This is a genomic window from Streptomyces sp. RLB3-17 (genome assembly GCF_007113425.2).
Taxonomy (GTDB): domain Bacteria; phylum Actinomycetota; class Actinomycetes; order Streptomycetales; family Streptomycetaceae; genus Streptomyces; species Streptomyces mirabilis_D.
In genome coordinates this window covers 5,766,286-5,879,836 of sequence record NZ_CP041610.2, presented here as the reverse complement: position 1 = coordinate 5,879,836, position 113,551 = coordinate 5,766,286, and the positions used below count along the sequence as shown (strand labels likewise).

The 113,551-nt window shown below is 68.8% G+C and carries 104 protein-coding genes, 3 tRNA genes and 1 riboswitch (1 of these 108 cut by a window edge); of the genes, 45 read left to right on the top strand and 62 right to left on the bottom strand.

What is annotated here, in order from left to right:
* Positions 1-51: 51 nt before the first annotated feature.
* Positions 52-1,005 carry an aromatase/cyclase gene (locus tag FNV62_RS26705; protein ID WP_143627304.1) on the top strand — a complete coding sequence of 318 codons (954 nt, stop codon included), beginning with the start codon at positions 52-54 and terminating at the stop codon, positions 1,003-1,005.
* The gene (locus tag FNV62_RS26700; RefSeq protein WP_082417865.1) at positions 1,002-1,808 is read left to right on the top strand and encodes a 4'-phosphopantetheinyl transferase family protein; all 807 of its coding nucleotides are present in this window, start codon (positions 1,002-1,004) and stop codon (positions 1,806-1,808) included. The genes FNV62_RS26705 and FNV62_RS26700 overlap by 4 nt, the downstream gene beginning before the upstream one ends.
* Before the next feature lie 149 nt (positions 1,809-1,957).
* Here FNV62_RS26700 and FNV62_RS26695 read toward each other — a convergent pair whose 3' ends face one another.
* The 16 genes from FNV62_RS26695 to FNV62_RS26620 all read right to left on the bottom strand — a co-directional run bounded on the left by FNV62_RS26695 (position 1,958) and on the right by FNV62_RS26620 (position 19,275).
* The gene (locus FNV62_RS26695; RefSeq protein ID WP_082417864.1) at positions 1,958-2,230 is read right to left on the bottom strand and encodes an acyl-CoA carboxylase subunit epsilon; all 273 of its coding nucleotides are present in this window, start codon (positions 2,228-2,230) and stop codon (positions 1,958-1,960) included.
* A 14-nt stretch (positions 2,231-2,244) separates the two neighbouring features.
* Positions 2,245-3,813, bottom strand: coding sequence for an acyl-CoA carboxylase subunit beta (locus FNV62_RS26690; protein WP_054237217.1), 1,569 nt, complete (start codon positions 3,811-3,813; stop codon positions 2,245-2,247).
* 45 nt (positions 3,814-3,858) lie between these two features.
* Positions 3,859-4,173, bottom strand: a complete 315-nt coding sequence (locus tag FNV62_RS26685; protein WP_054237216.1) for an acyl carrier protein — start codon at positions 4,171-4,173, stop codon at positions 3,859-3,861.
* Positions 4,157-5,521 (bottom strand): MFS transporter, encoded by a 1,365-nt coding sequence (locus FNV62_RS26680; RefSeq protein ID WP_143627302.1) that lies wholly within the window; start codon positions 5,519-5,521, stop codon positions 4,157-4,159. Before FNV62_RS26680 ends, FNV62_RS26685 begins: the two co-directional genes overlap by 17 nt.
* Before the next feature lie 4 nt (positions 5,522-5,525).
* Complete coding sequence (locus tag FNV62_RS26675; protein WP_177324387.1) at positions 5,526-6,425, bottom strand: alpha/beta hydrolase; 900 nt, start codon at positions 6,423-6,425, stop codon at positions 5,526-5,528.
* Between the two features lie 150 nt (positions 6,426-6,575).
* Positions 6,576-8,051, bottom strand: a complete 1,476-nt coding sequence (locus tag FNV62_RS26670) for an FAD-dependent monooxygenase (RefSeq protein ID WP_225900378.1) — start codon at positions 8,049-8,051, stop codon at positions 6,576-6,578.
* A 170-nt stretch (positions 8,052-8,221) separates the two neighbouring features.
* Positions 8,222-9,790 carry an FAD-dependent monooxygenase gene (locus tag FNV62_RS26665; protein ID WP_143627300.1) on the bottom strand — a complete coding sequence of 523 codons (1,569 nt, stop codon included), beginning with the start codon at positions 9,788-9,790 and terminating at the stop codon, positions 8,222-8,224.
* A 2-nt stretch (positions 9,791-9,792) separates the two neighbouring features.
* A complete protein-coding gene (locus FNV62_RS26660; RefSeq protein ID WP_054237214.1) occupies positions 9,793-10,728 on the bottom strand; it encodes an aromatase/cyclase in 936 nt (311 codons plus the stop codon).
* Positions 10,729-10,778: 50 nt separating this feature from the next.
* Entirely contained in the window at positions 10,779-11,564 is a 786-nt protein-coding gene (fabG, locus tag FNV62_RS26655) for a 3-oxoacyl-ACP reductase FabG (RefSeq protein WP_143627298.1), read from the bottom strand.
* 97 nt (positions 11,565-11,661) lie between these two features.
* A complete protein-coding gene (locus FNV62_RS26650; RefSeq protein ID WP_054237212.1) occupies positions 11,662-11,937 on the bottom strand; it encodes an acyl carrier protein in 276 nt (91 codons plus the stop codon).
* Positions 11,938-12,012: 75 nt separating this feature from the next.
* On the bottom strand, positions 12,013-13,227 hold the full coding sequence (locus FNV62_RS26645) for a ketosynthase chain-length factor (RefSeq protein WP_143627296.1): 1,215 nt from the start codon (positions 13,225-13,227) through the stop codon (positions 12,013-12,015).
* A complete protein-coding gene (locus FNV62_RS26640; RefSeq protein ID WP_054237210.1) occupies positions 13,224-14,495 on the bottom strand; it encodes a beta-ketoacyl-[acyl-carrier-protein] synthase family protein in 1,272 nt (423 codons plus the stop codon). The genes FNV62_RS26645 and FNV62_RS26640 overlap by 4 nt, the downstream gene beginning before the upstream one ends.
* Positions 14,492-14,821, bottom strand: a complete 330-nt coding sequence (locus FNV62_RS26635) for a TcmI family type II polyketide cyclase (RefSeq protein ID WP_054237209.1) — start codon at positions 14,819-14,821, stop codon at positions 14,492-14,494. Before FNV62_RS26635 ends, FNV62_RS26640 begins: the two co-directional genes overlap by 4 nt.
* Before the next feature lie 166 nt (positions 14,822-14,987).
* Positions 14,988-16,763, bottom strand: a complete 1,776-nt coding sequence (locus FNV62_RS26630; protein WP_143627294.1) for an acetyl/propionyl/methylcrotonyl-CoA carboxylase subunit alpha — start codon at positions 16,761-16,763, stop codon at positions 14,988-14,990.
* A gap of 353 nt (positions 16,764-17,116) precedes the next feature.
* Complete coding sequence (locus FNV62_RS26625; protein ID WP_143627292.1) at positions 17,117-18,112, bottom strand: NAD-dependent epimerase/dehydratase family protein; 996 nt, start codon at positions 18,110-18,112, stop codon at positions 17,117-17,119.
* A gap of 56 nt (positions 18,113-18,168) precedes the next feature.
* A complete protein-coding gene (locus FNV62_RS26620; RefSeq protein ID WP_143608710.1) occupies positions 18,169-19,275 on the bottom strand; it encodes a ScbA/BarX family gamma-butyrolactone biosynthesis protein in 1,107 nt (368 codons plus the stop codon).
* Between the two features lie 474 nt (positions 19,276-19,749).
* On the opposite strand from FNV62_RS26620, the gene FNV62_RS26615 reads away from it, so the two are divergent.
* Both FNV62_RS26615 and FNV62_RS26610 read left to right on the top strand, forming a co-directional pair.
* Entirely contained in the window at positions 19,750-20,544 is a 795-nt protein-coding gene (locus FNV62_RS26615; protein WP_054236401.1) for a response regulator transcription factor, read from the top strand.
* A gap of 221 nt (positions 20,545-20,765) precedes the next feature.
* The gene (locus tag FNV62_RS26610; RefSeq protein WP_054236402.1) at positions 20,766-21,386 is read left to right on the top strand and encodes a ScbR family autoregulator-binding transcription factor; all 621 of its coding nucleotides are present in this window, start codon (positions 20,766-20,768) and stop codon (positions 21,384-21,386) included.
* A 618-nt stretch (positions 21,387-22,004) separates the two neighbouring features.
* On the opposite strand, the gene FNV62_RS26605 is transcribed toward FNV62_RS26610, so the two are convergent.
* A complete protein-coding gene (locus tag FNV62_RS26605) occupies positions 22,005-22,610 on the bottom strand; it encodes a TetR/AcrR family transcriptional regulator (RefSeq protein ID WP_060899123.1) in 606 nt (201 codons plus the stop codon).
* Positions 22,611-22,921: 311 nt separating this feature from the next.
* Here FNV62_RS26605 and FNV62_RS26600 point away from each other — a divergent pair, with 311 nt between their 5' ends.
* Positions 22,922-24,163, top strand: a complete 1,242-nt coding sequence (locus tag FNV62_RS26600) for a sensor histidine kinase (RefSeq protein WP_144315676.1) — start codon at positions 22,922-22,924, stop codon at positions 24,161-24,163.
* 134 nt (positions 24,164-24,297) lie between these two features.
* Here FNV62_RS26600 and FNV62_RS26595 read toward each other — a convergent pair.
* Positions 24,298-24,384: transfer RNA gene (locus tag FNV62_RS26595), tRNA-Leu, on the bottom strand.
* Between the two features lie 367 nt (positions 24,385-24,751).
* Between FNV62_RS26595 and FNV62_RS26590 the strand changes: the two genes are divergently transcribed.
* The 7 genes from FNV62_RS26590 to pknB all read left to right on the top strand — a co-directional run bounded on the left by FNV62_RS26590 (position 24,752) and on the right by pknB (position 33,064).
* Positions 24,752-24,895, top strand: a complete 144-nt coding sequence (locus FNV62_RS26590) for a hypothetical protein (protein WP_164331756.1) — start codon at positions 24,752-24,754, stop codon at positions 24,893-24,895.
* On the top strand, positions 24,883-25,740 hold the full coding sequence (locus tag FNV62_RS26585) for an FhaA domain-containing protein (RefSeq protein ID WP_054236404.1): 858 nt from the start codon (positions 24,883-24,885) through the stop codon (positions 25,738-25,740). Before FNV62_RS26590 ends, FNV62_RS26585 begins: the two co-directional genes overlap by 13 nt.
* A 10-nt stretch (positions 25,741-25,750) precedes the next feature.
* Positions 25,751-26,278 carry an FHA domain-containing protein gene (locus FNV62_RS26580; protein ID WP_054236405.1) on the top strand — a complete coding sequence of 176 codons (528 nt, stop codon included), beginning with the start codon at positions 25,751-25,753 and terminating at the stop codon, positions 26,276-26,278.
* A 90-nt stretch (positions 26,279-26,368) separates the two neighbouring features.
* Positions 26,369-27,949: a Stp1/IreP family PP2C-type Ser/Thr phosphatase gene (locus FNV62_RS26575; RefSeq protein WP_054236581.1), complete on the top strand. Its 1,581-nt coding sequence runs from the start codon at positions 26,369-26,371 to the stop codon at positions 27,947-27,949.
* A gap of 26 nt (positions 27,950-27,975) precedes the next feature.
* A complete protein-coding gene (locus tag FNV62_RS26570) occupies positions 27,976-29,415 on the top strand; it encodes an FtsW/RodA/SpoVE family cell cycle protein (protein ID WP_097285458.1) in 1,440 nt (479 codons plus the stop codon).
* A complete protein-coding gene (locus FNV62_RS26565) occupies positions 29,412-30,893 on the top strand; it encodes a peptidoglycan D,D-transpeptidase FtsI family protein (RefSeq protein WP_143602299.1) in 1,482 nt (493 codons plus the stop codon). Before FNV62_RS26570 ends, FNV62_RS26565 begins: the two co-directional genes overlap by 4 nt.
* A gap of 170 nt (positions 30,894-31,063) precedes the next feature.
* Positions 31,064-33,064, top strand: a complete 2,001-nt coding sequence (gene pknB, locus FNV62_RS26560; protein WP_054236408.1) for a Stk1 family PASTA domain-containing Ser/Thr kinase — start codon at positions 31,064-31,066, stop codon at positions 33,062-33,064.
* A gap of 116 nt (positions 33,065-33,180) precedes the next feature.
* Here pknB and FNV62_RS26555 read toward each other — a convergent pair whose 3' ends face one another.
* From FNV62_RS26555 to FNV62_RS26535, 6 genes are all read right to left on the bottom strand, one after another.
* Positions 33,181-33,933 (bottom strand): class E sortase, encoded by a 753-nt coding sequence (locus FNV62_RS26555; protein ID WP_054236409.1) that lies wholly within the window; start codon positions 33,931-33,933, stop codon positions 33,181-33,183.
* A gap of 62 nt (positions 33,934-33,995) precedes the next feature.
* The gene (locus FNV62_RS26550) at positions 33,996-35,300 is read right to left on the bottom strand and encodes a class E sortase (protein WP_143627288.1); all 1,305 of its coding nucleotides are present in this window, start codon (positions 35,298-35,300) and stop codon (positions 33,996-33,998) included.
* A complete protein-coding gene (locus tag FNV62_RS26545; protein ID WP_144315675.1) occupies positions 35,297-35,935 on the bottom strand; it encodes an aminodeoxychorismate/anthranilate synthase component II in 639 nt (212 codons plus the stop codon). The genes FNV62_RS26550 and FNV62_RS26545 overlap by 4 nt, the downstream gene beginning before the upstream one ends.
* A complete protein-coding gene (locus FNV62_RS54675) occupies positions 35,932-36,093 on the bottom strand; it encodes a hypothetical protein (RefSeq protein ID WP_165854063.1) in 162 nt (53 codons plus the stop codon). The genes FNV62_RS26545 and FNV62_RS54675 overlap by 4 nt, the downstream gene beginning before the upstream one ends.
* A gap of 73 nt (positions 36,094-36,166) precedes the next feature.
* Positions 36,167-36,898, bottom strand: coding sequence for a class E sortase (locus FNV62_RS26540; RefSeq protein ID WP_097289073.1), 732 nt, complete (start codon positions 36,896-36,898; stop codon positions 36,167-36,169).
* A 35-nt stretch (positions 36,899-36,933) separates the two neighbouring features.
* A complete protein-coding gene (locus FNV62_RS26535; RefSeq protein ID WP_143602297.1) occupies positions 36,934-37,713 on the bottom strand; it encodes a DUF881 domain-containing protein in 780 nt (259 codons plus the stop codon).
* A gap of 142 nt (positions 37,714-37,855) precedes the next feature.
* On the opposite strand from FNV62_RS26535, the gene crgA reads away from it, so the two are divergent.
* On the top strand, positions 37,856-38,110 hold the full coding sequence (gene crgA / locus FNV62_RS26530) for a cell division protein CrgA (RefSeq protein WP_054236413.1): 255 nt from the start codon (positions 37,856-37,858) through the stop codon (positions 38,108-38,110).
* 264 nt (positions 38,111-38,374) lie between these two features.
* Here the strand turns inward: crgA and FNV62_RS26525 are convergent, their stop codons facing one another.
* Both FNV62_RS26525 and FNV62_RS26520 read right to left on the bottom strand, forming a co-directional pair.
* Positions 38,375-39,286 (bottom strand): rhomboid family intramembrane serine protease, encoded by a 912-nt coding sequence (locus tag FNV62_RS26525; RefSeq protein ID WP_097285454.1) that lies wholly within the window; start codon positions 39,284-39,286, stop codon positions 38,375-38,377.
* 129 nt (positions 39,287-39,415) lie between these two features.
* Positions 39,416-39,949 (bottom strand): peptidylprolyl isomerase, encoded by a 534-nt coding sequence (locus FNV62_RS26520; protein ID WP_054236415.1) that lies wholly within the window; start codon positions 39,947-39,949, stop codon positions 39,416-39,418.
* A gap of 312 nt (positions 39,950-40,261) precedes the next feature.
* Between FNV62_RS26520 and FNV62_RS26515 the strand changes: the two genes are divergently transcribed.
* Positions 40,262-40,948, top strand: coding sequence for a DUF5324 family protein (locus FNV62_RS26515; RefSeq protein WP_054236416.1), 687 nt, complete (start codon positions 40,262-40,264; stop codon positions 40,946-40,948).
* A gap of 487 nt (positions 40,949-41,435) precedes the next feature.
* Here FNV62_RS26515 and FNV62_RS26510 read toward each other — a convergent pair.
* A tRNA-Ala gene (locus FNV62_RS26510) sits at positions 41,436-41,508 on the bottom strand.
* Positions 41,509-41,690: 182 nt separating this feature from the next.
* Between FNV62_RS26510 and FNV62_RS26505 the strand changes: the two genes are divergently transcribed.
* Both FNV62_RS26505 and FNV62_RS26500 read left to right on the top strand, forming a co-directional pair.
* A complete protein-coding gene (locus FNV62_RS26505) occupies positions 41,691-42,239 on the top strand; it encodes a transcriptional regulator (protein WP_054236417.1) in 549 nt (182 codons plus the stop codon).
* Between the two features lie 132 nt (positions 42,240-42,371).
* Positions 42,372-43,976: a serine/threonine-protein kinase gene (locus FNV62_RS26500; RefSeq protein ID WP_144315674.1), complete on the top strand. Its 1,605-nt coding sequence runs from the start codon at positions 42,372-42,374 to the stop codon at positions 43,974-43,976.
* Positions 43,977-44,013: 37 nt separating this feature from the next.
* Here the strand turns inward: FNV62_RS26500 and FNV62_RS26495 are convergent, their stop codons facing one another.
* Positions 44,014-45,318 carry a hypothetical protein gene (locus FNV62_RS26495; protein ID WP_225900377.1) on the bottom strand — a complete coding sequence of 435 codons (1,305 nt, stop codon included), beginning with the start codon at positions 45,316-45,318 and terminating at the stop codon, positions 44,014-44,016.
* 274 nt (positions 45,319-45,592) lie between these two features.
* Positions 45,593-45,721 carry a DLW-39 family protein gene (locus FNV62_RS55825; RefSeq protein ID WP_003999697.1) on the bottom strand — a complete coding sequence of 43 codons (129 nt, stop codon included), beginning with the start codon at positions 45,719-45,721 and terminating at the stop codon, positions 45,593-45,595.
* Between the two features lie 348 nt (positions 45,722-46,069).
* Here FNV62_RS55825 and FNV62_RS26485 point away from each other — a divergent pair, with 348 nt between their 5' ends.
* Both FNV62_RS26485 and FNV62_RS26480 read left to right on the top strand, forming a co-directional pair.
* On the top strand, positions 46,070-46,423 hold the full coding sequence (locus tag FNV62_RS26485) for a DUF6344 domain-containing protein (protein WP_054236419.1): 354 nt from the start codon (positions 46,070-46,072) through the stop codon (positions 46,421-46,423).
* A 254-nt stretch (positions 46,424-46,677) separates the two neighbouring features.
* Positions 46,678-47,241, top strand: a complete 564-nt coding sequence (locus FNV62_RS26480; protein ID WP_143608699.1) for a hypothetical protein — start codon at positions 46,678-46,680, stop codon at positions 47,239-47,241.
* Between the two features lie 55 nt (positions 47,242-47,296).
* Here FNV62_RS26480 and FNV62_RS26475 read toward each other — a convergent pair.
* The 9 genes from FNV62_RS26475 to dnaA form a co-directional block, all read right to left on the bottom strand.
* Positions 47,297-47,373: transfer RNA gene (locus tag FNV62_RS26475), tRNA-Ile, on the bottom strand.
* A 112-nt stretch (positions 47,374-47,485) separates the two neighbouring features.
* Positions 47,486-48,268: a DUF3566 domain-containing protein gene (locus tag FNV62_RS26470; protein WP_097285449.1), complete on the bottom strand. Its 783-nt coding sequence runs from the start codon at positions 48,266-48,268 to the stop codon at positions 47,486-47,488.
* A gap of 18 nt (positions 48,269-48,286) precedes the next feature.
* On the bottom strand, positions 48,287-50,881 hold the full coding sequence (gene gyrA / locus FNV62_RS26465) for a DNA gyrase subunit A (protein ID WP_097285448.1): 2,595 nt from the start codon (positions 50,879-50,881) through the stop codon (positions 48,287-48,289).
* 42 nt (positions 50,882-50,923) lie between these two features.
* A complete protein-coding gene (gene gyrB, locus FNV62_RS26460; RefSeq protein WP_179858223.1) occupies positions 50,924-52,984 on the bottom strand; it encodes a DNA topoisomerase (ATP-hydrolyzing) subunit B in 2,061 nt (686 codons plus the stop codon).
* Between the two features lie 365 nt (positions 52,985-53,349).
* On the bottom strand, positions 53,350-53,937 hold the full coding sequence (locus FNV62_RS26455) for a DUF721 domain-containing protein (RefSeq protein WP_054236424.1): 588 nt from the start codon (positions 53,935-53,937) through the stop codon (positions 53,350-53,352).
* Positions 53,934-55,055: a DNA replication/repair protein RecF gene (gene recF, locus FNV62_RS26450; protein ID WP_143627284.1), complete on the bottom strand. Its 1,122-nt coding sequence runs from the start codon at positions 55,053-55,055 to the stop codon at positions 53,934-53,936. The genes FNV62_RS26455 and recF overlap by 4 nt, the downstream gene beginning before the upstream one ends.
* A 63-nt stretch (positions 55,056-55,118) precedes the next feature.
* Positions 55,119-55,994, bottom strand: coding sequence for a phosphogluconate dehydrogenase (NAD(+)-dependent, decarboxylating) (gnd, locus tag FNV62_RS26445; protein WP_099921709.1), 876 nt, complete (start codon positions 55,992-55,994; stop codon positions 55,119-55,121).
* Between the two features lie 170 nt (positions 55,995-56,164).
* Positions 56,165-57,295 carry a DNA polymerase III subunit beta gene (gene dnaN / locus FNV62_RS26440; RefSeq protein ID WP_060896769.1) on the bottom strand — a complete coding sequence of 377 codons (1,131 nt, stop codon included), beginning with the start codon at positions 57,293-57,295 and terminating at the stop codon, positions 56,165-56,167.
* A gap of 1,101 nt (positions 57,296-58,396) precedes the next feature.
* Positions 58,397-60,478 (bottom strand): chromosomal replication initiator protein DnaA, encoded by a 2,082-nt coding sequence (gene dnaA / locus FNV62_RS26435; protein ID WP_143627282.1) that lies wholly within the window; start codon positions 60,476-60,478, stop codon positions 58,397-58,399.
* A 398-nt stretch (positions 60,479-60,876) separates the two neighbouring features.
* Between dnaA and rpmH the strand changes: the two genes are divergently transcribed.
* The 9 genes from rpmH to FNV62_RS26390 all read left to right on the top strand — a co-directional run bounded on the left by rpmH (position 60,877) and on the right by FNV62_RS26390 (position 67,901).
* Complete coding sequence (rpmH, locus tag FNV62_RS26430; RefSeq protein WP_006381191.1) at positions 60,877-61,014, top strand: 50S ribosomal protein L34; 138 nt, start codon at positions 60,877-60,879, stop codon at positions 61,012-61,014.
* Positions 61,015-61,034: 20 nt separating this feature from the next.
* Positions 61,035-61,406 carry a ribonuclease P protein component gene (rnpA, locus tag FNV62_RS26425; RefSeq protein WP_075031495.1) on the top strand — a complete coding sequence of 124 codons (372 nt, stop codon included), beginning with the start codon at positions 61,035-61,037 and terminating at the stop codon, positions 61,404-61,406.
* Positions 61,403-61,768, top strand: a complete 366-nt coding sequence (gene yidD, locus FNV62_RS26420) for a membrane protein insertion efficiency factor YidD (protein WP_054236429.1) — start codon at positions 61,403-61,405, stop codon at positions 61,766-61,768. Before rnpA ends, yidD begins: the two co-directional genes overlap by 4 nt.
* Before the next feature lie 3 nt (positions 61,769-61,771).
* Positions 61,772-63,064: a membrane protein insertase YidC gene (gene yidC, locus FNV62_RS26415; RefSeq protein ID WP_143602289.1), complete on the top strand. Its 1,293-nt coding sequence runs from the start codon at positions 61,772-61,774 to the stop codon at positions 63,062-63,064.
* 15 nt (positions 63,065-63,079) lie between these two features.
* A complete protein-coding gene (locus FNV62_RS26410; protein WP_060901646.1) occupies positions 63,080-63,589 on the top strand; it encodes a protein jag in 510 nt (169 codons plus the stop codon).
* Positions 63,590-63,736: 147 nt separating this feature from the next.
* Complete coding sequence (rsmG, locus tag FNV62_RS26405) at positions 63,737-64,453, top strand: 16S rRNA (guanine(527)-N(7))-methyltransferase RsmG (RefSeq protein ID WP_097285442.1); 717 nt, start codon at positions 63,737-63,739, stop codon at positions 64,451-64,453.
* Positions 64,454-64,792: 339 nt separating this feature from the next.
* Positions 64,793-65,866: an AAA family ATPase gene (locus FNV62_RS26400; protein ID WP_079090321.1), complete on the top strand. Its 1,074-nt coding sequence runs from the start codon at positions 64,793-64,795 to the stop codon at positions 65,864-65,866.
* The gene (locus FNV62_RS26395) at positions 65,863-66,957 is read left to right on the top strand and encodes a ParB/RepB/Spo0J family partition protein (protein ID WP_143627280.1); all 1,095 of its coding nucleotides are present in this window, start codon (positions 65,863-65,865) and stop codon (positions 66,955-66,957) included. The genes FNV62_RS26400 and FNV62_RS26395 overlap by 4 nt, the downstream gene beginning before the upstream one ends.
* Positions 66,958-67,283: 326 nt before the next feature.
* Positions 67,284-67,901 (top strand): GNAT family N-acetyltransferase, encoded by a 618-nt coding sequence (locus tag FNV62_RS26390; RefSeq protein WP_097285440.1) that lies wholly within the window; start codon positions 67,284-67,286, stop codon positions 67,899-67,901.
* 116 nt (positions 67,902-68,017) lie between these two features.
* On the opposite strand, the gene trxA is transcribed toward FNV62_RS26390, so the two are convergent.
* The 7 genes from trxA to FNV62_RS26355 form a co-directional block, all read right to left on the bottom strand.
* Positions 68,018-68,368 carry a thioredoxin gene (trxA, locus tag FNV62_RS26385; RefSeq protein ID WP_054236436.1) on the bottom strand — a complete coding sequence of 117 codons (351 nt, stop codon included), beginning with the start codon at positions 68,366-68,368 and terminating at the stop codon, positions 68,018-68,020.
* A gap of 42 nt (positions 68,369-68,410) precedes the next feature.
* Positions 68,411-69,373, bottom strand: coding sequence for a thioredoxin-disulfide reductase (gene trxB, locus FNV62_RS26380; protein WP_097285439.1), 963 nt, complete (start codon positions 69,371-69,373; stop codon positions 68,411-68,413).
* A gap of 184 nt (positions 69,374-69,557) precedes the next feature.
* Positions 69,558-70,502, bottom strand: coding sequence for an anti-sigma factor family protein (locus FNV62_RS26375; protein ID WP_143627278.1), 945 nt, complete (start codon positions 70,500-70,502; stop codon positions 69,558-69,560).
* Entirely contained in the window at positions 70,499-71,230 is a 732-nt protein-coding gene (gene sigM / locus FNV62_RS26370) for an RNA polymerase sigma factor SigM (RefSeq protein ID WP_097285437.1), read from the bottom strand. The genes FNV62_RS26375 and sigM overlap by 4 nt, the downstream gene beginning before the upstream one ends.
* 28 nt (positions 71,231-71,258) lie before the next feature.
* Positions 71,259-72,974 carry a protein kinase family protein gene (locus FNV62_RS26365; protein WP_143608688.1) on the bottom strand — a complete coding sequence of 572 codons (1,716 nt, stop codon included), beginning with the start codon at positions 72,972-72,974 and terminating at the stop codon, positions 71,259-71,261.
* A gap of 118 nt (positions 72,975-73,092) precedes the next feature.
* The gene (murJ, locus tag FNV62_RS26360) at positions 73,093-75,396 is read right to left on the bottom strand and encodes a murein biosynthesis integral membrane protein MurJ (RefSeq protein ID WP_097285435.1); all 2,304 of its coding nucleotides are present in this window, start codon (positions 75,394-75,396) and stop codon (positions 73,093-73,095) included.
* A 46-nt stretch (positions 75,397-75,442) separates the two neighbouring features.
* Positions 75,443-77,887 carry a DUF6049 family protein gene (locus tag FNV62_RS26355; protein ID WP_144315673.1) on the bottom strand — a complete coding sequence of 815 codons (2,445 nt, stop codon included), beginning with the start codon at positions 77,885-77,887 and terminating at the stop codon, positions 75,443-75,445.
* 223 nt (positions 77,888-78,110) lie between these two features.
* Between FNV62_RS26355 and FNV62_RS26350 the strand changes: the two genes are divergently transcribed.
* Positions 78,111-79,577, top strand: a complete 1,467-nt coding sequence (locus tag FNV62_RS26350; RefSeq protein WP_143627272.1) for a CCA tRNA nucleotidyltransferase — start codon at positions 78,111-78,113, stop codon at positions 79,575-79,577.
* A gap of 126 nt (positions 79,578-79,703) precedes the next feature.
* On the opposite strand, the gene FNV62_RS26345 is transcribed toward FNV62_RS26350, so the two are convergent.
* The 4 genes from FNV62_RS26345 to FNV62_RS26330 all read right to left on the bottom strand — a co-directional run bounded on the left by FNV62_RS26345 (position 79,704) and on the right by FNV62_RS26330 (position 83,589).
* Positions 79,704-80,231 carry a hypothetical protein gene (locus FNV62_RS26345; protein WP_143627270.1) on the bottom strand — a complete coding sequence of 176 codons (528 nt, stop codon included), beginning with the start codon at positions 80,229-80,231 and terminating at the stop codon, positions 79,704-79,706.
* A gap of 112 nt (positions 80,232-80,343) precedes the next feature.
* Positions 80,344-81,606 (bottom strand): MFS transporter, encoded by a 1,263-nt coding sequence (locus tag FNV62_RS26340; RefSeq protein ID WP_143612204.1) that lies wholly within the window; start codon positions 81,604-81,606, stop codon positions 80,344-80,346.
* Between the two features lie 124 nt (positions 81,607-81,730).
* Positions 81,731-82,813, bottom strand: coding sequence for an inositol-3-phosphate synthase (locus tag FNV62_RS26335; RefSeq protein ID WP_054236446.1), 1,083 nt, complete (start codon positions 82,811-82,813; stop codon positions 81,731-81,733).
* A 44-nt stretch (positions 82,814-82,857) separates the two neighbouring features.
* Complete coding sequence (locus FNV62_RS26330) at positions 82,858-83,589, bottom strand: PadR family transcriptional regulator (protein WP_054236447.1); 732 nt, start codon at positions 83,587-83,589, stop codon at positions 82,858-82,860.
* Positions 83,590-83,963: 374 nt separating this feature from the next.
* Here FNV62_RS26330 and FNV62_RS26325 point away from each other — a divergent pair, with 374 nt between their 5' ends.
* Together FNV62_RS26325 and FNV62_RS26320 are read left to right on the top strand one after the other, a co-directional pair.
* Positions 83,964-86,579, top strand: a complete 2,616-nt coding sequence (locus FNV62_RS26325; RefSeq protein WP_097285431.1) for a transglycosylase domain-containing protein — start codon at positions 83,964-83,966, stop codon at positions 86,577-86,579.
* A 106-nt stretch (positions 86,580-86,685) separates the two neighbouring features.
* Positions 86,686-88,197: a glycosyltransferase family 87 protein gene (locus tag FNV62_RS26320; protein WP_143627267.1), complete on the top strand. Its 1,512-nt coding sequence runs from the start codon at positions 86,686-86,688 to the stop codon at positions 88,195-88,197.
* A gap of 115 nt (positions 88,198-88,312) precedes the next feature.
* On the opposite strand, the gene FNV62_RS26315 is transcribed toward FNV62_RS26320, so the two are convergent.
* From FNV62_RS26315 to FNV62_RS26305, 3 genes are all read right to left on the bottom strand, one after another.
* Positions 88,313-89,344 (bottom strand): alanine racemase, encoded by a 1,032-nt coding sequence (locus FNV62_RS26315; protein ID WP_054236450.1) that lies wholly within the window; start codon positions 89,342-89,344, stop codon positions 88,313-88,315.
* Positions 89,345-89,491: 147 nt separating this feature from the next.
* On the bottom strand, positions 89,492-90,613 hold the full coding sequence (femX, locus tag FNV62_RS26310; protein ID WP_060901662.1) for a peptidoglycan bridge formation glycyltransferase FemX: 1,122 nt from the start codon (positions 90,611-90,613) through the stop codon (positions 89,492-89,494).
* Positions 90,614-90,877: 264 nt separating this feature from the next.
* Positions 90,878-91,189, bottom strand: a complete 312-nt coding sequence (locus FNV62_RS26305; RefSeq protein WP_054236452.1) for a hypothetical protein — start codon at positions 91,187-91,189, stop codon at positions 90,878-90,880.
* 312 nt (positions 91,190-91,501) lie between these two features.
* Here FNV62_RS26305 and rpsF point away from each other — a divergent pair, with 312 nt between their 5' ends.
* The 4 genes from rpsF to rplI all read left to right on the top strand — a co-directional run bounded on the left by rpsF (position 91,502) and on the right by rplI (position 93,225).
* Positions 91,502-91,792: a 30S ribosomal protein S6 gene (gene rpsF / locus FNV62_RS26300; protein ID WP_004950685.1), complete on the top strand. Its 291-nt coding sequence runs from the start codon at positions 91,502-91,504 to the stop codon at positions 91,790-91,792.
* Between the two features lie 77 nt (positions 91,793-91,869).
* Positions 91,870-92,466 (top strand): single-stranded DNA-binding protein, encoded by a 597-nt coding sequence (locus tag FNV62_RS26295; protein ID WP_097285429.1) that lies wholly within the window; start codon positions 91,870-91,872, stop codon positions 92,464-92,466.
* A gap of 57 nt (positions 92,467-92,523) precedes the next feature.
* On the top strand, positions 92,524-92,760 hold the full coding sequence (rpsR, locus tag FNV62_RS26290; RefSeq protein ID WP_003949403.1) for a 30S ribosomal protein S18: 237 nt from the start codon (positions 92,524-92,526) through the stop codon (positions 92,758-92,760).
* A gap of 18 nt (positions 92,761-92,778) precedes the next feature.
* A complete protein-coding gene (rplI, locus tag FNV62_RS26285) occupies positions 92,779-93,225 on the top strand; it encodes a 50S ribosomal protein L9 (protein WP_054236454.1) in 447 nt (148 codons plus the stop codon).
* Between the two features lie 240 nt (positions 93,226-93,465).
* Here rplI and FNV62_RS26280 read toward each other — a convergent pair whose 3' ends face one another.
* Positions 93,466-94,803 carry an MATE family efflux transporter gene (locus tag FNV62_RS26280; protein WP_143627265.1) on the bottom strand — a complete coding sequence of 446 codons (1,338 nt, stop codon included), beginning with the start codon at positions 94,801-94,803 and terminating at the stop codon, positions 93,466-93,468.
* 459 nt (positions 94,804-95,262) lie between these two features.
* Between FNV62_RS26280 and dnaB the strand changes: the two genes are divergently transcribed.
* Positions 95,263-96,738: a replicative DNA helicase gene (gene dnaB / locus FNV62_RS26275; RefSeq protein ID WP_054236456.1), complete on the top strand. Its 1,476-nt coding sequence runs from the start codon at positions 95,263-95,265 to the stop codon at positions 96,736-96,738.
* Positions 96,739-96,829: 91 nt separating this feature from the next.
* Positions 96,830-98,215, top strand: a complete 1,386-nt coding sequence (locus FNV62_RS26270) for a serine hydrolase domain-containing protein (RefSeq protein WP_143602281.1) — start codon at positions 96,830-96,832, stop codon at positions 98,213-98,215.
* A 62-nt stretch (positions 98,216-98,277) separates the two neighbouring features.
* Here the strand turns inward: FNV62_RS26270 and FNV62_RS26265 are convergent, their stop codons facing one another.
* Positions 98,278-98,730 (bottom strand): GNAT family N-acetyltransferase, encoded by a 453-nt coding sequence (locus tag FNV62_RS26265; RefSeq protein ID WP_097285426.1) that lies wholly within the window; start codon positions 98,728-98,730, stop codon positions 98,278-98,280.
* A gap of 71 nt (positions 98,731-98,801) precedes the next feature.
* Positions 98,802-99,260, bottom strand: coding sequence for a MarR family winged helix-turn-helix transcriptional regulator (locus FNV62_RS26260; RefSeq protein ID WP_143627261.1), 459 nt, complete (start codon positions 99,258-99,260; stop codon positions 98,802-98,804).
* Between the two features lie 141 nt (positions 99,261-99,401).
* Between FNV62_RS26260 and FNV62_RS26255 the strand changes: the two genes are divergently transcribed.
* Both FNV62_RS26255 and FNV62_RS26250 read left to right on the top strand, forming a co-directional pair.
* On the top strand, positions 99,402-100,610 hold the full coding sequence (locus FNV62_RS26255) for an MFS transporter (protein WP_097285425.1): 1,209 nt from the start codon (positions 99,402-99,404) through the stop codon (positions 100,608-100,610).
* 88 nt (positions 100,611-100,698) lie between these two features.
* Complete coding sequence (locus tag FNV62_RS26250; RefSeq protein ID WP_143627259.1) at positions 100,699-101,124, top strand: GlcG/HbpS family heme-binding protein; 426 nt, start codon at positions 100,699-100,701, stop codon at positions 101,122-101,124.
* A gap of 111 nt (positions 101,125-101,235) precedes the next feature.
* Here FNV62_RS26250 and FNV62_RS26245 read toward each other — a convergent pair whose 3' ends face one another.
* Entirely contained in the window at positions 101,236-102,102 is an 867-nt protein-coding gene (locus tag FNV62_RS26245) for a GNAT family N-acetyltransferase (RefSeq protein ID WP_164331754.1), read from the bottom strand.
* Positions 102,103-102,282: 180 nt separating this feature from the next.
* Between FNV62_RS26245 and FNV62_RS26240 the strand changes: the two genes are divergently transcribed.
* Both FNV62_RS26240 and FNV62_RS26235 read left to right on the top strand, forming a co-directional pair.
* Complete coding sequence (locus FNV62_RS26240; RefSeq protein ID WP_143608672.1) at positions 102,283-102,915, top strand: HAD family hydrolase; 633 nt, start codon at positions 102,283-102,285, stop codon at positions 102,913-102,915.
* 397 nt (positions 102,916-103,312) lie between these two features.
* Positions 103,313-105,139 (top strand): globin domain-containing protein, encoded by a 1,827-nt coding sequence (locus FNV62_RS26235; RefSeq protein WP_143627255.1) that lies wholly within the window; start codon positions 103,313-103,315, stop codon positions 105,137-105,139.
* A gap of 45 nt (positions 105,140-105,184) precedes the next feature.
* Here FNV62_RS26235 and FNV62_RS26230 read toward each other — a convergent pair whose 3' ends face one another.
* From FNV62_RS26230 to FNV62_RS26210, 5 genes are all read right to left on the bottom strand, one after another.
* Positions 105,185-105,667, bottom strand: coding sequence for an NUDIX domain-containing protein (locus tag FNV62_RS26230; RefSeq protein WP_054236463.1), 483 nt, complete (start codon positions 105,665-105,667; stop codon positions 105,185-105,187).
* Positions 105,668-105,783: 116 nt separating this feature from the next.
* Positions 105,784-106,689 (bottom strand): LysR family transcriptional regulator, encoded by a 906-nt coding sequence (locus FNV62_RS26225; RefSeq protein WP_143627253.1) that lies wholly within the window; start codon positions 106,687-106,689, stop codon positions 105,784-105,786.
* 249 nt (positions 106,690-106,938) lie between these two features.
* Positions 106,939-108,084 carry a cystathionine gamma-lyase gene (locus FNV62_RS26220; protein ID WP_054236465.1) on the bottom strand — a complete coding sequence of 382 codons (1,146 nt, stop codon included), beginning with the start codon at positions 108,082-108,084 and terminating at the stop codon, positions 106,939-106,941.
* Entirely contained in the window at positions 108,081-108,572 is a 492-nt protein-coding gene (locus FNV62_RS26215; RefSeq protein WP_097285419.1) for a low molecular weight protein-tyrosine-phosphatase, read from the bottom strand. Before FNV62_RS26215 ends, FNV62_RS26220 begins: the two co-directional genes overlap by 4 nt.
* A gap of 9 nt (positions 108,573-108,581) precedes the next feature.
* Positions 108,582-108,962: a phage holin family protein gene (locus tag FNV62_RS26210; RefSeq protein ID WP_054236467.1), complete on the bottom strand. Its 381-nt coding sequence runs from the start codon at positions 108,960-108,962 to the stop codon at positions 108,582-108,584.
* Between the two features lie 81 nt (positions 108,963-109,043).
* Between FNV62_RS26210 and FNV62_RS26205 the strand changes: the two genes are divergently transcribed.
* The 4 genes from FNV62_RS26205 (at position 109,044) to FNV62_RS26190 (ending at position 111,411) form a co-directional block, all read left to right on the top strand.
* Positions 109,044-109,361, top strand: a complete 318-nt coding sequence (locus tag FNV62_RS26205) for a cupin domain-containing protein (protein WP_054236468.1) — start codon at positions 109,044-109,046, stop codon at positions 109,359-109,361.
* 165 nt (positions 109,362-109,526) lie between these two features.
* Complete coding sequence (locus FNV62_RS26200; RefSeq protein ID WP_054236469.1) at positions 109,527-109,739, top strand: DUF5326 family protein; 213 nt, start codon at positions 109,527-109,529, stop codon at positions 109,737-109,739.
* A gap of 369 nt (positions 109,740-110,108) precedes the next feature.
* The gene (locus FNV62_RS26195; RefSeq protein ID WP_257040335.1) at positions 110,109-110,873 is read left to right on the top strand and encodes an IclR family transcriptional regulator; all 765 of its coding nucleotides are present in this window, start codon (positions 110,109-110,111) and stop codon (positions 110,871-110,873) included.
* 100 nt (positions 110,874-110,973) lie between these two features.
* The gene (locus tag FNV62_RS26190) at positions 110,974-111,411 is read left to right on the top strand and encodes an SsgA family sporulation/cell division regulator (RefSeq protein WP_060901673.1); all 438 of its coding nucleotides are present in this window, start codon (positions 110,974-110,976) and stop codon (positions 111,409-111,411) included.
* A 58-nt stretch (positions 111,412-111,469) separates the two neighbouring features.
* On the opposite strand, the gene FNV62_RS26185 is transcribed toward FNV62_RS26190, so the two are convergent.
* On the bottom strand, positions 111,470-113,056 hold the full coding sequence (locus FNV62_RS26185; protein ID WP_097285418.1) for a YibE/F family protein: 1,587 nt from the start codon (positions 113,054-113,056) through the stop codon (positions 111,470-111,472).
* Positions 113,057-113,127: 71 nt separating this feature from the next.
* A riboswitch (TPP riboswitch) is annotated at positions 113,128-113,305 on the top strand.
* Between FNV62_RS26185 and thiC the strand changes: the two genes are divergently transcribed.
* Positions 113,298-113,551 carry the 5' portion of a phosphomethylpyrimidine synthase ThiC gene (gene thiC / locus FNV62_RS26180; RefSeq protein WP_060901675.1) on the top strand. The gene runs 1,576 nt beyond the window's last position, so 254 of the gene's 1,830 nt are visible here — the first part of the coding sequence; the start codon lies at positions 113,298-113,300; the stop codon falls past the right edge of the window. It overlaps the preceding riboswitch by 8 nt.

Below are 113,551 nucleotides of genomic sequence, written 5' to 3'. Positions count from 1 at the left end.
CCGTTCCCGTCCCGCCCCCGCGCGCCACACCAGGACGAGGAGACAGCACGCATGGAACACCCGGGCATGCGCCAAGTCGCGCACGAGATCAACATCGCGGTCCCGGCGGACACCGTCCACCGGCTGATCGCCGAGGTGGGGAACTGGCCACGGATCTTCCCCTCGGTCATCCACGTCGAGTACGAGGAGGCTCCCGAGGGCGAGGAGCGGCTGACGATCTGGGAGACCGCACCGACCGCGGCGGGCGAACCCCGCTGCCGTCCGCTGCGCCGGATCGTCGAACCCGCCAAGCTGCGGGTCAACTTCCAGCACCTGGTCACCGCGTCCCCCGTCGCCGGCCTCGGCGGCGCCTGGCTCGTCGAACCGCTCGGGGAGAACACGTCCCGAGTACGGCTGCTGCACGAGTTCCGGGCCGCCGCCGACGACCCCGGAGCCCTGGACCGGATCGGCGCCGAGATCGACCGGAGCGCCGTCGCGGAACTCGCGGCACTGAAGGAGAACGCGGAACGCGAATACGCCGACGCCGAGTTGACGTTCTCCTTCGAGGACACCGTCCACGTCGACGGCTCCGCCAAGGACCTGTTCGCCTTCATCAACGAGGCGAACCTGTGGTCGGAGCGCCTGCCGCACGTCGCCACGGTCCGTCTGGAAGAGGACACCCCGGGGCTCCAGACTCTGGAGATGGACACCCGGGCCAAGGACGGTTCCGTCCACACCACCAAGTCCTACCGGGTGACCTTCCCGCACCAGCGCATCGCGTACAAGCAGGTCACCCTGCCCGCGCTGATGACCCTGCACACGGGCCACTGGACGTTCACCGACACCGACCAGGGCGTCGCGGCCACCTCCCAGCACACCGTCAGTCTCAACACGGCCAACATCGCCCGCGTCCTCGGTGACACCGCCACCGTCGCCGACGCCCGCGAGTACGTCCACACCGCCCTGTCCACCAACAGCCTGGCCACCCTGAACCACGCCAAGGCTCACGCGGAGGGCCGCCGTTGACCCCGACGGTGCGCCGGCTCGCCGTAGCGCGAGGGGAGTTGGACGTGTGGCTGCTGCCACCGCCCGACTCGCCGCGTGACGTCCCGTACGACGAGCTCGACGCGTACGAGAGAGGTCGGGCCGACTCCTACCGTCGCCCCGACGACCGCCAGATGTACGCCGCGGCGCACGTGGGACTGCGCCGGGTCCTCGCCGGTTACACCGGCATCGAACCGAGCCGGCTCAACCTCGCCGGCGAGCGGTACAACGGCAACGGTGAACGCCACGGTCGGCCCGTGGTGCTCGGCGTGCCCGGCGGCGCCCCCCAGTTCTCGCTCTCGCACAGCCACGGCCTGGCGATCGTGGTGGTGGCGGAGTCACGGGTGGGCGCCGACGTCCAGCGGCTGCCGTCGCCCCAGACCGCCGAGGCATGTCTGCCGGCGCTGCATCCGGCCGAACGTGAGGAGCTCGGGAAGATTCCCGAGCACGAACGGACCATGGCCTTCGGCCGCCTGTGGACACGGAAGGAGGCGTATCTGAAGGGGCTGGGCACCGGGCTGACCCGGGGGGCCGACCTCGACTACCTCGGTGAGGCGGGGCTGGCCGATCGGCCGACGGGTTGGGTGGTGGGCAACCTGCCCCTGTGTTCCACCCACATCGCGGCGGTGGCGCTGGCCGGGGCGGGGGATCGGCCCGTCGCGATTCGCGCCGTGCCCACCGCCTATCTGTACGCCCCGGATGCGGTGGAGCGTCTGGTGGAGATGGAACCGGGGTTGCGGTCGATGCTCCGGGATCCTGCTCAGCACGGGGACCTGGAGCGCTGAGGAGATGGGGGGACTGCGGGTCGGCCTCGGGGTGCGGGTTGTCCTGGGCTGGTCGCGCAGTTCCCCGCGCCCCTGAGGGGCACGACCAAGGGGCCGGAGAGTTCTGGTGAACTCTCCGGCCCCTTCGGGCTGTGGTGCCCGTGACGGGTTCAGGCCGCCGCTCGCCAGGTGCGGGGGCCGTCGAAGCCGGTGACGCGTTCGGGGCGGCGCCACAGGGCGACGACCTGGTGCTTGCGGGCCGTGTCGTCGGGTGCGACGCCGGGGCCCGCGGTGACGGCCATCAGTACCGCGGTCAGCGCGGCCAGCTCCTCCGGGGAGGGGCAGCCGCGCTCGATCCGGAAAAGCGGACCGGCCGCGGGTTCGGAGACGGGACCGGGGGCGGGATCGGGAACGGGGACAAGGGCGGGGCGCTGGATGCTCATGGTTTCCTCCCTGCTCACTGGGGCGGGTTGCCGTGCTTGCGGCGCGGCAGCTCGGCGTGCTTGGCCGCGAGCATGGCGAGCGAACGGGCCAGGACCGCCCGCGTCTCGCGCGGGTCGATGACGTCGTCGACCAGCCCGCGTTCGGCGGCGTAGTAAGGGTGGACCAGCTCCTCCTTGTACTGGTCGATTTTCTCTTGACGCATCGCGTCGGGGTCGTCCGCGGCCGCGATCTCCCGCCGGAAGACCACGTTGGCGGCCCCCTCGGCGCCCATGACCGCGATCTCGTTGGTCGGCCAGGCCAGCGCGATGTCGGCGCCGATGGAGCGGGAGTCCATCACGATGTACGCGCCGCCGTACGCCTTCCGCAGCACCACCGAGACCCGCGGCACGGTCGCGTTGCAGTACGCGTACAGCAGCTTGGCGCCGCGCCGGATGATGCCCTCGTGCTCCTGGTCCACACCCGGCAGGAAGCCGGGCACGTCGACCAGCGTGACCAGTGGGATGTTGAAGGAGTCGCAGAACTGCACGAACCGCGCGGCCTTCTCGCTCGCCTTGATGTCCAGGACACCCGCCATGGCGGCCGGCTGGTTGGCGACGATGCCGACGGTGTGACCGTCGATCCGGGCCAGGGCGCAGACGATGTTCGGCGCCCAGCCCGCGTGCACCTCCACGTAGTCGCCGTCGTCGACGAGTTCCTCGACGACCCCGCGCATGTCGTACGAGCGGTTGCCGTCGTGCGGCACCAGGTCGAGCAGCGCGTCCCCGGACCGGTCGCCCGGGTCGCCGCTGACGTGCCGGGGCGGCAGCTCGCGGTTGTTGGACGGCAGCAGCGACAGCAGATAGCGCACCTCGGCGAGGCAGCTCTCCTCGTCGTCGTGGACGAAGTGCGCCACTCCGGAGACAGCGCCGTGCACATCGGCGCCGCCGAGCCCGTTCTGGCTGATCTCCTCGCCGGTGACCGCGCGGACCACGTCGGGCCCGGTGATGAACATCTGCGAGATGTCCCGGACGGCGAAGATGAAGTCGGTCAGGGCGGGCGAGTACGCCGCGCCGCCCGCGCACGGGCCGAGCATCACGCTGATCTGCGGGATGACGCCGGAGGCCCGGGTGTTGCGCTGGAAGATGCCGCCGTACCCGGCGAGCGCGGAGACACCCTCCTGGATGCGGGCGCCCGCACCGTCGTTGAGCGACACCAGCGGCGCCCCGGCGGCGATGGCCATGTCCATGATTTTGTGGATCTTGCAGGCGTGGGCCTCGCCCAGCGCGCCGCCGAAGACACGGAAGTCATGGGCGTAGACGAAGACCGTACGGCCCTCGACCGTGCCCCAGCCGGTGATCACACCGTCGCCGTAGGGCTTCTTCGCCTCCAGGCCGAAGCCGGTCGCCCGGTGCCGGCGCAGCGGTTCGACCTCCTGGAAGCTGCCCTTGTCCAGCAGTAGTTCGATGCGCTCGTGAGCGGTCAGCTTGCCCTTGGCGTGCTGTCGTTCGGTCGCCTTCGGGTCCTGCCCGGCACGGGCGATGTCCTTGCGTTCGGCCAGCTCCATCAGCCGGCCGCCCAGTTCGATGGGTATCGCGGGCTCCATGTACGGATCTCCCATTCAAGTGGATCAAGAGGAAAGACGGTTCGGTCAGCGGGCGAGCAACGCGGTCAGTTCGCCGACGGTGCTCTCCCGCAGCACCTCGGCGGGCACCTCGGCGTCGAGGGCGCGCCGGATCCGGCGCCCCAGGTGCAGGGCGTCGAGCGTGTCCAGGCCCTGGCCGCGCAACGGCAGACCGGGCGAGAGCCGGTGCCCCGGCGGGACCGCGAGCAGGTCATGCAGTTCGAGGCGCAGGCAGTGACCGATCGTGCGGGCACGTGCGTCGGGGGCCATGGCGCGCAGCTGGACCGGGTCCGGGAGCCGGTCGAGCCAACTGCACGGGGTGTCGTCACTCAGGGGACTCATGGGGCTGCCTTTCAGGGAGAGGGCCGGGCCCGAGGAGTGCCGGTTCCGGCCGGTGGCTGGGGAGGAATCGACGTGTCCGCCCCGCGAGCAGCACCGCGAGCGCCGCCGCCGACGAGGCGAGCCCTCCCACGTACAGGCCGGAGCGCGCACCGTGACGGACGGTGAGCCAGCCCACGAGGAGGGCGCCGAGTGGGGTGAGTCCTTGCAGGATGAGCGTGTAGAGCGCCATCACCCGGCCGCGGTAGGCGGCGTCGCTGCCCAACTGGATGCGGTGGTTGGCGGCCTGGGCGAAGTAGAGGGTGGCGAAGCCGGTCAGCAACAGCAGCACGGCCGCCCACGCGTAGGTGGGCGACCAGCCTGCCGCCGTCTCGAGGAGCCCGAAGGCGAGTGCGGAGGCGGTGACGGTCAGGGCGGCCGGGCGGGCGCTGCGCACGGTGGTGGCGAACGCGGCGAGCAGCGAACCGGCGGCGAACGCCGTGGTCAGCAGCCCGAACGCGGTCGCGCCCGAGTGGAAGACGGTCTTGGCGAGCAGCGGCAGGGTGAGCTGGAAGTTGAAGCCGAACAGGCCGACCACGGCGACCAGCGCCAGCGGCACGAACAGGTCGGGGTGCCCGCGCACGTACCGCAGCCCGTCGACCACCTTGACCCCGCGTTCCGGCGGGGCCGTGCGCAGGAGTTCCCCCGGGCGCATCAGCCGCAGCCCGGTCACGGTGGCGAGATAGCTGGCCGCGTTGAGCAGCATGGCCGTCCCCGCGCCGACCGCGCTGATCAGCAGCCCGGCGAGGGCCGGGCCCACCACGCGGGCGGTGTTGAAGTAGGCGGCGCTGAGCGCCGAGGCGTTGGGCAGCAGCTCCGGGCCGACCATCTCGCTGACGAACGCCATCCGGGTGGGCACCTCGACCGCGTTGACGGTGCCGAGGCCCAGCGCGAACAGATACAGCTGCCACAGCTGGGCGGAGCCGGCCAGGACGAGTACGGCGAGTGCCAGCGCGAGGGCGCCGGAGACGAGGTTGGCGACGGTGAGCAGCAGCCGCTTGTCGTGGCGGTCGGCGAGCCGGCCGCCGTACAGCGTGAACAGCAGCAGTGGGGTGAACTGGAGCGCGGTCACGGTGCCCAGGGCCGTGCCGGAGTCCCCCGTCAGGGAGAGCACCAGCCAGTCCTGGGCGGTGACCATCATCCAGGTGCCCGCGACCGAGACGACCTGGCCGGCCGCGAAGAGCCGGAAGTTGCGCACCGCCAGGGACCGGAAGGGCGTACGACGGCTGCCGGCACCCGCGGCCCGCCTGCCCCTCCCTCCCCGCCTCGCCCTCTTCGTCGTGTCCCTGGCGTCGGGCCGTGTGGTCGTCATGGCATCAGGGCGTCACGGACGCGCCCGCGGACCGGCGCGCGAGGCATTCCTCGAAGAACGCGAACGCGCGCAGGTGGTAGGTGCGGGCGGCCCAGCCGAGGCTGATGTTGTGCCCGGCGCCGGGCTGACGGTCGACGGCGGCGGACGGCGCCGAGGCGAAGTGCGCGGCGAGGTCGGCGACGGTGTCCTCGTCGTGGTGCCACCACAGTTCCTGCTCGGCGAAGGTCAGCCGCACCGGGACCTGCACGGCCGCCGCCGCGACCGGGAACCGCCGCGGCCACTGGAGTGCCTCGGCCTGCTCGCGCGGGGGCATGGGGGCGACCAGGCCCTCGGCCTCGCGGAAGGTGTTCGGCGGGTAGAAGCGCAGGGCACCCCAGTTCCGCTTCCAGTGCCGGTGCTGGTGCGGGTCGGGGCCGCCCTCCGGGTGGTCGACCGCGTAGTCCCGGCCGAGCCCGGAGATGTCGAGCCCGAGCAGCGGCGGTACGGCCGGATCCGGATCGCCGGCCTGGCAGGCGGCGTACGTCAGGGCGAGCTTGCCGCCGAAGGAGTGCGCGAGCAGGAAGACTCCGGCGCCCGTCTCGGCGCGGCCGGCCAGGTGCCGCAGCGCCGCGTGCAGCGCTGCGGACTGCTCGGCCAGGGTCTGACCGCTCGGGGCGTCCGCGGCGGACAGGCCGTAGCCGGGCCGGTCGACGGCGACCATGGTGTAGCCGAGCCGGGCGCCGAGGGCGAGCAGGGAGACGTCGGGGTGGGCCTGCCCGTCGAAGTACCCGGCGCTCATTCCTCCCCCGTGCACCGCGACGACCGTGGCCCGCGGTGGCCCGGACGGTTGGGCGATCAGCGCGGAGAGCGTGACGTCACCGGCCGCCAGGGCGACGGGGCGCACACCCGGGGACATCGAGGGCATGGCCGAACCGGGTACGGACGAGGGGATGGTCTCGACCGTGGGAACGCTCACTGGGGTACTTCCTCTCGTGTTCGTGCTGGTGTGTTCGTGCTTTCGTGTGGGTGCTCGCGTCTTTGTGCGCGCGTGCGGATCGGTTGCCGGTGGTGGTTCTCAGCGGGCCTCGGGTGCGCCGAACCAGCGGTGCAGCGTCGCGCACAGCTCCGCCGAACCGGTGTCGGCCCAGGCCACATAGCCGTCGGGGCGGACCAGCACCGCGGCGGCGCCGCCGAACGCGGCCGGGTCCCGCGGGGTGCCGGTGACGACGGTGACGCGGTCCTTCCAACGGGCAGCCGCCTCACGCAGTACGGAGTCGTCGGCGAGGTCGAGCAGCACGCCCTGGGCGGCGTGGAGGAGTTCGGGCGTGCGGACCTCGCCGGTGGCGGTGTTCAGCGCCCGCGGCGGCAACCGGCGCCCGACCAGCGAGTCCCCGGTGTCCCCGAGGTCGTAGCGGACGTCGAGGTGGCTGACCACCCCGGCGAGGTGCCGCTTGACCGAATCGAGGCCGATGAGCTCGGCGAACAGATCGCGCAGCGGCTGGGACTCGGGGCCGCCGAGGAAGACCGTGCCCTGTGCCTTGGTGTTCATCAGCAGCCGCGCGCCGACCGCGTGACGCTCGTCGTGGTAGGTGTCGAGCAGTCCCTCGGGGGCCCGGCCCTGGACGGTCGCCGCGAGCTTCCAGCCGAGGTTGACCGCGTCCTGGACACCGGTGCTCAGTCCCTGGCCGCCGGCCGGCAGATGGATGTGCGCGGCGTCGCCGACGAGCAGCACCCGCCCGCGCCGGTACTCGGTGACCTGGCGGGTGGCGTCCGTGAACGAGCTGACCCAGTCCGCGCCGCCGCCGGAGATGTCCTCACCCGTCAACCGCTCCCAGGCCGCCGCCACTTCGGCGAACTCCGGGGTCTCGCTGCGGTCGGCCGGCGGGGTGCCGTGCTCGCACACGATGATCCGGTCCACGCCCTCCTTCAGCGGCGCGGCCATCACCATGCCGCCGGGCAGCCGCTCGCCCAGGAAGCGCGGCGGGATCTCGCAGCCGACGACATCCGCGAGGTACATGCCACGGGTGGCGGGCGTACCGGGGAAGTCGAAGCCCGCGGCCTTGCGCACCGGGCTGTGCCCGCCGTCGGCGCCCACCAGGTACGCGGCGCGCAGCGTGCGCTCGCCGTCGGGCGCGGCCACGGTGACGGTGACCCCGGTCCCGTCCTGCTCCAGCGCCAGGAACTCCCAGCCCCGCCGGATGTCGGCGCCGAGCTCACCCGCCCACTCCTCCAGCACCGCCTCCGTCTGGGACTGGGGGACGCCGCGGGCCCCGAAGTGGGCGTCCTCCAGCACGGTGTAGTCGAACTGCACCCCGCCGAAGTGGCCCATCGGGCTCTTCTCCAGCCCGCCGAAGCGCGGGACGAGACCGCGCTGGTCGAAGGACTCCATGGCGCGGGCGGTGAACCCGAGCCCGCGCGACTGTCCGGTGGGCCGCGCCAGCCGCTCGGCGACGATGACACTCACCCCGCCCAGCCGCAGTTCCCCGGCCAGCATCAGCCCGGCCGGGCCGGCGCCGACGACGATGACGTCCGCGTCCATCTGCGCGTCCATGGGTGTCCTCTCCTCGCGCGCCCGGGCGCGCGTCGCATCGGTGGGTGACGTGCGGTGCCTCAGCTGTGCGTGTGCTTGTCCGTGCGTGTGCGTGAGCTTGTCCGTGCCCTGCCGTGCCTGTGCCTGTGCCTGTCCGTGTGCCTGTCCGTGAATGGCCCGTGCGGCCGTACTCAGTCGTCGGCGGCCAGGGTGCCGAACCAGCGGGTCAGCGCTCGCGCCAGACCGGCCGGACCGGAACCCGCCCAGGCCACATAGCCGTCGGGGCGGACCAGCAGGGCCTGCCCGGCCGGCAGCGGGCCGCCGGCAGCGGGGCGGTCGGCGACGAAGGCGACCCGGTCCGACCAGGGGGCCGCCGTCGCGCGCAGCGCCGGGGCGCCGTCCCCGTCCAGGGACAGCAGCAACCCGCGACCGGTGCACAACAGTTCGGTCGTACGGCGCCGCGCGCCACCCTCCGCGGGCTCCAGCCACGCGTCCGGCAACCGCCGCCCGAGCAGCGGGTGTTCGTCGGAGTGGATCTCGGGGCCCTCGACGTCGTACCGGATGCCGAGGCCGCTGATCATCCCGGCGAGGTGCTGTCGTACGCCGTCCAGGGCGACGAGTTCGGTGAGCAGGGCGCGGGCGGGTTCGACCTCCGGGCCGCCGAGCAGCAGCTCGACCTGGGCCCGGATGTTGGCGAGGACCTGGCGGCCCACGGTGTGGCGCTCGGCGTGGTAGGTGTCGAGGAGGTCCTCGCCCGCGCTGCCGCGGACGACGGCGGCGAGCTTCCAGCCGAGGTTGAAGGCGTCCTGGACGCCCAGGTTGAGGGCCTGTCCGCCGCTCGGCATCTGCCGGTGCGCCGCGTCCCCGGCGAACAGGACGCGACCGTGCCGGTAGTGGGCGAGCTGCCGGTTGGCGTCGCCGAAGGCGTTGACCCACAGGGGGGTGCCCTGGCTGATGTCCTCGCCGGTGACGCGCTTCCAGACGTCGGTGACCTCCGCGAAGTCCGGTTCGGCGCCGTCGCGTTCGGCGGCGGGGCGCCCGAACTCGTGGACCATCACCCGGGTCACCCCCTCGCGGGTGGCGGCGATGGCGAGTCCGTGCTCCAGGCGCTGGAAGCGCCGGTCGGCGACCTCGACGCCGGAGACGTCGGCGCGCAGCAGTTCGCGTGCGGCGTCCCGGCCCGGGAAGGGGGCCCGGACCAGGCGCCGTACGGTGCTGTCCTCGCCGTCGCAGCCGACCAGGTAGCGGGCCCGGATACGGACGGGACCGTAGGGACCGATGGCCTCGGCCTCCACCCCGCCCCGCCCGACTCCGCCCCGCCCGGCCTCGTCCCGCCCGTCCCCTTCGCTCTTCGCTTCCAGGGACAGCAGCTGGTGCCGGCGCCGCAGATCGGCGCCCAGCACGGCGGCCCGCCGCTGCAACAACTCCTCGGTGCGGGTCTGCGCGACCTTCCACTGCCCGGGGTGCGAACTGGGCAGCGTCAGGTCCAGCGGTACGCCGCCGAAGTGACCGCGCGGCTCGCACGGCGGCGTACCGAGCTCGTCCAGCAGCCCGCGGGAGTCGAGGATCTCCATCGTGCGGGCGTGCAGGGTGGAGGCCCGGGATTCGGTGGTCGGGCCGGGGCGCTGGTCGACGACGACCACCTCGGCGCCGCCCAGCCTCAGCTCGGTGGCGAGCATCAGCCCGGCGGGGCCCGCTCCGACCACGAGGACGTCGGTGTCCAGGATGGTCGTGTCGGTGTCCTGATGGTCCGTCGTCATCGTCAACGCCTGTTCTCTGCGAAGGCCTTGGCGTGGGTGAGGGTGGCCCGGCTGTTGGTGGACAGGGCCGTGTGGACGTACTCGCGGGCGTCGGCGACGGTGGCCCCGCAGCCGAGGATGCTCTCGATGTTGTCCGTGTTGAGGGTGACGGTGTGCTGGGAGGTCGCCGCGACGCCCTGGTCGGTGTCCTCGAAGGTCCAGTGGCCCGTGTGCAGGGTCATCAGCGCGGGGAGCGTGACCTGCTTGTACGCGATGCGCTGGTGCGGGAAGGTCACCCGGTAGGACTTGGTGGTGTGGACGGAACCGTCCTTGGCCCGGGTGTCCATCTCCAGGGTCTGGAGCCCCACGGTGTCCTCTTCCAGACGGACCGTGGCGACGTGCGGCAGGCGCTCCGACCACAGGTTCGCCTCGTTGATGAAGGCGTACACGTCCTTCGCCGAACCGTCGACGTAGACGGTGTCCTCGAAGGAGAAGGTCACTTCCTCCGCCGCGTGCGCGAACTCGACGTTCTTCTTCAGCGCCGCCAGCTCGGAGCGGCTGTTCTTGTCGACGGCCTCGTCGATCCACAGGAGGTCGTGCGGGTCGTCGTCGACGGCGCGGTAGTCGTGCAGCAGCCGTACCCGGGACTCGTTCTCGCCGAGCGGCTCGATGATCCAGGTGCCGCCCATCGCGGCGACCGGCGGGGCGGTCACCTCCTGGCGGAAGGTGATGCGCAGGGCCTCGGGGTCCAGTTCGCGGCGCGAGGTCCAGTTCTTGGCCTCGCCGTTGGCGGTGGCCCAGATCCGTATCCGCTCCTGGGAGCCGTCGTGCTCCACGCGGTCCACGTGGATGGTGGGCGGGAAGATCCGGGGCCAGTTGGTGACCTCCGCCAGCAGCCGGTACACGGCCGGTGCGGGCGCGGCGATCGTGATCTCGTGCTCTACCTCACGGGTCGTCATGACGCTTTCTTCTCCATGGCTGGGTACGGGCTGCCGGTCGGTGGGGGTGCTCAGAAGTTGCCGAGTCCGCCGCAGACGTTGATGGCCTGCGCGGTGACCGAGGCGGCCGTGTCGGAGGCGAGGTAGGCGACCATGCCGGCGACCTCCTCGGGGGTGGAGTAGCGGCCGAGCGGGATCTTGGCCTGGAACTTCTCGAGGATGGCGTCCTCGGAGGTGTCGTAGGCGGCCGCGTATCCGGCGCGCACGCGCTGGGCCATCGGCGTCTCGACATAGCCGGGGCAGACGGCGTTCACGGTGATGCCGGTGGGGGCCAGCTCATTGCCGAGGGCCTTGGTGAAACCGACCACGCCGTGCTTCGAGGCGGAGTAGGGGGCTCCCAGGACCACGCCCTGCTTGCCGGCCGTGGAGGCGATGTTGATGATGCGGCCACGGCTCTTGTGACGCATGCCGCCGGTGTTGAGCACCTCCCGCGTCAGCCGGAACACGCTGTTGAGGTTGGTGTCGATGACATCGGTCCACAGTTCGTCCTCGATGTCGGCGGTGACGCCGCCACCGGACCGGCCGGCGTTGTTGACCAGGACGTCGACGGTGCCGAAGCGGTCGACCGCGGCCTGCACGAAGGCGCCGACCGAGGCGGGGTCGCGGACGTCGAGGACCGTGCCGTCGGCGTCGATGCCCTCCTCCTGGAGGATCTTGACGGTCTCGGCGACGTTGTCCGCGCTGCGGGCGCCGATGAACACGCGGTGGCCGGCCGCGGCCAGCGCCCGCGTGGACGCGAGGCCGATGCCGCTGGTGGCCCCCGATATGAGAGCGACCCGCTTTTCCAGCGTTGACATGTGCTTCCTCTCCCTCTTGTGCTGCGGGGGTGCGGCGGTACCGGACCGGACGAGGTCAGGTGAAAGGTTTCGCCCGGTCCGGGAACGCCGTCGGGCGTCAGGCGGCGGCGGGCTCGTCGGCGCCGAACTGCTGGTTCACGGCCTCGATGAGGGCGCGCGGGGTGTCGGCGTCGGTCAGCAGGTCCTCGTCGAGGACGATCCCGTACTCGCGCTCGATACGGCTGCCGGTCTCCAGGAGCGCCAGCGACTCGTAGCCGAGGACTTCGAACGGCTCGTCGAGGATGTCGCCGTCGAGGTCGACGCCCTCGTCGACACCGGCGCCCTCCTGGAGGATGCGGCGCAGGTCGTCCAGGGTGAATTCCGAAGTGGACACGTGGGTTCCTTCCCAGGTCGAAATGGATCGTTCAGTCGGGGGTCTCGGGGGCGTTGGGGGCAGGGGGAGTGCCGGTCAGTCGACGGCGCGGACCACGACGGCCGAGTTGAAGCCGCCGTAACCACGGGCCAGGACCAGGGCGGTGCGCACCTGGGCGGTGCGCGACTGGTTGAGGACCAGGTCGAGGCCGTACTCCTCGTCGGGGTTGATGTGGACCGTCGGAGGGATGAGGCCCTCCTCGATGGCCAGCAGCGCGGTGGCGACGTCGAGCGGGGCCGCGCCGGAGTACAGCCGGCCCGTCATCGTCTTGGGCGCGGTGACCGGGACACCCCGCACCCCGAAGACCGCCGAGATCGCGTCGGCCTCGACACGGTCCAGCTCCGGCACGCCCGCCGCGTCCGCGAAGACCACGTCGACGTCCTCGGGGGCGGTGCCCGCGTCGGCGAGGGCGAGTTCGATCGCCTTGCGCAGGGCGGGCTCGCGGTCGCTGCCGGGCCGCGGGTCGAACGTCGAGCCGTAGCCCGCGATCTCGCCGTAGATCTTGGCGCCGCGCGCGCACGCCGACTCGGCCGACTCCATGATCAGGATGGCGCCGCCCTCGCCCGGTACGTAACCGGCCGCGTCGGCGTCGAAGGGCAGGTAGGCACGGGTCGGCTCGTCGCTGGTGCTCAGCCGGTCGCCGGCCATCTGCGCCACCCAGCCCCAGGGGCAGATCGACGCGTCGACGCCCCCGGAGACGATCATCGGAGTGCCCTTGCGGATGAGCCGCCGGCCGTGCGCCACCGCGTCGAGACCGCCGGCCTCGTCACTGACGATGACGCCGCTGGGACCCTTGAGCCCGTTGCGGATGGATATCTGACCGCTGTTGACGGCGTAGAACCAGGCGAAGGACTGGTACGCGGACACGTACTGGCTGCCCTGGCTCCACAGCTTCTCCAGCTCGCCCTGTCCGAACTCGAAGCCGCCCGAGGAACTGGCCGTGACGACGCCCATGTCGTAATCGGGCAGTTCCTTGGGGTCGATGCCCGCGTCCGCGAGCGCCCACTCGGCGGCGACCAGCGCCATCCGGGTCATGTGGTCGGTCTGCGGCAGCAACCGGCTCGGCAGCACGTCCGCGGCGACGAATCCGGGCACCTCGCCCGCCAGGGTCGACGGGTAGGAGGACGGGTCGAAGCGGGTGACCCGCCCGATACCGTTCTTGCCGGTCCGGGTGGCGGCCCAGTAGTCCTGTGTGCCCAGTCCGTTGGGGGCGGCGATGCCCAGACCGGTCACTACCACCGTGGTGGTCATGCCACGCTCCTCTCGGGACGCGCCAGCACCATGGCGCTCTGGAATCCCCCGAAGCCGCTGCCGACCGTGAGCACCGCGTCGGTGAGCTGCTCACGGGCGACCAGCGGCACGTAGTCGAGGTCGCACTTGGGGTCGGGGGTGGTGAGGTTGGCCGTGGGCGGCACGACGTGGTTCTCCATCGCCAGCGCGGACGCGGCGATCTCGATGGAGCCGATCGCGCCGAGCGAGTGCCCGACCATCGACTTGATCGAGCTGACCGGGGTCCGGTAGGCGTGGTCGCCCAGGCTCCGCTTGAACGCCTCGGTCTCGTGGCGGTCGTTCTGCTTGGTGCCCGAGCCGTGCGCGTTGATGTAGTCGATCTCGGTCGCGTTCATCCTGGCCTCGTCGAGCGCGACCGTGATGGCCTCGGCCATCTCCGCCCCGTCCGGACGCAGACCCGTCATGTGGTACGCGTTCGAGCGCGTCGCATAGCCCGCGATCTCGGCGTAGATGTGCGCGCCGCGCCGCTTGGCGCTCTCCAGCTCCTCCAGGACGAACACGGCGGCACCCTCCCCGAGGACGAACCCGTTGCGGGTCCCGTCGAAGGGGCGCGAGGCGCGCTCGGGTACGTCGTCCCGAGGCGTCGTCGCCTTGATCGCGTCGAAGCACGCCATCGTGATCGGCGAGATCGGGGCGTCGGACGAACCCGTGATCATGACGTCCGCCGAGCCCTCGCGGAGCAGCTCCACGGCGTGCCCGACCGAGTCGATGCCGGACGTACAGCCCGTGGAGACCACCGTGTTGGGGCCCTGCGCGCCCACGGCCCACGCGACCTCGGCCGCGAAGGAGCTGGGGACCAGGTAGTTGTACAGGTGCGGGGCCGTGTAGGCGTGGTCGACCAGGTGGAGCCGGCCGCCGTCGCTGACGACGTTGTACTCCTCGTCCAGACCCATGGTCGCGCCGACCGCGCTGCCGATGGTGACGCCGACGCGGTACGGGTCGTAGGCGTCGATGTCGATACCGCTGTCGGCGACCGCGCCACGGGCCGCGACCACCGCGAACTGCGCGGCGCGGTCCATCCGGCGTATCTCCTGCGGGCGCAGTCCGTGCTCCGCGGGATCGAAGTCGATCTCGGCGGCGACCCGGGAACGGAACGGACTGGGGTCGAAGAACGTGATGCGGCGGGTGGCCGTACGGCCCTCGCTCAGCAGGTTCCAGAAGTTCTTCGCCCCGACACCACCGGGGGCAAGCACCTCGATACCGGTGATGACAACTCGTCGGCCGGTCACGCGGACGCCTCCCAGTTGTAGAAGCGTGTGGCCATCGCGTCGGCCGGGGAACGCCAGGTGGCCGGGTCGTACGCCTCGATGAACGGCTTCAGGTCCTCGCTGATCTGTATGAAGCGGGGGTCGTGCCGGGCGTGCTGGATCAGCTCGCCGCCGTTGTCCGCGTCGAAGTCCTGGAGGTGGAAGTACAGACCCCGGTACTGGAAGAGCTGGCGCCGGCGCGTGCCCATGCGGTGCGGCATTTCCGTGTCGTCGAAATCACCGAAAATCTTCGCGACGTCGACGCTCGACCCGGGATCCATCCGAGCCACAATCAGCGTGCTGTACATACGTTTCCCTCTCCTCGAGGCCCACCACACAACAGTTGACGAAAGCTTATTTTCAGTATCTTGGGCGGTACGAGCGGTTTCAATATTCCCCGTGTCAGGGAATTGTCAGACCGGTTCAGAATTGCGCTGGAGAATGCCGGGGAATGCCAGGCAATGCCCCGGGAATTCAGCTGGTGATTTCGCACATGACGGCGCCCGAGGCGACGGACGCGCCCACTTCGGCGGTGAGGCTCTTGACGATCCCCGAGCGGTGGGCGTTGAGGGGCTGTTCCATCTTCATGGCCTCCAGGACGACGACGAGGTCGCCCTCCTTGACCTCCTGGCCCTCCTCGACCGCGACCTTGACGATCGTGCCCTGCATGGGCGAGGCGAGCGTGTCACCCGAGGCGACCGGGCCCGACCTCCTGGCCGCGCGGCGCTTCGGCTTGGCGCCCGCCGCGAGGCCGGTGCGGGCCAGGGACATGCCCAGCGAGGACGGCAGCGAGACCTCGAGGCGCTTGCCGCCGACCTCGACGACGACGGACTCGCGGCCCGGCTCGTCCTCCGCCTCCGCCGCCTCGGCGGGGTCGGTGAAGGCCGGGATGTCATTGGCGAACTCGGTCTCGATCCAGCGGGTGTGGACCGTGAACGGGTCGGTGGAGCCGGTCAGTTCGGGGGCGAAGGCCGGGTCCTTGACGACCGCGCGGTGGAAGGGCAGCGCGGTGGCCATCCCGCCGATCTCGAACTCCTCCAGGGCGCGGGCGGCGCGCTGGAGCGCCTGCTCGCGGGTGGCGCCGGTGACGATCAGCTTCGCGAGCAGGGAGTCCCAGGCCGGGCCGATCACGCTGCCGCACTGCACACCCGCGTCCAGGCGGACGCCGGGGCCGGAGGGCGGCGCGAAGGTGGAGACGGTACCCGGTGCCGGGAGGAAGCCCCGGCCGGGGTCTTCGCCGTTGATGCGGAACTCGAAGGAGTGGCCGCGCAGGGCGGGGTCGCCGTAGCCGAGTTCCTCGCCGTCGGCGATGCGGAACATCTCGCGGACGAGGTCGATGCCGGCGACCTCCTCGGTGACGGGGTGCTCGACCTGGAGGCGGGTGTTGACCTCGAGGAAGGAGATCGTGCCGTCCATGCCGACGAGGAACTCCACGGTGCCGGCGCCGACGTAGCCGGCTTCCTTGAGGATCGCCTTGGAGGAGGAGTACAGCTCCGCCACCTGGTCGTCCGACAGGAACGGCGCCGGCGCCTCCTCCACCAGTTTCTGGTGGCGGCGCTGGAGGGAGCAGTCGCGGGTGGAGACGACGACGACGTTGCCGTGGGTGTCGGCCAGGCACTGGGTCTCGACGTGGCGGGGCTTGTCGAGGTAGCGCTCGACGAAGCACTCGCCGCGGCCGAACGCGGCCACCGCCTCACGCACGGCGGAGTCGTACAGCTCGGGGACCTCTTCGAGGGTGCGGGCGACCTTCAGGCCGCGTCCGCCGCCGCCGAAGGCCGCCTTGATCGCGATGGGCAGCCCGTGCTCCCGCGCGAAGGCGACGACCTCGTCGGCGCCGTTCACCGGGTCGGGGGTGCCCGCGACGAGGGGGGCTCCGGCGCGCTGGGCGATGTGGCGGGCGGCGACCTTGTCGCCGAGGTCGCGGATGGCCTGCGGGGGCGGGCCGATCCAGGTCAGGCCGGCGTCCAGGACCGCCTGGGCGAACTCGGCGTTCTCCGACAGGAAGCCGTAGCCCGGGTGGATGGCGTCCGCGCCGGAGTCCTTGGCGGCCTGGAGGACCTTGGCGATGTCCAGGTAGCTGGTGGCGGGGGTGTCACCGCCCAAAGCGAACGCCTCGTCCGCCGCCCGGACATGCAGAGCGTCCCTGTCTGGTTCCGCATACACGGCAACGCTCGCGATCCCGGCATCCCGGCACGCCCGGGCCACGCGGACAGCGATTTCGCCACGGTTGGCGATGAGCACCTTGCGCACGATGAACCTCCCCAGACTCCGCTCGGAGCCACAAGACTGTTCGAGTGCGCACTTCTCCTTCAATACGGTCCGTTGCAGAACTGGGTCAGAATCCGCAGACCCGGGGCAGCACTTACCGGAAGAGGAAAGAGGAAGGTCAGACCTCCGTCAAATAGCCGGACCCGGCGGACGGATCCGCCGGGTCCGGAAAGAAAAGGAATGCGCCATTCCGTAGAAAATTTTCGAAGGGCGTACGAGGGGCGCTCGGAGGCGTTCCGGGACGGCGTCGGAAGGCGTTCAGGAGCGTCCACTTGGCCAGTTGATCACTTGGCCGGTCGAACACTTGGCCGTCGAGCTCTCGGGCTCGTCCCCGGTCAACCGTCCCGCAGGGCCTTGCGGTACCAAGGCGCCGCGAGGGGGAAATCGGTGTCGAAACCGGCGCCGGGTGCGCGACGCAGGTCGGACCAGAGCGGGGTGCTGTCGAAGACGTGGTCGGTGGTGAACATGTCGAGTCCGGACGGAGGTACGCCGTGCTCGGCCAGGACCGCCCGGGCTCGGTCGACGGTCAGTTCCCGGTCCGGCCAGTCGGCCCCGGTGCACTCGGCGACCGCGCGCAGAAGGGTGTCCACGGGGAGGGGCTCGGGGTGGGTGGCGTGGTAGACGGAGGCGGTCAGGTCGGCGGCGGGGGCGAGCGCGGTGGCCACGAGCAGCGCGGCCAGCTCGGGTACGGCGATCGCGGAGCTCCGGGCGGGCCAGCCCTCCACCGTGCCGGGCAGCACGCGCAGCATCCGGGTCAGGCCGGGCACCACCCACCTGTCGCCCTCCCCGTACACCAGGTGCGGGCGCAGGACGACACCGCCGGCCGCGAGAACGGTGTCCTCGGCCGCGGCCCGGGTGCGGGACGTGGGCGAGCCCGGGTTGCGGCGCAGTTCTTCGGGCCGGTCGCCGCGGAAGGTGCCACGGCCGTAGACGGACGCGGTGCTCAGCTGGACGATGCGCGCAACCCCCGCGCGGCGCGCTTCCTCGACGAGCGCCGCCGTGCCACGGGCGTTGACGGCCTCGTTGGCCTCGACACCGCCGCCGATCTGCGAGGCGCAGTGGATCAGGACGTCGACGCCGTCGCACACCCCGCGCAAGGACGCGGGGTCGGTCAGATCGGCCCGTACGACGCGAGCACCGTCTTGGCCCGCAGGACGCCCCTGGGTCGGGGGACCCTCATGGACCGGGGGACCCTCCTGGGTCGGCGGACCGGAGCCGAGCAGGGGACTGCGATGGGACATGAGCCTCAAGTCGGCCCGGTACCGGGCCGCTTCACGGGTGACGTGTCCGCCGACGAAGCCGGCGGCGCCGGTGATCAGGATGGTGGGCACGGGTCTGTCTCCTCGGGATGGGGACGTTCTCCCAGGCGTACGGAGGATGCGCGGGCTCAGCGGCCGCGCGGGCTCAGGACGAGCTCGGCGGTGAAGACGGTCTCAGCGTGCTGCGTACCGCGCACCCGCACCAGTACGCCGCCCTCCGTACCGTGCGGTTCGGCCTGCGGCTCGATCCAGCAGGGCGCGTCGAACTCGGCGTAGCGCGCGAAGTTGCTCTTGAGACCCAGCAGGAGGGCGTCCGGCATCCCGGTCGACACGAGGGCGGCCTGCCGGGCGGCTTCCAGCAGGACCATGCCTGGTATGTGATCGACGGGGTGGTCGAAGAAGGTGGGGTGGGCGGTGTCGACGCGCAGTTCCCAGCGGTCGCCGCTGCCGGAGGCCGATCCGGGCTCGGCGAGCAGCACGTGCCGGTCGTCGGAGTGGCCCACCGCGGCCGGGTCGATCGCGGGCGGCACGACGCGGTCACTGGTGGTGGGCCGGCCGGCGCGCAGCCTGCGGTGGACGGCGGGACTGGTGCAGCTGAACGCGGCGCCCGCGGTGGCCAGCGCCCTTCCGTCGCGCAGCACGGTGACGTCGTAGCGCATACCGCCGAGCACCCGGCCCCTGCGGACGATGTCCCGGCAGACCGTGCGCAGTTCGACCTCCGTGGGGACGCCGTCCGCGACGAGGAGTTCGGGGGAGGTGCTGAAGAACATGTCCCACATCAGGAACTGGTGCCCGAAGGGGACGCCGAACTCCGCGTGCGCGAGCAGGGAACCGATCTGGCGGACGGACTCGATCAGGAGCATCGGGTCCTGGTAGCCGCCGGACTGGGTGAAGAAGGAGTGGCTGCGCGGCCATTGGGCGCTGACCGCGAACTCGTCCGGGTCGGGTCCGGCTGGTTCGGCGGCGGCTTCCCAGCCGGTCAGCAGGACCTCCGAGACGGCGGCGCGATGGACGTACTCGCGCGGAACCGTCGTGGTCAGCCGCGGCGTCAGAGTACGCGCGGCGGTCTGGACGGAGGCTTGGGCAGAGACCTGGACAGAGGCCTGGGCAGAGGTCTGAAGGGCGGGTTGAACGGCGTTTCGGGCAGCGGGTCGTGAGGCGGTTCGTGAGGCGCTTGTGCCCACCGTCGCGACGTCGTCTTCGACGGACACACGGGTGGAGGTGGTGTACGACATGTACGGCACTCCTGTCTGTTTCCGAGCAGGGGGCAGCAATCCGTACCGCCGGCAGCCACCCCCCGTGGCCGACGTTCTCTCGCTCACACAAGATACAGACATGTCTGTTCGGTTTTTCAAGTAAAGCTTTAGCATCCTTCGAGCGATGAGCCGCCACTACGGGCCGGTACAGCACGATTGCGCCACCGGAGACGCCTGATCTTTCAAACCGTGCAGACCTGCATGGTTATCGCCAAGGACACACGCAGGACAAGGGGCTTCACCCCGACCGCAACCTGCCGGAAACATGACCTTGAAGCACTGGATCTCTCCACACACATGCAGGTCAACGTGGGTGGATTGGAAAAGGTACGGACCGACGCGCGGGGGATTTCGAACGCGTTGACAATCAGACAAGTCTGTTTGCTATCGTCCTCATTGTGAGAGTTCAGCAGTCCGTTCCGTGATGACGAGACTGTGCCTCAGGAGGAGCAGATGAATCGGCAAGCCGTGGATCTACTCGACGCCCGATCGCAGCGCAATCTTCCGCACCGCCCCACGATTCCCCAGCCCGGGCGGGCCGTTGCCCCACAGACGGCCGCCGACCACCCCGGCCCCCCGGCCGGCGCACTGCGCGTCCTGGTCGTAGAAAACGATGTCAGGGCCGCCGACTCCCTCGTCCAGGGCCTGCTGCGGCAGGGGTACGCCGCGCAGAGCGTGGCCACCGGCACCAAGGCGCTCCAGGCGCACCGCGATGCCGATCTCCTACTGCTCGACCTGGACCTGCCCGACCTGGACGGGCTCGAGGTGTGCCGGGGCATCCGGGCGGTCTGCGACACCCCGGTCATCGCCGTCACCGCGCGCGGCTCCGAGCTCGACCGGGTGCTCGGACTACAGGCCGGCTCGGACGACTACCTGGTCAAGCCGTACGGCTTCCGCGAGTTACTGGCCCGGATGGAGGCGGTGATGCGCCGGGTGCGTCAACAGCCCGCCGCCGCCCAGGTCATCACCCACGGGCCGCTGCGCATCGACGTCGGCACCCGGGTGGCCACGCTGGACGGGAAGCCGGTGGACCTGACCCGCAAGGAGTTCGACCTGCTGCATCTACTGGCCTCGCAGCCCGGCACCGTCATGCCGCGACGCCAGCTCATGGCGCAGGTCTGGGACGACACCTGGTCGCACCGCGGGCGCACCATCGACACCCACGTCAGCAGCCTGCGCGGCAAGCTCGGTTCGAGCAGTTGGATCATCACCGTACGCGGTGTCGGTTTTCGGCTCGGCCACCCGTGAGCGGCACCCGCAGGCCGTACGAGGACCACGTAAAGACCGCTTGAGGGCTGCTCGAAGACCACTCGAGGTCCACTTGAGAAGCACTCGACGAACGGCCGAGGACCGACCGAAAATCGAGCCAAACCGGAAGCAAATACTCCCGCCTACTGGCGGCGTGCCGCCTTGCCGATACAATACAGACCAGTCGGTAAAATTCCAGTGGGCGAGAGCAAGGACCTGGTATGGCCACACAAGAGCGCGGGACGAGGTCGAGGCACTCGATCCTGGAGTCCGCGGCCCGCGTGTTCGACGAGCGCGGCTACGACGCGGCGAGCACCAACGACATCCTGGCCCGGACGGGCCTCACTCGAGGCGCGCTTTACCACCACTTCCCCTCCAAGGAAGCGATCGCCGTGGCCCTCGTGACCGCGCACAGCGAGGCGCTGGTGGTGCCGGACCAGGCGGTGAAGCTCCAGGCCGTCATCGACCTCACCCTGGAGTTCGCCCAGCGTCTCCAGCGCGATCCGGTGCTACGGGCCAGCGTGCGGCTCGCCGTCGAGCAGACGTCGTTCTCGCGGCCGCCGCAGACGGCGTACGAGCAGTCCGGCGCCGCCATACTCGCTCTGCTGCGGCAGGCCGAGGAGCAGGGCGAGATCCTGCCGGGCGTGGACATCCAGGAGGCCACGTCGACCATCGTCGGCGCCTTCACCGGCCTGCAGTTGATGTCCCAGGTCTACAGCAACCGCGAGGATCTGCCGGAACGCATCGGTGCGTTCTGGCGCTTCATGCTGCCCGGCCTGGCCACGCCCGGCATGCTCGGCCGCCTCCGCACCATCCCGCCACCGGCCCGCGAGACGGCCTGACCCCCGCCCGACACCCCACAGCCAAGTCCCACAGCCAAGTCCCACAACCGAGCCCCGCGCCCTGCCCACACCCTGCACCGCGCCGTGCTCCGCCCGCCGAACAGCACACGGCGCCCCGAACGCGAACTCCCGGGCGGGGCCGCCTCACCCGTGACGGACCCGAGCCCGACACCTCACCCGGGCCAAGCCCCCCACCACGGGTCCCCGTCGCATGCCATGGGTCCCCTTCGCATGCCGTCCCGTTCACGGGCAAGCCCCGCAACGGACCTCCGAAGGCCGAGGGCGCCTTCTCGCGCCGCCCCGAACACGGGCACCGCCCCGCAACCGACCTCTGGGCACCGAGGGCTCCGCTGGACACCGAGGGCTCCACCCGCACCTGGGCTCCAGCCCCTCCCGCCTCCCGAACGGGGCCGGTGTCCCCCGGGTCCCGGGCCGCGCACCCAAGCCCTGCCGAGTCCCGCACGCCGACCCTCAGGCCAACTCCGCCCAGGAAGCGCGACCTTGAGGAGACTCCGGACGCGCGACCTTGAGGAGACCTCAGACATGCGCCTCGAGGGGACCCCGGACACGCGACCTTGAGGGGACCCCAGAGGCCCGCCCTCACCCCCGCTTCGGAACTCAGACCCCTTCGGACCCGCTCCCCACCCGTCGTTCCTCCTCGGCCAGCCCCTCCCCGGCCAACGAGAACAACGGGCGCAACAACACCCACAGCCGCTTGGACGTCTTGGGGTCCCACCACTCCGCGTCCGTGTGCCCGAGCGACTCCAGCCCCGCGGCCACCACCACCGCCAGCTCGGCCAGATCCTCCGGCGCCGGCACGACGTCCCGGTGCGCGTCGACCACCCGCCTGCGCACCAACGCCAGTACGTCGTCACGCAACCGAGGCGGCCCCGCCGACCCGTCCACCGCCAGCTGTATGCCGGCCCGGACCAGTTCCTCCGTGCGCAACGCCTCGCACAGAGCGACCAGGAGGCGCTCCGGGGCATCCTCCACGGGCCCCTCGAAAGCCTCGTCCATCAGCGCGACGACGCGCTCGTGCGCCTGCTCGTAGACCGCGGCGGTCAACTCCGCGGTGGAGGAGAAGTGGTGGTAGAGAGCCCCCCGGCTCACCCCGGCCCGGCGACAGATGTTGACCAGTCCCGCATCGGAGAGCCGGCCGTTCGCTATCAGTTCCGCCGCGGCACGGACGAGAGCCTGACGGGTCTGTTCGGACCGGGTCTGCATCAGGCTGCACCTGCCTATTCCTGCTCTTGGCATGAAGGAGCGCGCGGGTGCCCCGAAGGCGCCAGCAACAACCGGAATCATACAACCATGCCTGTTTTAGTCGACAGCCCTGTGAACGCAGACCTCCATCCAATCCCCATAAATCCTGCAGCTCTTGCCCATGGATGGCCTCTTGACGGCCGGACGATCCCGTGACCACACCCCATCCGGAACGCCAGTCCACTCTTGACAATCAGACAAGTCTGTTTGTTACGTTGACGATGGCCACGTTGCCCCGGCACCCAAGCGTCACCCGAGCGTCGAGGAGTCCGATGAGCAGCACGACCGCCCCCACCGCGCCCACCGCCACGACAGCACCGACGTCATCGGCCTCACCGATCTCACCGAACTCACACCCTTCGCCCACCGGCCCGATCTCCCCTGTCACCGCGGCCGTCCCCCTGGTCGGCGGTGGATTCGGCGAAGCCCTGCACGAGGGCCTGGTCCGCGCGGCGGCCCGGATGTCGTCCCGCCCGGGCCACTCCCCCCTCATGTCGTCCGCCACCACCCTGGGGTCCTGGGAGACCGGCGCCGTCCTGGACCGCTTCACCGTCCGCCTCCCCTCCGCACTCGCCCCCGCCGAGGCGGAAGTCCCCACCCTGCGCACCACGCTGACGGAGTTCGCCCGCACCGCCCTGGCCCGCGCCGCGGACACCACCCCCGCACCCACCCCCATCGCCCCGCCCGCCGCCTCCCCGCACCAGGTGGCCGCCGCAGTCGCCCTGCTCCTCGAGTGCGCCCTGCTGCACGTCCTGGAGAACGGCATCGCGCACCACGAGAGCGCGCTGCCCCGCGCGGTGGCGGTCGTCCGGCGCCTCGGCGAGGTCGTCCGGGAGGCAGGGGAGGGCATGTGGTCCGGCGACGACGGCCGCGGCGAGCGCCGCCGGCTGGCCCGGCAGCTGCACGACGAACTGGGCGGCGCCCTGTCCCTCGCCCGACTCAGCCTCGACGCCGCCGCGACCTGCGCCCCCGTCAGGACCGGCTCACCCGCCTCTGACTCTCCCGGCGCCGTCGCGGCCCACCTCGCCACCGCCCGAAGGGCACTGGCCGCGGCGGCCAGGGAGAACCAGGCGCTCATCGACGGCGTGCGCCACCGCGCCGACCTGCCGCCCCTGCGCGAGGCCCTGGAGGCTTTCCTCGCGGGCCCTCGTCCCCGCGACGGCCGCCGTATCCAGGCCTCCGTCGAGGTCATCGGTGACGAGTGGACCCTCGCCGAGCGGCACCGGGAGGAGACCTTCCTCGCCCTGCGCGAGGCCCTGCGCGACCGCCTGGCCCGCTCGGGCGCGCGCCGCGTGGACACTGTCGTGCGCATCACCCGGCGCTGGCTTTACGCGAAGGTGACCGACGACGGCCAAGGCCCCGCGGCGGGTTCCGCCGGCTCCGCCGATTCCGCGCGGGCCCTGCGCTCCCTCACCGACCGCGTCGAGGACCTCGGCGGCCGGACCGGCATCACCCCGGGCACCCCCACCGGCACCCTGCTGGAGATCCATCTGCCCCTGCGCGGACACCCCTGAGCTCGGCCCGAGGAAAACTGAGAGACAGAACACACTCCGACCAGCACCCCGGCCAACCCCACCCCGGCCCGCCCCCGAACCCGCACCGGAGACATGGAAAAGGGCCCATCGTCTTGACGATGAGCCCTTTTCGCTGGTGCGCGAGGGGGGAGTTGAACCCCCACGCCCTTGCGGGCACTGGAACCTGAATCCAGCGCGTCTGCCTATTCCGCCACCCGCGCATTGGGTGTGTCTTTGGTCTCTCACCGAGCGGTGTGAGCGCCTGTCGACATGCAGAAGATTAGCACGCTGTCCGGGGTGGAATCACATCCCTTTCCACGGCCACAGGCCCCGCCGGCACCGCACGTCTCAGGCCTAACCGGTTCACGTATCAACCTCGTACCGGTCCAGGCCATCTCTCCAGGAGCAGGGCAGGGTGCACAGTCAGGTGCGGGACACTGGTCTCGGAGCGCCTCTACGATCCTTGGCAGGAGTAGTGCCGGGAAGTGTTCGAAGAGGGGCACCTGAGGGAACTTCGGGAAGGGACTTCGGAAGGCGTCGACACCCGTCGACAGGGCCGACAGGGGGAACCAGCCGATTTCCCGACGCGTGGATACGATCAGTAAGCAGTACCAGCAGGACCAGGACGACTACGGCAGGCCGTGCGACACGGCGGGCCGTACGCAGCACGACATGGACAGCAGGCAGAACCAGGACGGCTACGAAGGAGGAGGTGCCCCATGGGAGTCCTGAAGAAGTTCGAGCAGCGTCTCGAAGGTCTGGTCAACGGCACCTTCGCCAAGGTGTTCAAGTCCGAGGTCCAGCCCGTGGAGATCGCCGGAGCACTGCAGCGCGAGTGCGACAACAACGCCACGATCTGGAACCGCGACCGGACCGTCGTACCCAACGACTTCATCGTGGAGCTGAGCACGCCGGACTTCGAGCGCCTCAGCCCCTACTCCGGCCAGCTCGGCGACGAACTCGCCGGGATGGTGCGCGACTACGCCAAGCAGCAGCGCTACACCTTCATGGGCCCCATCAAGGTGCACCTGGAGAAGGCGGACGACCTCGACACCGGTCTCTACCGGGTGCGCAGCCGTACACTCGCCTCCTCCACCGACCAGCAGGCCCCCGAGCGTGCCCCGGCGGGCCCGCCTCCCGGCCGGCCCGGTGGCTACGGCTATCCGGCTGCCGCCCCGAGCGCGGGTCCCACGGGCGCTCCCCCGATGCCGTCCGCGCCGCCTCCCGGCGTGCGCCCCGGCCCCACGCCGATGGGCTCCCGGCCCGGCGCGGCTCCGGGCCCGGCGGCCGGCGGCCGCATGCGGCACTGGATCGAGATCAATGGCGCCCGCCATCAGATCTCCCGCCCGACGCTGGTGCTGGGTCGCAGCACCGAAGCCGACGTGCGGATCGACGACCCCGGCGTATCCCGCCGGCACTGTGAGATCCGGACCGGAACGCCCTCGACGATCCAGGATCTCGGGTCCACCAACGGCATCGTGGTGGACGGGCAGCACACCACCCGCGCTACGCTCCGCGACGGCTCGCGGATCGTCGTGGGCAGCACCACCATCATTTACCGGCAAGCCGAAGGGTGAAGCGGGGGCAATGTCAGAGCTGACCCTCACGGTCATGCGGCTGGGTTTCCTGGCCGTACTGTGGCTGTTCGTGATCGTGGCCGTGCAGGTCATCCGCAGCGACCTGTTCGGAACGCGCGTCACACAGCGCGGCTCGCGCAGGGACGCCTCCAGGCCGCAGCAGGCCGCGCGCCAGGCCACACCACCTCCGCAGCGCCAGCAAGCGGCGCCGCCGAGCGGCGGCGGTGGCCGACAGCGCCGCGGCGCCCCCACCAAGCTGGTCGTCTCCGAAGGCACTCTCACGGGCACGACCGTCGCGCTGCAGGGGCAGACCATCACCCTGGGCCGCGCGCACGACAGCACCATCGTGCTGGACGACGACTACGCGTCCAGCCGCCATGCCAGGATCTACCCGGACCGGGACGGCCAGTGGATCGTCGAGGACCTCGGCTCCACCAATGGCACGTATCTCGACCGGAGCCGACTGACGACTCCCACGCCCGTCCCGCTGGGCGCGCCGATCCGCATCGGCAAGACCGTCATCGAGCTGCGGAAGTAGTACGACAATGAGCGAGCGGAGCGAGCACGCAGCAGCGGTCCACACGACGGACCCCGGCGCGCTCCCGACCGGAGGGTGGGCACCGTGCGGATGTACCCGGAGCCGACGGGCGAGGTGCGCATGAGTCTGTCACTGCGCTTCGCCGCCGGATCGCACAAAGGCATGATCCGCGAGGGCAACGAGGACTCCGGTTACGCCGGTCCCCGCCTGCTCGCGATCGCCGACGGTATGGGCGGCCAGGCCGCCGGTGAGGTCGCCTCCTCCGAGGTGATCTCCACCATCGTCGCGCTCGACGACGACGTCCCGGGCTCCGACATCCTCACCTCGCTGGGCACCGCCGTACAGCGTGCCAACGACCAGCTGCGGATGATGGTCGAGGAGGACCCCCAGCTGGAGGGCATGGGGACCACCCTCACCGCGCTCCTGTGGACCGGTCAGCGCCTCGGCCTCGTGCACGTCGGCGACTCGCGCGCGTACCTCCTGCGTGACGGCGTCCTCACGCAGATCACCCAGGACCACACGTGGGTGCAGCGCCTCGTCGACGAGGGCCGCATCACCGAGGAGGAAGCCACCACCCACCCGCAGCGCTCCCTCCTGATGCGCGCGCTGGGCAGCGGCGACCACGTCGAGCCGGACCTCTCCATCCGCGAAGTCCGCGCCGGCGACCGCTACTTGATCTGCTCCGACGGCCTGTCCGGCGTCGTCTCCCATCAGACGATGGAGGACACCCTCGCCAGCTACCAGGGCCCGCAGGAGACCGTCCAGAACCTCATCGAGCTCGCGCTGCGCGGCGGCGGCCCCGACAACATCACCGTCATCGTCGCCGACGTCCTCGACATCGACTCCGGCGACACCCTCGCCGTCCAGCTCTCCGACACCCCGGTCGTGGTCGGCGCGGTCGCCGAGAACCAGCACCAGCTGCACGACAACGGCGCCATGCAGACCCCCGCGGGCCGCGCCTCCAGCCTCGGCCGTCCGGTGCCCGGACAGGGCGGTGGCGGCGAGTTCGGCCCGCCCGGCAGCGGCGACACCACCGGGTACGTCTCCACGGGCGGCTACGGCGACTACTCCGACGAGGACTTCGTCAAGCCGAGCGCCGGACGCAAGTGGCTGAAGAGATCCCTCTACACCGCGCTGGCCCTCGCCGTCATCGGCGGCGGTCTGTACGGCGGCTACCGGTGGACGCAGACGCAGTACTACGTCGGCGCCCAGGACCAGCACGTCGCGCTGTACCGCGGGATCAGCCAGGACCTGGCCTGGGTCTCGCTCTCGAAGGTGGAGAAGGATCACCCCGAGATCGAACTCAAGTACCTGCCGCCGTACCAGCAGAAGCAGGTCAAGGCGACGATCACGGAGGGCGGCCTCCAGGACGCCCAGAAGAAGATCGGCGAGCTCGCCACACAGGCCTCCGCGTGCAAGAAGGACGCCGAGCGCCGCGCCGTCGACAGCCAGAACAGCACGAAGACCGGCACGGGCCAGGCAGGTGGAACCACGGGAACCACAACCACCTCTCGGACGTCCAAGGCCACGTCCAGCCCGTCCGCCACGCCGAACCCATCCAGCTCGGCACCGTCTTCGAAACCGTCCACCTCCGCCGCAGCCACTCCCACACCCGGCCCCAGCCTCTCCGACGAGGAGCAGAAGCTGGTCTCGCTGTGCGGTAAGCAGTAAGAAGCCGTGAGGGGCCCTGTCACACCATGAGCAGTAGTACGAACACGCCGACGCACCACACATCGACCATCGGTTCGATCGGCACACCGAGCCGACGCAACACCGAGTTGGCGCTGCTGGTGTTCGCCGTCCTCATCCCGGTCTTCGCGTACGCCAACGTGGGCCTGGCCATCGATGAGAAGGTGCCGGCCGGCCTGCTGAGCTACGGCCTCGGCCTCGGCCTGATCGCGGGCGTCGCCCATCTCGGCGTCCGCAAGTTCGCGCCGTACGCCGACCCGCTGCTGCTGCCGCTGGCGACGCTGCTCAACGGCCTCGGCCTGGTGATGATCTGGCGCCTCGACCAGTCCAAGCTGCTCCAGTCGCTGCCCAACTTCGTCCAGGCGGCACCCCGCCAGCTGATGTACACCGCGCTGGGCATCGGTCTGTTCGTCGCCGTGCTGATCTTCCTGAAGGACCACCGCGTCCTGCAGCGCTACACCTACATCTCCATGTTCGGCGCGCTGATCCTGCTCCTGCTGCCGCTGGTCCCCGGTCTCGGCGCCAACATCTACGGCGCCAAGATCTGGATCTCGATCCCCGGTCTGGGCACCCTCCAGCCCGGTGAGTTCGCGAAGATCATCCTCGCGGTCTTCTTCGCCGGCTACCTCATGGTGAAGCGCGACGCGCTGGCCCTCGCCAGCCGCCGTTTCATGGGCCTCTATCTGCCGCGCGGCCGCGACCTCGGCCCGATCCTGGTCGTCTGGTTCGTCTCCATCCTGATCCTGGTCTTCGAGACCGACCTCGGTACCTCGCTGCTGTTCTTCGGCATGTTCGTGATCATGCTGTACGTCGCCACGGAGCGGACCAGCTGGATCGTCTTCGGTCTGCTGATGTCGGCGGCCGGCGCGGTCGGCGTCGCCTCCTTCGAGCCGCACGTCCAGCAGCGTGTCCAGGCCTGGCTCGACCCCATGCACGAGTTCATGCTGAGCAGGCAGGGCGTCGGCGGACACACCGAGCAGTCCATGCAGGCCCTGTGGGCCTTCGGCTCCGGCGGCACGCTCGGCACCGGATGGGGACAGGGCCACTCCGAACTCATCCGGTTCGCCGCCAACTCCGACTTCATCCTCGCCAGCTTCGGCGAGGAACTGGGCCTGGCGGGGATCATGGCGATCCTGGTCGTCTACGGCCTGATCGTGGAGCGCGGCATCCGTACGGCGCTCGCGGCCCGCGACCCGTTCGGCAAGCTCCTCGCGGTCGGCCTCTCCGGCGGCTTCGCGCTCCAGGTCTTCGTCGTCGCGGGTGGCGTCATGGGCCTGATCCCGCTCACCGGTATGACGATGCCGTTCGTGGCCTACGGAGGCTCCTCCGTCATCGCCAACTGGGCGCTGATGGGCATCCTCATCAGAATCAGCGACACCGCCCGCCGCCCGGCCCCCGCGCCCGCCCCCAGCCCCGACGCCGAGATGACCCAGGTGGTCCGCCCGTGAACAAGCCCCTGCGTCGGATCGCGATCTTCTGCGGGCTCCTCGTCCTCGCCCTGCTGATCCGCGACAACTACGTCCAGTACGTCCAGGCGGACAGCCTGCGGACCAACGCGAACAACCGCCGCGTCGCCATCGAGCGGTACGCCACTCCGCGCGGCGACATCATCGTCGACGGCAACCCGATCACCGGGGCCACCAAGTCGACGAAGAACGGCATCAACGACTTCGAGTACAAGCGCACCTACAAGGACGGCCCCATGTGGGCGCCGGTCACCGGGTACGCCTCGCAGGCCTTCGACGCCTCCCAGCTGGAGAAGCTGGACGACGGCATCCTCACCGGCAACGACGACCGGCTCTTCTTCCGCAACACCCTCGACATGATCACGGGCAAGAAGAAGCAGGGCGGCAACGTCGTCACCACCCTCAACGCCGCCGCGCAGAAGGCGGCGTACGAGGGCCTGCTGAGCCGGGGCAAGGGCGCCGTCGCCGCGATCAACCCGCAGACCGGCGCGATCCTGGCGCTGGCCTCGACTCCGTCGTACGACCCCTCGACCTTCGCCGGAACCTCCGGGAGCGACGAGAAGGCCTGGAACAAGCTCCAGAAGAAGAACAACCCCGACGAGCCGATGCTCAACCGGGCGCTGCGCGAGACCTACCCGCCGGGCTCCACCTTCAAGGTGGTCACCGCGGCGGCGGCGCTGGAGAACGGCCTGTACAAGTCCGCGGACGAGAACACGGACTCGCCACTGCCGTACACCCTGCCGAACACCACCACCGAGCTGAAGAACGAGGGGAACATCCCCTGCAAGAACGCCACCATGCGCGTGGCGCTCAAGGTGTCCTGCAACACGGTCTTCGGCAAGATCGGCGCCGACCTCGGCACGGACAAGATGCTCGCGGAGGCCGAGAAGTTCGGCTTCAACTCCGAGCAGCTCACGCCGGTGCGTTCCAACGCCTCCGTCTTCCCCAAGTCGATGGACAAGCCGCATACCGCGCTCAGCTCCATCGGCCAGTTCGAGACCGCCGCGACCCCGCTGCAGATGGCCATGGTGGCCTCCGCCGTCGCCAACAACGGCACGCTCATGAAGCCGTACATGGTCGACAAGCTGCAGGCCCCGAACCTGGACGTCATCTCGCAGACCGACCCGCAGAAGATGAGCCAGCCGCTCTCCCAGTCGAACGCCCAGATCCTGCAGTCGATGATGGAGACGGTCGTCAAGGAGGGCACGGGTACCAAGGCGCAGATCTCCGGCGTCACCGTGGGCGGCAAGACCGGTACCGCCCAGCACGGTGTCGCGAACAGCGAGAAGCCGTACGCGTGGTTCATCTCATATGCCAAGCTCCCCGACGGCAGCTCGCCGGTCGCCGTGGCCGTCGTGGTCGAGGACGGCGCCGCGAACCGTGGAGACATCACGGGCGGTGGTCTCGCCGCCCCCATCGCGAGGAGCGTGATGAAGGCAGTCATCGACAGCAAGAAGTGACCCCTGTCACGTCCCCTTCACATCGGTGCACGTTGCGATACCGGTCCTGTATCGGGTGACGGGCTTGGCCAGGTCACAGAAGCCGAGCCGGGTACGGTATGCCCGGACGGCACACCGCCGGACCACACATGCGTGCGGTCGGGACCGACGGAGAGGGCTGGTAGGTAGCTATGGAAGAGCCGCGTCGCCTCGGCGGCCGGTACGAGCTGGGCCAGGTGCTCGGCCGTGGTGGCATGGCGGAGGTACATCTCGCCCATGACACCCGGCTCGGCCGCACCGTGGCGGTGAAGACGCTGCGAGCCGACCTCGCACGCGATCCGTCGTTCCAGGCCCGGTTCCGCCGGGAGGCCCAGTCGGCCGCCTCGCTCAACCATCCCGCGATCGTCGCCGTGTACGACACGGGTGAGGACTACATCGAGGGCATCTCCATCCCGTACATCGTGATGGAGTACGTCGACGGGTCCACGCTGCGCGAGCTGCTGCACTCGGGCCGCAGACTGCTCCCCGAGCGGTCCATGGAGATGACCATCGGCATCCTCCAGGCCCTCGAGTACTCCCACCGCGCCGGAATCGTCCACCGCGACATCAAGCCGGCCAACGTCATGCTGACGCGCAACGGCCAGGTCAAGGTCATGGACTTCGGCATCGCCCGCGCCATGGGTGACTCCGGCATGACGATGACGCAGACCGCCGCGGTCATCGGCACCGCCCAGTACCTCTCCCCGGAGCAGGCGAAGGGCGAGCAGGTCGACGCGCGCTCGGACCTCTATTCGACCGGTTGCCTCCTCTACGAGCTGCTGACCGTACGCCCGCCCTTCGTGGGCGACTCCCCGGTCGCGGTCGCGTACCAGCACGTACGCGAGGAGCCGCAGCCGCCGTCGGTCTTCGACCCCGAGATCACGCCCGAGATGGACGCGATCGTCCTGAAGGCACTGGTCAAGGACCCGGACTACCGCTATCAGTCGGCCGACGAGATGCGCCAGGACATCGAGGCCTGCCTCGATGGCCAGCCCGTCGCCGCCACGGCCGCCATGGGCTCCGTGGGCTACGGCGGCTACCCGGACGACCAGGCCACCACGGCGCTGCGCTCCACGGACGCCCAGGCCACGTCCATGCTGCCCCCGATGAACCCGGACGACGGCGGCTACGGCTACAACAGCTACGACGACCGTCCGGCCCGCCGCCGCCAGCAGAAGAAATCGAACACCTCGACGATTTTGCTGGTCGTGGCGGGTGTGCTGGTCCTGGTCGGCGCGATCCTGATCGGGAAGTGGATGTTCGGGGGCAGCGGGGTGAGCAACAACAGCGTCACCGTTCCCAACCTCGTCAGCCAGACGCAGAAGGAAGCCACCCAGCTGGCCACCAACGCCGAGCTGAAGGTTTCGATCACCAAGAAACCCTGCGAGAACGAGAAGACGGGCAACGTCTGCGACCAGGACCCGAAGGCGGGCGTGAAGGCCACCAAGGGCGACACCATCAACCTGGTGGTGTCCACGGGAGCGCCCAAGGTCGCGGTGCCCAGCGTCCTCGGCAAGAGTCTGGACGAGGCCAGGACGATCCTCGAGGGCGACGGCTACCAGTTCCAGGTCAAGACGAAGGCCCAGGAGTCCACGGAGACCCCGGACACCGTCCTGGAGCAGTCCGTGCCGCTCGGCAAGGAGGTGGAGAAGGGATCGACGATCACTCTCACCATCGCCAAGGCTGTCGAGAAGTCCACGGTCCCGGACGTCACCGGCAAGTCGTGTGACGAGGCCAAGGCCGCGATGACGGCCAACAACCTCGTCGGCACCTGCAGCCAGATCGACGTGACCGACCCGAACCAGGCCGACAAGGTCGTCTCGACCGTTCCGGCGATCGGCAGCTCGGCCGACAAGAACTCCAACGTGAACATCCAGATCGGCAAGGCGCAGGCCCAGCCCTTCCAGATGCCGCAGGTGACCCAGATGACCCTTGCCCAGGCCAAGCAGATCCTGGCGCAGAACAATCTCCAACTCGGCAACGTCGCAGGCTCGACGGACGACAACGCCACGGTGCTCGCCAGCGATCCGCAGCAGGGCGCGCAGGTGACGGCGGGCCAGAAGGTCAACCTCATCGCGGCCAATTCCGGGCAGAACGGCGGCGGCAACAACGGCGGCGGCAACGGCTTGTTCGGCGGTCTCACCGGAGGCTGACGCAGCGGTTGGAACAGCGGTCGAACGAACTGTGCCCCGCCCGGGAATCCTCCCGGGCGGGGCACAGTTCGTTCGGGTTCGGGTTCGGGTTCGGTCGAGTCGTTTGACCGGCCGCCTCAGCCCAGTTCCTTCGGCGGCGTGCGCGCGCTGTCCACCTTCTGCACGCGCTCCAGCTCGCCCCACACGATGTAGCGGTACTCCGACGTGTAGACCGGCGTGCAGGTCGTCAGGGTGATGAAGTGGCCCGGCTTCGTCCTGCCCGACTGCTTCGGGACCGACTGGAGGACCTTGACGTTGTACTTCGAGGTCTCCGGGAGGATCGAGAAGACCTTGTAGACGTACCAGTCGTCCTTGGTCTCGAAGACGATCGGGTCGCCCTTCTTTATCTTGTCGATGTTGTGGAACTTGGCGCCGTGGCCGTCGCGGTGGGCGGCGAGCGTGAAGTTGCCCGTCTTGTCGGTCATCGGCAGCGTCGCCTTGACGGGGTCGATGTAGTAGCCGGCGACGCCGTCGTTGAGGACCTTCGTGGAGGTGCCCTTCTCGACCAGCACCTCGCCGTTCTTCATGGACGGAACGTGCAGGAAGCCGATGCCGTCCTTGGTGTCCAGCGCACCCGGGCCGCCCTTGTCCTGGGCCCAGTTGTCGCGGACCTTGTCGCCCTGCTTGTCGGCCTTGCGGTCCGCGACGACGTTCGTCCACCACAGCGAGTAGACGACGAACAGGCCGAGCACCAGGCCCGCGGTGATGAGGAGTTCACCCAGGATGCTGACCGCCATCGCGAGCCGGCTCGCTCCACGACGCTTCGGAGCGGCCGTTTCGGCGCCGGCGTCGGCCTCGGCGCGCTCGTCGTGGTCGGTCCTCGCTGCCACTGTGCATCTGCCCCGTCTGATCTGTCTCAGGTTGTCTCACGTGCTGGTGCCCGACGGGGCTCCTATCCGAGGAGCGCGTCCGGCTTGCCCTTGCTGCGCGGGCGTTCCTCGACCATCTTGCCCCACACGATCATGCGGTAGGTGCTGGTGAATTCCGGCGTGCAGGTGGTCAGTGTGATGTAGCGGCCCGGCGCCGTGAAACCGGACCCCTGGGGGATCGGGTCCAGCACCTTCGTGTTCGACGGGGACGTCACCGGCAGGATCGACGTCATCTTGTAGACGAAGTAGTCGTCCTGGGTCTCGACCACGATGGAGTCGCCGGGCTTGAGCCGGTTGATGTAGCGGAACGGTTCGCCGTGCGTGTTGCGGTGCCCCGCGAGTCCGAAGTTGCCGGTCTTGGCGTCCGGCATCGCCGTCTTCAGGGCTCCCTCGCCGTAGTGACCCACCATTCCGCGGTCGAGGACCTTCGTCTTGCTGGTGCCCTCGGCGATCGGAGCGACCACGTCCAGCTTCGGGATGTGCAGGATGGCGAAACCCTGTCCCGGCTCGAACGTCCCCGGACTCCGCTTGCCGCTCGCCCAGTCCTCCTGGAGGTGGTGCGCGGCACTGCCCGCCTGCTGGTGCGCCCGCACGTTCGACCACCACAACTGGTAGGTCACGAACAGCAGCATCAGGACGCCGGTGGTGATGAACACCTCGCCGATCACCCGGCTGACGAGGACGGCCGCACCGGGCTTCTGCGCGCGCGCCGCCCTCCGGGCCTGAACACGGCTCAGGGGCGCCTGAGCGGCCTTCTCCGCCGACTCCGCCGACTCCTGGGCACCCGGGGACTCCTGGGGCTCCTGAGCCCCTCCGTGGCGCCCGTGGCGTCGCGCCGCCTTGCGCCGCGCCGCACGGCCCCCGGGAGCGGGCATCCCCTCGTTCGTGGTCCGACCCGCCAACTGCTCGGCCCTGCGCCGCGCCTCGGAGACCTCCGAGGCCCGCAGCGCCACGGTCTCGTCGTCCAGCTTCGAAGCCGCGCCGACCGGTTCGGCGTACAGGGGCATGGGTCTGGTGAGCGGTGCGTCGTAGGCGGGAGCGGGATCCTGGGCACCCCCCGGCGCCCCCTGCCAGTTCCGCGCGTAGGCCTCGGGGCCGTCCACGGCGTACTGGTGCTGTCCCTGCCCGGACCACTCCTGCCCGAGCCCGCCGGGCCGCGCGGCGCCCCTGGAGCCCGGCAGCGGATCGGTGAGCGGATCCGCGAGCTGCTCGACCGCGGCCTCGAACGCGCCGGGCCCCCCGTACGGCTGCTGCCCGTACGAGGACCCGTCGTCTCCGGTGCCGCCGTAGGCGGCGCCGGACTCGCGCTCGGGGCGCAGGGCGGTCACGCCGTGGCCCTGCCCACCACCGGGGCGAGCCCCACCGACCTCGCCACGGCACCCTGGTCGCCGCACTCCACCAGCCAGTTGGCGAGCATCCGGTGACCGTGCTCGGTCAGCACCGACTCGGGATGGAACTGCACACCCTCGACCGGGAGTTCACGGTGACGCAGCCCCATGATGATCCCGTCGTGGGTACGGGCGGTGACCTCCAGCTCGGCCGGCACCGTCGCCGGCTCGGCGGCCAGCGAGTGGTAGCGGGTCGCGGTGAAAGGGGACGGCAGTCCGGCGAAGACACCTCTGCCCTCGTGCTCCACCAACGACGTCTTGCCGTGCAGCAGCTCGGGCGCCTGGTCCACGACACCGCCGTACGCCACCTGCATCGACTGCATGCCGAGGCAGACGCCGAAGACGGGGACACCCGTGTCCGCGCAGTGGCGGACCATGTCGACGCAGACGCCGGCCTGCTCGGGAGCGCCGGGGCCGGGTGACAGCAGTACGCCGTCGAATCCGTCCTGGGCGTGCGCGGTCGAGACCTCGTCGTTGCGCAGCACCTCGCACTCGGCGCCGAGCTGGTACAGGTACTGGACCAGGTTGAAGACGAAGCTGTCGTAGTTGTCGACGACGAGAATCCGCGCGCTCACTGGTTGTTCACCGTCACATCGTTGAAGGGGAGCAGCGGTTCGGCCCACGGGAAGACGTACTGGAAAAGTACGTAGACCACCGCGAGGACGAGCACGAGTGAGATCAGCGCCTTCACCCATGCGTTACCCGGCAAATGCCGCCAGATGAAGCCGTACATGCTGTCCCTTCCGTCGCATCACGGCACCAGAGCCACGCCCTACACCATCGGACCCACGCCGTACGGGACCAGACTAACGGCGTAGCGCCTGAGGTTTCCCGGCCTCCACGGGCTGCGTGGAATCCAGGTGGGCCCAGACGATCAGCCGGTGGCTGTGTCCCCACTCCGGATCGCACGTGGTCAGCGTGAGATAGCGGCCCGGAGCCGTATACCCGGACTTACGTGGCACAGGATCGATCACCTCAACGTCCGTGGGCACTGTTTTGTAGGGGCCTTTGTCGATCCGATACGTGAACCAGGTCGTCCCGTCGGTCAGCACCACCGCGTCCCCCCTGCGCAGCTGGGGAAAGTCCTTGAACGGGTCGCCGTACGTGCGCCGGTGCCCCGCGACGGCGAAGTTCCCCTCCTGCCCGAGCTGGGCCGTCCCCCGGTAATGTCCGAGCCCCTTCTGCAGGACGCTCGTGCCGGTGCCTTCGAGTACGGGCTTGTTCCACGTGAAACCAAGACGGGGGATGTACATCACCGCGAAGGGCTTGCCGTAGGCGTAGGGGCCCGGGGCCTTCGGGCTCTCGGTCGTTCTCGCCGTCGGCGTCTTCGGGTTCCCGGTTGCCGGGGTGGTCGCAGGAGCCTTCGACTGCTGCGCGACCGATCCCTTCGACCACTGCTTCTGGAGCTGGTCGATCTGGTGGTTCATCTCGCTGTCGGCCTTCACGCCCGTCCAGAACAGGACGTAGACCACGAAGAGCACGATGAGCGTGCCGATGGTGATGCACAGTTCGCTCACTGTCCGGACGAGCACTCGCACCGACACGGGACCCCCAGCGGCAGCTGCTTCAGCCACTACTCCACAGGTTTTGCGTAGTGGAGATCCACTGTGCCCGAGTAGCCGGGAAGAGTCACCGTCCCGTTCTCCTCGACTTTCCAGCCGAGCCCGTAGACGTTGACGTACACCATGTAGTTCTGGATCGCCGGAGAGTCGGCGAGGGCCTTCTGGAGCTTCTGGGGGTCACCGATCGCGGTGATCTTGTACGGGGGCGAGTAGACGCGGCCCTGGAGGATCAGGGTGTTGCCGACACACCGCACGGCGCTGGTGGAGATCAGCCGCTGGTCCATCACCTTGATGCCCTGGGCGCCACCCAGCCACAGGGCGTTCACCACGGCCTGCAGGTCCTGCTGGTGGATGACCAGGTAATCGGGCTGCGGCTCGGGGTAGCCGGGCAGCTTGGCCGTGGCGTTCGGCGGCGCGTCGTTGAGGGTGACCGTGACGGCCTTGCCCCTGAGCTTCTGGGTGCCGGTGTTCTTCTCCAGTGCGGCGAGCTTGGCGGTGTCGGCCTTGCTGCCGCCGTTCTCCCGCCTGGCGAGCGTGTCGACCTGGTCACGCAGGACGCCGTTGGTCTCGTCCAGCGACGCGTTCTTGTGGCTGCGCTCCTGAATGAGGTCGGAAAGCTTCAGCAACGACGCGTCCGTGCGGATATTGGTGCCCTTGGCCGTGTTGAAGCTGGTGAAGAAAATCAGCCCGGCGAGCGCGAAGACGGCGACGGTGAGTACACGTACGGGCCGGAAACGGCGCGTAACGGCAGGACTGGAACCCGTCCCGGGGGAGTCGGCAGAATTGCTCAACGTACCCTTATCTCCTTCGGCGCCGCGGAAGCACTACGCTAACGGACGCCCGGGGGAGCACTCAGTGTCCCCTTGTACGCTGCCCCGGAGCCCGCCCCAGTTCCCTGCGCGGCCACGCAGCGCATCGACAGGAGAGACCCTCGTGCCGAAGTCACGTATCCGCAAGAAGGCCGACTACACGCCGCCCCCGGCGAAGCAGGCGACCAACATCAAGCTGACCAGTCGCGGCTGGGTCGCACCGGTCATGCTGGCCATGTTCCTCATCGGCCTCGCCTGGATCGTCATCTTCTACGTGACGGACGGCTCGCTGCCCATCGACGCCCTCGGCAACTGGAACATCGTGGTCGGCTTCGGCTTCATCGCGGCGGGATTCGGCGTCTCCACGCAGTGGAAGTAGCTCTGCCCAGGGTTATCCACTGAGTTATCCACAAGAGTTTTCCACAGGTGGAAAACTAAGACGATCTGTGGATAACTCATCCGGGGTTGACGCCGGTGTGACTGACCTACCGGGATCCGCAAACCTGTTCGCCCCCTGTCCGACCTGCGAAAACTCGGGTCAGTGACAGGGGGCACAGCTGTTCCCACACAGCGTGCACAAGATCCGCCACGATCTGTGGACAACATCGCTCTCGAAGGCTTCTCAAGTGAGCCGAGCGGCACCTCAGGTGAGCTGAGCCGTCCTGACCAGCGTCGCGACGACCACCGCGGCCAGGACCACGGCACACACCCCGTACTGGATCAGGGTCCGCCGCTCGCGCGGGGCGTGGACCATGGCGTAGCCGACGACGACACCGCCGACGAGTCCACCGATGTGGGCCTGCCAGGCGATGTTGCTCCACCCGAAGGTGAAGATCAGGTTGATCACCAGCAGGGCGATCACGGGGCGCATGTCGTAGTTGAGCCGGCGCATCAGGACGGCGGTCGCGCCGAAGAGGCCGAAGATCGCGCCGGAGGCGCCCAGCGAGGGCTGGTTCGGCGCGGCCACGAGGTAGGTGAGCGCGCTGCCCGCGAGACCGGAGACGAGGTAGAGGGCGAGATAGCGGGCACGGCCGAGGGCCGCTTCCAGGGGGCCGCCGATCCACCACAGGCTGAGCATGTTGAACAGGATGTGGATATAGCTGCCGTGCAGGAACATCACCGTCAGCATGCGGTACCACTGGCCCTCCGCGACGCCCTCGACCGAGCCGAGCAGCGGGACGTACGCGCGGCCGATGAGGTCGAAGCGGTCGGTGAAGCGGTCGCCCACCGACAGCTGGACCAGGAAGACGGCGAGGTTGAGCCCGATCAGGATCTTGGTGACGAGCCGGGGGTCCGCGGTGACGGTGCCGCCCGCGAGGGTGCGGGGCTGTGAGGCCGACGGCGCGTGGCCCGTACCGGAGCCGGCGCGGACGCACTCGGGGCACTGGAAGCCCACGGAGGCACTGATCATGCACTCGGGGCAGATGGGGCGCTCGCAGCGGGTGCAGCGCACGCCGGTTTCACGATCCGGATGCCGGTAGCAGGTGGGCAGGGCCCGGGCGTCCTGATGTCCCTGGTCCTGCGGGCCCTGCGGGTTGCCTGGCGCCTGGTCCATGGGGTCCCCTCAATCCGGTCGTACGCAATGCACCGCCCCGCCCATCCTTACGGATGAGCGGGGCGTTTGGTTCCCTGCGGGAGCCCTCGGACCTTCAAGTCCTTGGGTCTCAGCCTCGCGGAGCGGGTCTCAGCCCTTGCGGGTCTCGACGACGACCGACTCGATGACGACGTCGTTGACCGGGCGGTCGGTGCGCGGGTTGGTCTGGGTGCTCGCGATGGCGTCCACGACCTTCTGGCTGGCCGCGTTGGTGACCTCGCCGAAGATGGTGTGCTTGCGGGTCAGCCAGGCCGTCGGGGAGACGGTGATGAAGAACTGCGAGCCGTTGGTACCGGGGCCGGCGTTGGCCATGGCCAGCAGGTACGGCTTGTCGAAGGCGAGCTCCGGGTGGAATTCGTCCTCGAACTGGTAACCGGGGCCGCCGGTGCCGTTGCCCAGCGGGTCACCGCCCTGGATCATGAATCCGCTGATCACCCGGTGGAAGACCGTGCCGTCGTAGAGCTTGTCGGTGGACTTCTCACCCGTCTCCGGGTTGATCCACTCACGCTCGCCCGTGGCAAGCTCGACGAAGTTCCGGACCGTCTTGGGCGCGTGGTTCGGCAGAAGCCGGACTTCGATGTCGCCTTGGTTGGTCTTCAGGGTGGCGTAAAGCTGCTCAGCCACGATCTGCCTTCCGTTGCCTTCTTTTGACCCCCCGATCCTCGCACGGACCGGGCCCCGCGTCGCTCGGCCACCACCTCCGAGCGAATATCCGGGGTCGCCCTTGCAGAAATCCCGTCGAGTCCTTGCGTGCACAGGACGCGAAGCGACGATCCGTGGCATTGTCGGCGACAAGCTCCTGTTGCCCCGTATGCCCTATCTCGCATGCCTCGCGGCCCCTCGAGGGGCATGATCTCGAACAGGGCGGAAAGGTGAACCGTGCCCCCTTTGGGGTACTCGAACGCCCACGTACGCCACCGAGGAGGAGGAAAACCCGTGACCCGCATTGACAGCGTGCGCGCCGCGACCGGCTCGGCGAAGGACAGCGTGCTGCACGCCGCGGAAGTGGTGGCGCCTTACGCCGACACGGCCAAGGACCGGGCCTCGTACTACGCGAACGAGGCACTCGTACGGCTCGCGCCCAAGGTGTCGCTGGCCGCAGAGCAGGCCCGCGTCCAGTACGGCGCCCATCTCGCGCCGCGCCTTGAACAGGCCCGTACGCATGTGCCGCCGAAGGTCGACCAGGCCGCCGTCCGTACCCGGCAGGCGGCCGTGCAGGCCGCCGAGTACACCAGGCCGAGGATCGAGCAGGCGGTGGCCGCGGCCCAGCCTGTACGTGAGGAGGCCGCGTCACGCGGTGTGGCGGCGATCGCCGCGCTGCGTGGACAGATCTCGCCCCAGGAGATCCAGAAACTGGTCCGCAAGCACGAGCGGCGCGCGAAGGCCGGCCGCGTCGCCAAGGGGCTGCTCGTTCTGGGGATTCTTGCGGGCGGTGCCTTCGTCGCCTGGAAGTGGTGGGACAAGCAGGCCAACCCCGACTGGCTGGTCGAGCCGCCCGCCGCGACGGAGGTGCCCGAGACGGGCCGTCTGTCCTCGGTCGACGGCACCGGCCTGTCCGACCTGGACCCCGAGGTCCAGGCCAAGCAGGCCGAGGAGGAGGCGGACCGCGACGACCGCCGCTGACCCCGAACCAGGTGAACAAGCCCTGAGCAAGGGCAACAACATCGCCGTGGGGCAGGAGACTTGAGGGTCTCCTGCCCCACGGCGATGTTTCACGTGGAACCGGCGGAACCGGCGGAACCGGCGGAACCGGCCGAACGGAACCGAACGACGGACCCACGGGCGCGGCACGGAATCAAGCCGATTTAGGCCTTCCGCCACGGTGACGTTTGCAACGACCGATGCTCACAACATCCGCACAGATCCTCTTCACCCTGCGCATTGCCATGATTACGCATATCTGCTTACAGCAGCTCACACGAGGCTCCGACGGCGGCACGGACCGCCCTCGCGCCGCGTCGGCCACGGGTGGGGCACCGTCGACGCCCGCACACAGGCCGATCATTTGCGCAAACAACTGCAACGGCTGCGAAGCCTGCCGCGTGACTCAGGTCACCGAAAAACAAGGACCGGCCAGCCGCCCCGAAGGGCGTCTGACCGGTCCTGGATGTGGAGCCTAGGGGAGTCGAACCCCTGACATCTGCCATGCAAAGACAGCGCTCTACCAACTGAGCTAAGGCCCCGGAAGACAGGCGTCCGGCCGGTGGAATCGGATACCGGAGGGCGCCGCAGACCAGAGTACCGGGTCACCCCCGGGATCTCGCAAAAAGATTAGGGGTCCCCGTGGGCGACCACTCTCCGTAAGATGCTCGACGTGGTTCGCGACAGCGAACCGCCGTATTTGGGGAAGCGATGGGGAGACGCAATGGACGCTGCACAGCAGGAAGCAACCGCAAGAGCCCAAGAGCTGCAGCGGAACTGGTACGGAGAGCCGTTGGGGGCGCTCTTCCGTAGGCTCATCGAGGATCTGGGCCTCAACCAGGCGCGTCTTGCCGGGGTGCTGGGACTTTCCGCGCCCATGCTGTCGCAGCTGATGAGCGGTCAGCGTGCCAAGATCGGCAATCCCGCGGTGGTCCAGCGCGTGCAGCTGTTGCAGGACCTGGCGGGGCAGGTCGCGGACGGCAGCGTCAGCGCCGCCGAGGCGACCGAGCGCATGGACGAGATCAAGAAGTCGCAAGGGGGCTCGGTGCTCAGCAACACCACGCAGTCGACGAGCAGTTCAGGTGCGCCCACGGTGAAGCGGGTGGTCCGCGAGATCCAGTCGCTGCTGCGCTCCGTGGCAGCCGCGGGGGACATCATCGACGCGGCCGACACCCTCGCCCCGACCCACCCGGAACTGGCAGAGTTCCTCCGGGTGTACGGCGCCGGCCGCACCTCCGACGCGGTCGCGCACTACCAGTCGCACCAGGGCTGAGCCGGCGGCCCGGCCGCCGCACACCCGGCGCCGGGGGCTCAGGACGCCGTCCGGCTCCGCACCTCGGGCCGCCGGGCGTCTCAACGGGGGGCCTGCGCCGGACCGACCGCCGAAGGGGAGCGACGCACGACCATGGGTGAGGTCTTCGCCGGACGCTACGAACTGGTCGACCCGATCGGCCACGGGGGAGTCGGTGCGGTCTGGCGCGCCTGGGACCAGCGGCGGCGCCGTTATGTGGCCGCCAAGGTGCTCCAGCAGAGCGACGCGCACGCGCTGCTGCGCTTCGTGCGCGAGCAGGCGCTGCGGATCGATCATCCCCATGTGCTCGCGCCCGCCAGCTGGGCCGCCGACGACGACAAGGTCCTGTTCACCATGGACCTCGTGGCCGGGGGCTCCCTGGTCCACCTGGTCAACGACTACGGCCCGCTGCCACCCGCGTTCGTCTGCACCCTGCTCGACCAGCTCCTCTCGGGAGTCGCCGCGGTACACGCGGAGGGCGTCGTGCACCGTGACATCAAGCCCGCCAACATCCTGCTCGAAGCGACCGGTACGGCCCGTCCACGGCTGCGGCTGTCCGACTTCGGCATCGCGATGCGACTGGGTGAGCCACGGCTGACCGAGACCAACTACGTGGTGGGAACGCCCGGTTACTTCGCTCCCGAGCAGATGATGGGCGCCGAGCCGGACTTCCCCGCCGATCTGTTCGCCGTCGGGCTGGTCGCCCTGTACCTGCTCGAAGGGGCCAGACCCGATGCCAAGGCCCTGATCGAGTACTTCGCGGAGAACGGCACACCGGCCGCTCCCCAGAGCATCCCCGAGCCGCTGTGGCAGGTCGTGGCCACGCTGCTGCAGCCGGACCCCCGGGCACGGTTCCGCACCGCGACCGGGGCACGCAAGGCGCTGGCCTCGGCCGCCGAGCTGCTGCCCGAGCCCGGCCCCGACGACGAGCTGGTCGAGGTCTTCGACCAACTCGGCCCGCTTCCCCCGGGGTTCGGCCCGAAAGGCCCGCTCAGGGCGTCCACGCCAAGCGCCACGGAGAACGCGGCTTCGTGGTCCGGCCCCGCCTCCGACACCGGCACCGAGTCCGCGACCGGCTCCAGCACCACTTCTGACACGGCTCCCGGCGCTGCCTCCGACGCCGGCACCGGTTCCGGCCCCCACGACTCGAGGCCGTGGCGTCACGATTCCGGGGCGCTGTCCCAGAAGCCCGTCTCCGGGGCGGCATGGGCGGATCGTTCCTCCGGGGGCGTATGGCCTGCGTCCGACTCGGGTGGCGTACGACACGAGGCCGCCCCCGGCGCCGTACGACACGAGTCCGCGCCCGGCACCGCAGCACCGCACCCCGCCCCCGACGCCGTGCCACCGCAGCCCGCCGCGAGCGCCGTACCACCGCACCCCGCTCCCGACGCCACACCCCCGCAGCCGTCCGCGATGTCGGACACCGGCAGCTTCCACCTGCCGCCACCGCAGCCACGGCCCCAGTCCTTGTGGCAGCACGATCAGCCCCCCACTCCCCCCACCTCGGTCGTGCTGCCGGTGCCGACCCCCACCCATGCCCTGCCGTTCGACCACACGCCCGTGCAGCCGCCCTCCCCCGTGTGGCCCGCGGATCCGACCGCCGCGACGCGTCAGCACGCGCGGCCCCGCCCCGGACCGCCCGCGAAGGTGGCCGTCCCGGTACTGCTCCTCGCGCTGGCCTGTTTCGCGGTGGGCTTCTGGGCGCTGACCCAGATCTGAGCGCCGGCGCCGTAGGCCCTGTCCCCCCTTGATGGGCCTACCAGCCGCGCGGCGTCGCCCGCCGTCGTGCGGCCACCGTCCACACCCCGAGCGCCAGCACCAGGACGGTCCCGGTGCCGATACCGCCCACGGCGACCAGCTTCATGGTGGTGCCGTCGTCGCTCCCGCCGCTTCCGGCGGGCCCCGTCCCACCCGTGGCCGGCACGGAGTCACCGGTCGCGGAGTCGAACACGCCCTGCGGTACGGCTCGCCCCGCGTACGCCGGGCCGGTCTGCGCGGCGCCGTCCACCCGTACGCGCAGGGTCAGTCCGAACGGCCCGTCGCCGAACTTGTCGGCGACCTGCGCCGCGAGGTGCACGACGAGGTAGTACGAACCGGCGAACCGCATGCCGCTGATCCGGTCGTTGAAGGCGTAGCGGTTGTCGTACTCGACGGGCGGCAGTGGATCCAGTGCGGCCGCCCGCTGGCTGCCGTCGTATCCCGCGCCCGCGTCGGTGACGAGTCCGCGCACGGGGTTGTAGAGGGACATGACGAGAGCCGTGCCCATGAAGCCCGTGAATCCCTCGCCGCCGCTCGAACTGCCGAGTTCGGCGGTGGCGTAGAACTGCTGTCCCCAGTCGACCGGCACCTTGTAGAAGAGCGTCTGCCCGGGGCTGATCTCGTCCTTCCAGACTCCCTGTTCGAGGGCGCCGGCCGTGGTGAACCCCGCGCCGCCCCGGCGTGGCCGTGCGTCCCCCTGGAGGGCCACGGGCGAGGCGGAGTTCCAGGTCTCGGGGGCACTGGTCGAACCCGCCTTCTTCAAACGGGGCTCCGACACATAGCTCAGTTCGAGGTCCCAGGCGTCGGGGGAGGAGGGCGGGGAGGCCGGGGAGACGGGTGCCCCGGTGCGCTCGACGACCACGTAGTACGTTCCGGCCGTCTGGCAGGCGTACTTGCCGGGGCCGATCTCGCGCGACGCCCAGGCGGCGATGGGGTGGGGGCTCTGGGAGGCGCCGAAGTGGGCGGTCGTGGAGGAGGAGCAACTGCCGCTGTTGCCGTCCTGTACGGAGACCTTGACGCCGTCGGAGTAGGCGACCTTGGCGCCGCGCCTGGGGACGGCGGTGGCGGCGACGTACGCGTTGGAGGTGGCGTCGAGCTCCAGGCGGTAGTAGAGCTTGCCGTCCTTGCCGAGGGAACTGCGGTACGTCCCGCCGGGCTCCAGCCGTACGGCGTCCGTGGTGCCCGTGGCGCCCTGGACCGTCGTGGCGTCCTGGGCGAAGGCGTACGGCTTCGGTGTACCGGTCTCGGCTGCCGCGGCGGGCCGCCCGGGCAGGGCCGCCGTCGCGCACAGGACCGTTGCCACGATCGCGAGCGGCCGACCGCGATGCCACCATGCCGTGCGCCGCCCCATCACACGCCACCCCTCGTCGTCGCCCCGGACCGTGGCCCATCCTGCCCCGCCGGCCACGGGGCCACCCCCGCTATCCGTACAAGCGGCCGAAACGACCCGCCCGAAGGCCGATACCTTCGCTTACGCAATCAATTCGTTCGCTGAAGCGAATTCAGGGCGAGTCGGGGCAATACAAAACCCCGACCGCGAAGGCGGCCGGGGTCTGATCTGAGACTGGTGTCGATTCTCACGAACCCGTGGGCACGGAGTCAGTCGCCTCCGTCCACAGATCCTGCTCGGCGCGATCCGCCTGGATCTGGCGGTACACGAGGAGCCCGCCGATGGCGGCCAGTGCGACCAGGAGAAGCTTCTTCACCGCGCGACCTCGTCTTTCGTTGACGTAGGGGACCTCTGGCGCCCGACTATACACACCGACCGATATCGATCGGTGACCTGCATCGACCCCCAACTGCCGCCCGGCTGAGAGCAGTAGGAGCGGATCCGGCCGCTCCGACCACGGTCGTATCGCAGGGTGATCACACCTCGCACACAGTGACTTTCTGCACCCTCTCGCACCTTTCGGGCACTTTTCCGACCTCTTGCGTCCATCCGAGTGGTGTTGATCTGAACATCAACGCGCCACGGGCGTCGGTCCACCACTTCGCGGCCCACATACACATCATGAGGAAAGTACGCAAATCGCCTGACCCGAAAGTGAGGGGCCATGACCCAGAACAAGGTCATGAAGCTGTGGACCGCCATCGTCACCGCCTTCGTCGCGCTGTGCACGGCGCTCGGTTTCATCACGACCACCGCGGCCGCGGCGGTACCGCAGGCCGAAGCGACGCGCAACAGCACGATCTCCGCGACAGTGCCGACCCTCACTCCCTGGGCCGGTCCATACAGCCGGGCCTTGCCCCCCACGATGAAGCAACGCATCCGCGCCGAGGCCCACGGCTCCTCACCGAGCTGCCGGCACCGCCCGCCGACCGACGCCACCGAGATCGACCCCGCCGACCTCGCGTCGCTCTACGCCCCTGAGGCCCCCACCGAGCCCGAGACCCCCTTGCAGCGCTGACCGGCGCGGCTCCGCCTCATCCCAGCCCCTCTCCCCCGACGTAGCGGCGAACTTGCGTACACCGCACTCACGGATCCGAAGACCCGGCACCTCGAAAGAGCTGCCGGGCCTTCGCCATGTCCGCCACCTCGCCATGTCCGGCGTACCGGCGCCGCTCGACAGTCGTCAGGAACGCCCCCGGTGGCCTCGGATCCGGGCCCCTCCGGTAGCGTCCCGTGCCGTCTTCACAGGACCACCAGGTCAGGAGGCAGTACATGGCGCCAGTGATCTCGAACCGCGGGCCGTCACGGTCCGCGAACCCGGCCCAGCGGCTGGCGTTCTCCGTCCTGTTCGCACTGATCGGGGCCGGGCTGACTGCGTTCGGGCTCTACCAGGCAGGCCACGCCGTGGGCCTGCTGGGCGAGCCCGGCACGCTCACGGTCGCGTCCTGCGCACGGGTCGGTCAGCCGAAGCCCGAGATCCGGTGCACCGGCTCCTTCCGGTCGGACGACGGCCGCTCCACGGACCCAGCGGCACGCTTCACCGTGAACCCGTCCTTGGCCTCGGGGCAGACCACCCGCCTGGACCGGGTCGACGCCGGCTCCTACGTACGGATCAGCCCAGCCGGCACCGAGGAGTACGCGGCATTGACGCTGTTCGGCATGGCGCTGTTCGTCTTCGCGGGGTCCGGGTTCGCATCCCGGGCGAACTCCACCGGCCGCCCCGAACTCCGCGCGGGCCCCGTCGGCCGCGTAGGGCTCCGACTCGGTCAGGCGGGGATCGTCCTGCTGCTGGGTGCGGCGCTCTGCGCGGTCATCGCTTTCCTGAGCCCACGCTGATGTCGGCCGCAGATGCCAAAAACCCCCGGGTGTGATCACCCGGGGGTTTTCTGGTTGGTGGGGCTAACAGGATTTGAACCTGTGGCCTCATCCTTATCAGGGATGCGCTCTAACCAACTGAGCTATAGCCCCGCCGCGCTTTGCGGTGTGTGTCCCGCGCGCTGACCTCTGAAGATTAGCGCACGACGCGGCCAGTCCCAAAATCGGTATCCCAGGCCTCCTGGCCGGGCCCGACGAGCTGCTGTTACTCGTCCTCGGCGAGGGTCAGTTCAATACCGCCGACGAAGCCCGCGGAGAGGTTGTAGATGAACGAGCCGAGCGTCGCGAGCGCCGTGGCGAGCACGACGTCGATGACCGCGATGATCGACGTGAACATCAGGACGTGCGGCAGGGAGAGGAACGACTGCAGGTCGAAGCCGTTCGACTCGTTCGAACCCGTCGCCTCGGAAATCGTGCCGCCGACCGTCGAGAAGACGCCCATCGCGTCCAGGACCATCCACAGCACCGCCGCCGCCACGATCGTGCAGATGCCGAGCGCGATGGAGAGCAGGAAGCTGACCTTCATCACCGACCAGGGGTCGGTCTTGGCCACCCGCAGCCGCGCCTTGCGGGTACGGGGCGCGGTGCGCGCTCCGGTCCGCGGCCGGCGTACGGCGCCGGACGGCGTCTGAGCCGGGTACGCCTGCGGCGGGTGGTACGGCTGCGCGGGCTGCTGCGGCTGCCGTTCCCCCGGCAGCGCTGAGGCCGCCTCGGGTGCGGCCCCGGCAGGGGCCGCCGAAGCGGTCGAAGGAGCCCCCGGTGGGGGCGCCGAAGCGGGCGCCGCACCGGGCGTGGCCTTGGTCTTTGCCGGACCGGCCGCCGCCGGGCCCGCTCCGGCCGCGTACTGCTGGGCCTGCGGGCCTCGGGTGTCCGTCACAGTTCCCCCCTGGGATCCATGAGAGTCATGGGAGTCAGTCGTCTCCGCGGCGGAGCCACGGCCGCCGTCCGTATCCGTACCGGTCGATCCGGCGCCCGTGGCTCCGCTCACGATGACTCACTCCTCGCGCTACTCGGGCGAGGACTGCTCGCCCTCGTCCGTACCGACGACCTCGACGCCCTCGGCGGTCTCGTCCTCGGCGATCTCGCCGTCGACTTCCTCCGCCTCGCGACCGGCCTCGGCGTTACGAGCGATGCCGACCACGGCATCGCGCTTGCCCAGGTTGATCAGTTGGACACCCATGGTGTCACGGCCCGTCTCCCTGACCTCGTTGACTCGCGTGCGAATCACACCGCCGGACAGGGTGATGGCGAGGATCTCGTCCGTCTCCTCGACCACCAGCGCGCCGACGAGGGACCCGCGGTCCTCGACGATCTTGGCGGCCTTGATACCGAGGCCACCACGACCCTGAACGCGGTACTCGTCAACAGCGGTCCGCTTCGCGTACCCGCCGTCCGTAGCAGTGAACACGAACGTACCGGGTCGAACAACATTCATCGAGAGCAGCTCGTCGCCCTCGCGGAAACTCATCCCCTTGACGCCCGAGGTCGCACGGCCCATGGGCCGCAGGGCGTCGTCCGTCGCCGTGAACCTGATCGACTGCGCCTTCTTACTGATCAGCAGCAGATCGTCCTCGGCCGATACGAGTTCGGCTCCGATCAGTTCGTCGTCGGAACCGTCCTCCGTCTCGCGCAGATTGATCGCGATGACACCGCCGGAGCGCGGGGAATCGTAATCCTTCAGAGGCGTCTTCTTCACGAGGCCGCCCTTGGTGGCCAGCACCAGGTAAGGCACCGCCTCGTAGTCACGGATCGCGAGGATCTCGGCGATCGCCTCGTCCGGCTGGAAGGCCAGCAGGTTCGCGACGTGCTGTCCACGCGCGTCACGCCCGGCGTCCGGGAGTTCGTACGCCTTCGCGCGGTAGACGCGGCCCTTGTTGGTGAAGAACAGCAGCCAGTGGTGCGTGGTCGACACGAAGAAGTGGTCGACGATGTCGTCCTGCTTCAGCTTCGCGCCGCGTACGCCCTTGCCGCCCCGCTTCTGGGAGCGGTAGTCCTCGGTCTTGGTCCGCTTGATGTAGCCGCCACGCGTGATGGTGACGACGATGTCCTCTTCGGCGATCAGGTCCTCGATGGACATGTCACCGTCGAAGGGAACCAGCTTGGAGCGACGGTCCTCGCCGAACTTGTCGACGATCGCCGTGAGTTCCTCGCTGATGATGGAGCGCTGGCGCTCCGGCGAGGCGAGGATCGCGTTGTACTCGGTGATCTTCGCCTGGAGCTCGTCGTGCTCCTGGATGATCTTCTGACGCTCCAGGGCGGCCAGTCGGCGCAGCTGCATCTCGAGGATGGCGTTCGCCTGGATCTCGTCGATCTCCAGGAGGCCCATCAGGCCTTCGCGCGCGATCTCGACGGTGTCACTGCGCCGGATCAGCGCGATGACCTCGTCGATGGCGTCCAGGGCCTTCAGGAGGCCACGCAGGATGTGCGCGCGCTCCTCGGCCTTGCGCAGCCTGAAGCGCGTACGACGGACGATGACCTCGATCTGGTGCGTCACCCAGTGGCGGATGAACGCGTCGAGCGACAGCGTGCGCGGAACGCCGTCCACCAGCGCCAGCATGTTGGCGCCGAAGTTCGACTGCAGATCGGTGTGCTTGTAGAGGTTGTTCAGTACGACCTTGGCGACCGCGTCGCGCTTCAGGACGATGACCAGCCGCTGGCCCGTACGGGACGAGGTCTCGTCACGGACGTCCGCGATGCCGCCGACCTTGCCGTCCTTCACCAGGTCGGCGATCTTCTGCGCGAGGTTGTCGGGGTTGGTCTGGTAGGGGAGCTCCGTGACCACCAGGCACTGGCGGTTCTGGATCTCCTCGACCTCGACGACCGCGCGCATCGTGATGGAGCCACGGCCCGTGCGGTACGCCTCCTCGATGCCCTTTCGGCCCACTACAAGGGCGCCGGTCGGGAAATCGGGGCCCTTGATGCGCTCGATCAGGGCGTCGAGCAGCTCCTCGTGGCTGGCCTCGGGGTTCTCGAGGTACCACTGGGCGCCGGCCGCGACCTCACGGAGGTTGTGCGGCGGGATGTTGGTGGCCATGCCGACCGCGATGCCCGCCGAGCCGTTGATCAGCAGGTTCGGGAACCTGGCCGGCAGAACCGTCGGCTCCTGGTTGCGGCCGTCGTAGTTGTCCGTGAAGTCGACGGTCTCCTCGTCGATGTCACGGACCATCTCCATGGACAGCGGCGCCATCTTGCACTCGGTGTAGCGCATGGCGGCCGCGGGGTCGTTGCCCGGAGAGCCGAAGTTGCCGTTGGAGTCCACCAGCGGCATCCGCATCGACCACGGCTGCGCGAGGCGGACCAGCGCGTCGTAGATCGAGGAGTCGCCGTGCGGGTGGTAGGTGCCCATGACGTCGCCGACGACGCGGGCGCACTTGTAGAAGCCCTTCTCGGGCCGGTAGCCGCCGTCGTACATGGCGTACAGGACGCGGCGGTGGACGGGCTTGAGGCCGTCCCGGACATCGGGCAGCGCGCGCGACACGATGACGGACATCGCGTAGTCGAGATACGAGCGCTGCATCTCCGTCTCGAGCCCGACGGGCTCGACGCGCAGGGTGATCTCGCCGCCGTCTTCAGGCGTGCTCGGAGTGTTCTCGTCGGCCATTGCTGGTGAAGATCCTTTCTGCTGCGGTCAGCTGAGACCGACTCAGATGTCGAGGAAGCGGACGTCCTTGGCATTGCGCTGGATGAACGCGCGGCGGGCCTCGACGTCCTCGCCCATGAGGACCGAGAACAGGTCGTCGGCCTGGGCGGCGTCGTCGAGCGTGACCTGGCCGAGGACCCGGTGCTCCTGGTCCATGGTCGTGATCCGCAGCTCCTCGGCGTTCATCTCGCCGAGGCCCTTGAAGCGCTGGACCGAGTCGTCACGGATGCGCTTGCCGGCCTGCTTGCCCAGCTCGATCAGCGCGTCGCGCTCACGGTCCGAGTACGCGTACTCGAAGTCGTCCCGGCCCCACTTGATCTTGTACAGCGGGGGCCGCGACAGGAACACGTGCCCGGCCTCGACCAGCGGCCGCATGAAGCGGAACAGGAAGGTCAGCAGCAGGGTGTTGATGTGCTGGCCGTCGACGTCGGCGTCCGCCATCAGGATGATCTTGTGATAGCGGAGCTTCTCGATGTCGAAGTCCTCGTGGACCCCGGTACCGAAGGCCGAGATCAGCGCCTGGATCTCCTGGTTCTGCAGGATCTTGTCGATCCGCGCCTTCTCGACGTTGAGGATCTTGCCTCGGATCGGGAGGATCGCCTGGTACTGCGGGTTGCGGCCGGACTTGGCCGAGCCACCGGCGGAGTCACCCTCGACGATGAAGATCTCGCACTTGGTGGGGTCGTTCGACTGGCAGTCGGACAGCTTGCCCGGCAGGGAGGCCGTCTCCAGGAGGCCCTTGCGGCGGGTGAGGTCGCGGGCCTTGCGGGCCGCCACGCGCGCGGTGGCCGCCTGGATGGACTTGCGGACGATGTCCGCGGCCTCGTTCGGGTTGCGGTCCAGCCAGTCGTTGAGGTGCTCGTAGACGGCCTTCTGGACGAAGGTCTTCGCCTCCGTGTTGCCCAGCTTGGTCTTCGTCTGGCCCTCGAACTGCGGCTCGCTCAGCTTCACCGAGATGATCGCGGTCAGACCCTCGCGGATGTCGTCACCGGTGAGGTTGTCGTCCTTCTCGCGCAGCAGCTTCTTGTCGCGCGCGTACTTGTTGATCAGCGAGGTCAGCGCCGCCCGGAAGCCCTCCTCGTGCGTACCGCCCTCGTGGGTGTGGATGATGTTGGCGAAGGAGTACACGCCCTCGCTGTAGCCGCTGTTCCACTGCATCGCGACCTCGAGGGACAGGCTCTTGTCCTTGTCCTCGGCCTCGAGATCGATGACGGTGGGGTGCACCACGTCTCCCTTGCGGGAGTTGAGGTACTTCACGAAGTCGACGATGCCGCCCTCGTAGTGGTACGTGACGGTCTTGACCTCGGCCTTCTCGTCCGCACCCGCCTCGTCCGCACCGGCCGTGGCCTTCGCCGACTCGCGCTCATCAGTGAGTTTGATCGTCAAACCCTTGTTGAGGAACGCCATCTCCTGGAAGCGCCGCGAGAGCGTCTCGAAGGAGTACTCGGTCGTCTCGAAGATGTCGCCGTCGGCCCAGAAGGTGACCGAGGTGCCGGTCTCCTCGGTGGCCTCGTGCTCGACGAGAGGGGCGGTCGGGACGCCCATCTTGTACTCCTGCGTCCAGCGCCGTCCGTCGGTCTTGACCTCGACGGAGACCTTGCTCGACAGGGCGTTCACGACGGAGACGCCGACGCCATGCAGACCGCCGGAGACCGCGTAGCCGCCGCCGCCGAACTTACCGCCCGCGTGCAGGACCGTCAGCACGACCTCGAGGGCCGGCTTCCCTTCGGAGGGAACGATGCCCACGGGGATGCCGCGGCCGTTGTCCACGACACGCACGCCGCCGTCGGCGAGGATCGTGATGTCGATCGTGTCCGCGTGGCCGGCCAGCGCCTCGTCGACGGAGTTGTCGACGACCTCGTACACGAGGTGGTGCAGTCCGCGCTCGCCGGTCGAGCCGATGTACATACCGGGTCGCTTGCGAACCGCGTCCAGACCCTCGAGGACGGTGATGGCGCTGGCGTCGTACGAGGCTGTGACCTCGCCGTTCGAGGTCGTGGCCTCGGCGTTGTCGCCGGCGTCGGTGGACGGGGTGTTCTCGTTGGGGTTGCCGGAATCGGCCACGAAGCGCCCTTTCTGGCACAGCACAAGCCAAGCTCGTCGGCGGGTTGCCGGAGCGGCTGCGGCACGTTGCGTTGGTAAGCCTTGATCAGCGTTGCTCAGCTTTTCCCGGACGGTCCCCGCAAGCGGGGCGGGATTAGCTTCCAGTCTACCGGTAGCGCCGACAGTGATGGGGGTTTGCCGGTACCTGAGTCCGCATGTGCCGCCCTGAACCGGTCTCTCCCGACTCCCCATATGTGGACCCGGGCTCAAAGAGGCTTACAGCGGCACTCAGCGCTTCCGGGTGTCAACCCTTGGCTACCGCGGAGTCAGGTCGGTGTTCGCAACCGCGTGCACTCCCGCGCAGGGGCCGCTCGATGTGGCCTCTGTCACCCGTAGGTGTCGCCGGGACCCGTGCTTCCAGGGGCGCGCAAGGGGCCGAAGCGGCGCGCGGGACCATGGGGGCCCTGCACCTTGATCAGTCGCACCGTGCCGTGCCCGAGATCCTGGTTCAGCCGCGCGACCACCTGCGGGGCGAGCAGCCGCAACTGGGTGGCCCAGGCGGTCGAGTCGCACTGCACGGTCAGCACCCGCTCGGCAGGGTCGTCGTCATACTTCAGCGGGACGCAGTGCTTGGCCAGGTCCTCGCCGACGATCTGCGGCCAGCGGCCCATCACACCGCCCACCGCGGCCGGGGTCTCCCAGCCGCGCTCGGTGAGCAGCCGGTTGATCGCGGCGCCGAGCGCCATCGGATCGCGCCCGTCGGCGCGCGCGCCGGAGCGCAGGCCGCCGCGCCGCGCCTGTTTCTTCTGCTGCGCCGCGTCCCCCCGCGCGCGTGCCTGCTCCTTCGCGGCGCGCAACGCCACGCGCGCGAGGTCGACACCGGAGTGCTCGGGGGTCTTCTTGGAGGCCGTTTCCGGGCCCTTCTCCGGAGTTCCCTCGGAGGCGGCCGATCCGCCGGGTGTGTTCTCCGTCATACCCGCTCCACCGTGCCCTCGGAGACGGCGTACCGCGCCCCCGTCAGTACGTCCGGTACGTCGTCGTCGACCGCGGCCGTCACGAGGACCTGCTCGCCGGGAGCGACGAGTTCGGCGAGGCGCTCCCTTCTGCGGCTGTCCAACTCGGCGAAGACGTCGTCGAGGACCAGCACCGGTTCATTGCCCTCGGCCCTCAGGAGGTCGTACGAGGCCAGGCGCAGCGCCAGCGCGTACGACCAGGACTCGCCGTGGGAGGCGTATCCCTTGGCGGGCAGCTGACCGAGTTTGAGAACCAGATCGTCCCGATGGGGTCCTACGAGGGTCACGCCCCGCTCGATCTCCTGCTTGCGGACCTCGGCGAGCGCCGCCATCACCTGCTCGTACAGGTCCTCGCGGGTGTGCGCCTCGCCGGGCGCGGACGGCTTGTACTCCAGGGCGACGGGTCCGCCACCGGGGGCCAGCTGCTCGTACGCCTTGTCGGCCAGCGGCTGGATCGCGGCGACCAGGTCGAGCCGCTGGGCCAGCAGCTCGGCGCCCACGCGCGCGAGGTGCTGGTCCCACACGTCGAGCGTGGAGAGGTCCATGGTGCGACCGCCGTGACGGCGGGCCAGCGCGGCCGACTTCAGGAGGGTGTTGCGCTGCTTGAGGACCCGCTCGTAGTCGGAGCGGACGCCCGCCATCCGCGGGGAGCGGGCGGTGATCAGCTCGTCCAGGAAACGGCGCCGCTCACCGGGGTCGCCCTTGATCAGCGCGAGATCCTCGGGCGCGAACAGCACGGTCCGCACGATGCCGAGCACATCACGGGGTCTGACCTGCGAGGACCTGTTGATGCGGGCACGGTTGGCCTTGCCGGGGTTCAGCTCCAGCTCGACGAGCTGCTGGCGCTCGCCCTGGCGGACATTGGCCCGGATGATCGCCCGGTCGGCACCCATGCGCACCAGCGGCGCGTCGGAGGAGACGCGGTGGCTGCCGAGGGTCGCGAGATAGCCGACCGCCTCGACCAGATTCGTCTTGCCCTGTCCGTTGGGGCCCACGAACGCGGTGACGCCCGGGTCGAGCGGGACCTCGACCCGGACGTACGAGCGGAAGTCGGCCAGCGACAGATGCGTGACGTGCATGGTCGTTCGCCGACCTCCCCCAGGGTTGTGGATCCACCGCCGCACGGCCTGTGGATCTGTGGATTACTTCGTCTCGACCGCGTGGCCGCCGAACTGGTTGCGCAGCGCCGCGACCATCTTCATCTGCGGCGAGTCCTCCTGCCGCGAGGCGAACCGCGCGAACAGCGACGCGGTGATCGCGGGCAGCGGCACCGCGTGGTCGATGGCGGCTTCCACCGTCCAGCGGCCCTCGCCGGAGTCCTGTGCGTAACCGCGCAGCTTCTCCAGGTGCTCGTCCTCGTCCAGGGCGTTCACCGCCAGGTCCAGCAGCCAGGAACGGATGACCGTGCCTTCCTGCCAGGAGCGGAAGACCTCGCGCACGTCGGTGACGGAGTGGACCTTCTCCAGGAGCTCCCAGCCCTCGGCGTAGGCCTGCATCATGGCGTACTCGATGCCGTTGTGGACCATCTTGGAGAAGTGGCCCGCGCCGACCTTGCCGGCGTGCACCGCGCCGAAGTCGCCCTCCGGCTTGAGCGCCTCGAAGATCGGCTGCACCTTGGCGATGTTCTCGGCGTCGCCGCCGTACATCAGCGCGTAGCCGTTCTCCAGGCCCCAGACGCCGCCGGAGACGCCGCAGTCGACGAACCCGATGCCCTTGGCCGCCAGTTCCTCCGCGTGCTTCTCGTCGTCCGTCCAGCGGGAGTTGCCGCCGTCCACGACGACGTCCCCGGGCTCCAGGAGCTCGCCGAGCTGGTCGACGGTGGACTGCGTGGCGGCACCGGCCGGGACCATCACCCACACCACGCGCGGACCCTTGAGCTTGCCCACAAGATCTTCCAGGCTGTGGACATCGGCGAGGTCCGGGTTGCGGTCGTATCCGATGACGGTGTGGCCTGCGCGGCGGATCCGCTCGCGCATGTTGCCGCCCATCTTGCCGAGGCCGACGAGACCGAGCTCCATCAGTTGTTCCTTAGGTTTGCGACGTGGCGTGAGGGCACTTTCGTACCTGTGTCCGAGCCTAAACCCGGACGCTCACGCACACCTGTGGGCATAGCCGCTCAGACGTACGCCCCACATGCGAATGCGCCCGCCGGTCCGATCGGACCGACCGTCCGGCGGGCTCACCTCGCTCAGCCGCTCAGACGCACCGGCATGATCAGGTACTTGTATGCCTCGTCCGCCTCGGCGTCCACCGCGGGCTTGCCGCTCAGCAGCGCGGGCTTCGTGGACGTGGTGAAGGAGAGCTGCGCCACCGGCGAGTCGATGGCGCTGAGGCCGTCGAGCAGGAACGTCGGGTTGAAGGCGATCGAGACGTCGTCGCCCTCCAACTGCGCGTCGACCCTTTCCACAGCCTGTGCGTCGTCGCTGGAGCCCGCCTCCAGGATCAGCACACCCTGCTCGAAGCTCAGACGCACCGGGGTGTTGCGCTCGGCGACCAGGGCCACACGCTTGACGGCCTCCACGAAGGGGGCGGTCTCGATCACCGCGATGGAGTTGAACTCCGTCGGGAACAGCGAGCGGTACTTCGGCAGGTCGCCCTCCAGCAGGCGGGTGGTCGTGCGCCGGCCCGCCCCCTCGAAGCCGATGAGTCCCTCGCCGGCGCCCGAGCCGGACAGCGCCAGGATCACGCTGTCGCCGCTCGTGAGGGCCTTGGCGGTGTCCAGGAGCGTCTTGGCGGGCACCAGGGCCACCGCGGACGCATCGGGGTTCTCCGGCTTCCACAGGAACTCGCGGACCGCGAAGCGGTAGCGGTCGGTGGAGGCCAGCGTGACCGTGTCGCCCTCGATCTCGATGCGCACACCGGTGAGCACGGGCAGCGTGTCGTCACGGCCCGCCGCGATGGCCACCTGGGCGGCCGCCGAGGCGAAGACCTCACCGGGGACGGTGCCGGTCGCCGACGGCATCTGCGGCAGCGCGGGGTACTCCTCCACAGGCAGGGTGTGGAGTGTGAATCGCGAGGATCCGCAGACCACGGTCGCCCGTACACCGTCTGTGGAAATCTCCACCGGCCGGTTGGGGAGGGCGCGGCAGATGTCCGCGAGCAGGCGGCCGGAGACGAGGACCGTGCCCTCCTCGTCGATCTCCGCGTCCACGGAGACGCGTGCCGAGACCTCGTAGTCGAAGCTGGAGAGGCTCAGTGCGCCCTCCTCGGCCTTCAGAAGGAGGCCGGCGAGCACAGGCGCCGGCGGACGGGCCGGGAGGCTGCGTGCCGCCCAGGCCACTGCCTCCGCGAGTACGTCGCGTTCCACCCGGATCTTCACCGTTGCCGCCTCCGTCTGTTGCCGGCGCTCTCGCCCTGCTGGCCTTCGTCGTCTGACTCGGTGTCGTTCAGCCCTGTGGCGGGCAGGACACCGGGGACCAGTCTGACGCACCGCGCTGACAGTCGGTGCCCCTCGGGGTCAAGTCGTGCCGAGCGGCACCAGAGCCTCCGAGAGCGAGTTGTGCACAGCCCCGTCTTCGAAACGATTCCCAGCCTCTATCTAGTTGGTCTTAGTAGTAGGGCCTGTGGAAACCGTGGATAACCGTGTTTTCGCAGGTCAGCCGGGATTTTTTGTCCACTGACCCTGTGGGCGGAGGCGGTGGACAACCGGGGGTCTCTGTGGACGACGAAAAGTTCTGCACACTCGATGCACAGCCTCGGGCCACTTCTCCCCAGATCCGTCCCCAGCTTTACCCACGTTCCCCACAGGCCAATCCGGCACCTTGGTGTGACGCCTTTCACTCGACACGGTGATTGGGCGCGTCACGTTGCCGAACAGTGGACAGGGGTGTGGAGAAGCTGGGGACGGCTGGGGACAACCGGCTCCAGCCTGTGGGTCGTCGGTGGACAACTCCGTGCACACCCTGTGGATCTTTTCTTCGTCCACAGTCTGTGGAGAGTCTTCGTCCACGAATCCACAGGGGGCTGACCTGCTCTGATGGTCTTTCAACAGTGGCCCCTGTGGACACGATCGGGACAACTTCACGGTCCCCAGGGTGTGGACGCCAGAAAGTCACCGAATCTGTGGAGAGTGGCCGTAACCCGGCTCGTATTCGAACAGCTGATGTCGTTCCGGTAGCGGTGAAACGAGGGCCGACGGCCTCGGAACAGGCCCCAGAAGCCCTCGGCGCCCCCTTGGGACCGGGTCTCAACCCCCTCGGAGCGAGGTCGAGCACCTTCCGGGGCCCTCTCGGAGCGAGTGCCGGAGGCTCTGGGACGGCTGCCGGAACCCGTCTCGGCGCGCATACGAGAACCGCGGGCCAGAACCGCGGGCCGCGCGGCCCGGAACAGCCGCGCGGCCCGGAATATCGCTCCGGAACAGCGAAAGGCGCCCTCGGGACCGTGTCCCGGGGGCGCCCTCGGCGGTGTACCGCCGCGCCTGTCAGCCGTTCTTGATGCGGTTGGTGAGCTCGGTGACCTGGTTGTAGATGGAGCGGCGCTCGGCCATCAGCGCGCGGATCTTGCGGTCGGCGTGCATGACGGTCGTGTGGTCGCGGCCACCGAACTGCGCGCCGATCTTCGGCAGCGAGAGATCGGTGAGCTCGCGGCACAGGTACATGGCGATCTGTCGCGCGGTCACCAGGACGCGACTGCGTGAGGACCCGCACAGGTCGTCCACCGTGAGGCCGAAGTAGTCCGCGGTGGCCGCCATGATCGCGGTCGCGGTGATCTCCGGGGCGGAGTCCTCGCCGCCCGGGATCAGGTCCTTCAGGACGATCTCCGTCAGCCCGAGATCCACCGGCTGCCGGTTGAGCGACGCGAACGCCGTCACCCGGATCAGCGCGCCCTCCAGCTCACGGATGTTGCGCGAGATCCGGGACGCGATGAACTCGAGCACCTCCGGCGGAGCGTTGAGCTGCTCCTGCACCGCCTTCTTACGAAGGATGGCGATACGGGTCTCCAGCTCGGGCGGCTGGACGTCCGTGATCAGACCCCACTCGAAACGGTTCCGCAGCCTGTCCTCCAGGGTCACCAGCTGCTTGGGCGGCCGGTCGCTGGAGAGCACGATCTGCTTGTTCGCGTTGTGGAGCGTGTTGAAGGTGTGGAAGAACTCCTCCTGCGTCGACTCCTTGTCCGCCAGGAACTGGATGTCGTCGACCAACAGGATGTCCATCTCGCGGTACCGCTTGCGGAAGCTGTCGCCCTTGCCGTCGCGGATGGAGTTGATGAACTCGTTGGTGAACTCCTCGGAACTCACGTACCGCACCCGCGTACCCGGGTAGAGGCTGCGCGCGTAGTGCCCGATCGCGTGCAGCAGGTGCGTCTTGCCGAGACCCGACTCCCCATAGATGAAGAGTGGGTTGTACGCCTTCGCGGGCGCCTCGGCGACGGCGACGGCGGCCGCGTGCGCGAAGCGGTTCGAGGCGCCGATGACGAACGTGTCGAAGAGGTACTTCGGGTTGAGGCGCGCGGTGGGCTCGCCCGGACCGGACGCCGGCGCGGGCTTCGCGCCCAGCGGGCCGGGAGCGCCGCTGGAGGACGGCAGCGAGGGGCCGCCGCGGTGCGACGGCGCACCGCCCGAGGACGGCTCCTGGAGGTCGCGGCGGTCGGGGCGCTCGTACTCGGAGCGCGGCTGGTCGTAGTCCTGGCGCTGCTGCTCGTAGGGCGGGCGGTCCATCGACTGCGGCCGGTAGCCCTGCGAGGGCGAGGCGTACGGGTCGCGGTCGGGGAAGCCGAGACGCTGCTGCTGCCAGCCGTAGTCGTCCTGGCTGTGCCGAGGCCAGGCGCCGGGCTCGGGGCGCTGGTAGTCCGGATAGGCGGGGCGGGCGGTCGGCAGGTGGTCCGCGCGGGACTGGTCGGAGCGGCCGGGCGGCAGCTGGTCGCCGGGGGCGCCCGGGAGCTGGTCGGAGCGACCGCCTCGGTGGTCACCCCGGTGGTCGTCGGCGCGGTGGCGGCCGTACCCCTCGTACCCGTCGCGGCGCTGAGTGTCATAGGGGTTGCGCTCGTCACGGCCCGGGGAGTCGTAGCCGCCCCGGTCTTCGCGGCCCTGGGAGTCGTAAGCGTGGCGCTCGTCACGGCCCTGGCCGCCGTAGCTGTTGCGGTCCTCGCCGCCCTGGCCGCCGTAGGGGTTCCGCTCGTCGCCGCCCGGACCGTCGTACGTGTCACGGCCCTGGCCCGAGCCGGAGGGGAGCTCGGGCTCCTCGTACCGGGCCTGGGGGGCGGGCGGCGTCGGAGACTGGGGTTCCCCGGCCGAGTCGTCGACGGTGATCGCGATGCGGATCGGGCGGCCGCACTCGCGGCTCAGCGTGTCACTGACGATCGGCGCGAGACGTCCTTCGAGGACGCCCTTCGCGAATTCGTTCGGAACCGCGAGCAGCGCGGTGTCCGCGACCAGTGCCAGCGGCTGGCAGCGCTTGATCCAGTGCTCGTCCTTCGCCTCCACACCCTGACCGCGGCCCTCACCGAGGAGCTGTTCCAGTACTCGTGGCCACACTGCGGCAAGATCGGCAGGTACGTCAGCCACAGGGCACGCTCTCTCACGGGTCCCACGAACGTGTGGTTCTGGGAACAGGTTGGGAAGTCAGTCGGGTGGGGCGGTGGGAACAAATCCGCTGGGGCGGTGGGAACGGAACGAATCGGAGTTCAGCCACGGTAGTCAGGGCGACCGCTGCGGTTCAAGTTGTTGTCCCCAGCCTGTGGATAGTGTCTCCCGCCAGGAGCTGGTTTGACCGGATGGCGCAGCCGCGCGTACCGTAACCAGGTCGAGTTGTCGATGGCTGCTGCCGCCTGCCTCCGATGGGCACAGATCGCGAAGAGTGATCGGGAAGCGGTGCACTCGGGCGTAATACGAGCTACCTCGTGGGCGCACGGTGACAGCCAGGACGGCACCCCGCCACCACCGATTCTTTCTGGAGCCCCCGAGTGAGCAAGCGCACCTTCCAGCCGAACAACCGTCGTCGCGCCAAGACCCACGGCTTCCGCCTGCGGATGCGCACCCGTGCCGGCCGCGCGATTCTCGCGAACCGCCGTGGCAAGGGTCGCGCCAGCCTGTCCGCCTGATAACAACAGGTCATGATGTCGTGCTGCCTACCGAGCATCGGCTGAGGCGGCGCGAGGACTTCGCGACCGCGGTACGCCGAGGACGCCGGGCCGGACGCCCGCTCCTCGTCGTCCATCTACGTAGCGGTGCAACGGACCCGCACGCGCCTGGGGAGAGCGCTCCCCCGACGCGTGCGGGTTTCGTCGTGAGCAAGGCCGTGGGCGGAGCGGTCGTCCGCAACAAGGTGAAGCGCAGACTTCGCCATTTGATGCGTGACCGAGTCGCCCAGTTGCCCCCCGGTAGCCTGGTAGTCGTACGAGCGTTGCCCGGTGCGGGCGACGCCGACCATGAACAGCTGGCCCGAGACCTGGATGCCGCCCTTCAGCGGCTGCTGGGAGGGGGCGCGCGATGAAGTACCCGCTGCTGGCTCTTATCAAGCTGTACCAGTGGACGATCAGCCCGCTGCTCGGGCCGGTGTGCAAGTACTACCCGTCGTGCTCCCACTACGGCTACCAGGCCATCGACCGGCACGGTGCGATCAAGGGAACGGCACTCACCGCCTGGCGCATCCTCCGGTGCAATCCGTGGTCGCTGGGCGGCGTGGACCATGTTCCGCCGCGCAAGCGTCCGCGGTGGCACGAAATGCTGCGTAACGCCTGGCGCGCACGCAAGGGCGGGAACTCCGCCGCCGAACCGGCCATTGAGGGTCATGGAATGTCCGACCATCCCTCGAGTCCGGCCGCCGAGACCCCGTCCCATGCTCAAGGAGCCTGATTAGTGGACACGATTGCCAGTCTGTTCAGCTTCATCACGACACCCGTTTCCTGGGTCATCGTCCAGTTCCACTCTGTGTACGGGAAGATCTTCGGTCCCGATACGGGCTGGGCCTGGGGCCTGTCCATCGTGTCCCTGGTGATCCTGATCCGTATCTGCCTGATCCCGCTCTTCGTGAAGCAGATCAAGGCCACTCGGGCCATGCAGACACTGCAGCCCGAGATGAAGAAGATCCAGGAGCGCTACAAGAACGACAAGCAGCGCCAGTCCGAAGAGATGATGAAGCTGTACAAGGAGTCGGGTACCAACCCGCTCTCCTCGTGCCTTCCCATCCTGGCGCAGTCGCCGTTCTTCTTTGCTCTGTACCACGTGCTCAACGGCATCGCGACCGGCTCGACGATCGGCGTCATCAACGAATCGCTGCTGGCCAGCGCTCGTAAGGCGCACATCTTCGGCGCCCCGCTGGCCGCGAAGTTCACGGACGGACAGTCCAAGGTCGAGGCCCTCGGTGCCTCGCTGACCGATGTCCGGGTCGTCACCGCGATCATGATCGTGATGATGTCGGCGTCGCAGTTCTACACGCAGCGCCAGCTGATGACGAAGAACGTCGACACCACGGTGAAGACGCCCTTCATGCAGCAGCAGAAGATGCTGATGTACGTCTTCCCGGTCATGTTCGCCGTCTTCGGTATCAACTTCCCGGTCGGTGTCCTCGTCTACTGGCTGACCACCAACGTGTGGACCATGGGCCAGCAGATGTACGTCATCCGCAACAACCCGACCCCGGGTTCCAAGGCTCAGGCCGCGTACCTCGAGCGCCTGCAGAAGCACGTCACGCACCACGAGAAGACGCGCAGCCGTGGCGAGAAGGCCATCGTGAAGGCGATCGTGGCCAAGGGCCGCGACCGTAACGAGTTCGAGCGCAAGTTCATCAACAGCCTGACCAAGGTGGGCCTGGTGGCCCAGGCTGACGGCACTGTGGTGAAGGGTCAGGCCGAGGCGACTGTCGAGGCCGAGGACGGCACCACGACCACCACTGGTGGCGCTCCCAAGCGTCAGCAGCCGAAGCGCCAGTCCAAGTCCCAGCGTCAGTCGGGTACGGCGGCAGGCGGGGCGAAGGCGGCGGGTGAGCCCGAGCCGAAGACCTCGCTGACCAAGTCCGACGACCCGCAGGACGCCAAGCCCGCCGCCAACCCGGCAGGTGGCGCCAACAAGCCGGGCACCGGTACCCGCAGCAAAGCCCAGTCAGGACAGCGCAAGGGTCCGCAGCGGCCCAAGTCCCCGTCCAAGAAGTAAGAAGGAGTCCATCCCGTGACGGAAGGCACCACCTCCGCCGCCGCTGAGGGCGACACCCTGACCCGCCTTGAGCAGGAAGGCGAGATCGCGGCGGACTACCTCGAGGGTCTGCTGGACATCGCCGATCTCGACGGCGACATCGACATGGACGTCGAGGCCGACCGCGCCGCTGTCTCGATCATCAGCGACGCCAGCAGCCGCGACCTGCAGAAGCTGGTCGGTCGCGACGGCGAGGTGCTCGAGGCCCTCCAGGAGCTCACGCGCCTGGCCGTTCACCGGGAGACCGGGGACCGCAGCCGCCTGATGCTGGACATCGCGGGCTACCGGGCCAAGAAGCGCGAGGAGCTCTCCGAGCTGGGCGCCAAGGCCGCGGCCGAGGTGAAGAGCTCCGGCGAGCCGGTGAAGATGAAGCCGATGACGCCCTTCGAGCGCAAGGTCGTCCACGACGCGGTCAAGGCCGCGGGTCTGCGCAGTGAGTCCGAGGGCGAGGAGCCGCAGCGCTTCGTCGTCGTGCTTCCCGCCTGATCGGTACGAAGGTTTCTTCGGCCCCGTCTGTTGAGCAGGCGGGGCCGAACTTTGTCAGCCTGATAGTCCCTCGTAGTTCGTGGTAATCCCTGATAGCCCTGGTGGTCAGCGCTCAGCGCGCTTATGTGGTACGGAAGGACGGTCCCCGTGACGGAGGCAGCGGAGCTTCCCCCTGCGCCCGAGCAGGCGCGCGAGGTATTCGGCGATCGCTTCGCAGACGCGGTCCGGTACGCGGAGCTGCTGGCCGAAGCGGGAGTGCAGCGAGGGCTGATCGGCCCCCGCGAGGTACCCCGGCTGTGGGAGCGGCACCTGCTGAACTGCGCGGTGCTCTCGGAGGTCGTGCCCGAAGGCGTGACCGTGTGCGACGTCGGCTCCGGCGCGGGGCTGCCCGGTATTCCGCTGGCCCTGGTCCGGGACGACATCAAGATCACTCTGCTGGAACCGTTGCTGCGGCGGACCAACTTCCTCACCGAGGTCGTCGAACTCCTCGGTCTCGACCATGTCACCGTCGTGCGCGGCCGCGCCGAGGAGGTCATGGGAAAGCTGCCGGCGGTCCACGTGGTGACGGCCAGGGCTGTCGCCCCACTGGACCGGCTGGCGGCATGGGGCATCCCCCTTCTCCGTCCGTACGGCGAGATGCTGGCTCTCAAGGGCGACACCGCTGAGGAGGAGCTGAAGAGCGCCGCGACGGCCCTGAGCAAGCTCGGCGCCGTGGAGACGTCGATCCTGCACGTCGGCGAGGGCATTGTGGACCCGTTGTCGACCGTGGTGCGGGTCGAGGTCGGGGAGAGCCCAGGTGGCGTGCGCTTCGCCGCGAAGAGGGCGAAGGCGGCCCGGACGGGGCGGACACGCCGACGGCGCTGATCCTGAGCGCGCAATAGATCGTGGACTCCCGGTTCCGCAGGGCGGAGCCGGGAGTTCTTTGTCACTCTGGCTGATCCGTCCTGACGACGACCCGTACTCCACACAAGCTGCCAAACCTACGCATCTCGGAGTGTCGCGCCGTGATGGCCCTGGCCGCTAGGCATCGTGTTTCACGTGAAACGTCGCTCACTGCTGCACGGCATCATCAGTCGCGGCCGCGCCGCGGCCGAACCCCGCGACCGGAAGCCTCTTGGTTCACTCGCGGAGGGTGCGGAGTTGTCCACAGAGGTGGATTTCTCCACAGAAGAACGGGCCTCGCTGGTTCACGACCCCGAAGGCATGGGAGGCTCTGTTCATTGCGAGCCTGAAGTCGAGGAGAGTGAATCCTTGCGGTCCGACGCCAACATCGCGGGACCGATGACCGATCCGGTCCCCGGTCCCCGTACCGAGTCGCTGGGGGAGGATGTTTCACGTGAAACACCGCCCCCCATGGACGACACTCCTATTGGTCGTGCTGCCCAACTGGCGGTGGAGGCGCTGGGTCGCGCCGGTGAGGGCCTGCCACGGCCCGAACAGACCCGCGTCATGGTCGTCGCCAACCAGAAGGGTGGGGTGGGCAAGACCACGACCACGGTCAACCTTGCTGCCTCGCTTGCCCTGCATGGCGGCCGTGTCCTGGTGATCGACCTCGACCCTCAGGGCAACGCCTCCACGGCACTCGGCATCGATCATCACGCCGAGGTGCCTTCCATCTACGACGTGCTGATCGACAGCAAGCCGCTCTCCGAAGTCGTCCAGCCGGTGCCCGATGTCGAGGGTCTCTTCTGTGCGCCTGCCACGATCGATCTCGCCGGTGCGGAGATCGAGCTGGTGTCCCTGGTGGCACGGGAGAGCCGACTGGAGCGAGCGATCCAGGCGTATGAGCAGCCGCTGGACTACATCCTCATCGACTGCCCGCCGTCGCTCGGTCTCCTCACGGTCAACGCGCTGGTCGCCGGTGCGGAGGTCCTCATTCCTATCCAGTGTGAGTACTACGCGCTGGAAGGCCTGGGCCAGCTCCTGCGTAACGTCGACCTGGTGCGGGGGCACCTCAACCCCAACCTCCATGTCTCAACGATCCTGCTCACCATGTACGACGGCCGGACGCGCCTCGCGTCCCAGGTCGCGGACGAGGTGCGCAGCCACTTCGGTGACGAGGTGCTGCGGACGAGCATTCCTCGCTCGGTCCGTATCTCCGAGGCCCCGAGCTACGGCCAGACGGTGCTGACCTACGATCCAGGATCGAGTGGTGCCCTGTCGTATCTTGAGGCGGCACGAGAAATCGCCCTCCGCGGAGTCGGAGTGGCGTACGACGCGCAGAACGCCCATGTGGGCGTACAGAACAGTCAGAACATGGTGGAGGGGATCCAGTGAGTGAGCGACGACGAGGGCTGGGGCGGGGCCTCGGCGCACTGATCCCCGCGGCTCCGACAGAGAAGACAGTTCCCTCGCCGGCAGGCGGATCCTCCGCCTCGTCGGCGGTTGGACCCGTGCTCACGGCAGAGCGCGGGGTGGCCGCGGCGAAGGTGACCACACTGCCGCCTGTTTCACATGAAACAGAGGAGTCGCCGACGATCGGGACCCCGGAGGTGCCCTCCGCGCCTGTCGGTGCTCACTTCGCTGAACTGCCTCTCGACTACATCACCCCCAACCCGCGTCAGCCTCGTGAGGTGTTCGACGAGGACGCTCTTTCCGAGCTGGTTACCTCCATCAAGGAGGTCGGGCTTCTCCAGCCGGTCGTCGTGCGTCAGGTGGGTCCGGCGCGCTACGAGCTCATCATGGGTGAGCGGCGCTTCCGTGCCTGCCGTGAGGCGGGGCTTGAGGCCATTCCTGCGATCGTGCGGGCCACGGAGGACGAGAAGCTTCTCCTGGACGCGCTGCTGGAGAACCTGCATCGCGCCCAGCTGAACCCGCTCGAAGAGGCGGCCGCCTACGACCAGCTGCTGCAGGACTTCAACTGCACACACGATCAGCTGGCGGACCGTATCGGCCGCTCGCGCCCGCAGGTCTCCAACACTCTGCGGCTGCTGAAGCTCTCGCCGGCGGTTCAGCGTCGTGTCGCCGCCGGAGTGCTCTCCGCGGGCCACGCTCGCGCTCTGCTCTCCGTCGCGGACTCGGAGGAACAGGACCGGCTGGCCCACCGCATCGTGGCCGAGGGACTGTCGGTGCGGGCCGTCGAGGAGATCGTCACCCTCATGGGATCGCGCCCCCAGACCGTTTCGCGCTCCAAGGGACCGCGGGCCGGCACCCGGCTCTCCCCGGCACTGAGCGACCTTGCCACCCGCCTCTCGGACCGCTTCGAGACCCGCGTGAAGGTCGACCTGGGTCAGAAGAAGGGAAAGATCACGGTCGAGTTCGCCTCGATGGACGACCTCGAGCGGATCCTTAGCTCTCTCGCCCCGGGTGAGGGAGGCGTTCTCCAGAGGAGTCTCCTGGACGACGACTCCGAGGACACGGAGGCCTGAGTCGCGCGGCGACGGGGCGGTTCCCGTCGATCGACCACAAGAGCGGGCCGTGTCCGGTGTGTACCGGAACACGGCCTGCTCTTTGCTTTCAGGCGGTATCGATGCAATCGCATCGTGGATACGATGCGATCGGGTATGGCGCATCCACCTGACGGCACCTTCATTGGGGAGGCGGGGGCCATGCAAACCGTGAGCCGTACCGGACTGGTGACCGCGGGCCTTGGACTGGGGGCGGTCGGTGGGTTCATCGGCAGTCTGCTCAGGGAACGAAGCGCTCTGACAGCCGCTCGCGACGCTGCGGGCGAAGGAAGCGAGGAACATCCTTCATGGGGCGCCGGCTCGTACCGCTCACGCTGGACAACCTTCCGGACCTTCCCAAGCGCTGTCGCGCGTGTGTCTTCTGGGAACTGGATCCCGTCAGCGGGGAAGCCGCGGTAAAGGCGGGAAGGCCCGAACTCGAGAAGGAGGCGTGGATCTCCGCCGTCCTCCTGGAGTGGGGATCCTGCGGCCGCGTCGTCTACGTGGACGACATACCGGTGGGCTTCGTGCTGTACGCACCCCCCGCCTATGTACCCCGCTCCACTGCGTTCCCCACGAGCCCGGTCTCACCGGACGCCGTCCAACTGATGACCGCCTTCATCATGCCGGGCTATCAGGGACAGGGACTCGGCCGAGTGATGGTGCAGACGGTTGCCAAGGATCTGCTGCGCCGAGGCTTCAAGGCGATCGAGGCCTTTGGGGACGCACGGTGGAAGGAACCGGCCTGCGTGCTCCCCGCCGACCATCTCCTCGCGGTCGGCTTCAAGACGGTGCGCCCCCACCCCAGGTACCCCCGTCTGAGGCTGGAGCTGCGGACGACGCTCTCCTGGAAGGAAGATGTGGAGTTGGCCCTGGACCGCCTCCTGGGAGCGGTACAGAAGGAACCGGCGCTTCGTCCTCTGTAGCCGTGATGCCGCCCACCGACGCAACCCCTCCGTCATGCGAATGGGCCAGCCCTTCCGGGCTGGCCCATTCGTGTTTCACGTGAAACATCGCCGTCGTTGTAGGACGGCGCTTCCGGTCAGACGGTCTTCTCGGCGCCCTCGGTGATGAAGTCCTCCAGGTCGCGGACGATCGCGGCCTTCGGCTTCGCACCCACGATGGTCTTGGCGACCTCGCCACCCTGGTAGACGTTCAGGGTCGGGATGGACATGACGCCGTACTTGGCGGCCGTACCCGGGTTCTCATCGATGTTGAGCTTGACGACCTCGATCTGGTCGCCGTACTCCGCGGCGATCGCCTCGAGGGACGGCGCGATCTGGCGGCAGGGACCGCACCAGGCGGCCCAGAAGTCCACCAGGACGGGCTTGTCGCTCTTGAGGACGTCCTGCTCGAAGGAATCGTCGGTCACATTCTTCAGGGTGCCGGCCACGGCGGGCTCCTTAACTGGTTGGTGCGGTGGGGCGGACGGGGGTCAGACGGTGGCAGCCGCGGCGGTCTCGCTGTCCGCGAGGGCGGCGAGGTAGCGCTCGGCGTCGAGGGCGGCGGAGCAGCCGGTGCCGGCCGCGGTGATCGCCTGGCGGTACGTGTGGTCGACGACATCACCGGCGCCGAAGACACCGGTGAGGTTCGTCCGGGTCGAAGGCGCCTCGACCTTGAGGTAGCCCTCCTCGTCCAGGTCGAGCTGGCCCTTGAAGAGCTCGGTGCGCGGGTCGTGGCCGATCGCGATGAACAGGCCGGTCACCGCCAGGTCGGAGATCTCACCGGTCTTGAGGTTGCGCAGCTTCAGGCCGGCAAGCTTGGGGTCGCCCTCGATCGAGGCGATCTCGCTGTTCCAGACGAAGCTGATCTTCGGGTCGGCGAAGGCACGCTCCTGCATCGCCTTGGAGGCGCGCAGGGTGTCACGGCGGTGCACGATCGTCACGGACTTGGCGAAGCGGGAGAGGAAGGTTGCCTCCTCCATCGCGGTGTCGCCACCGCCGATCACGGCGATGTCCTGGTCCTTGAAGAAGAAGCCGTCACACGTCGCGCACCACGAGACGCCGCGTCCGGAGAGCGCGTCCTCGTTGGGCAGACCGAGCTTGCGGTGCTGCGAGCCCGTCGTGACGATGACGGCCTTGGCGCGGTGCACGGTCCCCGCGGTGTCCGTGACGGTCTTGATCTCGCCCGTCAGGTCTACAGAGACGACGTCGTCCGGGATCAGCTCGGCACCGAAGCGCTCGGCCTGGGCGCGCATGTTGTCCATGAGCTCGGGGCCCATGATGCCGTCCTGGAAGCCGGGGAAGTTCTCCACCTCGGTGGTGTTCATCAGCGCACCACCGGCGGTGACGGCGCCTTCGAAGACCAGCGGCTTCAGCGACGCGCGCGCGGTGTACAGCGCTGCCGTGTAGCCGGCAGGCCCGGATCCGATGATGATCACGTTACGGACGTCGCTCACGGCTTGATTCCTCGTCTCTGGAGACTGCTGCGTACTACCGGTGGGAGCCTCTCTCAGAACTCTCACCCCACCCAACGGATCCTAAGGGGCTTGCATTCCCTCTGTGTCCGGGCACACGGAGACGAGACACCGCACAGAGATCCCATGGGGTTATTGGGGAAGCGGCCGGTCGACGCGGAGGCGCTCAGTAGCGGGCGTACGAGTGCGTCAGCAGGAGCTTGCCAGGGGATGCCGAAGCCTGTTTTACGCACGCGGCTTCGACGATGTACGCCGTGACCTTCGTGCTGTCGGAGGCGTCGGGCACGACGACGAGATACACCGTCGTCCCCTTGTACGTGCCCTGCTGCGCCGCGAGGATCGTCGCGGTGCTTCCGGTCCCCTTCTGAATACAGTCGGGGACCTGCACCGTGGGCGTGATCAAGGTGTCGACCCCGGCGGACCCGTTGCCCGCGTCGTTGGACTGGACTCCCCAAGGACGCTTCGGGCTGGCGGAGGGGGTGCTCGCGCTCCTGTTCTTCGCGAGGAGATCCGCGACCTGAGTCTTCAGCTTCCCCTCGGAAAAAGTGTCCTTCGCTCCCTGCTGCGTCACCGTCTGCGAGCTCTTGCCGGAGCCGTCGCCCAGCGACTGCACGAGGATCGTGCCCAGCCCGAGAGCGGCGGCCGTGAACACCGTGCCGAGAACGACCACCCTGCGGCGCCCACGGCGGCCCCGACGTGAGCGACCGGGACCGGTGGCAGCGTGGGGGCGTCCCGAGGGGCGGTCGGTGAGCGAAGCAGGGTTCGGTTCGCCGGACGTGTGTGAAACCCCGGCGAGCGGTGTTTCACGTGAAACATCCGCGCTGTCGTCCTCGGCCGCTTCGCGGTCGGGCGCCGTGGCACTCAGCAGAGCCTCCGCGGCAAGGGCGGCATCGATACGGCCGGCCACGTCATCGGGCATGCGCGTGGGGCCCGGCAGAGTGCCGAGCAGTCCCCGGATCTCCTCCAGGGAGTCGTACACGTCGGCGCAGAGCACGCACTCGTCGAGGTGTCGCCGTACGTCCGCGGTGCGGGAAGGTGGGAGCAGCCCCTCGGAGAGGTCGGAGATCTCCGCGACATCCGGGTGCCCGGCCGTATCCGTCGTGGATGTCACGCTCGCCCACCTCCGCCCTTCACAGCAGCTGAATCGCTTGGTCCTGCATCGCGTGGACCCGCATCGTGCGGTCCCGCTGCCGGTGGGACGGATGCCCCCTGCGTCCGGTTCCTTCCGCCGCCCGACTTGTTGCCGCCCCCGCCGCTTCCGTTGTCCGCACGGAGATGGGTGAGCAGCGGGAGAAGTCTGGCTCTGCCCCGTGCGCAACGGCTCTTCACCGTGCCGACGGGCACATCGAGGACGCGGGCCGCCTCCGCCACGGGGTAGCCCTGCATGTCCACGAGGACGAGAGCGGCGCGCTGGTCGGCCGGGAGCGTGCTCAGTGCCGTCAGTAGCTCGCGGTGCAGATCGTTGCGCTCGGCCGGGGCGGAGGCGGACTCGTGCGGTTCGAGGAGCTGTTCCAGGCGCTCGGTGTCATCGACGGGAGACGTCTTCCTGGACGCTGCCTTGCGGGCGCGGTCCAGGCAGGCGTTCACCGTGATGCGGTGCAGCCAGGTCGTGACGGCCGACTGGCCGCGGAAGGTGTGAGCGGCCCGGTAGGCGGAGACCAGTGCGTCCTGGACGGCGTCAGCGGCCTCCTCGCGGTCTCCCAGCGTCCTCAGGGCGACTGCCCAGAGCCGGTCGCGATGACGCCGCACGATCTCGCCGAAGGCCTCGTGGTCGCCCGCTACGTGACGGGCGAGGAGGTCCTGATCGCTTGCGTCGCCGTATCCGGTTTCACCGGCCATCGGACCCCCTCCCCTTCGTCGACGAACGTCAGCCGGTGAACTTCACGTCCGTGATGGCTTGCTTGTAGCCGGCGCCGCTGTACTGATCACCGGACGCGTAGGGCATCGCCGTGATCCAGAGCAGCACGTACTGAGTCTTCGCCTTCTTGGTGACCGTGATCTTCGCGCTGGCGCCGCTCGTCGTGATGGTCCCGATCTTCGTCATCGAATCCACCGGCGTCGAGGAACTCATCGAGTCCGTCCCATAGAGGGTGATCGTCGTGTGGTCCCCGGGGTACCGGAGCCCTATCGAAGCCCCCGTGACGGTCTGCTGCGAACCGAGGTCGTAGACGATGCCGACGCCGGGCTTGAAGGCCGGCTTCATCTCCGGACCGTCCACGAAGCTCTTGCTCCGCCAGTACGTCGAGCTGTCGCCGTCGTACGTCTTGCCCACGTCCCCGGGTGCCTGGGCGTCACCCTTCGCGACGTACTCCTGCGCACCCTTGATGGCGATCGGCTTGACCGGCTTGGTCTGGTCGGTGCCCTTGCCGTTGCCGTCCGTCGTCTTGGTCTTCTGTGTGTCGTCGGACTTGCTGTGTTGCATCAGAGTCTCCGCGAGCTGCCAGCTGCCGAGGCCCAGGGCGGCGATCAGGAGGGCCGACACGGCCCACTTGAGGGCCTTGCCGGTGCGGCTCTGCAGCGGGGGCGGCGGGGCCGTCACGGGCTGCGTGGCGCCCATGTGGGGCGCGGGGCGGCCGTAGCCCTGCTGGTACGAGGTGCGCTGGTACTCCGGCGGGGCCGTGAACGTGGGCTCCGGCGGGCGGATGCGGGGCATCTCGGCGATCGCCTTCACCAGTTCCTCCGGCGTGGTGCACGGAGTCTCGTGGCGGGAGGCGGTCGCGCCGTCGTTGGCGAGCGCGCGCATGGCGAGCTCCGACAGGCCCCGGTGGACACCGGCGCGTACCTGGTCGGGGGCGATCAGGCCGACCCCCTTGGGCAGCCCGGACAGACCGTAGGCGTCGTTGTCGTAGGGCCAGCGCTGGGTGAGCGCGGCGTACAGGAGCGCGCCGATCGCCTCCGTGTCGGTGCGCTGTGGGGTCTCCGAGCTGATGCCACGCAGCGCGGCGTTCACGGCGAGCCCACGGATGCGCCACTGGCCGGTCGAGGTGCGCAGCACGGCACTGGGCGTCAGCCGCAGATGCGCGAGGCCCTCACGGTGCGCGGCGGCCATGGCCTGGGAGACCTGGCTGACCATCTGGTAGGCCTCGTGCACCTCCAGCGGGCCCGAGGCCAGCAGCGCGGTCAGCTCCGTGGCGTCCGGCAGCCACTCGTGCACCACATAGACGAGGTCGTTCTCTTCGACCGCGTCCAGGACCTGGACGAACCGGGGATCGCCCAGCAGGGCCGAGGAACGGGCCGCCGCCAGTACGGAGCGGGCCCGTGGATGGTCGGCGGGCAGGAGATGCACGCCGACGGCGCGGCGGAGTTTCTCGTCCACCGCACGCCAACTGCTGAAACCGTCCAGACGGGTGACGCACTCCTCGAGGCGGTAACGCCTGGCGAGTTTGTGTCCGCTGTGCAGTTCGGGCGGTGAGGCCTTTCCGGGACTCTCGGTCCCGCCGCTCCCCTGTGCCTCTTCGCTGTCCGTCTCCCGCTCCCGGTTCTGGGCCACCCCGTCGGACGTGGACTGGTCCGCCTTGGCGGTCAGCGGCTCGTCGCCGCTGTTGTCTGCCACGTCGACGGCAGCCGTGCTCCGTTCCGCCACCGTCGTTCCCGCCTCCCCATTCGTTGCGCGCTGTCCGACGCAGAAACCAATTGTGCCCACAGTCCGGCGCTATGCACGACACACGGCGACGGACGATGGTTGTGCGCGTACCCCCGCCTCAGCGCCCCAGGCGCCCGCGGACCATTCCGACCATTGAGTTGAGTTCTTCGATCCGCATCTTTCGCGCGGCGACGTAGAAGACGCCGAGCAGGGCGATGCCGCCCGCGAGGAGGGCCGCCAGGGAGCCCCCGACGCCCTGTCCGAGGGTGTGGCCGATGCCGTAGCAGGCCGCGCCGCTCAGCAGGGCCGCGGGCACCGAGGCGATGCCGAGACGGGCGTACGTCTGCAGGACGCGGGTGCCGTCCAGGTCACCGCCGAGCCGCTTGCGCAGCCTGTTCCAGGCGACGCCGACGCCGATCGCGTAGGCGAGACCGTAGGAGGCGGCCATGCCGACCACCGCCCAGCGGGCCGGAAGCACGAAGTAGCACGCGGCGGAGGCCACGGCGTTGACGGCGGCGACGATGACCGTGTTGTAGAAGGGGGTGCGCGTGTCCTCGTACGCGTAGAAAGCACGCAGGACGACGTACTGCACGGAGTACGGGATCAGGCCGAGGCCGAAGGCCATGAGCATGAAGCCCATGTTGGTGGCTTCGCTGGTGCCCGAGGAACCGAAGATCAGGGTGCACATCGGGATGCCGAGGGCGACGAAGCCGAAGGCGATCGGCACGATGGCCACGGCAGTCGTGCGCAGTCCCTGGGAGATGTCGTCACGGACGGCTCCGCTGTCGCCCTCATGGGCCGAACGGGCGATGCGCGGAAGCAGCGCCGCCATCAACGAGACCGTGATGATGGCCTGCGGCAGGCCCCACACGAGCTGGGCGTTGGCGTAGGCGGAGAAGCCGACACCCTTGACCTTGCTGTCATTGGTGGCGGCGGTGGCCAGCTGGGTGACGACGAGGGCGCCGGCCTGGTTCGCGAGGACGAAGAGCACGGTCCACTTGGCGAGCATCGCGGCCTTGCCGAGGCCGTGGCCCTTCCAGTCGAAGCGCAGCCGCATGCGGAATCCGGTCTCGCGCAGATACGGAATCATCGCGAGGGCCTGCACGACGAGGCCGAGGAGGACGCCGATGCCGAGGAGCCGCTGCCCGTCCGGCGGGATGTTCGTGACCTCCATGCCGGAGTTCGCCGCGGTGCCGTACACCCAGATGAACATGCCGAGCGTCACGATGATGACGATGTTGTTCAGGACCGGGGTCCACATCATCGCGCCGAATTTCCCGCGGGCGTTGAGGATCTGGCCCATCACCACGTGGATGCCCATGAAGAAGATCGTGGGCAGGAAGTAGCGGGTGAAGGTGACGGCGACCTCATTGGCCGCGGGGTTGTCCGCGACCGACGTCGACAGCATCCGGACGAGCAGCGGGGCGGCGAAGACCGCGAGTGCGGTGAGCAGGCCGAGCGCCACCATGACGAGGGTCAGCAGCCGGTTGGCGAAGGCCTCGCCGCCGTCCTCGTCGTCCTTCATGGCGCGTACCAGCTGTGGCACGAAGACCGAGTTGAGGCCGCCGCCCACAGTGAGGATGTAGATCATCGTCGGCAGCTGGTACGCGACCTGGAAGGAGTCGCCCAGGAAGCCGATACCCAGGGCCGAGACGATCAGCGCGGAGCGGATGAAGCCGGTGAGCCGGGACACCAGCGTGCCCGCCGCCATCACCGCACTCGACTTCAGCAGGCCCGAGGCGCGTCCGCCAGGCTTCTTCGCGGTGGGCGCCGGTTCGGGCGCGGGGGTCTGCGGGGAGGCCGGAGCCGGCTCGTGGGCCGGCGACGGTACGCCGGGCGTGGCGACGGATGTACGGGTGCCTGCCTGGCCCTGGTCGCGGAAGAGGTGGGCGAAGGCGTCGGGCTCGTGCTGCTGGTCGCCGGCCTGGGTCACGAGGTCGTCCACGCCGACGAACTGGGTCGTGCGGGCGTCCTCGCCGTAGGGCAGGTGCCGCGTCGGGCCCGCGGGCTCCGGCGGGGGCGTCTGGGCCCACACACGGGGGTCGGGGGTGTACTGCGAGGTGGGCGGCTGGGCGTAGAGCGGCTGCTGCGGGTAGTAGGAGCCCGGGGGCGGCGGGGGGTGTGCCGCACGGTCGTAGAGCGCCTCGGACACCGGATCCTGGGCGGCGAGGTCCTGCGCCCGGTACGGGTCCTGGGTATAGGCGTCCTGGAAGTACATGTCCTGGTACTGCCCCTGCGGCTGCTGCGCGGGGTCGGCCGGTGGTCCCTCCGGGTACCCCTCGGGGTAGCCGGTGTGGGCCATGCCCTGGTCCGGGTAGCCGTCCGGGTAGCCCGAGCCGCCCGCGGCATGATCCGGGTAGCCCTCGGGGTAGCCCGAGTTGCCCGCGCCCTGGCCGCGGTCACCGTCGTACGGCGCGTTCATGGTTACCCCACCTCATCGTCCCCGGGCCCACCGGCCACGACATCGCTCAACGGTCCACTCTCTCACCCGTGCCGGACGGGTCGGTGCTTTCCGGTGCGGTGTCCGGTGTCGGGTCACTCGGGTGCTCCGGGTCGTCTGCCCCGGACTCCGTCGTGGACTCCCCGTCGGGACCGTCCTTGGAGCGCTCGGTGTCCTCAGTAGTGTCTACGGTGCCCTCGGCGTCCGTGTTCACGCCGTTCAGGGCCTCGGCCCCGCCCTCGGTGTCGGGGGTGTTCTCCTGCTCCTCCGCGGCCTGGCGGGCTGCCGCGCGCTTGCGCTGGGTGTACATCCGGAATCCGGCGAGCACGAGCAGCAGGACGCCACCGCCGATCACCAGCATCACCGTCGGAGTGATCTCGGTGACCTTCACTTCGAATCTGACGGGGGGACCGTACGCCTGGCCGTCGTCCGTGAACAACTGCGCGACGACCGTCACCGGACCGTTGGCCTTGGCGGAGGTGGTGAACTTCACCGACTGGCTGTGCTCGCCCGCGACCTGGATCGGCCGTTCGTCGAAGGTGTCGTCGCCGATCTTGAGTCGGGTCGGCTGCTGTGAGGTGAGACGCAGCACCAGGTGGTGGACGCCCTGCACGAGGTTGTTCTGCACCGTCACGGGGATCGTGGCACTGCGGCCCGAGAGCTTCGCGTCGGACTTGTCGATCAGCCTGACGAGACCGGTGAGGTCGTCCAGGTACGACTCGACACCCTTGCGGAAGGTCTCCGCCTGGTCGGCACGGCCGCGCCAGGACGTGGACATCCCTCGGTCTATGGCCCGACCGAAGGGAGTGACCACGCGGGACTTGTCGGTGAGGATGGCCTTGAAGTTGTCGAGCGTGCTCTGCGTGCGCTGGATCTCCTCGAAGGCCGACCGCGGCAGCTCCTGCTTGCGCAGCGAGGAGGGGTACGAGGACGCCGAGGGCACATTCGTCGTGGCGCTCGGGTCCGGTTTGGCCTTGGCGGCCGCGGAGAGGTTCTGGGAGTCGGACCAGTTCCCGTCCTGGAGGGCCCTCACCGCCGTCGCCATGGTCTGGGCCTGGCTCACGGAGGGCATGCGCTGCGGGGCGACGACGATGCTCCGCTGCTTGCTCGGCTCCTGCAGATCGACCATCAGGCTCTGGGCGAGGAATTCCTGCACGGCGAGCGTCGAGTTGTCGGCCTTCGCCATGTCGCCCTCGAACGCGGTCGACAGCCTGGAGTCCGCGACCACCGCCGTCGTGCCGCCCCCGATGGGGCGGGCGGCGGTGGGCGTGTACGTCAGGCCGCCGGTCTCGCGCAGGCTGTCGCTGCGGGCGATCACCTTGTCGGCGCCGGCGGAGGTGGCGACCTTGACGATCGACGGATCGACCGCGCCCTCGGCGGACCAGGCGAAGTCCGTGTTCGGCTTCACATGGAGGATCGTCTGCACCGTGCTGGAGGCCACGTCCGTGGCGTCCTTGAGGTGGCTGAGGGAGCCCGTGACGTCCTTGCCGTTGTGCGCCAGCGACGCGAGGTCGGGGTCGGCGAAGGGGAGAGCGACGACTTCCTTGTCCTTGTCCGCGACGGTCTTCTCGAGCTTGTCGAGCCACGCCTTGGCGACGGCCTGGTTCTTGCCCGCCGTCGTGGTGTCGCCGTTCTTGATCTGGTAGCTGCGCGTCATGGCGTCGACGGAGGCCAGCAGGTCCGGGTCGAGGACCCAGGTGACGTCGAGGTCGCTGCCCAGGGACAGGAGCTGGTCCAGGCGGCCGCCGGGGGAGATCTCCTTGGCCAGGTCGTCGTTCTGGAAGACGGGCGTCTGCTGCGCGTCCGAGCCGGTCTCCGCCCGCAGGTGGACCGCCGAGATCAGCGGCCAGAGATACGTCGTCTTCGTCTTCGTGTCGGCGCCGGCGGGCTGCCAGGGCAGGAACGTCCGCTTGATGCCGAGCACCTGGTCCCACGGCTGCGCGGCGGTCTGGCCGGTGAGGGAGACGCCGAGCTGGTACACCCCGTCGGAGTCGAGGTTCAGGTCCTTGACGGGCACCGAGATGCTGAAGTGCTGCGAGACGCCCGTGGCGAGCTTGGAGAACTTCTCGACGTACTTGCCGCCGACCTCCAGGGGGTCAGGGCCCAGCTGGAACCCGGTGCGCTTCTCAGCGTCGTCTATGGCGACCCGGCCCTGGAGTGTCGGGCCGACCCGCAGGCCCACGTGCGCGCCCGTGACCGTCTGCTTGCCCTTGTTGGTGACCGAACCGGAGACGGTGATCGTGTCGCCCTCCGCGGGCGCGCTGGGGGTCAGCGAGTCGAGGGAGATGTCCACCGCGCCGGACCCGGTGGCGTCGGCCACAGCGGCCGTCTGAGCGGCGTGTGCGGCCGGGGAGGAGGGCAGCTGGAGCACGCCGGCCAGCAGGGGCGCACCGGCCAGCAGTGTGCCGGTGCGCCGCAGCCACCGGCGGGCAGGTGAGGGACTCATCCCCTGGAAGTCTGCCGCCTCGGCCACGCGCTCGTCCGTCCCTCGTCATCGTCAGTGGTCGTCGGAATGTGCGTCCACGCATGGTAACGATGTGCGCCGAGGGTAAGTGCCGCGGACCGCTCCACAAGATCAGTAGACAGGGCCGAGTGTCCTGTATGCGTAAGTATTGATCCCCCGCATGAGAAGGGGATGGCTGTGCACGTTTTATGGAGGCGCCCGCGAGTGCCTCGGCCACGTACCCTTTTCTGTTGTGCCGAACGCCAACGAAGACAACCCCAGTGCCCTGAGCCAGGTGCAGCGCCGCGCGGTGAGTGAACTGTTGCGGGTGTCCCCTGTCGCCGACGACCTCGCCCGCCGTTTCCAGGAGGCGGGGTTCTCACTGGCCCTGGTCGGTGGCTCGGTCCGGGACGCGCTCCTTGGCCGGCTCGGCAATGATCTGGACTTCACGACCGACGCCCGCCCCGATGACGTACTGAAGATCGTGCGGCCCTGGGCGGACGCCGTCTGGGAGGTCGGGATCGCCTTCGGCACCGTCGGCGCGCAGAAGGACGCCCGCGTGGACGACGTCCAGCAGTCGTTCCAGATCGAGATCACGACGTACCGCTCCGAGGCGTACGACCGGACCTCGCGCAAGCCCGAGGTGTCCTACGGCGACTCGATCGAGGAAGACCTCGTGCGCCGTGACTTCACCGTGAACGCGATGGCCGTGGCGCTGCCGGAGAAGGAGTTCATCGATCCGTACGGCGGTCGGGACGACCTGTCCGCGCGGGTCCTGCGTACCCCGGGTACGCCCGAGGAGTCCTTCTCCGACGATCCGCTGCGGATGATGCGGGCCGCGCGGTTCGCCGCGCAGCTCGACTTCGAGGTGGCCCCCGACGTCGTCGCCGCGATGACGGACATGGCTGGGCGCATCGAGATCGTCTCGGCGGAGCGGGTGCGGGACGAGCTGAACAAGCTGATCCTCTCCGCTCACCCGCGCAAGGGTCTGACGCTGCTCGTGGACACCGGTCTCGCCGACCATGTGCTGCCGGAGCTTCCCGCGCTGCGACTGGAACGTGATGAGCACCACCGCCACAAGGACGTCTACGACCACACGCTGATCGTCCTGGAACAGGCCATGGCGCTCGAGGAAAATGGTCCGGACCTGACGCTCCGGATCGCCGCGCTGCTGCACGACATCGGCAAGCCGAGGACACGGCGCTTCGAGAAGGACGGGCGGGTCTCCTTCCACCACCACGAGGTGGTGGGCGCGAAGATGACCAAGAAGCGGATGACGGCGCTCAAGTACTCCAACGACCTGGTGAAGGACGTCTCGCGTCTGGTCGAACTTCATCTGCGCTTTCACGGATACGGCACCGGTGAGTGGACGGACTCCGCGGTCCGTCGCTATGTACGTGACGCGGGTCCGCTCCTCGACCGGCTCCACAAGCTGACCCGCTCCGACTGCACTACGCGCAACAAGCGCAAGGCCGCAGCGCTCTCTCAGGCGTACGACGGCCTGGAGGAGCGCATCGCCGAGCTCCAGGAGCAGGAGGAGCTGGACTCGATCCGTCCTGACCTCGACGGCAACCAGATCATGGAGATCCTGGGCATCGGCCCCGGCCCGGCGATCGGCCAGGCGTACAAGTTCATGCTGGAGCTGAGGCTGGAGAACGGGCCGATGGAGCACGACGCGGCAGTGACAGCACTCAAGGAGTGGTGGGCCGAACAGGGCTGAGGCTCATAGACCGGGCCGTGTGGGGTCATGTTTCACGTGAAACATGACCCCGGGGTCTGTGCCGGGAACAACAAGGGGCGGTGTTTCACGTGAAACACCGCCCCTTGGTACATCCAGATCCGCGGGCTACTTGTTGGATCCGAGGCACAGCGTGAAGGACTCGCCGGTTTCCTTCCACGTCAGCGTCGCCGTCGTGCCCGTGACGTTCTGGCACGTCAGTGAAGGAAGCGAGGCGCCGTCCGCCTTCTTGAGGACCTTGTGCGTGGCCTTGGAGTCGGTGCAGTCGACCTGGATGACGTCCGGCTCGTTCGCGGTCCCCTTGTTGTACAGGCAGTCGCCCACGGCCAGCTTCTTGGCGTCCTGGCTGTCGTTATTGAGCACCAAACCGCCCACGACGACGCTGAGGCCCGCGACGGCAAGGACTATGCGCAGGTACCACTTGACGCCGCGCTTCGGCCGCAGCGGCGCGACCGGAGCGTAGGGAATCGGTCCCTGCTGCGGGAAGCCGGGCTGGCCGGGCTGCTGGGGGTAACCCGGCTGCTGGGGGTACCCCTGCGGCGGCGCCCCGTACGGAGCCTGGCCCTGGGGCGGCTGTCCGTAGGGCTGCTGGCCCTGGGCGAACGGGTTCTGGCCCTGGGGCGGCGGAGTAGTCACTTAGGGGTCCCCCTGGAACGTAAGCGCGTGGCGTGAATAAGACGCACGTAAGTTATCGGGACCGACTGACAACGCAGTAGCCCAGAGAGGCTCTGTGGCCCTGATGTGACACTTACTGCATCTCAAAGCGGGCCATAACAACAGCAATTGCTGTGTAGACCGCGGCCAGAGTGACGACAAGGGAAGCTGAGCGTCCGTCAGGAGGCAGCATCAGGGCGGCTACTGCGGCCGCGCCGACGAAGGCGACGTTGAACAGGACGTCGTAGACGGAGAAGATCCGGCCGCGGTAACCGTCGTCGACCGAGGACTGCACGATCGTGTCGGTGGCGATCTTCGCGCCCTGTGTGGTCAGGCCCAGAATGAAGGCGGCGGCCAGCATGGGCGCCGCCTCGAAAGGGAGGCCGAGCGCCGGTTCCAGGACCGCCGCCGCGGCCGCGCACGCGGCGATCCAGCCGCCGGGGCCCAGTCGTCCCACCGCCCAGGGCGTCACCACGGCCGCGACGAAGAAGCCCGCCCCGGAGATGCCCACCGCCAGGCCCAGCAGGGCGAGCCCGCCGTCGGAGCCGGACGACCAGGCGTACCGGCACAGCATCAGCACCATGACGGTCAGGGCGCCGTAGCAGAAGCGCATCAGGGTCATCGACAGGAGCGCCCAGGCCGCCTCCCGCCGCGCGGGCTCGGCGAGATGGCGCACACCGGCCACGAGACCGCGCGCGGTGCCGGTGAGGGACGTACGCAGGCTCGGCTGCACCAACCCCTGGTCGGGGCCGAGCAGTTCCGGTGCGATGCGCAGCGAGGCGAGCGCGGCGCACAGATAGAGGGTCGCACCGAGGAGGACGACCGCCGCGTCCGAGTCCGAGGCGACCAGTCGTACGACGAACGCGAGACCGCCGCCCGCGGTCGCGGCGAGTGTCCCGGCGGTGGGCGACAGGGCGTTGGCCATGACCAGCCGGTGGGAGTCGACGACTCGGGGCAGGGCGGCCGAGAGGCCCGCGAGGACGAACCGGTTGACCGCGGTGACGCACAGCGCGGAGGCGTAGAAGAGCCAGTCGGGGACATGGCTCAGCATCAGCACGGCCGTCGCGCAGGCCAGCGCGGTCCGCAGCAGATTGCCGTACAGGAGGACCTGGCGGCGCCGCCAGCGGTCCAGCAGGACGCCGGCGAAGGGGCCGACCAGGGAGTACGGCAGGAGCAGTACCGCCATCGCGGAGGCGATCGAGGCCGCTGAGGTCTGCTTCTCCGGTGAGAAGACGACGTATGTGGCGAGCGCGACCTGGTAGACGCCGTCGGCGCCCTGGGACAGCAACCGGACACCGAGCAGGCGTCTGAAGCCTTGGAAGCGCAGGAGGACGCGCAGGTCACGCACGACGGCCATGGGGCACAGCCTCACATACGAGGAGGGTCCCCGGGTCAAAGACCCAGGGACCCTCGACGGGCAGGAGCGAAAAGCCCCTCGGCACTCCGCGCCGTGTCTCGACGGCGCTCGGAGGCCTGTCTTGCTAGCGCTCGACCTCGCCCTTGATGAACTTCTCGACGTTGGCGAAGGCCTCGTCGTCGAAGTACTGGACCGGCGGGGACTTCATGAAGTACGAGGACGCCGACAGGATCGGGCCGCCGATGCCGCGGTCCTTGGCGATCTTCGCGGCGCGCAGGGCGTCGATGATGACACCCGCGGAGTTCGGGGAGTCCCAGACCTCGAGCTTGTACTCCAGGTTCAGCGGGACGTCACCGAAGGCGCGGCCCTCGAGACGGACGTACGCCCACTTGCGGTCGTCGAGCCAGGCCACGTAGTCCGAGGGACCGATGTGGACGTTCTTCTCGCCCATGTCGCGGTCGGGGATCTGCGAAGTGACGGCCTGCGTCTTCGAGATCTTCTTCGACTCGAGGCGGTCGCGCTCCAGCATGTTCTTGAAGTCCATGTTGCCGCCGACGTTGAGCTGCATGGTGCGCTCAAGACGGACACCGCGGTCCTCGAACAGCTTCGCCATCACACGGTGCGTGATGGTGGCGCCGACCTGCGACTTGATGTCGTCGCCGACGATCGGGACACCGGCCTCGGTGAACTTGTCCGCCCACTCCTTGGTGCCGGCGATGAAGACCGGGAGGGCGTTGACGAAGGCGACCTTGGCGTCGATGGCGCACTGGGCGTAGAACTTCGCCGCGTCCTCGGAACCGACGGGCAGGTAGCAGATGAGGACGTCGACCTGCTTGTCCTTGAGGATCTGGACGACGTCGACGGGCGCCTCGGCGGACTCCTCGATGGTCATGCGGTAGTACTTGCCGAGACCGTCGAGGGTGTGGCCGCGCTGGACCGTGACGCCCTTGTTCGGGACGTCGCAGATCTTGATGGTGTTGTTCTCGCTGGCACCGATGGCGTCGGAGAGGTCGAGGCCGACCTTCTTCGCGTCGACGTCGAAGGCGGCGACGAACTCGACGTCACCGACGTGGTAGTCGCCGAACTGGACGTGCATCAGACCCGGGACCTTGGACGCCGGGTCGGCGTCCTTGTAGTACTCGACGCCCTGCACCAGCGAGGCGGCGCAGTTGCCCACGCCGACGATGGCTACGCGAACCGAACCCATTCCGGTTGCTCCCTGTGTGTACGAGGTGAAGCCCCGACTGGACCTCACGTGGTGGTGTCGTCGGACGGATCCGGCCGGGACTGGTCCCGGTGCCGGGGCAGGCCGCCCGTCTCTCCAGATGTGCTGTTCTGCTGAGCGGAGCCTTCGAAGGCGCCCGGTGAGCTGCCTTCGGGGACACCTCGGGAGGTGCCTTCGGAGGCGGAATCCTTGACGTCCCGACCTGCTCGCTCGCTCTCGATGAGCTCGTTCAGCCAGCGCACTTCGCGCTCCACGGACTCCATTCCGTGGCGCTGGAGCTCAAGGGTGTAGTCGTCGAGGCGCTCCCTGGTGCGTGCCAGCGAGGCACGCATCTTCTCCAGTCGCTCCTCGAGCCGACTGCGGCGGCCCTCCAGTACGCGCATGCGCACGTCGCGTGACGTCTGCCCGAAGAACGCGAACCGAGCGGCGAAGTGCTCGTCCTCGTACGCGTCGGGCCCCGTCTGCGCGAGCAGCTCCTCGAAGTGCTCTTTACCTTCAGCCGTCAACCGATAGACGATCTTGGCGCGCCGCCCAGCGAGCGGGGCGGCGAGGGCGTCCTCGGTGGTGCTCCCCGATTCCTCGATCAACCAGCCGCTCGCGACCAGCGTCTTGAGGCAGGGATAGAGCGTCCCGTAGCTGAACGCACGGAACACACCCAGTGACGTATTGAGTCGTTTGCGCAACTCGTAGCCGTGCATCGGGGACTCGCGAAGCAGGCCGAGGACGGCGAACTCGAGGATCCCGGAACGCCGGCTCATATCGCCTCCTCGCTGTCGCGGTGTCCTCGGCACGTTCTTTATGCCGAGCTGATGTATCGACTCGATACATCAGCACGATAGATCGGCCGTCCGTCTGCGACAAGGGGGACCATGGTGAACGGCGTCACATCACCGATTCATACGAAGCAAGTTGCCTGATTTGGGGTGAACTTCAGGATTAGGGGGGTTTTGACGGTGCGTAGTCTGTGCGCCATGCAAAACCACCGGGAACCGAGTGACGCCTGAGGGCGTCCTTGTCCCTGGTGCAGTACGGGTGAATGCGCAAACGACCGCATCCGTACTTCGGGGGGACCGGAAACCAGCTGCCGTTTCCAGGCGCGCACGGGTGCGCCTGCCCGAGGAGTAATCGTTCGATGAGCGAGCACCGTCGCAAACCGTCGCAGCCACAGGGCGGCGGGCGTGCCGCGGCCCGACGCGGCCAGACCGGCCCGTCCTCCGGCCGCCGTGCGGCACCGCGAGGCGCCACCGGGTCCCCTTCCGACTCCTATGAGTCGGGGGGTGAGGAGGAGCGCCCGTACACCGGCCGCGCCGAGGCCCGGCGCGCAGCCCAGAGAAGCAGCGGTGGCGGCCGGCGCCGAGGCGCCGACGCCACAGGGCCCGGCGGCCGCCGCGGCGGTCCTGACGGGCCCGGGCGCGCGCGGGCCTCTGGGCCTGTAAAGAAGCGTTTCATCGACTACCCGCGCGCGGGCAAGTCGGGAGCCGGGCGCTGGATGCCCTCCTGGAAGCTGGTGACGGGCACGTTCCTCACCTTCATAGGAGGGCTGCTGGTCGCGGCAGGCATCGGGTACGCCATGGTGGGCGTCCCGAACCCGAACGACACGGCCCTGGCCCAGAACAACGTCTTCTACTGGTCCGACGGCAGTCAGATGGCAGCCACCGGCGGTCAGACGAACCGGCAGATCGTGGGGCCGGAGGAGATCCCGAAAGCCATCAAGAACGCGGTGGTCTCCGCCGAGAACGCGACCTTCTACAAGGACTCGGGCGTCGACCCGATGGGCATCGCGCGCGCCTTCGTCAACATGGCCAAGGGCGGCCAGACGCAGGGTGGCTCGACCATCACTCAGCAATACGTGAAGAACACGTACCTGAGCCAGGACCAGACCATCACGCGCAAGTTCAAAGAGCTCTTCATCTCCATCAAGGTGAACTCGAAGCTGAGCAAGGACGAGATCCTCGCCGGCTACCTCAACACCGCGTACTACGGGCGCAACGCCTACGGGATCCAGGCGGCGGCCCAGGCCTACTTCGGTGTGAATGCCAAGGACCTCAGCACCGAGCAGTGCGTCTTCCTCGCGTCCGTCCTCAAGGGCCCGAACCTGTTCAACCCCGACGGGGGTGTGGGGGCGCTGGCCTCGCCCGAGGCCAACACCAAGCGCGTCCAGGACCGATGGACATGGATCCTGGACCGTGAGGTCAAGGTCGGGAACATGACGCAGGCCGATCGGAACAAGATCACCAAGTTCCCCATGCCGAAGAAGCAGACCTCGTCCCTGTCCGGCCAGACCGGTTACCTCGTCGACATCGCCAAGGAGTATGTGGCGAAGCAGGCCGGCATCACGCCGGAGCAGTTGGAGAAGGGCGGCTACCGGATCTCCACGACCTTCGACAAGAAGAAGGTCAGTGAGCTGGAGAAGGCCGTCAAGGCGACGAAGAAGAGCTTCCTCGACACCAAGGCGCGGCCCACGACCGACAAGGACGTGCAGTTCGGCGCGGCGTCGGTCGATCCGAAGACCGGCGCGATCGTGGCGCTCTACGGGGGCGAAGGCTTCGACAAGGGCCACTACTCCAACAACGCCAATACGACGGGCGTGCCGGTCGGATCGACCTGGAAGCCGATCGTGCTGGCCACCGCGATGCAGTACGGAACGTACAAGACCACTCCACAGGTCCTGTCGCCGATGGCCCGCTACAACGGCGACGACCTTCTGGTGATCAAGGACCAGAACGGCGACCCGATCATGGGTAATGACGGGAAGCCGTTCCGGCAGAAGAACGAGGGCACCAAGGCCTGGGGGATGGTGACGCTCAAGAAGGCCATGGAGCAGTCCATCAACTCCCCGTTCGCGCAGTTGGGCGTCGATGTCGGCCTTTCCAAGACCCGGAAGGTCGCGGAGTCCATGGGCATCCTGCCGGACTCCTTCGACCAGGGAAACCTGAACAACGTCTCCTTCTCGCTCGGTACGTCGACCCCGAGCGCCATTCGTATGGCCGACGCGTACGGCACCTTCGCCGCGTCGGGCTCGCACTACGACCCGTACTCGGTCACCAAGGTGCTCAAGGACGGCAAGCCGCTCGCGCAGTTCAAGCCGCCCGCCGAGAAGACCGCGATGCCCGAGAAGGTGGCGAACAACGTCACCGACGTCCTGCAGAACGTGGTCCAGAACGGAACCGGCAAGAAGGTCGCCGACATGGGCTTCCCCGTGGCCGGCAAGACGGGTACGACCGACAAGAACAAGTCGGCGTGGTTCGTCGGCTACACCAGGGAGCTGTCCACGGCCGTCACCCTGTTCAGGTCCGACCCGAAGACGAGCAAGCTGGAATCGATGAACGGCACCGGCGGTGTGCCGTCCGTTCACGGTGGTGACATCCCGGCCCAGGTCTGGAAGGACTACATGGCCGTGGCCTTGAAGGACTCCAAGCACGAGCCCTTCCCGGCGGCCGAGCCGCTCGGCGAGATTCTGAACGCCAGCCCCAGCCCGAGCCCGAGCCCGTCGACCACACCGTCGCCGTCGGCGAGCCCGACGCCGAGTACCTCGCCGAGCCCGTCCCTCAGCAGCTCTCCCACGGCCTCGCCGACCGACACCTGCGGCAACTTCGGCTGGAACTGTGGGAACAACGGCGGGACGAACACGGGGACCACCGGCGGTGCGACCGGAACCACCTCACCCACGCCGACAACGTCCATTACCAACGGGAATAGCAGAGGTAATGGCAACGGCGGCATCTTCGCCGGACAGAACGGCGGATAGACAGACGCGCAACCCGACGAACAGGGGCCGTCAGCTGTGGCTGACGGCCCCTGTTCTCTTACCGCTCCTGCGGCCATTCTCAGACGCGTACGGCAGGATGTGCGCCATGCCCAGTGCAGAGACGACGCGAACGAGCGTGCGCGAGCCGGAGCCGGTGCGGCCGACCAGGGACGACGAGGTCGCCGCGGCCGGAAGTGAGCTGATCGGCGGCCCCATCGGACGGAGAGCGTTGCTGGGGGCGTCCTGGTGGACCCCGGTACGGGTGATCGCGCTCGTCGCGATCGGCATGTTCGCCCTCGGTATGGTGCAGAAACTGCCCTGCTACGACAGCGGCTGGTTCTTCGGGGCCAGCACGCAGTACACGCACGCGTGCTACTCGGACATCCCGCACCTCTACCAGGGACGCGGTTTCGCCGACGGGCTCGTGCCGTACTTCGACAAGCTCCCCGGCGACATGGACTACCTCGAGTACCCGGTCCTGACCGGTCTGTTCATGGAGGTCGCGGCCTGGCTCACACCGGGTGGCGGCAGCATCCAGCACCAGGAGCAGATCTACTGGATGGTCAACGCCGGGATGCTCATGGTGTGCGCGGCGGTCATCGCCGTATGCACCGCGCGCACCCACCGCCTGCGCCCCTGGGACGGCCTCCTGGTCGCCCTCGCGCCCGCCTTCGCGCTCACGGCCACCATCAACTGGGACCTCCTCGCGGTGGCCCTGCTGGCCGCCGCGATGCTCATGTGGTCGCGTGGCCGCTCCCTCGCCTTCGGTGTCCTGCTCGGGCTCGCCACGGCCGCCAAGTTCTACCCGTTCCTGCTCATGGGACCGCTGCTCGTGCTGTGCTGGCGGGCGGGCAAGTGGCGGGAGTTCGGGAACGCGCTCATGGGCGCGGTCGGAGCCTGGCTCGTGGTGAACCTTCCCGTGATGTACCTCGCGCCGGAAGGCTGGGCGAAGTTCTACAGCTTCAGCCAGACCAGGGGGATCGACTTCGGTTCGGTCTTCCTGTTCATCTCCACCTGGTGGAAGGTCCCGATCAGCTACCAGACGGCGAACGCGTGGGCGCTGGTCCTGATGGTGCTCGTCTGCGTGGGCATGGCCGCGCTCGCGCTCACCGCCCCGCGCCGCCCCCGCTTCGCCCAGCTGGCCTTCCTGATCGTCGCGGCCTTCATCCTCACCAACAAGGTCTACTCGCCCCAGTACGTGCTGTGGCTGATCCCCCTGGCCGCGCTGGCCCGGCCGAAGTGGCGGGACTTCCTGATCTGGCAGGCGTGCGAGGTCGCGTACTTCCTGGGGATCTGGATGTACCTCGCGTACACGACCAGCGGGGAGGCCCACAAGGGCCTCTCCTCACACGGGTACCAGTTCGCGATCGCCGCCCACCTCCTGGGCACGCTGTACCTGTGCGCCGTGGTCGTACGCGACATCCTCATGCCGGAGCGGGACGTCGTGCGCAGGGCGGGTGAGGACGATCCCTCGGGAGGCGTCCTGGACGGCGCGGAGGACGTCTTCGTGCTCGGCGCGGCGGCCCATCCACCGCGGCACGCGGCGCACTTCGAGGGGCCTCAGGTGGAATGGGGCGGCAACGGCGGGGGGTCGACCCCGGAGGACAGTTCGCTCTGAGCGAACAGGACTCGGGCCCGGCTCCGACGGGCAACGCGAAAGGCCGTACACGGTATGTGTGTACGGCCTTTCTGCTGTTTCCTCAGGGGGCGGAGACAGGTGATCCCTCCCGGGATCAGCGCTCCACGATGCGGTCGAACTGCGTGGTGGTGTGCCGCAGATGGGCCACCAGCTCGTCGCCGACCCGCGGCTCCGTGGCGTCCGACGGCACGAAGAGGATCGACACCTGCATGTGCGGCGGCTCGGCGAACCAGCGCTGCTTGCCGGCCCAGACGAACGGAGAAAGGTTCCGGTTGACCGTCGCCAGGCCGGCCCGGGCGACGCCCTTGGCGCGCGGCATGACGCCGTGCAGAGCCTTCGGGGCCTCCAGGCCCACTCCGTGCGACGTACCGCCCGCCACGACGACCAGCCAGCCGTCGGAGGCCGTCTTCTGCTGCCGGTAGCCGAAGCGGTCGCCCTTGGAGACACGGGTGACGTCCAGGACGGCTCCGCGGTACTCGGTCGCCTCGTGGTCCCCCAGCCACAGCCGGGTGCCGATACGGGCGCGGAAGCGGGTCTGCGGGAACTGCTGCTGCAGCCGCGCGAGCTCATCGGCCTTGAGGTGGCTGACGAACATCGTGTGCAGCGGCAGTCGGGCCGCGCGCAGACGGTCCATCCAGCCGATGACCTCCTCGACGGCGTCCGAGCCGTCGGTGCGGTCCAGCGGCAGGTGGATGGCGAAGCCCTCCAGCCGGACGTTCTCTATGGCGGAGTGCAGATGCGGCAGATCCTGCTCGCTGACACCGTGCCGCTTCATCGAGGACATCACCTCGATGACGACACGGGCGCCCACGAGGCCGTACACGCCGTCGATGGACGACACCGAGCGGATGACACGGTCGGGCAGCGGTACGGGCTCCTCGCCCCGCCTGAACGGCGTCAGGACCAGCAGATCGCCGCCGAACCAGTCCTTGATCCGGGCGGCCTCGTACGTGGTGCCGACGGCCAGGATGTCCGAGCCGAGGCGGGTGGCCTCGTCGGCGAGCCGCTCGTGGCCGAAGCCGTAGCCGTTGCCCTTGCAGACGGGGACGAGCCCCGGAAACTGCTCGGACACCTGCTTGTGGTGTGCCCGCCAGCGCGCGGTGTCGACGTAGAGCGTGAGCGCCATGGCCGGTCCCGGAACCTTTCTCGTGGCTGCGGTGAATCAGAGGTAGGGAAATTGTGGCGGATCCGCCGGACCGACGGGGCCACGCCGGGCCGGATGGGCGGCTCGGCATGCGCTCCGGGCCGGCTCAGCGGCGCGACGTGTCCGGGCTCAGCGGCGTGACATGTAGATGTCGAGCGCCTTGTGGAGCAGCTTGTTGAGCGGGAAGTCCCACTCGCCGAGGTACTCGGCCGCCTGCCCGCCCGTGCCCACCTTGAACTGGATCAGACCGAAGAGGTGGTCCGTCTCGTCCAGCGAGTCGGAGATGCCGCGCAGGTCGTAGACGGTCGCACCCAGGGCGTACGAGTCGCGCAGCATCCGCCACTGCATCGCGTTCGAGGGCCGGAACTCACGCCCGATGTTGTCCGATGCGCCGTACGAGTACCAGACGTGCCCGCCGACGACCAGCATCGTGGCCGCGGACAGGTTCACGCCGCCGCGCCGGGCGAAGTAGAGCCGCATCCGGTTGGGGTCCTCGGTGTTGAGGGCCGACCACATGCGCTGGAAGTACGACAGCGGGCGCGGCCGGAAGTGGTCGCGGATCGCCGTGATCTCGTACAGCCGCTGCCACTCCTCGAGGTCGTGGTAGCCGCCCTGGACGACCTCGACGCCCTCCTTCTCGGCCTTCTTGATGTTGCGCCGCCACAGCTGGTTGAAGTTCTTGTGGACCTCTTCCAGGGAGCGGTTGGCCAGCGGCACCTGGAAGACGTAGCGGGGCTGTACGTCGCCGAAGCCGGCGCCGCCGTCCTCACCCTGCTGCCAGCCCATGCGGCGCAGCTTGTCGGCGACCTCGAAGGCGCGCGGTTCGATGAAGTCCGCCTCGATGTCGCGCAGGCGCTTCACGTCCGGGTTCTGGATGCCGCCCTTGATGGACGTGGCCTCCCAGCGCCGGATGATCACCGGCGGGCCCATCTTCACGGAGAAGGCGCCCTGCTGCTTGAGGTGCGCGAGCATCGGCTGCAGCCACTCGTCGAGGTTCGGCGCGTACCAGTTGATGACCGGACCCTCGGGGAGGTAGGCGAGGTAGCGCTTGATCTTGGGCAGCTGGCGGTACAGCACCAGCCCGGCGCCCACCATCTCGCCGGTCCGCTCGTCGAACCAGCCCAGGCTCTCGGAGCGCCACTCCGCCTTGACATCGGCCCATGCCGGAACCTGCATGTGGCTAGCCGCGGGCAGGCTCTGGATGTAGGCCAGATGCTGCTCTCGGCTGATGGTCCTCAGGGTCAGGCTCATTCGGGGCGCTCCTCGGGCTGGTGTGTCCCCATGGGTACAGGGGCTCCGGCTCTCGCGCCGAAGCCTACTGCGCCCTGGGAGCGCCCCGACTGGGCCGTACTGAACCTGCGTCCCGACCGAAGCGTGGTCAGGACGTTCTGAGGTGATGTGTCCGGCTGTATCGGCAGGCGGTGGTGTCTCCGGCCGCCCGGACGAGGTGGTGATCGGCTGCCCGGCCCGCGGAACGACTCCGGCTGTGCGGTCCGCGGAACGGGTCCGGTCGCCTCAGCCGATGATGCCGCCGAAGAGGCCGCCGTGCGCCATGCCGAGGAAGAAGCCGACGGCCGAGGCACCGAGACCCAGGATCAGGCCGAAGCGTTCCCGGGTCGTCTCCGAGATGAACTGCCCGGAGGCGCCGGTGATGATCCCGATCAGGCCTGCCCACGAGCTGATGAGGTGCAGGCTGTTGAAGGCTGCCGTGATGAGAGCGGTGACTCCGAGGACCAGAGTCACCGCGAGCAGCGTGTCTTGGAGGGGATGGGGCTTGTGGTCCGTCGCGAACAGAGAGCCGGCAACGGTGGGTCGCGTCTGTGCCATAGGGCACCTCCTGCGGAAGGCGGCGCATCGTAGCGCCATACACACCCGATGTGTACAGATTGACGGTGACCCCGGCCGGATTTCAACCGGAAGCGGGTGTGCAGGTACTCTGTACCCTCTGCACCGGTGTCTGCCCAGGCCATGGCCAGGTCACGACAAGGATTCCCCTTCGGTTCACCGATCACTCGGTACATCGACGGAGTCCTCTTGTCAGTGGCGTTGTCAGTGGCCGCGGATACCGTTGCGAACGCATCACAACCCTCCTGCCACGGAACCGCCGTGGCCGTTGAGTCCAAAGGAGGTGGGTTCCACATGCGTCACTACGAGGTGATGGTCATCCTCGACCCCGATCTCGAGGAGCGCGCTGTCTCCCCGCTGATCGAGAACTTCCTCTCCGTCGTCCGTGAGGGCAACGGAAAGGTCGAGAAGGTCGACACCTGGGGCCGTCGTCGTCTCGCGTACGAGATCAAGAAGAAGCCCGAGGGCATCTACTCGGTCATCGACCTGCAGGCCGAGCCTGCGGTCGTCAAGGAGCTCGACCGCCAGATGAACCTGAACGAGTCGGTCCTCCGGACCAAGGTCCTCCGTCCCGAGACCCACTGAGCCCTGCAGCTCAGCTGATCTCGGGCATCGAGTAGCAGCACTAGCAGCCAGCAGCAAACCCGCCGAGAGGTTCCCCCATGGCAGGCGAGACCGTCATCACGGTCGTCGGCAATCTTGTCGACGACCCCGAGCTGCGCTTCACCCCTTCCGGTGCGGCGGTCGCGAAGTTCCGTGTCGCGTCCACCCCCCGCACCTTCGACCGTCAGACCAATGAGTGGAAGGACGGCGAGAGCCTGTTCCTGACCTGCTCGGTCTGGCGTCAGGCGGCGGAGAACGTCGCCGAGTCGCTCCAGCGAGGCATGCGCGTCATCGTGCAGGGCCGGCTGAAGCAGCGGTCCTACGAGGACCGTGAGGGCGTCAAGCGCACGGTCTACGAGCTGGACGTCGAGGAAGTCGGCGCCAGCCTGAAGAACGCCACGGCCAAGGTCACCAAGACCACCGGTCGAGGTGGCCAGGGCGGTTACGGCGGCGGCGGTGGCGGCCAGCAGGGCGGCGGCTGGGGCGGAGGCTCCGGCGGCGGCCAGCAGGGCGGCGGCGGAGCTCCCGCGGAGGACCCCTGGGCGACCAGTGCTCCTGCCGGTGGCAACCAGAGCGGCGGCGGTGGCGGCTGGGGTGGAAACTCCGGCGGCTCCGGCGGCTCTGGCGGCGGCTACTCGGACGAGCCCCCCTTCTAGGCCCCCGGGCCGAGGGTGGGCCGTACCCCCACTTCTTGATCACACAGGAGATACACCATGGCGAAGCCGCCTGTGCGCAAGCCGAAGAAGAAGGTCTGCGCTTTCTGCAAGGACAAGGTCACGTACGTGGACTACAAGGACACGAACATGCTGCGGAAGTTCATTTCCGACCGCGGCAAGATCCGTGCCCGCCGCGTGACCGGCAACTGCACGCAGCACCAGCGTGACGTCGCCACGGCCGTGAAGAACAGCCGTGAGATGGCGCTGCTGCCCTACACCTCCACCGCGCGATAAGGGAAGGGTGACCGACTAATGAAGATCATCCTCACCCACGAGGTCTCCGGCCTCGGTGCCGCGGGCGACGTCGTCGACGTCAAGGACGGTTACGCTCGCAACTACCTGATCCCGCGGAACTTTGCGATCCGCTGGACCAAGGGTGGCGAGAAGGACGTCGAGCAGATCCGTCGTGCTCGCAAGATCCACGAGATCGCGACCATCGAGCAGGCCAACGAGATCAAGGCCCGCCTCGAAGGCGTGAAGGTCCGTCTGGCCGTCCGCTCCGGCGACGCCGGTCGTCTCTTCGGTTCCGTCACCCCGGCCGACATCGCTTCGGCGATCAAGGCTTCCGGTGGCCCCGAGGTCGACAAGCGCCGCATCGAGCTGGGCTCGCCGATCAAGACCCTGGGCGCCCACGAGACGTCCGTGCGTCTGCACCCCGAGGTTGCCGCCAAGGTCAACATCGAGGTCGTCGCGGCCTGACCGCTGCGCTCGGCATAGCTGAGAGAAGGGCCGTACCCAGCTGGGTACGGCCTTTCTTCGTTCGGCAGGGGTGAGTTCGTTCGGCTGGGGCGAGCTGCTCTGTGTTTCACGTGAAACGGGGCCGAGGGCGAGGGCGAGGGCGACAGCGAGGGCGTGGGCGACGGCCTGGACGAGGGGCACGGCCAGGTCGGGCTGGCCGGCCGGGCTGGCCGTTTCACGTGAAACGGCCACTGCGCTGGTTCAGCGCGTCGCGCCCGTGACGATCCAGCGTCCCGAGTGGGAGCGCAGCCACAGGGTCAGCATCCTCACCGTCATCATCAGCGCCATCGCTCCCCAGAGCGCGGTGAGCCCGCCTCCGAGCGTGGGCACCAGCAGCGCGACGGGAGTGAAGAGCGCCAGGGTGAGCAGCATGGCCCACGCCAGGTAGGGCCCGTCCCCCGCGCCCATCAGGACTCCGTCCAGGACGAAGACGACGCCGCTGATCGGTTGTGAGACGGCCACCAGAACCAGTGCGGGAAGCGCCGTGTTCTGGACGGCCGAGTCGCTGGTGAACAGGGGAAGGAAGATCGGGCGGGCGGCGATCACCAGCAGGCCGAGGACGACACCGGAAACGATGCCCCACTGGACCATGCGGCGGCAGGCCTCGCGAGCACCCTGAGCGTCGTTCGCACCGAGATGGCGTCCGATGATGGCCTGTCCGGCGATGGCGATCGCGTCGAGCGCGAAGGCGAGCAGACTCCACAGGGACAGGATGATCTGGTGTGCGGCCATGTCGGCGTCCCCGAGCCGTGCGGCGACAGCGGTGGCGATCATGAGGATCGTCCTGAGCGACAGCGTGCGTACGAGCAGGGGCGCACCGGCCTGAGCGCAGGCCCGTATCCCGGCGGCGTCCGGTCGCAGCGGGGCCCCGTGCTTACGGGCTCCGCGGACGACGACGAACAGATACACCGCGGCCATACCGAACTGGGCGATGACGGTGCCCCAGGCGGATCCGGCTATACCCAGTCCGGCGCCGTAGACGAGACCCGCATTGAGCGCGGCGTTGGCGACGAAGCCCCCGACGGCGACATAGAGGGGGGTCTTCGTGTCCTGCAGTCCGCGCAGGACACCGGTGGACGCGAGCACGATGAGCATCGCGGGGATACCGAGCGAGGAGATGCGCAGATAGGTCGTCGCGTACGGGGCCGCGGTGTGCGAGGCGCCGAAGAGCTCCACGAGGGCGGGTGCCGTGGGCAGGACCACGGCTATGACGACCGCGCCGAGCAGCAGCGCGAGCCAGATGCCGTCCATGCCCTGGCGTATCGCGGCCCGCAGATCGCCGGCGCCGACCCGTCGGGCGACGGCGGCGGTGGTGGCGTACGCGAGGAAGACGAAAACACTGACGGCGGTCGTGAGGAGGGCGGAGGCGACACCGAGGCCGGCCAGTTGCGCGGTGCCGAGGTGTCCGACGATGGCGCTGTCGGCCATCACGAAAAGAGGCTCGGCGACGAGTGCGCCGAAGGCCGGAACGGCCAGCGCGACGATCTCTCGGTCGTGCCGGCGTCGGGCGGCCTCGGGTGCCGGGGGAGCCTGTGTCATGGGCACCAATCTAATCTTCCACAGGTAAGAGATGCAACGTGATAGTGACCATTACCTGTGCTTCCGTCGGGCGTGTCGCCGTGTACCGTTTGCAGCGATCTTTGTCCGACCGGGAAAGTTTTTCTTCTGCACAGCCGGTGGATGGTTAACAAGCAGGTCAGGGCGGTTTCTCTCGAGTGGTTGAGGGCTTGTTCACAGGCCTGTCCACCGGGTCGTGCACAGGTTTTGTGGAGTTCTCCACAGCATCCGGGCCGTCGTCCACATGGCCTGTGGATAACCAGATTGGCTGTCGGTCCCCGCGGGCCTACCGTGGTGCGGCGCCCGCTCTCCTTTCTGCCTTCGGAAACCTCGCAAAACCGACACGTCAGAACCGGAGTTGGGCCTCTTAGTTGTCAGTGCCGTGCCGTAGAAATAAGGGGCACGGCTAGGTCCGCTCGGCGGACGGGAGGAGGTGGCTCGGTGAGTATTTCCGAGCCCTTGGACGACCCGTGGGCCGACAGCGGTCCCAGCGATCGTCTGCCCGCTTCCCGCCGAGGCCGCGAGGGTGGCCGGGGCCGCGACGAACAGCACGACCGGGACCGGGACAACGGGCCGTGGGAAGGCGGAGGTTCGTCCTTCGAGCGCGTACCTCCCCAGGACCTCGACGCCGAGCAGTCCGTTCTCGGTGGCATGCTCCTGTCCAAGGACGCCATCGCCGACGTCGTCGAGGTCATCAAGGGCCACGACTTCTACCGGCCCGCGCACGAGACCATCTACACCGCGATCCTCGATCTGTACGCGAAGGGCGAGCCGGCCGACCCGATCACGGTCGCAGCCGAGCTCACCAAGCGGGGTGAGATCACCAAGGTCGGTGGTGCCTCGTATCTGCACACCCTGGTCCAGACGGTCCCCACGGCGGCGAACGCCGAGTACTACGCGGAGATCGTGCATGAGCGGGCGGTCCTGCGCCGCCTGGTCGAGGCCGGCACGCGCATCACACAGATGGGATACGCGGCCGACGGCGACGTGGACGAGATCGTCAACACCGCCCAGGCCGAGATCTACGCGGTCACCGAGCAGCGCACCACCGAGGACTACCTGCCGCTGGGCGACATCATGGAGGGCGCGCTCGACGAGATCGAGGCGATCGGTTCACGGTCGGGCGAGATGACCGGTGTGCCGACGGGCTTCACCGACCTGGACTCGCTCACGAACGGTCTGCACCCGGGCCAGATGATCATCATCGCGGCTCGTCCCGCCATGGGTAAGTCGACGCTGGCGCTGGACTTCGCGCGGGCCTGTTCGATCAAGCACAACATGCCCAGCGTGATCTTCTCGCTCGAAATGGGGCGCAACGAGATCGCGATGCGCCTGCTGTCAGCCGAAGCCCGCGTGGCCCTGCACCACATGAGATCCGGCACGATGACCGACGAGGACTGGACACGGCTCGCGCGCCGGATGCCCGACGTCTCGGCCGCACCGCTCTACATCGACGACTCCCCGAACCTGTCCATGATGGAGATCCGCGCCAAGTGCCGGCGCCTCAAGCAGCGCGCCGATCTGAAGCTCGTCGTCATCGACTATCTGCAACTGATGCAGTCGGGCGGCAAGCGGTCCGAGAGCCGGCAGCAGGAGGTCTCCGACATGTCGCGAAACCTGAAACTGCTGGCCAAGGAGCTGGAGCTGCCGGTGATCGCGCTGTCGCAGCTCAACCGTGGCCCCGAACAGCGCACGGACAAGAAGCCCATGGTCTCCGACCTGCGTGAATCCGGATCGATCGAGCAGGACGCGGACATGGTGATCCTGCTGCACCGCGAGGACGCCTACGAGAAGGAGTCACCGCGCGCGGGCGAGGCGGACATCATCGTCGGCAAGCACCGTAACGGCCCGACGGCCACGATCACCGTGGCCTTCCAGGGCCACTACTCGCGCTTCGTGGACATGGCACAGACCTGATCCACCCTCCTGGGCGCGGTGCGGAAGACATGCGCCCGGTCTTCGGGGAAATGCACTCGACGTGCGATGCCGGGCCGGGTGGACTGAGGGCATGACGACACCCCAGGAAAAGCTCCTCCCCGGCACGCGCCGGGCTCTGTTGCACCGTATCGCCGCCGCTCAGGCCGAGGGACGGGCACCGTCGCTGGTCGCGGCGGTCGTCCGAGGCGGGGAGCCGGTGTGGCACGGGTCGCGCACCTCGGTGGACGGGCACGGACCGGACGAGAACGTGCAGTACCGGATCGGTTCGATCACCAAGACCTTCACGGCCGTGCTGGTGCTGCGGCTGCGCGACGAGGGACTGCTCGACCTGGGCGACCCGCTGGAGAAGCATCTTCCGGGCACCGGTGCGGGGGAGGCCACCATCGCCCAGCTCCTCGCGCACACCGCCGGGCTGGCGGCCGAGACGCCCGGCCCCTGGTGGGAACGCACACCCGGTTCGCTGCGCCCCGAGCTCTCCGACGTGCTCGGTGAGCAGCCCTTCCTACATCCGGCGGGGCGGCTGCATCACTACTCGAACCCCGGCTACACCTTGCTGGGCGCACTGATCGAGGAACTCCGGGGAGTTCCCTGGGAAGAGGCCCTGCGGCGCGAGGTGCTCGACCCGCTGGGCCTGCACCGCACGAGTGGGCAGCCGCAGGCGCCCCATGCGGGTGGCTGGGCCGTGCATCCGTGGGCGGACGTCATGATGCCGGAGCCCGCCGAGGACCTCGGTCGGATGGCTCCGGCCGGGCAACTGTGGTCCACCACGGGGGACTTGGCGCGCTTCGCCGTCTTCCTGGCCACGGGGCACGCGGCGGTGCTCAGCGCGGAGTCCCTGCGGGAGATGCGTACGCCCGCGGCCCCCTTGGAGGCCGATCAGCTCGCCTCGGGGGACTCCTACGGGCTGGGACTGCAGGTGCTGCATCGGTCGGGTCGCATCCTGGTGGGTCACTCGGGGTCGTTGCCAGGCTTCCTCGCGGCGCTCGCGATCGGTGTGGAGGACGACGTGGCGGCGGTGGTGCTGTCCAACTGCACCTCCGGTCCGCGGGTGCTGACCGTGGCCACCGATCTCGTACGGATCGTCGCCGAGGCCGAGCCGCGCATTCCCGAGCCATGGCGTCCGGCCGCCGAAGTCGATCAGTCCGTCCTGGAGTTGGCCGGCCCCTGGTACTGGGGCACCCAGGCGTGCGCGCTTCGTCTGAGGGCCGACGGCATGGTCGAGCTGGGCCCGCTGGCCGGGGGTGGCCGCGGGTCGCGCTTCCGGGCGAATGGTGACGGGACCTGGACGGGACTCGACGGCTACTACATGGGGGAGCCGCTACGGGCCGTACGGCGCCCTGACGGGTCCCTGAGTCACCTCGACCTCGGTTCGTTCGTCTTCACGCGTCAGCCGTACGACGAGGGCGCTCCTGTGCCGGGTGGAGTGGACCCCGAGGGCTGGCGAGGGATTCAGTAGCCGCTGTCATGCGGGCGGGGGTCCGTTTCACGTGAAACGGACCCCCGGCGTACACAGATGGCTCAGAGCGCCAGCTTGAAGCCCACGTGTGAGGCCGTGAAGCCGAGCCGCTCATAGAAGCGGTGGGCGTCAGTGCGGGTGGCGTCGGAGGTCAGCTCGACCAACTGGCATCCCTGGCGCCGGGATTCCTCGATCGCCCACTCGATGAACCGGGTGCCGAGACCGCTGCCGCGCTCGTCGGAGTGGATGCGGACGCCCTCGATGAGGGAGCGGGTCGAGCCCTTGCGGGACAGCCCGGGAAGGACCGTGAGCTGCAGGGTGCCGACGACGCGTCCCTCGCGCACCGCGACCACCAGGTGCTGATTCGGGTCGGCGCTCAACCGCTCCAGCGCGGCCAGGTAGGGGGTCAGGTCATCGGGTGACTCCCGCTGGGCGCCGAGCGGATCATCGGCGAGCATCGCGACGATGGCGGGGACATCGTCCGAAGCTGCCGGTCGAATCTCAAGATCTCCCATGGCCACAGCGTATCCAGGCACCGGTACGCGCTGTGTGGACACCCGGCAGGGGGACGGGAGGTCGTCCCTGTCTAGGCGGACACACTCGCCGACTCCACGACGCGGACCAGTGGGGCGAGTTCGGGGGACTTGGCCGCTTCGTCGAGCGCCTCGCGCAGGGCGGTGTCATTGGTGGGCCGTGCCTCTTCGAGGAGCTTGAGGCCGGCCTCGCTGACATTCGTGTAGATGCCGCGGCGGTCGGTCGGGCACAGGTAGCGGGCAAGCAGACCACGGTCCTCGAGCCGGGTGACGAGCCGTGTGGTGGCGCTCTGACTGAGCACGACCGCGTCCGCGACCTGCTTCATCTGCAAGTGACCACCCTCGCCGTCGTGCTGTCGGCTGAGCACGTCGAGCAGGGAGTACTCCCTCACGCTGAGGTCGTGGTTGGTCTGTAGGGCGCGCTCGATGTGGGCCTCGATCCTCCCGTGCAGCAGGGAGAGGGCGCACCACCCCTGAGCAAGGGCGGTGAGCGCGGGGTCCGTGGCTGTCATGGCGTGTTCCTCCGTCCCGGAGCGGCTGACACCAGGGTAGAGCACGAGCGCAATAGTCCTCTCTTGCACTTAACCCGCGTGTGCAACTATTGTGAACGCACGCAAAGCGCTCCTGCAATCATTTGGGAAGGTGTCCCCACCATGCCTCTCGCGCTCCTGGCCCTCGCGATCGGGGCCTTCGGAATCGGAACCACCGAGTTCGTGATCATGGGTGTGCTGCCTGAGGTCGCCGGTGACTTCGGTGTCTCCATCCCCACGGCCGGACTGCTGGTGACCGGCTATGCCCTCGGCGTGGTGATCGGCGCCCCGATCATGACCGCGCTCGGCACGAAGGTGTCCCGCAAGCGGATGCTGATGCTGCTGATGGGGTTGTTCGTCGTCGGCAACCTGCTCTCCGCCGTCGCCCCGGCCTTCGGGCTGATGCTGGCGGGCCGAGTCGTCGCCTCTCTCGCCCACGGCGCGTTCTTCGGCATCGGATCCGTCGTCGCCGCCGAGCTTGTCGCGCCGGAGAAGAAGGCCGGTGCGATCGCCATGATGTTCAGCGGTCTCACCATCGCCAATGTGGTCGGTGTCCCCCTGGGCACGTTGATCGGGCAGTCCGCGGGCTGGCGGGTCACCTTCGCCGGAGTCGCCGCGCTCGGAGTGATCGGTCTGCTCGGAATCGCCAAGCTGGTCCCCGAGATGCCGAAGCCCGAGGGCGTGCATCTCCGCCACGAGCTCGCCGCCTTCAAGAACGTCCAGGTCCTGCTGGCCATGGCGATGACCGTGCTCGGCTTCGGAGGTGTCTTCGCGGCCATCACCTACATCGCGCCGATGATGACCCACGTCGCCGGCTTCGCCGACACCTCCGTCACCTGGTTGCTGGTCCTCTTCGGCCTCGGCATGGTCGCCGGAAACCTCATCGGAGGCAGGTTCGCCGACCGAGCCCTGATGCCGATGCTGTACGTGTCCCTGGGCGGCCTCGCCATCGTGCTCGCCCTGTTCACGGTGACCGCGCACAACAAGATCCTCGCGGCCCTCACGATCGCGCTGATCGGCGCCCTCGGGTTCGCGACCGTGCCGCCGCTGCAGAAGCGCGTCCTCGACCAGGCGCACGGCGCCCCCACCCTGGCCTCGGCCGTGAACATCGGCGCCTTCAACCTCGGCAACGCCCTCTCGGCCTGGCTCGGTGGCCTCGTCATCGCAGCCGGCCTCGGTTACACCGCCCCCAACTGGGTCGGCGCGGCGCTCGCCGCGGGAGCTCTGGTTCTCGCCGTCGTCTCGGCAGCCCTGGAGCGCCGAGCCGATGCCTCCGGCACCGTCGCCGCCGCAAGTGCGCCCATCGAGCAGCGGACCGCCGTCCACCACTGAGCCACTGAGTAGCAGCCGGCCCCTCACGGCTGAGCCCACCACCCTGATCGGCCAACGACCGAACAGCACCTCAAGGAGAAAGTCCCTCATGACCAGCACCACCGTCGCCGTCGCTCCGCTGACCATCCAGGACGCCGAGGTTCTCGTCTCCGCGGCTCACCGTGCCGCCGAGGCCGCCGGAGTCACGGTCAGCGTCACCGTCCTCGACGCGGGCGGCCATCTGCTCGCCTTCCGGCGCGACGACCGCGCCGTACTGATTTCCGGCGAGACCAGCACGCGCAAGGCCTACACGGCCCTCCAGCTGGACTCCGCCACGAGGGAACTGGTCGACGCGGTCCAGCCCGGCGGCCTCTTCCACACCTTGCCCACCGCGCTCGACCGTCCCCTCCTGTTCATCGCGGGCGGCGTTCCGGTCCGTCGCGACGGTCGTCTGATCGGGGCGATCGGGGTCGGTGGCGGAGCGCCCGAACAGGACCACGACTTCGCCGTCACGGCGGTGGAGACGCTCGTCTGACCGCACCCCCGTAGACAGGCGCCGGTCCCCCACAGACGACGGGGACCGGCGTTTCTCTATGCGGTGAGTGATTCTCCGGGCGGTGGATGCGACTGCACCCCCCGGCGGCTCTCAGCCCGCCGCCACCGTGAGCGGAGCGAAGCGTCGCGTCCAGTCCCCGGGCAACTCCGAGATCCCGTACGTCATCACCGCGTTGAAGCTCGTGGGCTCCAGGCCGTGTTCCTTAACCCAGGACAGCAGCTCTTCGTGCCGTACGTCGATGTCGGTGCGCAGCGGGCGGTCGGTGTGGGCGGCGAGCGAGGCGATGAGTGCCTTCGCCGTCTCGGAGTCACGGGCGATCAGTGGACCCACCACATGGGTGTCCATGTTGGGCCAGGCCGCCGCGTAGCCGATGATCCGGCCGTTCTCCACGGCGACACGCAACTGGTCGGAGAAGGCGGGCAGCCGCGTGATCACATGGGTGCGGTCGGAACCGAAGACCTCCGCGTCGAGCCGAAGAATCGTGGCGAGATCCTCGGCGGTGGCCGGGCGCGTGGCCACCTTCGGGTCCGGCCCGCCAGGGACGAAGTGTCCACGGACCATCTCGGCGCGGCCCGTGACCTTGAAGCCCAGCTCCTCGTAGAGCGGTCGGCCATAAGGAGTCGCGTGCAGGGTCAGCGGGGTGGTGCCCATCTCTGCCACGACATGCCGCATCAGGCGCCGGCCGACACCCTGGCGGGCATGCCGCTCGGCGACCAGCACCATTCCGATCGCTCCCAGTTCAAGCCTCTCCGGCGTTCCGTACTCGGTCACGACGCAGGCGGTGACGAGACCGCCGTCGGGGTCGTCGATGCCGTAGCCCGTCCCGGCGGTGAGGAGTAGACCCCACTTGTGTTCCTCACGGGGCCACCCCCGGTTCTCTGACAAATCGGCGCAGGCGGTGAGATCGCGAGGCGTCAGTCGGCGGATGGGCAGAAGGGCGGGGGAAGGTGTCGACACGCAGGTCAGGCTGTCTGACGTACCCCCCTGACGTCCACCTGTTTGCCCAGGGATCCATGCGCTTTTGGCCATGTCGTGTCCTCAGGTGCGGGCATGGAGGCAGCGTCGCTTCCCACAGCGCACGGACAGATGTTTCACGTGAAACAGCGAAAGGTGCCCGGGCCGCTAGCCTCGGCTTCCATGCCACGACTTCATCTCTTCGACCTTGACGGAACGTTGCTGTACGGGAGTTCCGCGCCCCAGGAGATCTCACGGCAGATCGGTCTGGAGGCCGAGGCTGTTGCCCTTGACCAAGCGATCTCGGCAGGACGGATCGGTCCGCCGGAGTACGCCGCACAGGTGCATGCCCTGTGGGCGGATCTCAGGGAGGAACATGTGGCGGCGGCCTTCGAGGGCGCGCCGTGGCTGTCCGGCATCGAGGACGTCTGGGCGGAGATCAGAGGTAACGGCGACTACTGCGCCGTCGTCTCCCTCTCGCCCTCGTTCTTCGTCGAGCGACTGACGGCGTGGGGTGCGCATGCGGCATACGGTTCGCGTTTTCCCGCTCTGCCGTTCAGTGAGCCCGTTGATCTCGCGGGCATTCTCAGTGCTGCGGCGAAGGTGCAGATCGCGGACCGACTCTGTGAAGAGTTCGGGGTGATGCGGGCCGATTGTGTCGCCTATGGCGACTCGCTGTCCGACAAGGACCTGTTCGAGACGGTGCCGGTCTCCGTCGCGGTCAATGCGGATCGGCATCTGGCAGGGCTTGCCACGCACTCCTACGTGGGACGGGACCTGTGGGATGCCTATGAATTGGTCCGGCGCTCCTTGTAATTACGGCAGTTGAGAGTGGGGCGCCGCCTCTTCGGGCGGAAGGAAGCGGGTACTTGTTTGTGCGGCGGCTGCCGGTATGGTCGACTCCGGTTCGCGTCCATCGTGATGTACGCACGTCTCGTGGGGCACGAACGCAGGCCAATGCAGCGTAACGGGATGGAGAGATCGAAGACCCGTATTTCCCGTTATGCGGCCGAGCGTTGACTCGGAGTGGGATGCTGCAGTGAGGGTAGTGCGGCCAATGTCACATTCTCGCCTTACTTGTCCGTACAGACTGGCAATCCGGGTTGAATGTGGCCGCATTGGCCGGTGGGGACTGAACGGGGCAGGAAAGCAAGTCGTCTACGGGGGAAAGTAGGCATCTTCCGACCGCGGAAGTGCGCAGACCGACCGAAAGATGTTCGAGGCGAGGCACACCATGGACGCTCCGACCACCACGTCGGCCGACAACGGCACTTCCGGAGGCAATGGCGGGGGCGGCTGGTTCACGCCGCGCAAGGAACCACTGCCGTCCGATGGGGAGAGGGAGCCCGCCGACGGCCGCCGTCTGGCAGCGATGCGCCCGGTCGGCCGACCCACCGCGGGTCGGGGAACGACACAGCAGGAACGAATATCCTCCGCCGTGGAGGCAGAGCCGACTTCCCAGCAGGCCGCGCCCACTGAGGCCCCACGCCCCGAGCCGGAGCCCGCCCACACATCCGCTCGGCCGTGGTCAGGTCCGGCCGGGCCCGACCACGACTCCTCCGCGCAGTCCGATGCCGGCCCGGAGCGGTCAGCGTTCGGGCGGGAACGGACGGATCCCGGACGTGAGCAGTTCGGCCCCGGCCCGCAGCCGCCGGTACCCGCCCAGGAGCAGCGCCTTGCCGGGCCTCGGGTCCCGGTCCAGGAGCAGCGGTTCCGCGAGCCTCCCGCGCCCTTCGACGGGCCTCGGTTGCCTGAACCTCCCGCTCCCTTCGACAGGCCGCGGTCGCCCGAGCCCGCAGAGCCTCTTGAGACGCCGCGGTCACCCGAGCCTCCCGTCTCCCGTCAGGCGCCCCCGCTGCCCGAGCCGGGACCGTCCGTCCCGGAGCCGCGGTCGCCCGCCCAGAGGTTCGACCCCACTCCGCAGGCGTCTCCGGACGCCGTGCTCATCCGCCGGACCATGGCCGAGGTCGGCCCCGTCGCCGACAAGGTCACTTCTTACTTCTACGCACTCCTCTTCGTGCGTCACCCGGATCTACGGCCGCTGTTCCCCGCGGCGATGGACACCCAGCGAGACCGACTGCTCAAGGCGCTGCTGACCGCCGCCGAACACATCGACAACACTCCGGTTCTCGTCGACTACCTGCAGAACCTCGGCCGTGGCCACCGGAAGTACGGCACCCGGCCCGAGCACTATCCGGCCGTCGGTGAGTGCCTCATCGGCTCGCTCAGCCGGTTCGCCTCGGCGATCTGGGACGCCGAGACCGAGGCGGCCTGGGTGCGCGCGTACACGACGATCTCCCAGGTGATGATCGACGCGGCGGCCGCGGACGAGTTGCGCGCCCCGGCCTGGTGGTACGCCGAAGTCGTCGCGCACGACCTCAGGACACCGGACATCGCCGTCATCACGGTCCGCCCCGACCAGCCGTACCCCTTCCTCGCCGGGCAGTACACGAGCCTGGAGACACCGTGGTGGCCGCGCATATGGCGGCACTACTCCTTCGCCTCGGCGCCCCGGTCCGACGGACTGCTGTCGTTCCATGTGAAGGCGGTCCCGGCGGGCTGGGTTTCCAACGCGCTGGTGCACCGTGCCCGTCCCGGCGACATCATCCGGCTCGGCCCGCCGGCCGGCTCGATGACCGTCGACCACACCACCGACAGCGGCCTGCTCTGCCTCGGCGGCGGCACCGGCATCGCGCCCATCAAAGCGCTGGTCGAGGACGTCGCCGAGCACGGGGAGCGGCGGCCGGTCGAGGTCTTCTACGGTGCCCGCACCGATCACGACCTGTACGACATCGACACGATGCTCCGGCTGCAGCAGAGCCACCCATGGCTTGCCGTACGCCCGGTCGTCGACCAGCGGGCGCATCTCCATCTGCCCGACGCCGTACGCGAGTACGGCCCGTGGAACGAGTACGACGCCTATCTCTCGGGGCCACCCGGCATGATCCGCAGCGGGGTGGACGCTCTGAGGGCAGCGGGCATCCCGTCGGACCGTATACGCCACGACTCGGTCGAGGAACTCGTCGCGGCAGGGGACTGACCGGGCCCATCCGGCAGCCGGGACATGACCCCGGCCCGAAGAGCCTCAGCCCAGGTCCGGTGCGTGCATCGCCCGTACGCCTTCGATGTTCCCGTCGAGATAGTGCCGCAGGGACAGCGGTACGAGGTGGACGGAGGCGATGCCGACCCGGGTGAAGGGCACCCGCACGATCTCGTACTCGCCGCAGGGCTCGTCCACCTCGGGGCCGTGCCGCTGGGACGGATCCATGGACTCCAGACGGCAAACGAAGAAGTGCTGCACTTTCACGCCGGTTGCGCCGCCGTCATCACCGATGTGCTCGACGGTGTCGACGAAGCAGGGCACCACATCGGTGATCTTGGCACCGAGTTCCTCGTGCACCTCACGATGGAGTGCGTCGACGACAGTCGTGTCCTCCGGTTCGACCCCGCCACCCGGTGTCAGCCAGTAGGGATCGACGCCGGGTTTGGTGCGCTTGATCAAGATCAGGTCATTGCCATCGAGCAGGATGGCGCGGGCGGTGCGCTTGACCACGGGTCGGACGGTCATGGGAGAAATGTGGCCCGGTTGGTTCCACGTGAAACATCGCGGAGCCCCGAGGCGCTCAGGAAGGGCTCAGAAACCCCCCTGGGAGGCTCAGGGAGCCCGGGGAGGCTCGGGGGGCATCAGGACCAGTCGGCCGCGGCGTGGAGCAGCCAGTCGTGCGCCCGAGCGATGTGCGGCATGGCCAGTGTGCCGGTGCGGACCACCAGGAAGTACGTACGCAGCGGAGGCACCGCCGGGTCGAGAAGCGCGACCACGTCACCCCGTTCCAGGGCTTCGGCGCACAGATACCGGGGCAGCACCGCGAGGCCCGCGCCCGTGGCGGCGCAGGCGAGCACGGCGCGCAGATCGGGGACGACGACGGTGCCCGAAGCGGCCGGGTGGGAGTCGAAGACGGATGCCCAGTAGCGGGCGACGAGCGGCAGCGACTCGTGCACTTCGACCACGGGAAAGTTCTCCAGGGCCGGCGAGCCCTTTCGGCGGAGCTTTCCGGCACCTATACGGGCGGCCCAGCGCGGGGCGGCGACCAGCACGTGCTCCTCGTCGCAGAGCGGAGTCGCGGTGAGCAGGGTGCCACGGGGACGGGCCGTGGTGATGGCCAGATCATGATGTCCGGCGGCGAGCCCTTCCAGTGTCTCCTCGGCGTTGCCGAAGGAGGCACGCAGCGCGAAACCCTGGCCGTCCTCGCCCGTCAGCTCCGTGAGCGCGGGCAGTGCCCGCTCGGCGGTGAACTCCGGTAGCCCGGCCAGATGCAGGGTGCGTACTGACGAGTCCTCGTCGAGTCCGGTCTCGGCGATCTCCACCAGGGCGTCGAGATGCGGCGCGGCCTTGTGGGCGAGCTCGTCACCGATCGTCGTGGGGGTCACCCCACGGGCCTGGCGAAGAAAGAGCGGCCGCCCCAACTGCCGCTCCAGTGTGCGGATCTGTGAGGTGACGGCAGGCTGTGAGAGACCGAGCAGCGCGGCGGCGCGAGTGAAGGAACCGGCCCGGTGCACGGTCACAAATGTGCGCAGCAGGGCCAGATCCATGGTGCCCCTCCCCTCCCAGCGCCCCCGACCGAGCCCCAACTATAAATAAGTCGATAGGTCTCTGTCGCTACTGTGATTGGACACTGACACAGAGTCAACTAGCCTTGTTCGCGCGGTTCTTCGCGCGCAGAACCGGGACGGTCCGAGCCACGAGGGGGGAGGCTCGGACCGTCCGTTGTACGGAGCGAGGTGCCAAGCGGACAGCCTGGATGTATGCCGCAGGAGACTCACCGGTCGTTCAGGCAGGGGTCACTCCGCGGATTCGTCGAGCGCGCGCAGTACGTCCGCCACCAGGTCCTCGGGGTCCTCGGCGCCGGCCGAGAAACGGATGAAGCCTTCCGGCACCGCGTCGCCGCCCCACCGGCCGCGTCGCTCGGCGGTGGACCGCACCCCGCCGAAACTCGTCGCGTCGTCCACCAGGCGCAGCGCGTCGAGGAAACGGTCGGCACGCGCGCGCGTGGGCAGTGTGAAGGACACCACGCATCCGAAGCGCCGCATCTGCTGCGAGGCGATCTTGTGCGAGGGGTCGTCGGGCAGTCCCGGATAGCGCAGCCCGGTCACCTCGGGCCGACCGCGCAGCGCCTCGGCGATCACCAGGGCGTTGGCGTTCTGCCGGTCGGCGCGCAGCTGGAGCGTGGCGAGGGAGCGGTGGGCCAACCAGGCCTCCATGGGCCCGGGGATCGCTCCGACGATCTTCCGCCAGCGCCGCACGGGCGCCATCAGGTCGGCGTCGAGCGCGGTGACGTACCCGAGGAGGATGTCGCCGTGCCCGGTGAGCATCTTGGTGCCGCTGGCGACCGAGAAGTCGGCACCCAGCTCCAGCGGGCGCTGCCCGAGCGGGGTCGCCAGGGTGTTGTCGACCGCGACGAGGGTGCCCTGCGCGTGGGCCGCCGCGACGAGGCGTCGTACGTCGCAGACGTCGAGCCCCGGGTTCGACGGGGTCTCGATCCACAGCAGCTTCGCGCCGTCGAGCACCTCGAGCTGGGCGTCGCCGCCGGTCGGGGCGGTGCGTACCTCGATGCCGTACGCGGTGAGCTGCTCGCGCACCAGTGGCAGCACCTGGTAGCCGTCGACGGGCAGGACCACCACGTCTCCGGCCTTCAGCTGGGAGAAGAGCACCGCCGAGATGGCGGCCATCCCGGAGGGGAAGGCGAGCGTCGTGACACCGTCCTGCCCGGGTGCCTCCAACTCGCCGATGGCACGCTCCAGGAGCGTCCAGGTCGGGTTCTCGTCACGACCGTAGGTGTACGGGCCGGTCGGATCGCCCGGCAGATGGAAGTGCGCGGCGAAGACCGGGCCCGGAAGCGTCGGCTCGTATTTGACGGGGTCGGGCAGCCCCGCCCGTACCGCTCGCGTGCCGTCGCCGCTTCCCGTGACGAAATCCCCTGACGTCATGCTGCCCGTCCCTCCAGTTCTTGCTGTACAGCGGCGAGCAGTCCGGGGCTCGCCGCCTCCACCATCTCAAGACATTCCTCGAAGCCGTCCATGGGTCCGTAATACGGATCGGGAACGTCCAGGTCGTCGCCCGCTTCGGGGTCGTACGACCGCAGCAGCCGGACCTTCGTCGCGTCCTCGGGAGTGGGCGCGAGCCGGCGCAGGGCCTTGAGGTGGCCGGAGTCGAGGGCGATCACAAGGTCGAGGTCGGAGAACCACGAGACGTGGAACTGGCGGGCCGCATGGCCGCTCTCGTAGCCGGCCGCCTCCAGGACGGCGACGGTGCGCGAGTCCGCACCGTCGCCCTCGTGCCAGCCGTCCGTGCCCGCGCTGTCGACCTCTACCAGGCCGTCGAGTCCGGCCTCTTCTATGCGGGTGCGGAAGACGGACTCGGCCATCGGCGACCGGCAGATGTTGCCGGTACAGACGAAACAGACGCGATAGGACATCGGACGCTCTCAGTCCTCGCCGTCGGGCAGCACGACATTGAGCGCCCAGGACACGACCGAGATGATCAGGCCGCCCACCACGGCGGTCCAGAAGCCCTCCACATGGAAACTGAGGTCGAGCTTGCCGGCCAGCCACGAGGTGAGCAGCAGCATCAGGGCGTTGACCACGAGGGTGATCAGGCCGAGCGTCAGAATGAAGAGCGGGAAGGTCAGCACCTTCACCACCGGCTTGACCAGGAAGTTCACCAGACCGAAGACCAGGGCGACCACCAGCAGCGTGCCGACCTTCTTGCCGGTGCTGGTCCCTGTCAGGGTGATCTTGTCGAGCAGCCACACCGCGACGGCCAGGGCCCCCGCGTTGGCGATCGTCTTGACTACGAAATTCTTCATGTGTCTGATCGTGGCAGAAGAGATCGACTGGCGAGCAAGGCTGTGGACACAGCTTTCGGAGCACGGGAGCGGACGAGGGCGATGAAGGCATTCCGGCTGGACGAACTGGAGGCGGAACGGGCCGCCAACGACGGTGCTTACCTGCAGTTTCTGCGCGAACGGAACATGTCGGTCGGCCTGTACGCGCTCGACGCGGGCGACCCCGACCCGCAGAAGCCGCATCAGCAGGACGAGGTGTACTTCGTCGTGAGTGGCCGCGCTTCGATTACGGTCGGCCTGGAGACCACCCAGGTCGCGCGTGGCAGCGTCGTCTACGTACCCGCGGGGGTCGCCCACAAGTTCCACCACATCACCGAGGACCTGCGGGTTCTGGTGGTGTTCTCTCCGCCCGAGAGCTGACGGGGGCCTCAGGGTTCCCTAGGGGGACGGTCAGGGGAGGACAAGGGGTGCGGGGCCCCCGTCGGCCCCTTCGCGGCCCTAGCATCGAATGCAGGACATCACAGAACCCGGAATCAGAGTCCCGGACTTGGGGCCACGGGCGCAGAGAGGCTAAGGACAAGGGCGATGCGAGAGATCTTCGGCGGGATGCCGTGGTGGGTGAAGTGGATCGCGGTGCCGGTCATCGCTCTGGTCGTGTTCGGCACGGTGATAGTCAGCGTGCTCAGTGTGTTGATCGGCCTGCTTTTCAAGGTCCTGATCTTCGTCGCCCTCGTCGGCGGATTGATCTACGTGGTACGCAAGTTCATGTCGAGTTCGTCGTCGCGCAGCGACTGGTGAGACTCAACCGGGTGAGTAACGGGTAACGGGCAGGTCAGGAAAGGGAACTCAAGGTTCCCTCGGCCGAGGGAAGTTTCCGGCGAGGCCGTCTGCATGCGGTGATGGGCGGTTACAGTCCGGAATTCGACGCGGGGACGACCCCCGCGAGCAGCGCACAGCCCCCTCCCGTGTTTCCCCGCACGGGCGGTTCCCCTCGCGCTCCGGGAGTGCCCCTTGGCCACGGTTGACACCGCACCCGCACAATCACCCGCCCCACCCCTGCAGCGGTCCAGCGCTTCCGCGGGGACACGTCTCCCGCCCGCCCAACCGCGCACCTCACCCGCGGAGGCGCGCACCCCCCTGCCGGACGCGCGCACTCCCCTGGAAGCCGTGTCATCGGAGCCGCATCCCACGACGCTGATCGGCTCCGTGCAGCGGGCGATGCGTCTCCTGGAGGCCGTTGCCGCGCGCCAGCACGGCGCCCCGGCGAAGCAGCTCGCCCGGGAGGCCGGGCTCGCGCTGCCGACGGCCTACCACCTGCTGCGGACCCTGGTCCACGAGGGCTATCTGTGCCGTGACAAGGGGCTGTTCTTCCTCGGTGAGGCCGCCGAGCGGTTGGGCAGCAGCGGAGCGCAGCAGAAACGTCGCAGCACGGTGAGCGAGACGCTCGCCCAGTGGCGCGATTCGATCGGTGCGCCCGTGTACTACGCGGTCTACCGTGACGGCGAGATCGAGGTCGTGTGTGTCGCCGACACGCCAGGGAATCCGGCGGTGGAGGAGTGGGCGGACTTCCGGGAGACCGGACACGCCCATGCGATCGGCCAGTGTCTGCTGTCCCAGCTCGACGAGAAGGCCCGCCGGGATCATCTCGACCGCTACCCCGTGCAGTCGATCACTCCCTATACGGTGCGTGACAACGTCAGTCTGCTGCGGCGGCTGGAGCGGACGGGGCGGATGGAGCCCGTCATCGAGCGCCAGGAGTACGCGCTGGGCACGGTCTGTGCGGCCCTTCCCATCACGGTCGGCACGACTGCCGCCGCAATGGCCTTTTCTCTCCCTCTTCACCAGGCCGATCGACTGCTGCCCGCGGCGCGGCAATTGCAAGGTGAGATCGGCAGACTGCTGGGGACACTCGCGATCTCTATCAGTATCTGAAAACTCACTCCTTGTGATCTCGCATGCACGTTGAGCAATATTTCAGCAGAGTCAGGGGGATGATTCCTGGCCGGTCGACGGCAAAACGACGGGGTAGGCGATGCGCGAGTCGGTACAGGCAGAGGTCATGATGAGCTTCCTCGTTTCGGAGGAGCTCTCTTTCCGCATTCCGGTGGAGCTGCGCTACGAGACCTGTGATCCCTACGCCGTGCGGCTGACCTTCCACTTGCCCGGCGACGCGCCTGTGACCTGGGCGTTCGGGCGGGAGTTGCTGATCGACGGCGTGGGACGGCCGTGCGGTGACGGGGATGTGCACATCGCGCCCGCCGACCCGGAGGCGTTCGGTGAGGTGCTGATCCGGCTCCAGGTGGGGGGCGACCACGCGCTGTTCCGGTCCGGGGCGGCGCCGCTCGTGGCCTTCCTCGACCGCACGGACAAGCTGGTGCCGCTGGGGCAGGAGCGTTCCCTCGCGGACTTCGACGCCCACCTCGACGAGGCGCTGGACCGCATCCTGGCGGAGGAGCAGAGCACGGGCTGAAGCCTCCAGTCCCCCAAGCGGAGTGCGCTTCCTCACGCGACGCGGGCGTGGGGAGGCTTCAGCGCTTGCGGCGACGACCCTTCCCGCCGCGTGCCGGCGCCCTGCTCTCGACAGGCTCCGTGGCGGCGGCCGGGACTGCCGGACGGTCCGCGGAGACCACCAGGGCGGCCAGCAGCGTGGTCACCGGCACCGAGGCGACCAGGCCGATCGAGCCGACCAGGGTGCGCACGATCTCTTCGGCGACCAGTTCGCTGTTGGCGACCGTGCCCACGCTGCTCTGCGCGATCGAGAAGAGCAGCAGCAGGGGAAGCGCGGCACCCGCGTACGCCAGGACGAGCGTGTTGACGACCGATGCGATGTGGTCACGGCCGATCCGGATTCCCGCGCGGTACAGATCGCGCCAGCCCATCGTCGGGCTGGCCTCGTGCAGCTCCCAGACCGCCGAGGTCTGCGTCACCGTCACATCGTCGAGCACACCGAGCGAACCGATGATGACGCCCGCGAGCAGCAGACCGCTCATGTCGATGGACGGATACAGGCCGTGGATCAGACCGGTGTTGTCGTCCGTGTTGCCGGTCAGCGCCGCCCAGCCGATGAACTCCGAGCCGAGGATGCCGATCAGCACCAGGGAGAGCAGGGTGCCGAGCACCGCCACCGACGTACGGGCCGAGAGGCCGTGGCACATGTAGAGCGCGATCAGCATGATCGCGCTCGCCCCGACCACGGCCACGACCAGCGGATTCGAGCCCTGCAGGATCGCGGGCAGGATGAAGAAGGTCAGGATCACGAAGCTGATGGCCAGGGCGACCAGCGCCATGACACCGCGCATCCGGCCCACCACCACGACGGCCAGCGCGAAGATCCCGGCGAGCAGCGCCATCGGGAACTTCCGGTTCACATCGGTGACCGAGTACTGCAGGTCCCTGGGCGCGGAGGGCTCGTACGCGGCCACGACCTTCTCGCCCTCGTGCAACTGTCGTGACTGGTCGGGCTGGATGATCTCCGTGAACGTACGGCCCTTGTCCTTGCCGGTGTCGATCCGGATCGTCGCCTTCTTGCAGTCGCCCGTCGCCTGTTGCTGCGCGGAGGAGCCCTCGGCGGTGGACGTGTTGCCGGTCGGGGTCTCCCCCGACGCGTTCACGGACTTGCAGCTGACCTTGTCGACCTTGGTGACCGTGGCCTGCTGGGTCTGCCGGTCGAAGCCGACGCCGGTGCGCTCGTGGGAAGGGGCGCCACCGGGCCAGAGCACCGCGAGACCCACGACGACCGCGGCGGCGAAGGGGATCAGAATGGCCGCGATGACCTTGCGCAGATGCTTGGAGACGGGCGTGGCGGGCCCATGGCTGTGACTGTGCGAGTGCCCGGATCCGTGTCCGTCCCCAGATCCGTGCCCGTCGCCACGGCCGTGCCCGTTCCCCGGCCCAGGTCCGTTCCCAGACCCAGACCCATGTCCGTGTCGGTCCCCTGGGCCGTGCCCGTGTCCCTCACCCGGTCCGTGCCCATGCCCGCCGCCTGGACCGGGGCCGGGGCCACCGCCCGGCCCGTGTCCGCGGCCGTCTCCGGAGCCAGGTCCATAGCCGTCTCCGGGACCGCGTCGGCGCGGCGGCTCGGACGGCGGGAACGGGGGCTGCTGCGTTGTGGTCACCGACCGATCATCGCAAGAACGGCGAGGGCCCTCTGTTCACCGCGCCAGATATGACGCTAGCGTGGAGTCACCTTTGCACACGCGGGAGCTCGGAGCACCGGGCTGAGAGGGCGCTGACCTCCGTCTTAGCGATGTTTCACGTGGAACGAGTGATGTTTCACAAGGGACGTCGGCAGACGGAATCCGCTGCGTCGACCGCCGAACCTGTTACCGGGTAATGCCGGCGTAGGGAGTAGGTCTCATGACCAACAAGGACGTACGCACGCCTGCCTCCAGCCAGATGGGCGGGGCGCCTGCCACGCCCGAGGGCGAACAGCCGCGGGAGGCCGGGAAGTCCATCGGCTGGCACAAGGGATACGTCGGGGGTTCGCGCCCCGATCTGCGGGTGCCGGTCCGTCAAGTGCACCTCACCAACGGGCAGTCCGTCACGCTGTACGACACCTCCGGCCCGTACACCGATCCGGTCGTTGACACCGACGTACGCAGGGGCCTCGC

Excerpts from the sequence above, each read along its gene's own strand:
- FNV62_RS26480 (WP_143608699.1), top strand. The coding sequence starts at position 46,678 with ATGGCGCCAGTGATCTCGAACCGCGGGCCGTCACGGTCCGCGAACCCG.
- FNV62_RS26615 (WP_054236401.1), top strand. The coding sequence starts at position 19,750 with ATGAATCGGCAAGCCGTGGATCTACTCGACGCCCGATCGCAGCGCAAT.
- rpsF (WP_004950685.1), top strand. The coding sequence starts at position 91,502 with ATGCGTCACTACGAGGTGATGGTCATCCTCGACCCCGATCTCGAGGAG.
- FNV62_RS26400 (WP_079090321.1), top strand. The coding sequence starts at position 64,793 with ATGGGAGGCTCTGTTCATTGCGAGCCTGAAGTCGAGGAGAGTGAATCC.
- FNV62_RS26635 (WP_054237209.1), bottom strand. The coding sequence starts at position 14,821 with ATGTACAGCACGCTGATTGTGGCTCGGATGGATCCCGGGTCGAGCGTC.
- FNV62_RS26685 (WP_054237216.1), bottom strand. The coding sequence starts at position 4,173 with ATGAGTCCCCTGAGTGACGACACCCCGTGCAGTTGGCTCGACCGGCTC.
- FNV62_RS26660 (WP_054237214.1), bottom strand. The coding sequence starts at position 10,728 with ATGACGACCCGTGAGGTAGAGCACGAGATCACGATCGCCGCGCCCGCA.
- FNV62_RS26485 (WP_054236419.1), top strand. The coding sequence starts at position 46,070 with ATGACCCAGAACAAGGTCATGAAGCTGTGGACCGCCATCGTCACCGCC.
- FNV62_RS26610 (WP_054236402.1), top strand. The coding sequence starts at position 20,766 with ATGGCCACACAAGAGCGCGGGACGAGGTCGAGGCACTCGATCCTGGAG.
- FNV62_RS26690 (WP_054237217.1), bottom strand. The coding sequence starts at position 3,813 with ATGGAGCCCGCGATACCCATCGAACTGGGCGGCCGGCTGATGGAGCTG.
- FNV62_RS26210 (WP_054236467.1), bottom strand. The coding sequence starts at position 108,962 with ATGAAGAATTTCGTAGTCAAGACGATCGCCAACGCGGGGGCCCTGGCC.
- femX (WP_060901662.1), bottom strand. The coding sequence starts at position 90,613 with ATGAGCCTGACCCTGAGGACCATCAGCCGAGAGCAGCATCTGGCCTAC.
- FNV62_RS26230 (WP_054236463.1), bottom strand. The coding sequence starts at position 105,667 with ATGACCGTCCGACCCGTGGTCAAGCGCACCGCCCGCGCCATCCTGCTC.
- gnd (WP_099921709.1), bottom strand. The coding sequence starts at position 55,994 with ATGGAGCTCGGTCTCGTCGGCCTCGGCAAGATGGGCGGCAACATGCGC.
- FNV62_RS26340 (WP_143612204.1), bottom strand. The coding sequence starts at position 81,606 with ATGGCCGTCGTGCGTGACCTGCGCGTCCTCCTGCGCTTCCAAGGCTTC.
- FNV62_RS26250 (WP_143627259.1), top strand. The coding sequence starts at position 100,699 with ATGACCAGCACCACCGTCGCCGTCGCTCCGCTGACCATCCAGGACGCC.
- FNV62_RS26585 (WP_054236404.1), top strand. The coding sequence starts at position 24,883 with ATGGGAGTCCTGAAGAAGTTCGAGCAGCGTCTCGAAGGTCTGGTCAAC.
- rplI (WP_054236454.1), top strand. The coding sequence starts at position 92,779 with ATGAAGATCATCCTCACCCACGAGGTCTCCGGCCTCGGTGCCGCGGGC.
- FNV62_RS26325 (WP_097285431.1), top strand. The coding sequence starts at position 83,964 with ATGAGCGAGCACCGTCGCAAACCGTCGCAGCCACAGGGCGGCGGGCGT.
- FNV62_RS26600 (WP_144315676.1), top strand. The coding sequence starts at position 22,922 with ATGAGCAGCACGACCGCCCCCACCGCGCCCACCGCCACGACAGCACCG.
- FNV62_RS26265 (WP_097285426.1), bottom strand. The coding sequence starts at position 98,730 with ATGGGAGATCTTGAGATTCGACCGGCAGCTTCGGACGATGTCCCCGCC.
- FNV62_RS26525 (WP_097285454.1), bottom strand. The coding sequence starts at position 39,286 with ATGGACCAGGCGCCAGGCAACCCGCAGGGCCCGCAGGACCAGGGACAT.
- FNV62_RS26500 (WP_144315674.1), top strand. The coding sequence starts at position 42,372 with ATGGGTGAGGTCTTCGCCGGACGCTACGAACTGGTCGACCCGATCGGC.
- FNV62_RS54675 (WP_165854063.1), bottom strand. The coding sequence starts at position 36,093 with ATGTACGGCTTCATCTGGCGGCATTTGCCGGGTAACGCATGGGTGAAG.
- FNV62_RS26645 (WP_143627296.1), bottom strand. The coding sequence starts at position 13,227 with ATGACCACCACGGTGGTAGTGACCGGTCTGGGCATCGCCGCCCCCAAC.
- FNV62_RS26680 (WP_143627302.1), bottom strand. The coding sequence starts at position 5,521 with ATGACGACCACACGGCCCGACGCCAGGGACACGACGAAGAGGGCGAGG.
- FNV62_RS26320 (WP_143627267.1), top strand. The coding sequence starts at position 86,686 with ATGCCCAGTGCAGAGACGACGCGAACGAGCGTGCGCGAGCCGGAGCCG.
- FNV62_RS26280 (WP_143627265.1), bottom strand. The coding sequence starts at position 94,803 with ATGACACAGGCTCCCCCGGCACCCGAGGCCGCCCGACGCCGGCACGAC.
- yidD (WP_054236429.1), top strand. The coding sequence starts at position 61,403 with ATGAAGTACCCGCTGCTGGCTCTTATCAAGCTGTACCAGTGGACGATC.
- FNV62_RS26315 (WP_054236450.1), bottom strand. The coding sequence starts at position 89,344 with ATGGCGCTCACGCTCTACGTCGACACCGCGCGCTGGCGGGCACACCAC.
- FNV62_RS26575 (WP_054236581.1), top strand. The coding sequence starts at position 26,369 with ATGTACCCGGAGCCGACGGGCGAGGTGCGCATGAGTCTGTCACTGCGC.
- rpsR (WP_003949403.1), top strand. The coding sequence starts at position 92,524 with ATGGCGAAGCCGCCTGTGCGCAAGCCGAAGAAGAAGGTCTGCGCTTTC.
- FNV62_RS26675 (WP_177324387.1), bottom strand. The coding sequence starts at position 6,425 with ATGCCCTCGATGTCCCCGGGTGTGCGCCCCGTCGCCCTGGCGGCCGGT.
- FNV62_RS26240 (WP_143608672.1), top strand. The coding sequence starts at position 102,283 with ATGCCACGACTTCATCTCTTCGACCTTGACGGAACGTTGCTGTACGGG.
- FNV62_RS26335 (WP_054236446.1), bottom strand. The coding sequence starts at position 82,813 with ATGGGTTCGGTTCGCGTAGCCATCGTCGGCGTGGGCAACTGCGCCGCC.
- FNV62_RS26205 (WP_054236468.1), top strand. The coding sequence starts at position 109,044 with ATGAAGGCATTCCGGCTGGACGAACTGGAGGCGGAACGGGCCGCCAAC.
- FNV62_RS26200 (WP_054236469.1), top strand. The coding sequence starts at position 109,527 with ATGCGAGAGATCTTCGGCGGGATGCCGTGGTGGGTGAAGTGGATCGCG.
- sigM (WP_097285437.1), bottom strand. The coding sequence starts at position 71,230 with ATGGCCGGTGAAACCGGATACGGCGACGCAAGCGATCAGGACCTCCTC.
- FNV62_RS26190 (WP_060901673.1), top strand. The coding sequence starts at position 110,974 with ATGCGCGAGTCGGTACAGGCAGAGGTCATGATGAGCTTCCTCGTTTCG.
- FNV62_RS26580 (WP_054236405.1), top strand. The coding sequence starts at position 25,751 with ATGTCAGAGCTGACCCTCACGGTCATGCGGCTGGGTTTCCTGGCCGTA.
- FNV62_RS26295 (WP_097285429.1), top strand. The coding sequence starts at position 91,870 with ATGGCAGGCGAGACCGTCATCACGGTCGTCGGCAATCTTGTCGACGAC.
- FNV62_RS26695 (WP_082417864.1), bottom strand. The coding sequence starts at position 2,230 with ATGAGCATCCAGCGCCCCGCCCTTGTCCCCGTTCCCGATCCCGCCCCC.
- recF (WP_143627284.1), bottom strand. The coding sequence starts at position 55,055 with ATGCACGTCACGCATCTGTCGCTGGCCGACTTCCGCTCGTACGTCCGG.
- fabG (WP_143627298.1), bottom strand. The coding sequence starts at position 11,564 with ATGTCAACGCTGGAAAAGCGGGTCGCTCTCATATCGGGGGCCACCAGC.
- gyrA (WP_097285448.1), bottom strand. The coding sequence starts at position 50,881 with ATGGCCGACGAGAACACTCCGAGCACGCCTGAAGACGGCGGCGAGATC.
- FNV62_RS26390 (WP_097285440.1), top strand. The coding sequence starts at position 67,284 with ATGGGGCGCCGGCTCGTACCGCTCACGCTGGACAACCTTCCGGACCTT.
- FNV62_RS26225 (WP_143627253.1), bottom strand. The coding sequence starts at position 106,689 with ATGGATCTGGCCCTGCTGCGCACATTTGTGACCGTGCACCGGGCCGGT.
- murJ (WP_097285435.1), bottom strand. The coding sequence starts at position 75,396 with ATGAACGCGCCGTACGACGGTGACCGCGGCCAGGGCGCGGGCAACTCG.
- FNV62_RS26605 (WP_060899123.1), bottom strand. The coding sequence starts at position 22,610 with ATGCAGACCCGGTCCGAACAGACCCGTCAGGCTCTCGTCCGTGCCGCG.
- FNV62_RS26215 (WP_097285419.1), bottom strand. The coding sequence starts at position 108,572 with ATGTCCTATCGCGTCTGTTTCGTCTGTACCGGCAACATCTGCCGGTCG.
- FNV62_RS26455 (WP_054236424.1), bottom strand. The coding sequence starts at position 53,937 with ATGACGGAGAACACACCCGGCGGATCGGCCGCCTCCGAGGGAACTCCG.
- pknB (WP_054236408.1), top strand. The coding sequence starts at position 31,064 with ATGGAAGAGCCGCGTCGCCTCGGCGGCCGGTACGAGCTGGGCCAGGTG.
- FNV62_RS26305 (WP_054236452.1), bottom strand. The coding sequence starts at position 91,189 with ATGGCACAGACGCGACCCACCGTTGCCGGCTCTCTGTTCGCGACGGAC.
- FNV62_RS26260 (WP_143627261.1), bottom strand. The coding sequence starts at position 99,260 with ATGACAGCCACGGACCCCGCGCTCACCGCCCTTGCTCAGGGGTGGTGC.
- FNV62_RS26620 (WP_143608710.1), bottom strand. The coding sequence starts at position 19,275 with ATGTCGTACACCACCTCCACCCGTGTGTCCGTCGAAGACGACGTCGCG.
- FNV62_RS26330 (WP_054236447.1), bottom strand. The coding sequence starts at position 83,589 with ATGAGCCGGCGTTCCGGGATCCTCGAGTTCGCCGTCCTCGGCCTGCTT.
- FNV62_RS26270 (WP_143602281.1), top strand. The coding sequence starts at position 96,830 with ATGACGACACCCCAGGAAAAGCTCCTCCCCGGCACGCGCCGGGCTCTG.
- FNV62_RS26705 (WP_143627304.1), top strand. The coding sequence starts at position 52 with ATGGAACACCCGGGCATGCGCCAAGTCGCGCACGAGATCAACATCGCG.
- FNV62_RS26665 (WP_143627300.1), bottom strand. The coding sequence starts at position 9,790 with ATGACGACGGACCATCAGGACACCGACACGACCATCCTGGACACCGAC.
- FNV62_RS26670 (WP_225900378.1), bottom strand. The coding sequence starts at position 8,051 with ATGGACGCGCAGATGGACGCGGACGTCATCGTCGTCGGCGCCGGCCCG.
- FNV62_RS26235 (WP_143627255.1), top strand. The coding sequence starts at position 103,313 with ATGTTCGAGGCGAGGCACACCATGGACGCTCCGACCACCACGTCGGCC.
- FNV62_RS26570 (WP_097285458.1), top strand. The coding sequence starts at position 27,976 with ATGAGCAGTAGTACGAACACGCCGACGCACCACACATCGACCATCGGT.
- FNV62_RS26255 (WP_097285425.1), top strand. The coding sequence starts at position 99,402 with ATGCCTCTCGCGCTCCTGGCCCTCGCGATCGGGGCCTTCGGAATCGGA.
- FNV62_RS26505 (WP_054236417.1), top strand. The coding sequence starts at position 41,691 with ATGGACGCTGCACAGCAGGAAGCAACCGCAAGAGCCCAAGAGCTGCAG.
- FNV62_RS26220 (WP_054236465.1), bottom strand. The coding sequence starts at position 108,084 with ATGACGTCAGGGGATTTCGTCACGGGAAGCGGCGACGGCACGCGAGCG.